This window comes from Bradyrhizobium sp. PMVTL-01 (genome assembly GCF_051861855.1).
Classification (GTDB): domain Bacteria; phylum Pseudomonadota; class Alphaproteobacteria; order Rhizobiales; family Xanthobacteraceae; genus Bradyrhizobium.
Map to the genome: position 1 here is coordinate 2,947,299 of NZ_CP193982.1, position 111,975 is coordinate 3,059,273.

A 111,975-nucleotide genomic window follows, 5' to 3' on the forward strand; every position below is an offset into this window, starting at 1 on the left:
ATCTTCGTCGTCGCGGTTGCCGCCTCGCAATTGGGTCCGTATCGAAGGGCGTGCTGGCAGGATATTCGTTCGATTGTCAGTCGCTTCTCTCCCCTCAAGGCCGTCTAGAACATGTGCGGAATAGCAGGCATCGTCAATCTGCGCGGCAATGCGGTCGAGCCGGCCGACCTCTCGCGGCTGACCAGCCTAATCGCGCATCGTGGTCCGTTTGGTGAAGGAACGTGGTTCAGCCCGGACCGGACTCTCGCCTTCGGCCATCGTCGCCTTGCGATCATCGATCCCGGCGACGGCGGCTATCAGCCGATGCTGTCCGCGGATGGCCGCCACGTCATCGTGTACAACGGAGAGATCTACAACTTCCTCGAGCTGCGCCGCGAACTCGAGGCGCAGGGCGCGGTGTTCCGCAGCCAGTCCGATACCGAAGTGATCCTGGCGGCGTGGCAGGCCTGGCGGGAAGACATGCTGTCCCGCTTCAACGGCATGTGGGCCCTGGCGATCTTCGACACGAGCAGCGGCGAACTGTTTCTCGCGCGCGATCGCTTCGGCATCAAGCCGCTGCTCTATGCCATATCGCCGGAGCGATTTGTCTTCGCATCCGAGCAGCGGGCGCTGGTGCGGAGCGGACTGATCGATGCTTCGGTCGATCTGCAGGTCGCGCGGCGGCTGTTGCTCGACGCTTTCGGGATCGAAGGAAGTGACCGCACCCTGTTTCGGCAGGTTTGCCGTCTGCAGGCCGGCCATTGCATGTGGCTGCGCCAGGGCAAGGTCAGCGTCAGGCGCTGGTGGCGGACCGTGGATCACCTGCCGGCCGCGCCGGCAACCGAAGCCGAACGCGTGGCCCGCTTTCGCGAACTGTTCCAGGATGCCGTCGCCCTGCGCATGCGCAGCGATGTGCCCATCGGAACGTGCCTGTCGGGAGGCTTCGATTCATCGGCGGTGATCTGCACCATGGCCGCCCACGAGAAGGCGGGCATGGGTCCGCGCGACAGCACGGCATGGCGCCACGCCTTTGTCGCGACGTTTCCCGGCGCCGTGAACGACGAGCGGCCGATGGCAGAGGAGGCCGCCGCCTGGGCCAAGGTCGAGCCCACCTTCCTCGAAATCGGACAGGGCGATGCGCTCACCGACCTCGATCAAATTCTCGACGATCTCGATGACGTCTATATCTCCTTGCCCAGCGCCATATGGTTGATCTATCGGCAGTTGCGGCAGCAAAACGTGACGGTGTCGCTGGACGGTCACGGTGCGGACGAGTTGATGGGGGCCTATCTGCAGCAGGGACAGGCAGGCGCATTTCGACTCCGGAACGCGATTGAAGACTTCGCTTCGCGTTCGGCGCTGGCCCGGCGCGGCGTGGATGTCCTGCGCGCGTTGGCTCTCAGGCATCGGGGCATGTATTTTCTGCGCGGCGGCCTCGGCAATCTTCCCGCCCCGCTTGCGCTGGCGGCAGAGGACGACGTGCTACCGCGTGAATGGGGCGGCCTGAACAAGCGCCTCTACCGCATGTTCCACAGCACCGTGCTGCCCACCATCCTGCGCAACTTCGATCGTCTCTCGATGGCGCACGGCGTAGAAGTCCGCATGCCTTTCATGGACTGGCGCCTGGTGACTTACACGATGGCGCTGCCGGAAAGCAGCAAGTCGTCGGAGGGCTATACCAAGGCGGTGGCTCGGCGGGCGATGGCCAACCTGATGCCTGAATCAATTCGCACCGCGCGCCGCAAGGTCGGCTTCAATTCACCGATGCCGGAATGGCTGAACGGGCCGCTGGCCGGCTGGACGGCCGACCTGCTCGATCGCAAGGTGCCGGCGTTTGCCGAGCTGGTGGATGAAGCGACTCTACGCTCGACGGTCAGCCACTTGACGGCGTCGAAGTCGTGGGACTGGGAAACGGTCGGTCGGATCTGGCCGTACCTGAACATGAAATGGATGTTGGCGAGGCACGCGTAAGCAATGCGTCTGTTCCAGAATAGCGCGCTTTACCCCTCTTATCTGGCGCGGTTGAACCGGCTCGCGGCGAACACCCAGAGCTTCGCGGAGCGGCGGGCCGTCTTTCTGCACGACCGTTTCGGCGCATCGCACTTTCTCCAACCGGTGCTCGACGGATCGCCGGAGGCCTTCTTCACCAATGGGGACGACGAGGTCCTGCAGCGCCGCTGGGCGCGCGAGCAGGGCATGCAGGGGGAGCCGACGCTCGAGGCGATCCTGCTCGCACAGATCGAGCACCATGCCGCCGAGGTGTTCTATAATCTCGATCCCGTGCGCTACCCGAGCGCGTTCGTTGCCAAGCTGCCGGGTTGCGTCAGGAAGGCGCTGTGCTGGCGTGCCGCGCCGTCGGGCAACGCCGATTTCACGGCCTATGCCGCCGTGCTCGGCAACGCTCCCTCGATCCTCGATATCTGGCGCCGCAGGGGATGCCGGGTCGAATCCTTCTTTCCGGCGCATGATCCGGTGATGGACGAGTATGGCCACGGCGAGCGTCCTGTCGACGTCGCCTTCGCCGGCGGCTACTCGCGGCACCATCGCACGCGCGCGCGCACGCTGGAGCAGGTCGCGCAGCTCGCCGACAGCCTCAATATCGTCTTTTGCCTCGACGCATCGCGCCTGACCAGGCTCGCGGAAAGCCCGATCGGGCGATTGTTGCCGCTGCGGCGGCACCGCCGCCCGGATGCCATCGCCGCCATCGCCCAGCCGCCTGTGTTCGGCAGAGAACTTTACGAATTGCTGGGCTCGGCCAAGATCGTGCTCAACGGCGCGATCGACATGGCCGGCACCGATCGCGGCAATATGCGTTGCTTCGAGGCGATGGGATGCGGCGCGCTGCTCGTCTCCGACGCCGGCGAATATCCTGAAGGCATGAAGGAGGGCGTGACCATCGAGACCTACGACACGCCGGACCAGGCCGTCGCGGCCATTTCGCGCAGCCTGCAGGACTGGCCCGGGGCGGCGGAGATCGCCGCGCGCGGTCGAGCCCGCATCCGGGACATCTACCGCAAGGACGTGCAATGGAAGCAGTTCGGCGACCTCGTCGGACGCGTTTAACCGTGCTAGCGTCCGGGTTGACGCGACTTTTGTTGACTGCATGAACCTCAACTTCCTGATTCAGCGGCTCACCGGCCGCAATGCCGACTACCTGGTCCAGCGAATGGTCGGTCGTGCAACTTGCCGTCTCGATGCCGGAGCCGTGCTCGGTGCGAGTGCGAGGATACGGAACATCTGCGGCGCCTCCGACAAGATCGTCGTCGGCCCCCATAGCCAGATCCTCGGCGAGCTCATGACCTTCGCGCATGGGGGCGAGATCAGAATCGGTGAATGGTGCTTTGTCGGGGAGGGGACGCGGATCTGGTCCGCCGCCTCAATCGAGATCGGAGACCGGGTTCTGATTTCCCATTCAGCGAACATCTTCGACAGTCTGACCCATCCGATCGGAGCTGCCGCGCGGCATGCGCAGGTCCGGCAGATTTTCACGACCGGCCACCCACGAAAACTCTCGCTTGACGAGAACCCGGTCCGGATCTGCGATGATGCCTGGATCGGCGCGGGAGCCATGGTGCTGCGCGGAGTGACGGTCGGACAAGGGGCGGTGGTCGCGGCCGGCGCTGTCGTCACCAAGGACGTGCCGGCTTTCTCGATCGTGGCCGGAAATCCGGCCGTGCTGGTCAGGGAGCTTCGGCCCGATGAGCGATGACCGGAAATTCACGACGTGGGAGGAAGCCGTGGTCTGGCTGCGCAATCAGCCGGATCAGGGGCAACTCGTGCGTGACGCCTTCTATGACGATCCGCTGATCTCGGCCGCCGAGCGCTATTTTCAAAGCTCCGAATGGCAAGCGGTCTCGACGCTTCTGGCCGGTCGCACCGGCTCCGCGCTCGATGTCGGCGCCGGCCGCGGCATCGCCAGTTACGCGCTGGCGCGCAGCGGATTCGTGGTGACTGCGCTCGAACCCGACGGCAGCGCGATCGTCGGTGCGGCGGCAATTCGCGATCTAGCGGCGCGGGCGCAGCTGCCCATCCAGGTGGTCGAGGAGTTCTCCGAGCGTCTGCCGTTCGCCGACGCGACATTCGATCTCGTCTTCGCGCGCGCCGTGCTGCATCACACCCGCGACCTCGATGGCGCTTGCCGCGAGATGTTTCGCGTGCTTCGCCCCGGCGGCATGCTGATCGCCGCCCGTGAACACGTGATCAGCAAGGAGAGTGATCTTCAGCAATTTCTCGACCAGCACCCGCTGCATCACCTTTACGGGGGCGAGCACGCCTACCTGCTCGACCGCTATACCGGTGCGCTGAAGTCGGCCGGCTTTGCCAACGTCGAGACCCTGGCTCCGCTGCAAAATCCGATCAATCTGTTCCCGTACACGCCGGAGACGCTGCGATCCGCGGTCGTCGAAAAACTGACGCGGATGATTCCGGTCGGTCCGCTGTGGCGCGCCGCGTTTGCTTCGCGGCGTGTCTTCGCGTCCCTGCTCTCGCTCGCCGAGCGCTTTGACCACCGGCCCGGCCGGCTCTATTCGTTCGTCTGTCGCAAGGTCTAGATCATGTCCGTGTGGGTCACCGGTGCGAACGGGTTCATCGGCCGCCATCTCGTGCGCGAGCTGGCAGGCAGCGGGCGCGCAGTGCATGGCGTCGGTCACGGTGCGCTCGATCCGGCCGATGCGCGGGCGCTCGGATTGCAGACATGGATCAATGGCGAGGTCGATGCGGCGAACCTGAACGCGCTCGCCGCCACCCACGGACTGCCGGCGCAGGTCTTCCATCTGGCCGGCGGATCGTCCGTCGCACTGTCGATCGCGCGCCCGTTCGAGGACTTCTCGCGGACCGTGACCAGCACGGCGCGTCTGCTCGAATGGCTTCGAAGCTTTGCGCCCGAGAGCCGGCTGGTCGTGGCGTCGAGCGCGGCGGTTTACGGCGCAGACCATGCGGGTCCCATCGCCGAAAGCGCGGCGCTGGCGCCGATGTCGCCCTATGGCCATCACAAGATGATGATGGAGGAGCTCTGCCGCAGCTATGCCCGGAGCTTCGGCATCCGCTGTACCGTCGTGAGATTGTTCTCGGTCTACGGTCCGAACCTTCGCAAGCAGCTTCTCTGGGACATCTGTTCGCGGCTGAGCCGCGAGGCGCGGTCGCTCGATCTGGGAGGGACGGGGGCCGAGATCAGGGACTGGACCGACGTTCGCGACGTCGTTCGCCTGCTGGTGCGCGTTGCCGAGGAGGTACGCCAGGATGATTTTCAGGTGATCAATGGCGGCTCGGGACGGGGCACGAGCGTGGCCGACATCGCCGGCGGCCTGATCCGGAATTGGGGAAGCCAGACCATCGTGCGCTATTCCGGCGTGGCGCGTCCAGGCGACCCGGTGAGCCTGCTGGCGGATGACAGCGCCTTGCGCGGCATGAATTTCGATTGGCGCGTTGCGCTGGAGCGCGGTCTCGCCGACTACGTCGAATGGTTCAGGAGCCTCGCCCGTGCCTGAGCGCGCGCCGCTCCGGGTCGCGTTCACCAACATTCCACGCCGCCTGTGGGCGGGTGGTCACAACTACCAACGCAATCTCTTCGCCGCCCTGCACCGCTACAGTCCCGGAACGATCGCACCGGTGCTGTTCGCCGGAACGAGGGACGATCCCGGGGAGCTCGCGACGTTCCCCAGCATTGCAGCCGTGGAGGTGGTTCAATCGCCGGCGTTCGATCACGCCGGGGCCCGGCTCCTCGGTGCGCTCGCACTCGGACGCGACGGGCCGGCCTTGGCCGCATTCCGCGCCCGAGGCATCGACATGGTGTTCGAATCCGCGCGTTTCTTCGGCTGGCGCCTGCCGCTCCCGGCGATCGCGTGGTTTCCGGATTTCCAGCATCGCCTGCTGCCGCATCTCTTCTCCAGGAGCGCGTATTGGCGGCGTGATGTCGGCTTTCGGGTCCAGATCGCGTCGGGCCGGCACATCATGGTAAGCAGCGCCAGCGCGCTCGGCGATCTCAACAGGTTCTATCCGGGCATTTCGAACGGTGTTTCGGTCGTGCGGTTCGCGACCGAGCCGCCGCCGGGCCTGCTCGCCACCGAGCCGTTCGACGTGATCGCACAATATGGCCTTCCTCCCCGGTATTTCTACCTTCCGAACCAGTTTTGGCGGCACAAGAACCACCAGATCGTGGTGGATGCGCTCGATCTGCTGAAACGCCGCGGGCTCGACGTCGTCGTCGCTGCATCCGGAAGCACGCGGGACGCCCGCGAACCCGATCTCTTCGAGAGGACGACGAGCCAGGTCAGGTCCCGCGGTCTCGAGACGAATTTCAAGCATCTCGGGATGATTCCGCTGGATCATGTCTACGCGCTCCTGCGCACGTCGATGGCTCTCATAAACCCTTCGGAGTGCGAGGGGTGGAGCACGACGGTCGAGGAAGCAAAGTCGTTCGGTGTCCCGATGATCCTGTCCGACATCGATGTCCATCGCGAACAGACCGAGGGGAGCGCGCGATATTTCGGCATCCGCGACGCCGCGGCGCTGGCCGATCACATGTCGCACGTCGTGCAAACCTCGGGGCCGACGATCGTTCGCGACTTGTTGCCGAACCTCGATCAGCGCGTAGGTGCGTTCGTTGCGGATTTCGTCCGACTGACGCGGGATGTGATGGAGTCACGGGTCAGCCAGACTGCCGTGCCCGATCGATAGGGCGGACTCGCCCGGGGCAGCGATGTTTACAAGTTGATGTCGCAATGTTAGCAGGTGCGGGTAATAACGTGTCGCAGTCGTAGCCATGCTTTCCATCAACGCCATTGGGCTCTCTGCACCTGCCACAGGGGCAGCAGTGTTGGTTGTCTTCGCGGCCGGTCGTTAGCGATCAGGCCGATGACGAAGTCCTGGCTGACGAATACCTGGCTGACGAATACTTGGCTGACCAACGCGGCAATAGCGGTTTGGATCTCGACCAATTCGGTTCTCATTCTCTTGTACGGCCTGGCTGGCATGAAGAGTCATCCAGCCGTGACCGCGGCTGTGATGATCGGGCCGCTCGTCGTTGTGGCGGGGACGTTTCGGCTCCGACGTGCTGACTATCTCTTTGCCGCGTTGGCCGCGCTGATGCTGGCTTCGGTGGCCGTAAACGGCAGCACGACGACGGGGCGCGATTACGTCCTGCTCGCCATTTCGATGGCCTCCTATCCGGCGTTCAGGGCTGTGGGAAGTCGCTTCGATCTCTCGCGCTTCTCCTACATCATGGCAGCGGTCGTTTTGGTCGGAACCGTGCTGACGGCCTGGGCAGTGGTCCACGACAAGAGCGGCGAGTTCAAGCCGCTGGTTTTGGGCTACCACGAAGGCCCGACCGTGTTTTGCCTGACGTGGGGCTTCCTGGTTTTTGCGCTTCTTTCGACCAACATGCCGCCTTTTCAATGGGGTCTCGCCGCCGTATTGATCGCCTTGCCTTCGTTCGTGTTTGCCGCGGCAATGGTGCGGCATCCTTTCGTCGCCCTGGGTCTGACGCTCGTCGCGACGGCGTGGACCGGCAGCCGGCGGCAGCTTGCGGTCGTCGGCGTGGTCTGTCTGACCAGTCTCGTTGGCTTGGCTGCCCGTCCCGCAACGTCCGGCAAGATCATCGGACTTGTCGTGCAGAATGTGCAGAAGCCGGTCGTGAGTTGCGATACCGAGGATACTTTTGCGATCCGGATCATCCTGACCAAGGAAGCCTTGAGCCTGCTGCCGAAAGCTGGCCTTCTCGGCCAAGGCGTAGGAACGTTCGCCCGGCAATCTTGCTACAAGACGGAGCCGCACAACATCGTGCTGCAAGTTGCGGTGGAGGCTGGTGTGACAGCGGCGGTGCTCTTGGTCGCACTGTTCATCGCGGCCCTGATATCGGCGGCAAGGCGAGCGCGCCTTGATTCCGCCGCCTCGTTCGTGTTTGCCGGCCTGGTATTCGTCGGGATCGAGTTCCTGATGAGCGGTTCGCTGACGAACTCGGCGCTGTTCTTCGGACTTATGGGATGGGCCGTCGGGCTGCCGCAGGAAGACGCGCGCGAGATCAGCGCCGAACCGCATCTGCTCGCCAGCCGGTAGCCGACGGGGCCGGCTGCAGGCTCACGTCCGGCAAGCCCGGCAGCGAGCCGCGGCGGATAAAGCTGCGAACAGTCTCAGGCGACTGCCAGCGAGTGCTTGAAATAGGCGATGGTCTCCTTCAGGCCGTCCTCGAGCGCGACCTTCGGCTCCCAGTTCAGAGCGGCCTTCGCCTTGGTGAGATCGGGCTGGCGCTGGCGCGGATCATCCTGCGGCAACGGCTTGAACTCCAGCCTGGAGCGCGATCCCGTGAGCTCGATGACCTTCTCGGCGAGCTCACGGATGGTGAACTCGGAATTGTTGCCGATGTTGATCGGGCCGGTGACGTCTTCGTTCGTCAGCATCAGCCGCATGATCGCCTCGACGAGATCGTCGACGTAGCAGAACGAACGGGTCTGGCCGCCGTCGCCGAACACGCTGATCGGCTCGCCCTTCAGCGCCTGGACGATGAAGGACGACACCACGCGGCCGTCATTGGGCTGCATGCGCGGGCCGTAGGTGTTGAAGATGCGCGCGACCTTGATCGGCAGGCCGTGCTGGCGCCAATAGTCGAAGAACAGCGTCTCGGCGCAGCGCTTGCCCTCGTCGTAGCAGGAGCGGATGCCGATCGGATTGACGTTGCCCCAGTAATCCTCGGTCTGGGGATGGATCAGCGGATCGCCGTAGACCTCGCTGGTCGAGGCCTGGAAGATGCGTGCCTTCAGCCGCTTGGCAAGGCCCAGCATGTTGATGGCGCCGTGCACCGAGGTCTTCGTGGTCTGCACGGGGTCGCGCTGATAGTGGATCGGCGAGGCCGGGCAGGCGAGGTTGAAGATCGCGTCGACCTCGATGTAGAGCGGAAAGGTGACATCGTGCCGGACCGCCTCGAACAGCGGATTGGCGATCAGATGGGCGATGTTGCGCCGGCTGCCGGTGAAATAATTGTCCGCCGACACCACCTCGGCGCCGGCATCGAGCAGTCGCTCGCAGATGTGCGATCCGATGAAGCCGGCGCCTCCGGTGACGAGGATGCGGCTGTTCTTGTAGCTTTCAAACGGCATGATCGGTTCCAGGTTGTCCGCGGCGGGGCGGGCTGAGTGGTATCGGCAACGGGCGGACTCGCCAATAGCGAAGTGAGCTCGGATGAAGGTATTTAGATACCCCTACTGTGCATGGGGTTGTTTTCGCACTTTTTCGGCCGGGTGGCTGCGAAGCGTCTAGAACTCCCGCCGCTTCAACCATGCCCGCGCCCCCCAATGGGCGAAGCACCAGGCCGATCGGACCAAGGAGAGATGCTCGACATTGCGGTAGATCTGCCAGACCCATTTGGCCGATCGCATCGGGCGGCTGGAAACCGAGGAGCCCCTGACCCGGTAGCGCGCCAAGTCCTCGTTGAGGCCAGATGCGGTGTGGCCGCGCTTCAGGATCGAGAGCCACAGGCAGAAATCGTCATAGCCCTCGTTCTTCATCGCGACGGGGCCGGCGATCTCGCGGTCGACCATCACGGTCAGGGTCGCGATCGCGGTATTCTTCAAGAGCTGCCCATAGCTGAGCGAGGCCGGCACCTCGATCAGCCGTCCGGTGACCGTGTTGGTCTCGTTGATGCGGCGGAAGGCGGTGTAGCTGAGCGCGGCCTGCTTCGCCTTCGCGAAGGCGAGCTGCCGCTCGAGCTTCTCCGGCAGCCACAGATCGTCGCTGTCGAGGAAGGCGAGATAGCGGCCCTGCGCGCGGTCGATCGCGGCCTGGCGCGCCAGCGCCGGCCCGCCGTTCTTCGCCTGCTGGATCAGCTTGACGCGCGGATCGCGCTCGCCGATCCCGGCGATGATCTCCGGCGTCCTGTCGGTCGAGCAGTCGTCGGCGATCAGGAGCTCCCAATCGGCAAAGGTCTGGCTCTGTACCGAGCGGATGGTCTCCTCGATCAGGCCTTCGACGTTCCAGGATGGTGTGATGATCGAGACGAGCGGCATGACGGGTCCGTTCAATTCGCGCGGGCGGGCTCAGCGATCGCGGCACGCAAGGAGGCCGCAAACGTATCGAGCAGCTTGGGATCGCTGATGTAGAGCTCGCCCGGATAAGACTTGCGCCAGGCCGATTCGAAATACGGCGCCCCGCTCGCCGGATCGAACGCCCCGGCGGAAAGCGCCTCGCGCAGCCGCCCGGGCACGTCCGCGAGACGGTCGACCGCATAGACCAGCGGGCAGGAGCGATAGAACGCATCGCCCATCACCACCACCGGCTTGCCGAGCAGCAAGGCTTCGGCGCCCGACTTGCTGTTCACGGAGATCACGGCGTCGGCGCGGTTGAGCACGGTGTAATTGTTGGTCTGGGGCGGCAGCAGCACGAAATTATCGAACCGGCGCGCCAGCTCGAACAGGCGGTCGGCAGAGATCGCGCCGATCTGGGCGGGGTGTTCCTTCACCACCAGGACATGCGAGTCCGGGATCGTGCGCAGCAGGAAGTCGACCGTCGCGACCTGGTCGAGATACTCGGGCGACCGCAGCGTCAGCGCCATGTCGGCCGGAACGTGGAAGGGATAGTAGACGAAGGGCGCCTCGGGGATCGGCTTGTAGAGCTTGCGCAGCCGGGTCGCATTGAGCGCCATCGCGGCGTGGACGCGGGCGTGGCGCAGATTGTGCCCGAACTCCTGGTGCTTGCCGAGTGCGAACTGGTCCCACAGCTTTTCGGAGAGGCGGCGGGCGTTGCGCAGGTTCACGACCTTCTTGAAGGCCGCCGAATAATGATGCTGGTCCTTCTTGGGAATGACGATGGCCCGCTGCGTCAGCGTGTCGTCGAGATAGGCTCGCACCTCCGGTGAAACCGCGCCCGCTGCCGTCGGCATCACGTCGGGCGCGCGAAGCGTGTCGGGCGTGAAGTACATGCGGCCGCGAAAGAACGACGGCTCGATGAACCAGTTGCGGATGTTGCGGCGCCGGGCGGCGTAGAAGCTCGCGATCACCGAGAGGAAGCCGCCGAGCTCCTGCACCAGTTCGACGCGCTTGCCTTGCCGCTCCAGGCGGTCGAGCACCGTCTCCATCGCATTGGCGTAGATCATGAAGCGCCGGCGCAGCGCGGCCGTATCGCGGATGCCGAAGGTGAAGCGCTCGTGGCTGAACAGGAAATTGGTCCCGTCCAGCCCGTAGGCGGTGACGCGCATATCGAACGCGCCGCGATCGTCGGACGAGGGGCCGGTCTTGAGGCCCTCGCGGTACATGTTCGTAACAGGCACGCCCTCGGCCGCCGACATCTCGGCGCTGCGGTCGTCGAAGGCGAGCAACTCGACATCGTTGCCGGCCGCACGCAGCCGTTGCGCGACCGGAAGCCAGAACCGGGTCTGGTATTCGGCGAGCGTGGTGATGAGAATGGTCTTTGCGGATGTGGACATGAGTCTATCGGGCGGGTTCGATGGCAATGCTCGCGAGCGGCAGGCCCGTCTCCGCGCAGTTCGCGCGCATTGCGGTGAATTGCGACGGGCTCGCGCCGTCATGCGTTGCGATCCGCTGAAGCAGCGTCCCGACGAAGGCGGGCTCGATCCGCTTGTCGCGCCGGGCCGGGTTGAACCGGCTGCGCAGCCGTTCGGTGACGGCCGATCCGAGCACGGCGCTGGCTGCGCCCTTGACGATCTGGCCGATGCTCGGCTTGTCGCGCGTGCCCTTCACGGTCGCGAGCAGCGAGACGTAAGGCCCGCGCGGACTCGTCGCGCGGGTCAGGACATCGGCGACGCGTTCGGCGGCCTTTCCGTCGTTGAGATGGAAGAAAGCCTCGATATCGGCGGCGTGAACGCCCGCGAAATCGAAGGTCTCGGTCTCGCGCTCGATGTGGTCGATCGCGCCAAGCAACTCGTCGAACGAATTGACCGGGCGGCTCACGCGCGCGGGCAGCGCGGCATGGCCGGCGGTGACCGGTGTGTTCAGATATTCGAGCTGGAGCGGAAGCTTTCCGAGCATGACGGATTCGACAGCCGTGCCGCAGTTGAGGTGAACGATCGCGGCCGCGTTGCGGATGCGGTCGAGCACGCTGCCGGTGCCGTCGACGAGGACGTTGCCGTGGCGCGCGAGCGCGGTGCGATAGACGTTCTCGCTCTCGAAAGGATGCGGTCGCACGAGAATGGTGCGGTCAGGCCTCGCGGCGGCGAGCCGGTCGATCTCGGCGAGGTAGTTTGTGAAGACCTGCTTCAGGTCCGCGATGAAGCGGTCGACATAAGGACCGTCCCAGCCCGCCCGCACCATGGCCTCGCGCTCGCCGCCCGGTTTTCCGGTAAAGCGTGAATTGACCAGCGGGAAGTTGGCGTTGACGAGCAGATAGCCGCGCGGTTCGCCGTCGAGCAGCGCGCGCCAACGCGGGGCCGCAAAATCGAAGCGCGGACATCCGGTGAGGTGCAACTGCTCCGGCTGCATGGTTCCCGCCGCCAGGAAGGCATCGTGGAGCCGGTTGCCCCAGAAGAAGTAGCCGGCCAGGATGTCGGCATAGCCACTTTGCCTGATGTGTGCGGCCATCGCCGGCGGCGAGTTGCCGCCTCTCTCCGCGAGCACGCCGCCTTCGGTGTCGAGAACATACAGCGCGAGGCCGGCCTTGGCGAAGCTGCGCATCAGGTCGAGATTGGCCGGCCGCGCGTAGTTGACGACCAGCGCATCGAGCCCGAGCCGCGGGACATCGACTGCCTGCTCATACATCGGCACCAGCATGACGGAGACGCCACGCCGTGCGAGCTGATAACCGAGCATGACTGCCCCTGGCAGGTCACGCTTGGGGTGATCGACCACCAGGCCTATGCGCAAGATTTCAGCTCCCGCCAGGTCTCGTGTCAGAGCCGCATCACAGCACGCTCGAGGTCCGTCAGGGGGCCGGCCGCGCGGAATCGCGCCGGCGGTTCGGGATAGATGCGCGGCTGCTGGATGTAGGTTGCGGTGTAGAGCAGGCGATTATGATCCGACAGGATCCGGCTTCCCATATGCAGGCAGCGGGCGGTGTTGACGATGAAGGACGACAAGCGGGGCGCGATCATTTCCTTGACCGCGTCGCGGCCGGTCTTGGCGAACACCTGCGCGTCGCTCATGTGGCTCTTGAGCGTGTTGCGGAATGGCTTCGACGGCCCAGCCGGAATGAAGGTGAACGGACCGTCGGCGGTGTTTTGCACGTCGGTCAGGTAGATGAAGAGCTTGCAGACGCGCTTGTCGTCGTGATCGAGATGCCAGAGCTGGGAGTAACTCAGCGCCTGGTTCGGAGTCGGTTGCGACAACGTCAGCAGCACGTCCGACAATTGCGGCAAGTCGTGCATGAAATCGCCGATGATGCGTAGCGCGGCCGGTTGCAGGGCATAGCGCACGAAGGGATGGTCGGTCGCAAAGGCGCCGTTGACGAGATCCTCGTCCAGCAGGCTGACCCAGAAGGACTTGTGACCGAGCTGCTGTTTGCCGGAGAGCTCGTTCAAGCGGCTCACCTTGTTGTCTGCGACGGCGGCGACGGCTTGCGCGAGGCCGCGGTCCATTAGCGAGGATACATCCACGTAGCCGTCCTGGTCGAGCTTTCGGCTTGCCTCGCTCCATTCCGCTTTCGAGGGAAGCTGATCAAGCAGCGCGACGCGCCTGGCCCGTGCGCCCGGTTGCAGAGTTGTCAGGGCGGCTTTGGTGACCCAGCCGAGATCTGTCCGGTTGATGTGCCACAAGAGGCGGCGAAACTGGTTGATCTTCTGCTTCTTCGGGGCGGGTCGTTCGACCGCCGTGTTGATGGCCGTCATGTGGGCTCCCAGCAATACAAAAAACCATCATTGTGGATTGTCGGCGCGAACGGCATCCGTTCACGCGCCAAGATGCGGACTCGTCCCTGTCGCTCGTACTCGTCGAGTGTCGAGAACAGCTGCGTCTGGTAGTCGACCGAGCGGATGTAGAGAAAGCTGACGATATCTCGCGGGCTTGCGAGGTTCAGCAGCTCCGTCGTCGGCTCGATGTTGATGACACGCTTCGGCTTCGCCGCGATGATGTTGTCCACCACCTTGCGCACGTCATAAGGAATCTGCTCGATGCAGAAATAGGTGAAGACGACCTGGTCCCTGATGGCGGAATAGCTCGGGTCGCTACCGTCGGTCAGGTCGATCCTGTCGAGCGAAATCCGATCCGACAGGCCATAATGCGCGGCGATCTCGCGGCCCGCGGCTACCCCGTTCGGCGCGATGTCGAATCCGTGCAGCCTCCAGTCGGGATGGTGGAGGTGAAGCGCCAGCAGATTGTAGCCGTAGCCGGCGCCGAGCTCGACGATTTCCGTGGTGCCGCCGGCGTGCCGCGTGAGCAGTTCGCCGAGCGCTCTGGCGCGGTAGCGGTAGTAGTCGTCGGCCGGGATCCTGCAAATCCGATTATCGACCTTGCGCAGAGCCAGTTCGGGATTCTTCGGGACCAGGAAATCGCTGACGCTGGCGGCCGTCGTCCAGGTCTTTGCCGACAGCATCCGTTGCCAATGTGTAAGATTGTACTCGGAGTTGACGACGTCGACGGTGCGCTTCACACGGCGCATTGCGAGCCGGCCGATGCTCCTTGCCGCATCGAGGGCGTAGGCCGCTGCTCGATCCGACAATGATGCCGGAGCGAAATCTTCGATGGGGGTATTCCGGATTGTGGCGTGCGTGTTCATTCAGCTGCTTTTGGATGTCAGTCCCATCAATTGTCCGACTGCTGGAAATACTGTCCGGTGCCGCTTCTCGAGGACCAGGAAGTATTGGAGCACCCAGGCGATCAGACAGAAAACCAGGGAACCGGCCGCGAGCTTTAGCACGCTGTCAAAGCGAATGTAACCTGCAATTGTTGCCAGAAAAGCGCTTGCCAGGACAAGAATTGCGAACTGGGTTCCAACCACTTTCGCGAAGCGGTTACGCTCGAGTTCGAGTGCGCCACGCAGCTCTGCGAGCTGCCAGGGTAGGATGGCGATGCACCCGACCACCTGGCCGAGAATAAGGGCACGTTCGGCGAAAAGATGCAATGTCGCGGCGGAGACTGCCGCCCAGATCAGGAGCTGAATGGCCATCAGCTTGTTGAGCCGGGCCTGCACCTCCGGCCGGGTCAGGAAGATGAGGCTGCCGATCGCGACGTATTGCGCGCAGATCGGAACCAGGAAGCTCAGGCCCATCCAGAACGCGTAGGGCGCAAGAATAGAACCGATCCAGATGTTCATGATTTCGGGCGAGAAGATAGCGGTCGCGGCAAGCGGCGGCACCACGAACATCGGCATCATGACGAGTCCGAGGTCGCCGAGGCGCTGGAACGAGGTCGCGCTGCCGCGCTCGTCGAGACGGCTGGCCACGGGAAGCAGGGCGGATGTCAGAAGGCTGACGACGACCTTGGAGACCCGCGACAATCGCACCAGCGCGTCGTAAGTGCCGACCGCCTTGGGGCCGAACAACAGTCCGATCAGAAACGGTTGAAGGGGGCCGGAGATGCCGCCCATCAGCTTGCCTTGCAGAAGCAGCACGCAGCGATGCAGGATATCCTGCCGGACGTCGGGGGTCCATGGCAGCAATCGCACGTGCTTGTGCCGCAGGGCGACCAACGCGGCAATCCCGACGACGACGGCACGAACCACGAGCGTGGCGAGATAGATGTAAGCGACCACCTCAAAACCCGCCGCCGCCCACGAGGCTGCGAATGTCAGACCGACATAGGCCGCCGTCGACGTGACCTCTGCGGCGCGGAGCAGGTTGTAGCGCTCGAACCCTTTGACGATACCTTCCCACACCAGTGCCGGAACGAAGATCAGATTCGCGAGCGCCGTGTAGTGCATGATCCGGGTGAACGTCTCCAGATGCGTGGAATCGACCTTCATCACGATGATGAGCAGTGGCGTCGCGAACCAGATCGCGGCGCTCGTGATCAAGGTGAGGGCAATGGAGACCATCCCCAGAAAGGCGATCTGGCGGCTCGCCTGGGCCCAATTGCGGTGCTCTCTCGCGCGTGCGACGACCTGGGTGGCGACCTCGGATAGACCGAGGTCCAGCACCGCCATCATGCCGCTGGGCAGCAGCAGTCGCGAGATGACGATGAGGCCGAACTCGGTCACGCCCCAGGTCTGGATGATCAGCGGGATGACCAGAAGGCCAAGCAACGCGGCCACGCCGAAGGCGAGCGCCGAAATCACCGTATTCTGGATCAGGCGCTTGATCATGGGTGCCTTGCTACCACGCGCTCAGCCCGCCATCGACCGCGATGTTCTGGCCGGTCACGTAGGACGCCGCGTCGGACACCAGAAACAGCATCGCGCCCACCATCTCGTCGGCACGGGCCATGCGGCCGAGCGGAATGCGGGCGCCGTAGCGCTGCTTGAAGGTCTCGTTCTGGCCGCTCTCGACACCGCCCGGGGTTAGCGTGTTGACGCGAACGCCCTTCGCCGCCCAATAGGTCGCCAGGTGCTTGGTCAGCCCGATGACCCCGGCCTTGGAAGCCGTGTAGACCGCAGGCGTGTTGATGACGCGGCCGAGATATTCGGAGCCCTCGTAGATGCGCTGGTCCGGGGCCATCAGTCCGTAGATCGAGGCCGTTTGCACGATGGCGCCATAGCCGCGCTCGGCCATTCGGCCGCCGAACACCTGCGCGACGTTGAACATGCCGTCGAGATTGACCGCCATGATCTCCCGCCAGGTGTCCTGCGAGAATTTCTCGACGGGGGCAAAGAAAGCGTCGAGGTCGCGCGCCTTGCTCGCGGCGTTGTTGAGGAGGATCGAGACCGGTCCGAGGTCGGCTTCGAGCGCATCGGCCGTGTTGCGCACGGCGTCGGGCTGGGTGATGTCGCAGCCATAGCCTTTGGCGCGGATAGAGTGGTGCGAGGCGAGGTCGGCGGCCGCCGCGTCAGTCGCGGCCTGGTCGAGATCAACGATCGCGACATTGGCGCCGAACTCGGCGAGGCCCTCGGCGAAGCGACGCCCGAGAATGCCGCATCCGCCGGTCACCACGGCGGTGCGGCCAGTCAGATCGAACAGAGCCTTGAAGCTCGTGGTCATCGCTAAAGCCCCCTCAGGCGTTCAGTCGTTGGCGCAGCAGCAGTTCCACCAACGCGAAATCGAGATCGGAATCGATATCGATCGAGCGCTCTTCCGGCATTTCGAACAGGCGCGTGTCCGGATAGAAGACCGCGGGCCGCTCCAGAAACGGCGCGACGCGCCAGACGTAGATCGACGCGTTCATGTCGAAGCAGCGCGGCGCATCCTGCCGTCGCGTGATCGGAGGATCGGCGGTTTTGGAGAGGCCGACGCTACCGTCGGTGCGCTGCTCGACCAGGTTGAAATAGGGCGAGCGCCGTGCCGGCGCCCCGGTAATGACATTGCGGGCGCCGCTCTCGCGCAGCAGTGCCACGGCACCGGTGATGTCAGAGGCGAGCCGGAGCGGCGAGGTGACGTCGAGATCGACGAAGATCTCCGGCGTCGTGCCGGTTTTCGCGATGGCCTGCTCGACGCAATGACGGATCGCCGGAAGCTTTGGTGCGGTGTCGGTCGCCATCTCGTCCGGGCGCTTGACCGCGATATCGGCGCCCGCCTTCAGCGCCGCCTCGAGCAGAGCGTCTGAATCGCTGCTGAAGGCGATCGCATCGAACAGGCCGGTCTCGCGCGCCTGCGCGATGCTCCAGGCGAGCACGGGCTTGCCGAGGAGGTCGCGCGCATTCTTGCCGACGACCCCCTTCGAGCCGCCTCGCGCGCAGATGGTGCAGACAAGGCTCACGGCGATACCCAGGTCTTGCTGCGCAGCGCGCGTTCGCTGGCGTCGATCAAATGCACGACGCCGAGCGCCTCAGGCAGGGAGCAGGCCGGGCGCGCGCCCCGCATCGCCGCGAGATGCATGTCGCGATAGCTCTGGTCCCGCTCGCTGGCGAGCTCCCTCGCCGTGCCGTTGATGCTCAGGCGGCTGCCGACGAGATCGGCCTCGATGGTGTCGTCCTCGACGTTGACGCGGATGCGGCGGATGCCCTGGCGGTCGAGATAATCCATGTGGACGTGTACCGATGGCGCCCGCTGCATGTCGAGCAGCAGATCGAGATGGTCGTCGACGTCGATGTCGCGCGCGCCGGAGGCGCCGCCGAGCGCTGCGACCCGATGCCATGGCCCGAACAGCCACAGCAGATAATCCAGCTCGTGGCTGAGATCCCTGAGGACGCCGCCACCGGCGTCCGTCGTCGCGGATGCGGTGGTGCGATGGTCGCGGCCGGGCCGCCAGTCCCTGATGTCCTGCCCGACATAGGCGGCGACCGTGATCGCCTCGCGCCCGCGCAGTTGTTCGACAAGGGCCGTCATGACCGGATGGAAGCGCAGATTGTATCCGACGCTGACATGGGCGAACGGATATTTCGGCGGCGCCGCCGCCGTCGCGAACAGCGGCTTTTCGACCAGGACCGCGCCGCGGAAGCCGGCCTGCGCGAGCGCCTGCAGGTCGTCGGCATGGCGCGCCGTTTCGGTGGCAATCACCGCGTAATCGGGATGGGCGCCGGCGACGGCCTCTCCGATCGACCCATAGTCGCCGCCCTCTCGGCGGCTCACCGTCGCCACGGCGAGGCCAAGCTCGCGCAGGATCCGTGCATGCCTTGTGCCGATCGAGCCGAGGCCGATCACGACGGCTTTTGTCGAGGTCACGAGAAGACCTCATGAAACTCCGCGTGCGCCTGCTCGAAATCCTCCAGGCGGCCGATGTCGAGCCAGTATTCACGGATGGGATAGACCGCAACACGGCCCTCGCCGGCGATCACGCGCTCCAGCACGGTCGGCATGTCGATCCTGACCCCGGGCGCGACATGGCGGAAGACGGAACTTCCAATCACATAGATGCCGGCGCTGACGAACCAGCTTTCGGTCGGCTTCTCGCGAATGGCCTGGAGGAAGCCTTCCGACGTGGAAACCACGCCATATGGGACGTTCACCTTGTGCTCGCGGACGGCCATTGTCGCTTCCGCGGGCGTTCCATTGTGGAAGTCGAGAAGCGCGCCGTAATTGATCGTGGTGAGGATATCGCCGTTGGTGACGATCATCGGCAGATCCGGCGGCGTCGGAAACAGCCCGAGTGCACCGGCCGTGCCGAGGCGTTCGGTCTCGTGTACGTACTGGATATTGGCGCCGAACGCGGCGCCGTCGGCGAAGTGACCCTTGATCGTCTCGGCCTTGTAGTTGACCGACATGTAGATGTTGGAAAAACCCTGCTGGACCACGTTGCGGACAATGGTCTCGAGCAGGGGCCTGCCGCCGACATTGAGCATGGGCTTGGGCACGTCGCGCGTCAGCGCGCCCAGGCGCTCGCCGAGACCGCCGGCCATGATCAGGACCGGATTGGCATATTGGCGCGGCTCGAGCAGCTCATCGAGCGTCTCCACCAAGACCAGATGGCCGCCTTCGTCAATAAGTGGGAGCTGCTTGATCGATTTGTGCCGCATCAGATGCAGGCGGTCGTCGCGGGAGAGCGTCGCAGGAGCCGACACCGGCGCACGGTTCATGATGTCGGTGGCAAGCCCGGTGAGCGGGATACCGCGCAGCAGCCCGCGCCTGACGTCGCCGTCGGTGACCACGCCGAGCAGGCGGTTCTGGTCACCGAGCACCAGCGCAATCTGGATGCTCCCGCTCTCGATCGCGGCAATGGCCTCGCCCACGGTCGCCTGCGTTCCAACGACGGCCTTACGCCAGGATTTCATGGCAATCTGTCTCGTATACGGCAGGTATTGGCGGCGGCCCAACGGGTGAGCCTGCTATATCGCGGCTGCGAGAGGCGGCGTCAACCCCGCCGGGCCGTCCGGCGTTGTCCTTGTTAATTCTCGGCTTTTCAGGCCCGGTCCGGCGGTTTGAAGTGTCGTGGGCCGGTCGCTAAGATTGGTGCGGCTTGAGGGAATCGCGATGGACGATCTGATCATCATTGGCGGCGGCGAACATGCCTTCATGGTCTACGAGGCGGCGCTCCTGTCGGGCCAGTTCAACATCATCGGTTTCCTCGATCGCCAGCTGGGAACGCTGGGGGATGCGCGCTATCTCGGGACCGATGACGTTGCGCCGAACTATCCGGATGCCGCCTTCGTGGTCGGAATCGGAACGATGCAGGCCGGGCCCGCGCGCCGGCAGATGATCGGCCGGATGCAACTCAGGCGCTGGGCGTCGGTGATTCATCCACGCGCGTTCGTCTCGCCGTCGGCAACGATCGGCGCGGGTTGCGTCGTCATGCCGGGGGCGATCGTCAATGCGCGAAGCATGATCGGCCATCACTGCATCATCAATTCGAGCGTCGTCGTCGAGCACGACGTGCGCGTCGGTCACTACACGCATCTCTCGCCGGGAACGGTGGTCGGCGGCGGCGCGGAGATCGGCGACAACTGCTTTGTCGGCCTCGGCAGCCGTGTCCGCGATCACATTTCCATCGGCAACGATACGCTGGTGGCGATGGGCTCCGTCGTCACGGGTTCTTGGCCGCCCGGGTCCGTACTGCGCGGAGTTCCCGCAAAGCCTCGCCGTTAAACCGGATCGTCGGGCTCGAGCGCCTGCGGCGCCGCGGTTCCGATCAGCGACCAATACTCGATCGGAGGCCGCCCCGCGCCCGGCCGCTTGGCGGTGATGTCGGCCGGGCCGATGATCTCGCCGGCCTTCAGCGCGCGCGCAGCCACGATGCTCTTGCGAGCCACAGGCACATTCCTGACCTCCGACTCTTTCGGCGTCTTCATGCCATCGCCGAGCGCGGCCTCGACGTTGCGAATAGCGCTGACCATCCGCTTGAAATCGTCAGGCTCGAGCGAGGCCGCGTGGTCGGGACCGGGCGCATTGCGATCCAGCGTCAGGTGCTTCTCGATGATGGTTGCGCCGAGCGCAACCGCGGCGACCGAAATCTCGAAACCGTCGGTGTGATCGGAGTAGCCGACCGGAAGCTGGAATGCGGATCGCATCGTCGCCATCGCGGCGAGGTTCACATCCGTGATGGGGCAGGGATATTCGGTCGTGCAATGCAGCAGGCTGACGTGCCGCGCCAGCGCGGCGCGCGCCGCCGGATCGCGCCATGCCGCGCGGAACGAGGCAATGCCGGCCGCATCGCTACGCTGCGCGTAGCCATGCGCCAATACGCCCAGCGCTTCCTCGACCTCGCCGAGCGTCGCCATGCCCGTCGACAGGATCAGCGTGGCGCCGGCCCTTGCTGCCGCGTGCAGTAGCGGGGCATTGGTGAGATCGCCTGATCCGATCTTGATGCGTGGCAGCTTCAGCGACAGCAGGAAGCCGAGGGAGGCATCATCGAACGGCGTCGACAGGAATTCGATGCCGCGTTCGGCAGCGTGCGCGATCAGCGTGTGGTGCGCGGCCTGCGGCAGTTCCAGCCGCTCCAGCATGGCGAGCTGGCTCTCGGCGGCGTCGGTCGTGCGTTGCTGATAGTCCGCCTTCTTCGCCGCTCCGCCCGCCAGCGCCTTCGCATTGAAGGTCTGGAACTTGACGATGTCGGCGCCGGCATCGGCTGCCGCATCGACGAGGCCCAGTGCCTTGTCCAGGCTGCCGTCGTGATTGACGCCGGCTTCCGCGATGATCAGCGTGTGCGTCGTCATGGCCGCGCTCCGCTTGCGGGAAGTTCGTGGAAGCTTTTCTTCAGGAGCTGCCGGAAATCTGGAATGCCGGCGATGATGTCGGCAAAGCGCCGGCTGGAATCGCCGCCGCCATAGGGATTGACGGTATCCTTCTGGCCGCGCTGAAGCGCTTGCGAGATCGCCGCGCCGATCGCACCGCGCTCGGATGCGGCGTGAAACACCGACGCGGCGCGCTCGCGTCCCTTCTGGCGGTCGCCGACATCGACCGTGGGAACGCCGAATGACGGCGCTTCGAGGATGCCGCTCGACGAATTGCCGATCACAACGTCCACCTGGCTCATCAGGCTGAGATAGCGGAGCTGCCCGAGCGAGGCGACCGCGATCGTGTTCGGCCGGCTTGCCGCGAAGGCCTTGGTGCGGTCGTTCAGCGCGCGTCCCTCGGCATCGGCATTGGCGAGCGTGAAGATAAGACGGAATTCGGGATCGAGCCTCGACAGCGCCGCGAACAGCTCGTCGAGCTCGGCCATCGAGCGGCCAGCCTCCACCGTGACCGGATGGAACGTCACGAGCGCATTGTGCTCGCCGAGCGGCATGCCGACCGCGCGGCCGATACTGTCGCGGTCCATCAGGTCGAGACGCTTGATCGCGTCGATGCCGACCGAACCGATGGTGTGAATGCGGGATGGATCTTCGCCGAGCTGGACCAGCCGCCGCGCCGATCCCGCATTGCTGGCAAAATGCAGGTGCGACATCTTGCTGATGGCGTGCCGAATGGATTCGTCGACCGCGCCTTCGGTGACGTCGCCGCCGAAAAGATGCGCCATCGGCAGCCGCATGAACATTGCGGCCTGTGCGGCCGCGAACATCTCGAAGCGGTCGCCGAGCAAAACCACGAGATCGGGTCGCAGCCGCGCGAAGGCGTCGGCAAATCCGATCGCGCCGAGCCCGACCGATTTCGCGACGCCTGCGCCGGTGTCACTCGCAAGCAGCGTCTCGACCCGCTCGTCGACCTCGAATCCCTCCTCGCCGATGGTGCTGAAGGTGTAGCCGAACTCCGGCGCGAGATGCATGCCGGTAGCGATGAGCTGGAGCGTCAGGCCTGATGCCTCGCGGATCGCGCGCATCGGCCAGATCAGCAGTCCGAAATCGGCCCGGCTGCCGGTGACGAAGCAGATCTTTCGCGCGCCGTTATTCATCCCGGGCCCTGATGCTGGCGCTGCTCGGCAGGTTGATCAGGCGGCGCTCGATCGATTCGGCGGTGGCGAGATCGCCGCGCGGGCTCTGCGCGAACATCGGCAGGCGGTGCATGAGGGTCCAGGCCGGGCGCGCGCCGAAGCCGGCTTCGTTCAGCGCCGTGAGCACGTCGTCGCGCTGCCCGGCACAGGCCTCGTCGAGCAGGATCGCGTTCAGCCAGTAATTGCTCGTGGTGGCATCGGGCTCACGCGAGAAGCGCACGCCGGGCACATCCGCAAAGACGCGGTCGTAAGCCGCCGCCAGCCGGCGCTTGCTCGCCAGGAAGCCCTCGAGCTGCTCGAGCTGGGCGCAGCCGAGCGCGGCGTTCAGATTGGGCAGGCGGTAGTTGAAGCCGACCTCGTCGTGCACGAAGGCCCATTTGTGCGGCAGCTTCGCGGTGGTGGTGAGATGCTTGGCGCGGCGTCCGAGCTCCTCGTCATTGGTGAGGATGGCGCCGCCGCCGCCGGTGGTGACGATCTTGTTGCCGTTGAAGCTCAGCGCCGCGAGCCGCGCCTGAGATCCGACGGCGTGGCCCTTGTAGGTCGAGCCCAGCGATTCCGCGGCATCCTCCACCAGCGCAATGTTCCAGTCGCGCGCGATCGCGGCGATCTCGTCGAGCTGGACGGGATGCCCGAAGGTGTGCATCGGCGAGATCGCGGCGATGCGGCGTCCGGTCTCCCGATTGACCGTGCCCTTGGGCGTGCGCTCCGCGATCGCCCCGAGCCGCGCGGCGAGGGCGCGCGGGTCCATGCCGAGGGTGATAAACGAGCTGTCGACGAAATGCGGCACTGCCCCGCAATAGGCGATCGCGTTGGTGGTCGCGATGAAGGTCAGTGCCGGCGACATCACCTCGTCGCCGGGCTCGACGCCGGTGAGGCGGAAGCAGGCATGCAGCGCGGCCGTGCCATTGACGACGGCGACCGCGCGCCTTGCGCCCGTCACCTCTTCCAGCATGCGCTCGAAGCGGTCGACGAACGGGCCGACCGAGGAGACGAAGGTGCTCTTGATGCACTCTTCGAGATAGGCGACCTCGTTGCCCGCAAACACCGGTTCGTGCAGGCCGAGGATGCCGTTGGGCGTGCCCGCTGCGCGGCGGACGGCATCGACCACGGCCTTCGGATCGAAGGCGAGCGCTTTGGTCACGGCCGGTTTCACCGTTGCCTCAGACATTGTAGACGTCCGCCTTGTAGCGGCTGAGATTGGCGGGATTGGTGAACCAGCTCACTGTCTTCTCGATGCCGCGGCGCATGCCGTCGAGCCCGCCGAATTCCGGCGCCCAGCCGAGTTGCTGGCGTGCCTTGGAATTGTCGGCCCACAGCCGCTCGACTTCGCTGTTGGCCGGACGCAGGCGCGCCTCGTCGGTCTCGATCTCGATCTTCACGCCCATCACGTCGGCGATCATCTCGACGGTCGCGCCGACCGAGATCTCGAAGCCGCTGCCGAGATTGATGGTTTGGCCGACGCATTGTTCGGCCGGCGCGGTGAGGCCTGCGATCAGGCCGCGCGCGGTGTCGGTGACGAAGGAGAAGTCGCGGGTGGGACTGACCGCGCCGAGACGGATCCTGCGCTTGCCGGTCGCGATCTGGCTGATGATGGTCGGGATCACCGCGCGCGCCGACTGCCGCGGTCCATAGGTGTTGAACGGCCTGATGACGACGACCGGCATGTCGAACGAGGCCTGGAACGACAGCGCCATCTGGTCGGATGCGATCTTCGAGGCCGAGTAGGGCGATTGGCCGACCAGCGGATGGTTCTCCTTGATGGGCACGATCTGAGCGGTGCCATAGACCTCGCTGGTCGAGGTCTGCACGAACCGCCGAACGCCGGCCATGCGCGCCGCCTGGAGCACGTTGACGGTGCCGCGCACATTGGTCTCGACATAGGAATCGGGCGCGACATAGGAGAAGGGAATCGCGATCAGCGCCGCCAGGTGCAGCACGTCGGTGCAGCCGCTGGCGGCCGCGATCATGAAGTGGGGATCGCGGATGTCGCCGGCGACCACCTCCACGGACTTCATGATGTCCGTTGGAACCGTGTCCAGCCAACCCCAGGAATTGAAGGAGTTGTAGTAGACGACGGCCTTGACGCGGGCTCCGGCCTTCACCAGCTCCTCGACGACATGCGAACCGATGAAGCCGTCGCTGCCGGTAACGAGGACGCGGGCGTCCCTCAGATCTGCCATGCCGGACCCCAGAAGCCGATTAAGCCAGTATTCGCAACAAGATGGCCGCTATAGCACACTGGCCGTCGTGCGCAACAGAGCAGCGCCCGAAACCTGCCAAATGCCCGCGGATGCAGCATTTTTTTGCAAGGCCATCTAAGCCTTGCCGGCCGGGTTCAGGTGCGCTCTCACGAACGCCTCGAGATTGCCGCCCTCGAACAGATGGCCAGGAACGCCGGCAGCCTGCGCGGCCTCGAGGTCGCTCGGCTTGTCGCCGATCACCATGCTGCGCGTCATGTCGACCGGAAAACGCTGCGCGAGGTCCGTGATCATGCCCGGCGCCGGCTTGCGGCGGTCGCTCGTGCGGCAATAGCGCGCGACGGTGCCGTCGGGATGATCGGGGCAATATTCGAAGGCGTCGATATGCGCGCCGATCTCCGCCATCTGGTCCGCCATCCAGCGATGCAGGGTGACGACGTGATGCTCCTCGTAGTAGCCGCGAGCGACGCCGGATTGATTGGTGATGACGAAGGCGAAGTAGCCGGCGTCATTGACCGCCTTCACCGCCTCGCGGGCCCCTTCGATCCATTGAAGCTTTTGGGTCTCGAACGTGTAGCCGGAATCGTGGTTGAGCACGCCGTCGCGATCGAAGAACACGGCGGGGCGCCGCAACTTCTCGCGCAGCTCGCGATCGGCGCGCGCGAAATCGTCGGGGATACCGATGTCGATGAAATAGCCGCGATAGGCGGTGCCGCGCAGCTCGCCGAACCTGACGAGGCCGGGGAACACGTCCTGCTCGAGCGAGGCGGGAAGCTTCGCGATATCGGCGAGAACGGACTTGTCGACGACGTAGATGCCGGCATTGACCGGTCCGGTGGCGCCTGCGCCCGGGGCTATGAAGTCACGCACAACGTCGCCGTCGAGCACAACGCGCCCGTAGCGGTCTCCGACGACGCCGTCGCGCAGTGCCATGTGAACGCGGCCGCCCTGCGCGCGCGCGATCAGATCCAGCAGGTTGAAGTCGAACAGCGAGTCGCCATTGAGCAGCACGAAACGGTCGTGCAAGAGGTCGCGCGCATGCACGAGCGCACCGCCGGTACCGAGCGGCTCCGTCTCGCGCGACACGAGGATGCGCGTCTGTCCCCTGGCGGCCGCGGCGTAGTGCGTCTCGACGATCTCCGCCTTGTGCCCCGCAAGCAGGACGATTTCATCGAACATGCCATAGCGCGCGAGTTCATCGATCAGCGTATCGAGGAACGGCCGCCCACCGATGTCGAGCATCGGCTTGGGAACCAGCCTGGTGCGCTCGCCAAGCCGGGTGCCAAGCCCGCCGACGAGGATCACGGCCTGTCTCAGCACGGAGCGGGAAGTTTGCGACATGGATCGTGCTATCGGTGAAAGGCGAATGTCATTCCAATGTCCATACCGCGCTACTGCTCATTGCGCCAGATGGCCGTCGCCGTGACAGAGAACGCCGAGGCTCATCGCTCGCATGGAATGCGAACGACAGCGGTCTGCCTGTTTGCAAACAGCGGCTGGAACGGCCCTGCGCGAAGCGATTTGACGAACCCGGAATCCAGCGGATCCGTTGGCGGAAAATAGGGGAGACGCTCACCTGCATTGAGACGAATCCAATCGATGGTACGCGGGTTGATCACGGCGACGAGCTGCCAGGTATCTTGGCCCTTCCCCAGCATATCCTGGATCGCGTCGCGATCCGCATCCTCCGTCGCATCCGGGATTTGCGGTGCGCTCGCTGGTGGCTCAGCCGGCTCGGCCGGCGCCGGCGCTTTCTCGGTACGGACAGGCCGCAGAATTCCGCCCAGGGCGTCCGACCTGCCCATCTGAAAATTCGTCTCCTGATTGATATTCTGCAACAGCGGTCGGATGGTGGTGCAGGCCTCGGCAAGCCGCCGCCCCCCGTCGCCCGGCTCGACGATCGCGGAAATGACAGTGCGCATCCGCTTGGCGAGGGCCTCGTTCACGGTATCCAGATTCGAGAACATGTAGGCGGCCGGGGCACCCGTCAGGGCCTGGATTACGCCGAGCGTGTAGGGATCTGACAGCAGGATGCCCTTTCTCAGGTTGTGGTGCAGCCAACCCGCCGCGTCGAGGTCGCTCGCATTGTAGTGCGTGATGGCCGTGGCGCCGCTCGGAAGAGTTCCGTAGCTGTAACTCTTCGACATGCCGGATAGTCCGGCGCGGTCGAGGGCCACGCCGAACCCGACGATGGCCGCAAGCGCGCAGATCTGAATCCATCTCGGCCGGATGAACGTCATCGGCACGAGCGCCAGAAGGAGAACCGCTCCCGCGATCTCGGTCGGCCGAAGGAAATCCTGGTAACGCGAGGACGGCAGATCGGGCCGCCAGGTGAAGGTGTAGACCGCCAGCACGAGGCCAGCAGCGAGCAGGGTGACGGTGATTGCCGCAGAAGCTCGCCGCCGGAAGGGAACGGGAATGGGGTCAATGAGCAGCTGGCAGAACACTTCGGTCGCGGTGATCGTGAGCAGGGCCAAGACGATCATGGTGGTTCGGTAGAGGAACGGAAAGCCTGACAGCACGGCAATGGCGAGGCTGCAGCCGACTGTCCACGACCACAGCAGTATCGACACGCGCGCGATTTGAGCAGGGTTGGAACGGGCGTCTGAGGGGGTGGCGGACCGATTGATCCACCACCAGGCCATCGCCATCGCGATGCATACGGCAAACAGCGGGCCGATGGCCCTGGCCAGCTCGATCATCGCGACCTCCGGGCCGGCGCCGAGGAACAGTTCGTCGCCGCTTTGAATTTTTCTTCCCAGCACCAGCCCGGTGACGAGGGAGAACATCAAGTTGGCGTTTGCCGACTGCAGATAGCCGAGGCGCATTGCCAAGATGCAGGCGACGATTCCGCATATGACCAACGGCAGTACGATTGACAGGGCGCGCAAAAGGCCCAGATTTCCCGGGCGGCGCGACGTCTGAAGCAGGATGAGTAGGTAGCCGAGCCAGGCGGCAAGGACGACAGGGATGAACATATAGGACCCGCGGTGCGCGAGCAGCAGCGTCGCGGACCATGCGCAACCGATGAAGAGCACGCCCTCCCGCCGATTGGTCTTGCCCTGAACCCTGAACAGCAGCAGCCCTCCCGCGAGGAGCGCGAGCAGCAGCGTGTTGTTGTTCAGGATGAAGGCGGTGAAGAGCGAGGCGACCGCACTCAGGATCAGCAACGCGACCGGGCCCGCCTGGAAATCCTCCTTCCCATCTCGCCTAGCCTCGCCGAGAAGGACGCCGAGAAAAACCACGCTCCCGGCAAGCGCCAGGCTGCCATTGGTCAGCAACCCGATGCCGTTGCCGGCCGCGGCGAAGAAGAAGGCGATCCATTTCCGCGTTGGTTCGGAATAGACCCCCTCCGCAAAGGCGTAGAAGGCCAGAAGGAAAAACAGGATCGAGAAATAGCGGTAGGTCCACCCGAACTGCAGGAGATCGAGGCCCAAGGTGCCGGCCAATGCTCCCGCCAGCGCCGAGCGAAGGTCGACGTAGGATTGCGAGGCGTAAGGATTGATGACGCCGCTATCGGCGTATTCCTGCGCGGTCTTCATCCAGTGAACGTCGGCGCCGATATCCGAGTAGGGGAAGTGGGAAAACGCGCCGAACGTCCACCACCACGTAACGAGCGCCATCGGTAGCGCCAACAGAAACCACAGCATGATCCCCCTGGCGTCGCCGGCGCGCGGGCGCCAGACCGGCCAGGTCCATGCCAGTCCGAAGGCGGACAGCGCAGTCATGATTGCCAGATGAAGGCGGATGTCGCCGATCAGCGCGGAGCAGAGCCCGAGAATAATGCCGACAGCGGAGGCGCCGATCGCATATCCCAGCACGACGTACTGAACCCTTGTCAGCCGGCTCGTCTTGACCAACTCCAGCGGCGTGATCGCCAGGATGGAAAGGCCTGTGCCGAGCTGAATCGGGAAGAACACGAACGTCAAAAGCAATGTATTCATCCACATCGCAACATTCCTAAAATTTTTCCAAATGAGCCAGGTTGCTGCGTGAGAGACGGGGGCTTCGGCCCGCCTAATGGCCGTCGTTCATTTCCGGGGCGCGACCTCGCGCCGGTTCTTGCGAAGGCACGGTGCGGTTCCGCAGGGTGACGCCTCATCGCCATGCGCGGTGGCAGGGCCGCTACCACACGCTCCGGCCGCCGTCCATCACGAGGTTCTGTCCGGTCATGTAGCTCGATGCGTCCGAACAGAGGAACTGGACCGCGGCGCGATATTCGTCGACCTCGGCCATGCGCCCCATCGGGATCAGGCGGGTGAGGCGTTCCACGAAAGCGGGATCCTGGTTGTTGAAGACGCCGCCTGGCGAGATCGCGTTGACCCGCACGCCGTGGTCGGCCCAGTAGGTCGCCAGATATTTCGTCAGGCCGATCAGCCCATGCTTGATCACCGAATAGGTCACGGGCTTGACCGGCTGCTCCTCCTCGCGCGTCACATGCGGCTGGCGGTAGAGCCGCTGGTCCGGCGCGATCACGCCGAGATCGGAGGCGATGTTGAGGATCACGCCGCGGCCGCGCCTGGCCATCTGCCCGCCGAATTCCTGCGCGCACAGCATCGCTCCGGTCAGGCCCACCGCGATCTCGGTCTGCCATTGCGGCACCGGGAATGCTTCGAAACGCGAGGAGTGCATGACGCCCGGGCTCGACGACACCTTCGGATCGATCGCGGCGTTGTTGACGAGGATGTCGACGGTGACGCCGCGGCCTGCGAGTTGCTCGCTCGCAGCGCGCACCGAATCCTGCGCGGTGACGTCGAGTGCGAGCGCGATCAGATCGGCGGAGGGCGTGGCCTGCTTCAGGGCGGCGACGGCGACATCGGCCTGCGCGAGGCTGATTTCGGTGACGACGACGCGCGCGCCCGCCTCGGAGAGTGCAGCGACATGCTGCCGCCCGAGCAGGCCGCCGGCGCCGGTCACGAGCGCCGTGCGTCCGGCGAGATCATAGCGGGAGGAGGGGCTTGCCATCGAGAGGCTCCTGTTCAGCTGCGCAACTGGCCGCCATCCGCGACCATGACGCTGCCGGTGATGAAGGCGGCGCGGGGGGAGGCAAGAAACGCGACGAGGTCGGCAATCTCTTCCGGCTTGCCGAGCCGGCGCAGCGCCACCTCGCGCGCGAGCATGTCCTCGACCGCGGCCCTGTTCTCGGCGAGCTTGCGCGCCCAGGTCCCGTCTGCGGCGAGGATATTGCCCGGCGCGACTGCATTGATGCGGATGCCCTCGAGCGCCAGCGGCCGCGCCAGTCCGCGCACGGTCGCGTTCAGCGCCGCCTTCGCGGCATAGTAGGTCACGGGGGCGCCAAGCGCCGCCATGCCTGCAATCGAGGAGATACAGATAATCGACCGGTCGCCGCTGCCGCGCGCCATCAGCGGCCGTGCGGCCTTGATCGTGTTGGTGGTGGCAAAGAAGTTGAGGTCCATCAGTCGCGACCATTCCGCCGCGGTTTCCTTGCCCGGCGGGACGGAGGCGCCGCTGCCGACGTTGCAGACGAGGACGTCGAGGCGGCCCCAGTGCTGCTCGACATCCTGGATGAGTGCCGCAGCGGCGGCCGGATCGGTGACGTCGGCGACATGGATCGAGCTCTGTCCACCGACGGTCGCGCGCGCCGCGGTCAGCGCATCCGAGCCACGTGCCGCCAGCGCGACCTTCGCTCCCTCCGCGGCAAGCGCGGTGGCAATGGCAAGGCCGATGCCACGGCTGGCGCCGGTGACGAGAGCGGCGCGGCCTTCCAGCTCGAGCTTCATCGCGCCGCGTCCTCGATCCAGCCGACCGTCATGTCGCGATACCTTGCGAGCGCGCCCGCATGGTCGCCGTCGGCGGCGCGCGCGGTCTGCAGGATGTATTGTCCCTTGTAGCCGGAGCGCTCGATCAGCCGGATCGTCTTGGCGAGATCGGCGTTGCCGGTGCCGAGCGGCACGGTGGTGCCGCCGCGAACGCGGTCCTTCACGTGTACATTGAGGATGCGCGGCGCGTAGGCTTCGATCTCCTCGGCGCTGTCATATCCGAGCGAGGCGCTGTTGCCGCTGTCGTAATTGATGCCGAAGACGTCTGCCGGAAACGCCTCCATGAAGCGGGCAAGTTCGCGCGGCGGCAGATCGGATTCGAAGACGATCCTGACGTTCTGCCTTGCAAGCTGTTCGCGGCGCGCGATCAGCACCCGCTTGAGCGTGTCGCTCTCGCTCTCGCGTTCGATCTTGCCATCGTCGACCAGCGGGATCACGACGAACTCGATGCCGATCCGGCTGCAGGCGGCAACCAGGAGATCGAGTTCTTTGACAAGAGCGTCGCGCACGACGGCATCGACCTTCCAGAACGGCGCCTGCATGAAGCAGTCGCCGGTCAGGCTCGGAATGCGCAGGCCGTTCTCGCGCGCCAGTGCGATGATCTCCGCCTGGCCGGCTTCGGTCGTCAAAGGATTTTCCCGCAGCCGCTCCTGATCGATGGTCCATTCCATTCGCGTCAGGCCGAGCGCCTTGGCGCGGGGAAATTCCTCGCGCCATTCATCCCAAGGGAACGCCTGGATCTTGCCGTCGACCAGTGCCGACAGGCGTCCCTGCATGAAGCCGACGCGTTGCAGTGTTGCGGTCACGATTTGTCATCCGAGCTGATGGCGAGGCCCTTGGCGGTCCAGCCGCCGTCGACGAAGATCTCCTGGCCGGTTACATAGGCCGACGCGTCCGAGGACAGGAAGACGGCGGCGCCGACCATGTCGGCGGGTTGCGCCCAGCGGCCGAGCATGGTGTGCCGGCGCCGGTCCTCGTGCATGACGGGATCGGCAAAACTCTTCGCGGTCATCTCCGTCGCGACGTAACCGGGCGCCAGCGCGTTGACGCGGATGCCGTCGCTCGCATAGTCGGCGGCGAGCGCGCGCGTCAGGCCGGCGAGGCCGGCTTTCGCCGCGACATAGCCGGGATTGCCGGGAAAACCGCGGATCGAATTGATACTGGTGACGTTGATGATCGCCGCCGAGCCCGTGGTCTTCAGCAGCGGATAGGCGGCAAGGATGGTGGCGTAGACGCCGGTGAGGTCGGTCGCGACCGTGGCGCGGAAGCGAGCGAGCTCGCTTTCGGCGCTCTGTGCGGGAAGGCTAATGCCGGCCGCATTGACCAACGCGTCGATACGACCGCCTTGCGCCGCGATGGCATCGAAAGCGCGCCCGATCGCGGAATCATCGGAGAGATCGCAGGCGATGGCAGCGACGCCCTGCGGCGCGGTCCCGGACCGGCTGAGACCGAAAACGGTGGCGCCCGCATTCTTCAGGCCGCTCGCGATCGCAGCGCCGATGCCGCGCGAAGCGCCGGTGACGACGGCGATCTTGCCGGCAAGAGAGAAGGCGCCGAGATCAGGCATAGCCATAACTACGCATGATGGCACCACAGAGCTTGACGTCTTCCGTGCGGTCGATCTGGAACATCTTGTGACGCTCCATCACGTGGAAGCCGATCTTGCCGCCGAGACGGTTGTTCTGCTCGCGCAGGAGCGCAGGAATCAGCACGTAAAACGAACCGTTCTCGAGGTAGCGCTTCTCGATCTGCTGCCGCATGCGGCGGTTGTGATAGTCGTAGTTGATCGGCTCCGGTCCGTTCTGGCCGATGCGCCAGTTGAAATAGTCCTCGACCTCGCAAACCGAGAGCAGGCTGTCGAGATGCTCGCGATCGAAGGTCGCAAGCGCCTCTTCGATGTCGCGGGGTTCGCGGATCGGCGAGGTCGCCTGCAGTGCGACGATGCGCTCGAAACGGCCCATCCGCGCGTCGACGGCATCGAGCGCATGCAGCCAGGCGGATTCGGAGGAGGCGAGGTCGCCCGAAATGTCGTCCGGACGCCGCACGCCCACCGCACCGGCGGCTTCCGCCGCTTCCAGGATCCGGTCGCTGTCGGACGAGACCGCCACCACGTCGACGCCCAGCGCGGCGCGCGCCTGCTCGACCGTCCAGGCGATCAGCGGCTTGCCGCAGAGATCGAGCAGGTTCTTGTGCGGGATGCCCTTGGAGCCGCCGCGTGCGGCGATCACGGCCAGCGTCTTGCGCGCCATCATATGTGTCCCTCGAGGCGCTCGAGCGCGGTCCAGAAGCCTTCGCCCATGTTCTTGTGGCCCTGCCATATCTCGGGAATGAAGGATGCGGTGGGCGCGTGCTTGCGCAGCACCTGTCCGATCTCGTCGAAGTCGATCTCGCCTTCGCCGACCTGCAGGCCTTCGCCGTCGAGCCCCTTGGCGTCGCCGAAATGCAGATGCGCGGTATGAGGACCGAGCTGTGCGAGCCCTTGCGCGAAGTCGAAGCCGAAATGATTGGCGGCGAGCTTGGTGTGCGAGATGTCCACGCACATGCGCAAATCGTGCTTGGCGCAGAACGCGGCCGACTCGTCCGGGAAGATGAAGATGTTCTGGTGACGCTGGCCGCCGAAATGCCAGGGGAAGGGCGCCATGGTCTGCGGCGTCAGCTCGACGCCCTCCATGTCGAGGTCCTTGAGGCTCTGCGCGAAAATGCGGTAGCGCTCGGCCTTCTCTTCCGGGGGCAGCGGCTCGTCCATGGTGAAGCCGCCGATATTGGCGACGATCGGCGGACGCTTGGTCTTGGGAAAGAATTTCTTCAGGCCGCGGGTGATGTCGATCACCGCCTGCGTCTGCTCGAGCGAATAGCGGCGCAGCGTCTCGTCGGGCGTTGCGAGGTCCATCAGCTTGGAGCCGGCGAACAGTTCCGGCGCATGCACGACGAAGCCGAGATCGTAGGTGCCGGAGAGATAGGCCGCGGGATCGCGCTCCATGTCGCTGTAGCTGAGATGGAATTCGATGATATCGGGCTCGCAGATCTCGAGAAAGCGCTCGGTGTCGTGATAGCGCACCGGCACGCCCCAGGGCCGGTCGAAGCGGTAGCGCCGCGCCTTCGCGGCGCCCGCGTCGAGGTCGCTCTGGAAGAAATAGTCGTCGGCCGCCATCCTGCGCTTGAGCGTCTTGCCGATCAGGGCCGGCATCTTCAGCGGCGACAGGCCCTGGCCCGGGCTCTTCACGGCGATGTCGTTCTCGGAAATGACCGTGCCGGCTTCGATGTCGCGCGCGGCGACGAGGCTCTTTGCAAGGTTTTCGCGGTTGATCAGCTCGCCCTGGCTGAGCGCGCGTTCGGCGAGCTTTTCGCCGCGCGCCGCTTCCACCTCGCGGATGCCGGTGACGAGGGCCTTGAACTCCTCCGGCTCCAGGCTCGCGGCATGGTCGGGGCCCTCCATCTCGCGGTCGAGCGTGATGTGGCGCTCGATCACGACGGCACCGAGCGCGACCGCCGCGGTCGAGACCGCGGTGCCGCGCTCATGGCCGGAATAGCCAACGACCGGGTGGATCTCGCGCAGCGTCTCCATGAAGCGCAGATGGATGTTGTGCAGCGCTGCGGGATAGGTGCTCTGGCAATGCAGCAGCACATAACCGGCGTTGCGGTCGTCGAGGAATTTCGACGCGGTCCTGATCTCGTCCGTGGTGCTCATGCCGGTCGAGACGATCAGCGTCTTGCCGGTTGCAGCGAGCCGGGCGAGCAGGGGGAGATTGGTCAAATCGGCAGAAGCAACCTTGTAGGCCAGCACGCCGAAACCTTCGAGCACCGCGACGCTCTTCGCATCCCAGGGCGTGCAGAGATATTGAATGCCCTTCGAGGCACAGTAGTCGGCGATCTTCTTCTGCTGCTGCGTCGTCAGCTCGAAGCGGCGGAGCAGGTCGAGCGTGTACTCGACGGCGAGGTCGTCATCCTTTCCGGAGAGCGAGGAGGCGCGATAGACCTCGTCGAGCTTGCGCATCTGGAATTTGGCGCAATCCGCGCCGGCTGCGACCGCGGCGTCGACCAGTGCGATGGCGCGGTCGAAATCGCCGTTATGGTTGTTGCCGATCTCGGCGATGACGTAGCAGGGCTCGCCCTCACCCAGGAGGTGGTTGCCGATACGGACGGGAGCAGGCTGTTTGGGCGGTGTCATCAACATTCTCGTCTCACATGCGTCAGGCGGATCGCGCCGGAAGGCGCGATTTCCACGTCCGCAGTCCGTTCTCTTCAAACATGATACGCGAGCAGCTGTGCCCCTGCTGTTCCAGGGCCGCGATGAGCTGGTAGCGCTCGAACGGACGCACGAAGAACAGGAAGTAGCCGCCGCCGCCAGCGCCCAGCAACTTGCCGCCGACGGCGCCGTGCGATTTGGCGAAATCGTAGAGGGCGTCGAGCTCTCCGGAGGAGATCTTGGAGCTGAGCTTGCGCTTGGCGTGCCAGGCCTCGTCGATGAGGCGTCCGCAATCCTGCAGCCGGCCGCGCAGCAGGTGCTTGCGGATCTCGCGCGTCACCTCCTTCTGCTTGGCGGCGGCGCGTACTGCGTCGGTCGTCTCGTGCTGAGCTTTCTGGTCGCGATGGATCGCCCCGGAGTCGCGGCCTGCGCCGGTGTAGCAGAGCACGAGGCTCTCCTCGAGCTCGGCGATGATGTTGGAGTCGAGCCGTAGCGGTACGATGGTGTTCTGCTCTGAGGAGAACTCCATGTGATTGAAGCCGCCGAACACGGTGGCATATTGATCCTGCCACCCGCCGGGAATATTGAGCATCAACCGCTCGGCCTGGAACGCCATTTCCGCGATCTCGTGGCGATCCCATTGGTCGCTGCGAAACTCGTTGAAGCAGCCGATGATGGCAGAGGAGACCACCGCCGAGCCGCCGAGGCCGGAGCCGACCGGGAAGTCGGCGGAGACCTCGAGCTCGAACCCGTAGGTCGGCTTGATCAGGCGCACTACCGATTTGATCAGGGCCAGGTCACCGCCGGTGCCGAGCTCGGTGAGATTATCGGCCTCCACCGTGCGGCGAAAATCGTGCGAATAGATCCGGATGCGCGGATCGTTCCGGCGCCGCAACGTCGCATGCGCATACATCTTGATCGTGGCGCTGATCACCGCGCCGCCGTCATTGGCGACGAAATAGTGCGTCAGATCGGTGCCGCCGCCGGAGAAGGAGATCCGGACCGGCGAGCGGGCGCGCGCGAAAACCTCGCTCTCCTCCGACAGGTTGAACAGCTCGCGGCTGAACACGTCGACCAGCCGGCCCTCGGTATCGAGGATCGGAACCACATGCACACGCTGATCGAGCAATTTGAGGATTTGCTCGCGCGGTCCGCCAGCACGCGCCCAGACGAAGGTGCGGTTGACGCAGGCTGCGACCCTGTCGTGGATGGTAATGCCGGTCAACATCCGCCTGCGGATGTCACCGTCAGTCACAGCGCCGACGATCCGCCCGCTCGCATCCTGCGCGAACAGGATGCCGAGCATGTTGGCGTTGAGGCGCCGAAAGGCTTCCTCAATCGTCTCGGTCTCGGCGATGGTGACGTGGCTCTTGTCTGCCAAGGTGGTGGGTCCAAAAAGCGAAGGCAATTCCAGCTCTTAGCCCGGTGGCGAGCCGCTCAAAAAGCCTCGATCAGGGTCGTTAGATACGGCAGGGGGGCGGACGATGCAAGTTTTCCGGGGGCTGGAGGGCCGTTGCCGTGGAACCGGCTTTAGGATGGGCAGACCGGCAAAGTGGATCGTGAGCTATTCGCCTAAAGGCATAGAATCATTGCCGGTGTTCTGTTGACCTCGCCTCGCTTGCAGGTATCAGCAGCCGACCGGGGAATGTTTTCATCGTGTGTTTGGCTATACGTCCTTTTGTTCGGGGCGCAGCTGCACAAAATATCATCGCAGAAGCACCTTCCTATTAAGCCTGGCTGATCTCGCTCTGGCATCGGTTTCAAACACGAAGCTTGCACAGAACGAGCGAGCTGTCTCGTGGCCGACCGCACCGATCAACGCATCTACTCTCGTCCATAACTATCGCCCCATATCGACGGGTTGCTGGCGATCGCGGCAAGTGCCTCGCGCTCGAGGTCCAGCCCACATCGTAGACGCGCGGACCGTCTTGCGGCAGGAGCGTCATCGAGTAAAGGAAGCTCCCCGGTGGGCGCTCTCGGTAGCTACGTGTTGCGTACGGAGCTGAAGAAATGGTTCGCATGTCAGGTTGTGGAGTTGACCCCCTCGTTCCGTGCCAATGACGGCTTCGAGGCAACGAGGCAGATTACGTAACCGAGAACGTGCTCAGCCTTTTTCGGAGCACGCGAGCCGAAATTCACAGACGGTGTCCATATGCGTCCTATCTTCGTACAGAAGCATTTGCACTTCCTCGATTTTCTATTGATGTAGTTGCCTCCCCCCTCCCAGAAGGTCCGTTTTGCCGGCCGCTTGATAGACAGCGCCGCGCAATCGGCCCGCGTCCGAAAGCCTCCAAAGGAGATGCTATGGGGCGGGCGGCGGCGGTGAGGACGGTGAGGATATGGCATTAATCGGCGCGCTGATGCGAACCGATGGAGCACCACATGCAGAAATTGAATGACCTGAGCCGATTCCTCACGCCCCTCAAACCGGACGGGACGCTGATCGCTGTGATCGAGATGAGCCTGTCGAACTGGCTCGTTGCGGGGATTGTACCTGGTGTCGAGCGCCAGCCGTCGAAGAAGCTTGAGGTCGACGAGAACGCCTTGCTGAAGCTGCTCAATCGCTGGCGAGAAGAAGCGCGGAGGGCAGGACACGGAATCGAACGCATCGCGGTCGCTTTCGAGGCCGGCCGTGACGGTTTCTGGTTGGCCCGCTGGCTCAGGGCGCGCGACATCTAGGCGGATGTCATTCACGCATCGAGCATAGCGGTATCGCGCGAGCACCGGCGCGCCAAGACCGATCGTCTCGTCACCGAACTGCTCAAACGCAGCTTTCTCGGCTGGTTGCGGGGCGAGCGTGATCACTGCAAGATGGTCGCGATCCCGACAATCAAGGACGAAGATGCCAAGCGTCCCTCCCGTGAGCCGAGAGCCTCATCGGAGAGCAAAGTCGGATCGTCAACCGAATGAAAGCAGCGTTGATACGGCTCGGCATCCGCGGCTTCAATCCCAAGCTGAAGAAAGCCGCCGAACGCCTTGACGGCTTACGCACCCCCGAGGGCGAGCCGATCCCGCCCAACACCCTGGCTGAGCTGCGTCGCGACATGGCGCGCCGGCGGCTCGTCAGCGATCAGATACGACAGATCGAGGACGCTCGCCTGGAGCATCTCAAGCAAACGCCCAGTGATGGACCACGCGCAATGGTGCGCCTATTGGCGCGGGTGATCGGCGTTGGTGTCGAGACCGCCGACATGCTGGTGCAGGAGGTACTATCGCAAGCATGCGCGACCGAAGGCGATAGCGCGTTATGCTGGCCTCACCGGCTCGCCCGACGAGAGGGCAGAAAACGCCGGAGAAAGGGCTGACGCGTTCCGGCAACGCTCGAGTGAGACTAGGCATGATCGAATTGGCCTGGCGATTTCTCAGTTCCAAAAGGACAGCGTCTTAGCGCAGTGGTTTCGAACCCGGACCGAGAATGCCCGCGGGACGCGCAAGACCATGATCGTGGCCTTGGCGCGCAAGCTGCTGATCGACCTGTGGCGGCTCGTGCGGGAGGGCGTAGTGCCGGACGGCGTCGTTAAGCGGGCTCCCTCCGATCGTCATCCCGATCGCACCAAAGCGTGCCGTCGTGCTCGAAGCTGTCACGGTGTGGCCTGGCAACGGCGGAGCCTGTCGTAAGGTTGGTGCGACGGCCAACCTTGACAGCTTCTGCGCGCGCCAGCGCAAACGAAGTGGGCGGGTCGGGACAAAGCAACGGAGTCGAACAAAGAAACTGACGAAGGAAAAGATGCGCCGACCTGTCACCTGTTGAAACGCCGCCGCCTTGACAAAGCCCATACAAGGAAACCGCGCTGGGGGGACGCAGGACGATGCCGCGTGATCGATTAAGTCGTGTCAAACAACCTTCAGACGATCGATAGGGTCGTCTATGGGGATTTAATGTTTGGCGGCACTCGTACTTTCAGGGACTTGGCCGTAGTAAAAACACCACAGTACACAATCTAAACGCGCGACTCTCATGAGGCAAACTGATCTCTATCGATCTGGAAAGCCTCCGGAGCTACTGAGCCGAAACTGTTTTGAGTTGTTCGTCAAGAGGCATTTGCCGAAATTGCGCGATTGATAGCCTCGATGCTTCAGACCCTTACGTCCATGACCGGGCTGGAGGACGATGACGACGCGAGCACGAGCTGGACGAGCCGTCGCTCGGCAGCCTCGACCGGATGCTCGATCAGGTGCGCTGGCAATGGGCGCATGCGACGACGCCGAGCATGAGCACGATGGCAGGGAGCCGGAGGACTGGGAAGACGATCCCGCAGAATGCGGCGTTGCCGACTTCGAGGGGCTCTTGGAGCAAATCGGTTATGGCGACTGGACGAACACGGTGATGGCAGCAAAACTGGCATCGCCGCCACGCAATCCAGCTAGCGTGCCAACTTCCGGAGGGCAGGTTCTGCTGGTACTGCAAGCGCTCAAGCAGTTAGTCGAGCTGCCGGGCTTCTGGGAATGTGATGAGCCCGAAAAGAAACCGGTGGCAACCATCGTGCGCATCGGCGGTGACGAGTGCGCCTGATCTCGCTCCTGATCCTGCGTACACGCGGCAGGCTCGCCTGCTGGGCGATCAAGGGCAGCCTGTTGCTCGCCAAGCTGTACGCCGTGCTGATGCCGGACGATCTTCGATGAAGCTCAAGGCCCGCCGGTTCACGCTGGCAGGCCTCCACCTAATAGCGATCGTAATATCGTGGTCCGTACCAATCTCGCCGATGTCGGTAATAGTCGTCGCCGTAGCCGTATGGGGCATAACGAGGTCTCGCGTAGGCGCCGGGAGCGTGATAGTCGTTCGGATAGCAGCGACCGTTCGAATAGTTGTAGTCGTAGCCATGCGGACACCCGCCGCCTCTTCCCGGGAATTGCACCTGCTGAACTTGGGGTTCCTGCGCAGGCGCGGCCGGCGACGGTCCAAATGCAGCTAACGACAGAATTGCAGCTTGAATAAGCACCGTTTCTCTCCCTCTTGGTCCATCTGTAACGAAGGGCAAGGAAGCGAGTTCCTGCGGTTATGCTTATAGGACGCTAACGCACAACCGCCATTGAACGAAACATTCACTTGCGGTTCACATGACGCGTGACGCTGGCACCTCGTTCGCTGGTCCTTACTCGCGCAGATCTTGGCCCGGCGGCATCAGCTCACATAGGTGCCCCTTTCGTGCAGCTCGAGCCAGCCGCGCTGGACCGTAAACTCTCGAAATCCGGTCGGACATGGGCGCCGCGTCTGCCGCAAGCTTGGCAGACAAACCGCGCCTCAATGGCGGATACCCGGTGTTGCTGCTGGGACCACGCCGACCGGTCGTGTCGGCGGCAGAGCGTCAGGTAAACTCAACGTTCTCTGGACCAACAACTTCTCAAGCTTTATCGAAGCTCACGGAAGCACCATCGAAGGCACCGACGCCTACGGGACAACCCCTGGCCTGAGATGGTCGTTTCTGACGAACGCAGCCTTGTTGCAGTGGATTGTGATTGAGATAACCCGCTGATGCTCCAGCGGGTTCTTTTTAGGCCCGCATCAGAGGCTCAATCGCCCAGCCTCGTGGCAAACACCGGCGCTGTGGCCTGCCTTCCGTAGTTCCGTAGTACTCCTGGATCATCTGACCTGATGTCCCATGGCGCGTGCGGCCCGAGCTGCCGGACTTCTGGGACGGTCCTGAGCCCGAAAAGAAACCGGTGGCAACCATCGTGCGCATCGGCGGTGACGAGTGCGCCTGATGCGGCTCCTGGTCCTGCGTACACGCGTCAGGCTCACCTGCTGGACGATTAAGGGCAGCCTCTTGCTCGCCTAGCTGTACGCCGTCCTGACGCCGGACGAGCTTCGATGAAGCTCAAGGCCCGCCGGTTCACGTTGGCGGGTCCTCTTTCCCTTCCGACTTAGTCGCTGTTTTTCTTCTAGAGTCGAGAAGTTTCGGCAGAGGGGGCATCTGCGCTTTGGGCCTTTGAATTGGTTCGTCCGGTTCCGTATCTGCCTCGTCCGCTCTCTTTCGACTGACGAGCACACCAGTAATGCCGATGACTACCAGCAAGGCGCCAGAGATCATCAGCCAATAGGGCCATTCCAACGAAAGGTTCATGCGCTGACAGATCTCAACCGATCCGACGCTCGAGCACTTCCGCACCGGTCGACCGACGGTTTATTCCAACCGCTAATCATTCGTGAATTGCCCACCTGACGCTGTAGAAATAATGGTCCGGCTATGGTGGCGGCTTTATTGATTACCGGCTGCATCGGCGTCTTGGCTCTAGGGGCCACTTTCGCGGTGATCAGCTACTACGATACTCGGGCTGAGCGTAAGCGCCGTTAGATGGCGTTACATCGCCGTGCTGGGCACGAGAGCACAACAGAGCGCTGCGCAGGTGCTCTACCAATCGAATGAAGGCCTCTCTGGCCCCCAGCTCCATTTACCGGGCAAGTAACGACCAACAGGACCATCCGCGGACATAGCCGCTTCCAAGGGGTTCGAGTCGGACGGATGAGGATAAGCTGCACGGGAATGATCCAGATCGACCTTGGTGCGGTCTTCGTCCCAAACGGAACTCTGAGCGAGATCAGTTGTCATGCTGGGCCTCCCCTGACCGCGACCAGCCTAGCAACGCCGGTCGGCAGATGCTGTAACCGAAGTGCTACATTCCGAGACCAATCGTACGCAAGGAGCCCGCCGGTTCACGTTGGCGGGCGAGCGTTCCACTGGAAATTTACGCGCTACAGTCCGCGGCGGGGTGCCGTTGCAGGGTTTCGATAGCTGCCACCTGGAGAAGGCCCTGACGGACGATTCACCCTCAATCCGCTCCAGCTAATGCCGGGACTAAACATCTAAACGGGGCAGGCCGGGATGCTCTTTGACCGGTGCCTTAAGCCGCTCGGCCACCCTTCCCGTAGTTGCCGTCCAGGGATCGGACATGAGCGTGGCGCAACAATCGCTCCGCAAGAGCTCGGCGACGTCCATCGGCAATAAGCACGCAATCGCAGATCGGCAGCTCTGAAGCGCGCGCGGGTGCGGCTACAATGGCTTGATGTCGTGCGTTGTCAGCCAAAGCCTGCGGGCCACTTCCAGCGGCGCGATGGCTAGCCGCGACCACCACGCGACTTCGTTGCTTGCCCGATGCAGCTCTCGGTGATGGGCACGGCAGAGCGGCACGGTGAATTCGTCGCTCACCTTGAGGCCAAGGCCCTTGGGCTGCGCGAACCGCAGGTGGTGCGGATCGGACGGGTTACGGCCGCAAACGAGGCAGGGCTGCTTGGCGACGAAGCGCAGGTGTTCGCGATCGCGGCGTCGCTGCGGCTTTCCAACGCCCATGCGCCCCCAGCCGGTTGCGCCATCGTTGTCCGCAGATTCCGGGCTTGGCGTTCACGGTTCGGAGGCTTGCAGGCGCGTGAGTCGGTTCTCGAGCGCTTCGCCAAGCCGCTGGGCCCCCGGACTGTGAGTGTGTTCGCGTGCCGCCACACCTGGTGCGCCGAGCGGTCGATGTCCTCCACATTGGCAAGCGACTGAAGCCCGGCGAGCAGGGGCGCGGCGAGCGCTTCAGAAGTTTTGGGATCGGGCGCGGGGCTGCGGCCCGACCGGCGGCTGGGGCACGTTTCGTTTCTGCGCGCCAGGGCGAAGCCAGCCAGAGACGCTCTGCTCGATGCGCACGAAGCCCCGCAAGGAAAACGAAGCCACCGCTTGGAGCGACGACGAGGGCGCCTAATCCACCTAATCATGGTGCGGGCGCGGGAGCGACTGCCCGATGCGCTGGATGAATGTGCATTTAACCAAGGATCGCTCGATAGACGCTCCCAAGCTTCCACCAACACCGACCGTCGCGGCACGTCTCTATCGCCAGCGCCAGCGGGATCCGTTCGATGGAATTCATTGCAGCTGTGCCCATTGGCTATTTCGTCTTCTTGGTGTCGTGCCATCAGCTCATCCTTCATCGCGTCGGTCGTCCGAGGCGCTGATTCCGAATCTCGCGGAGCAGCAACATGCGTTTCGTTTGAGCGGCATTGAGCAGCCCCTCGAACAGGACCAGGATTTCGCGGGCCTGCACGTACACTTCCGTGTTGATGGCGTTTGCGTCGAAGCCGTAGGCTGCAAGCCGGGCGTCGATCTCGCTGGCAGCGATCGGATCGATCCGCCAACTTAAGGCATTTTGCAGGGTGTGATAGGCGGCCTCCTCTTCGAAGTCGGGCGCAATCCCAACCAGGTCGATGCGCCGGAGCGCCGCCTCAATCGCCTGTTGGCGATAGGTTTCGAGCAGCTTGTGCCGTAACATGCGGTAGCGCTGGATTTCCCAGGACAGTTCGGCGACGTCAATCGCAAGCAGCCACTCGATGGCGGATCGCGGCACAAGGTCTGCAAAGATCGCCTGCCGCAGGGCCTGGTAGTGCTCAGGCTGTTCGCCTGGCAATAGTAGCGGCGGGGGTGCCAGGACTTCAAGCTCGACCGGCAAGGCGGCGGCGGTGAGCTGCGCCGGTTGACAGGGACCGTTCATCGGGAGGCCTCCGGTCCAAGCTGTGCGGATGCGGTGCCGCTGATCGCCGCGGTGGTCGCCACGTGGACAGAACTCGCTGCCCACAAGTCTTGCGCCACCGGCAACGGTGCGATCTGGAGGTTCGCCCACCAGGCGCGTTCGTTGCTGTGCCGGTGTAGTTCTTCGTGATGGGCGCGGCACAAGGGGACAGTAAACTCATCGCTGACCTTGCGGCCGAGCGCCCGGGGCTGAGCGAATTTCAGATGGTGGGCATCGCACGGGGTTTGCTGGCACACGAGGCAGGGTTGCTCGCGGACAAATAACAGGTGCGCCTTGCTGCGCTTGCGGGGCGGTTCCTTGGGAAGGGCGAGCCCTGTCTCGGATGGGGCGGGCAGCGATGGCTGCAGCGCGGCTTCGGTATCCGAACCGGACGCCAAGGGCGGCGCTGGCGAGGGCCCCGGTTCCGTTGCTGCCGCATGGTCGGTGGGACGCCCGGCGTCGTCAAGCTTCACCTGATAGGCGGCTTCGACGACCCGGGCGTCGGCTTCCTGCAGGACGTTCTTGCGGGGCAGGCTGGTCTTGGCCCAGGCGAGCAGGTCGTTGCTGGCGGTTAGGGGCGCGAGCTGGTTCAAGAGCTGCTCGCGGAGCTCGGCGGATTGCGGCAGCCCCAGCACAGGTGCGCGGTTGGCCATGGCCTTGGCGGGGTTGGGAGTCGCGCCTAAAGCTGCTTCCCGTCCCGCGGGCCTGGCCATCGCGTCCGGAGCGTCCAGATCGTCCTCGCCGGCAATCCCGACCAGCGCGAACAGGGCGTAGCGTCGGGCGTAGGTCAGCGCCGCACCCATGCGATGCGGCGCCTCGATGTCCCTTGAGGCGCAGACCGGCCAGTCCGAGGAGATCCACTCGCCTGAGGAATGGGCGAGCAGGGTGGTGAGCTGGATGTGACCAGTGGTTTGCTCGACCCGGGTGCTCTGGATGGTGGCGATCTCCTGCTGGCTCAAGGTCTTGCGCACGATGTCGAGGCCGCTCGCCAGCGAGGCATAGCGAAAGGTGCGGTCGTCATCGCGCAGGAACGGCGAGCGGAGCATCCCGGTCAGGGTTTTTTCCGGGTTGGTCAGCTCGGCTTGGGCGCGGGCCAGCGCCGCTGCGATCGCGCCGATATGCTCACTGGCCTGGTGCATGGAGGCTCTCCATCTCAACCGGATCAAAGCTGACGGCGCCGGCCTTGGAGCGCTTGGCGCGAACGCCGTGGCCAAACGCTTCCTTGGCATCCTCCGGCATGAGCTTCTTGAGCTCGGCCTTGGCGAGTTCGTGCTCGCCATGCGCGTCCCGGGTGCGCAGATAGGTCGCCGCGCATTCGGCCCACAGATTGGAGGCGGTCATGTCGATGACCTTGACGGCGGCAAGCCGCGGGCGCGGCGGCTCGATGTTGAACAGGAGCGGCGGCTCGCCGCTCTGCACGCAGCGCCAGAACTTCTTTTCCGCCGTCAGCAACAGGTGCTGGTAGAGCGGATCGGCATGCACGGTGATCTCTACCGCTTTGCTACCCAACGTCATCGGTGCGCTTCTTTATGGCCGCGCGCATCACCCCGTCAACTGCCGCTGCGGCTTCTCCCTGCATGTTGGGCATCAGGTGACTGTAGATGTCCATCGTGATCGCGATCGAGGAGTGGCCTAGGCGCTCCTGGACTACCTTGGGATGAATATTCGACGCCAGCATGTGGCTGGCGTGGCTATGGCGCAGTCCGTGCCGCCTGGCTGGAATCCGGTTATCGGCGAACCAACGAGGGCTCTCGACGCCGCCACCCGAAAGTCGAGCGAGGTGCAGCGCTGATCGTACAGCACACTCCCCGCCGGCTCTTTGTGCCGCTGGTCCTTGCGTCGCTCTGCGGCCTTCGACGGGGCGAGATCACCGCCCTCCGCTGGAAGACGGTCGATTTGGAGAACGGCCAGCTGACCATCTGCGCGCGCTGAGAGAAAATCCCAGAAACCTATCTAGGCGTCAAAATCGATGACCAAAAAGCCGGCTCATAAAGGTAAGCGTAAGGGCGGCCGACCCACGCGCAGCGTGGCGAGCAAGCGGGCTTTAGCTGAAATCGATCTGTCGAAAGTAGACCCAGTATCGGTACTTCGCCAGATCGCTGCAGATGCTTCAGCCCCAGCATCAGCCCGCGTTCAAGCCGCCAGAGCTTTGATCGCCGATGACCGACGCAGCAGTGAGGCTCCGCCAGAAGCCGATACATCCCTTGACGCTGTTTCGCGCGGTGCGCTGCGAATTTTGAACGGAGGCAAAAAATGACCGACGAGACCGACGAGATCCCTGTCGTTGAAGTGTACCGCGGCGTCGGACTGCACAACGAGCAGTCGGAAGCGCGGCTGGCCGTCGTGCGTCGTGCGATCGACAAAGTGTTCGACGTGAGTGATTTTGATCGCCTGCTCGAGATCGCTCGCGACGTTACTTGGCCCCCAGAGGCTCGCATGCTCGCCGCCGCGAAACTGCAAGCTGTGTACGAGATGGCAGTCGAGGAACGCCGTGAGCGGCCTCCGATCGATCTCGTCAAGGTGGGGGCGTCTGTTCCTGGCCTGAATTCGCAGCGGTGGCGAGATCCGTGGCACTACGGGTCTCTACTCGATCCAGGGCCGGGACCTGGTCATCCGGGCCCGGTTAAGCGCGAGTGGGATCTCATCACAGAATGAACGATACTTTGACCGCAGACGAACCGGCGCCGGATAACGAGGCTGGGCATGGCAAATGCCATGTCCGTCCTCGCCGCGCGTCCAAGAGCTCCGGCGCGAGTTCCGGAAAATGATCATGAGGGTCCAGACACGATGAGTTCGGCGACCGCGGAAGCACCGGCGCGAAGTCCGCGCGAGGTGGCGGTCATTATGACTGCGCCTCACGCGGATCGAACCGGATTGCATAGGGCTGTACAGCGACGGAGATTAGAAATGGCAATAGGTTTTGGCTAGTGGCACGGGCACTTGGGATGCGAGCGATACTACGCATTGGGCTGCATCATCTGGCGGCGTTGGTGGCCAATCAGGACTGATGGCACGGCGAGGAACAATGCGGCCCTGGATGTTGCATGCGCTGGCGTAGGGGCGGCCGCGTGGGGCTGGCAGCCATCATCTCCATGAGCATGTAGGACCGGCGCCGACGCACATGCTATTCATTAAGAGCGACCACGTTGGAGAGCTGGCCATTTCTGCGGATTATATAGCTGGCGGCAAGGCCCACGTTTCCCGCTCTGCAACTGGCTGTAGCCGGAAGTTGTGGCGCTTGAGAAGCGCGGGCGCTTCTTCGATAGTTTGATCATGCAGTGCAAGGAAGATAGCGGTCCTGTGCTCTGAAAGGAGACGGGATGCTCCAGCAAATGCGCGCGTTTCCGCTCCTTCGATGTCCATCTTGACTAGATCGGGGACGGGGAATTCGTCCAACATTACGGTTCGGACGGGCGTCCCGCTTTCTGCGAGCGTTCCCATATAGCCATACTTGTCGCTGTGTGGATCAACCTCGAAGAATGCCTCGCCGGTTCGGTCGGAAACAGCCGCTTCAATCAATTCAACGTTTTTAACGTCATTGATCTGCAAGTGCCGGCGAAGCTTTTTTGCATTTTCAGGGTTCGCTTCGAATGCGAAAACCCGGCCTTCGTGCCCAACAAGCCGAGAGAGCATCAGCGTATAGTAGCCCGCGTGGGCGCCAACGTCGAATACCGTCATGCCGGGCTTGACCCGTGCAGCGATCGATTTTGCAATCGCGCCTTCATATGTGCCGAGCCAGCAACTGTGATTGCCCGCCCCAACGACCCACTTTAGCCCGCGATTTGGCCCCGTGAGGATTGGCAGCACGGCAGTTGACGGCACGATCCGCAATGGCAGCCGCAGTAGCCATCCGAGCGGCTGGTTGGGGGCGAGCATGATCAATGCCTCGATATTCTGATTTGCGCGGAAGCCTACCGCAGCCCCTGATGGCGACCAAGGAAAATTGCTAACCGGGCCGCGCCATGGTCACCTCTTCACGAGGTCGCGCGGGCCACCTTTCGTCCGCTGTAGCCCACTCGCCATAGCGGAGCTCAACCGGAGGCGTATCCGCTCTCGCTCCAGAGTGCGAAGTTCTTTGACAGGAAGCTGGGAACGCGTCACTCCGCATCGCGGGATCATCGCTGTAACTCGTTATTCCTTCCCGTTGTGACCCGTTGCCCTCGGCATTAAAGTCACGTCGTCGTTGATCGCGTTGACAAGAAAAATGGACGCGCGCGCGCTGAGATGCACACTATCCAGAGCCGAGAGTCCATGCGAATCGATTCTGGTTAGGCAGCCATCGGAATTGCAGAGCCGATCCCATGCCGAAGCGTACTCGACATTTTGTTGTGTGAAGAATTGCTTGGCGTAACGCTCGTCCCACAGACTCTTTACTTGAGTGCTGGATCGCTCCGGAAGTCGATCGCGGCGAGAGATAAAATAGCTGAGAAACTGTTCGGGCAAGCCGCGCTTCCATAGGGGCGCTGGGCCGATCACAACGACACGTGCGTGAATGGCTTTCAGAGCCGCCAGCGTTGCGGCCCAACCTTCCTTCGCCGCCTCGTCAAGCGGGCCGAAGCCGGCCAGCAATACCACATCTGGGCGCGCCTGTTGGATCAGGGCCAGAACGCGCCGATTGCTGGCCTCACAGCTTGGAGGCCCGCCAGTTAGGAGCGGCTGGCAACTGCTGGCTGTCAATTGCGCCAGCCCGAAGGGAAACCGGGTTTGCATGTCCCGCAATCCCGGCATTAGCGCGCCAGCCGTGGAATCGCCCCACACCGCGACCAGCGGTCGGCGCCTCTCGATGCAGCTTTCCGCGAATTGAGTTTGTGGCGTCAGATTCATGAGGCATTCGTTGACCCGCCACGCGGCGGGTCGCTCGCTCTCGGCTATCAGCAAATCGGCTGGAAAGCGGTTTGGGAAACCGTTCGCGCCTGTGATGATCGCCCCTACAATTGCGATCGCGGCTAGTCCGGCAGTTAGCGTGATAACTTGCGCACGTGACGCGCGCTTCGATTGAATTGGAAGTTCCACAAGTCGGAACGTTGCGACCGCGAGCGCATAGGCGATCACGACGGCTGCGCCGCGCTCAAGGGGCGTTAGTGGCATGAATTTCGCTGCGGCTGCCAGCACGAGGACCGGCCAATGCCATAAATATAGTGGATAGCTGATGAGGCCTGAGAAGACTGCGGCGCGGTTGGAGAGAGCGAAAGTGGCGAGACGGCTTTGCGCTCCGGCCGTTACAATCAGCGCAGCGCCAGTGACGGGCACCGCCGCGCGCCAGCTTGGGTATGGGGTGGTTTGATCGAACAGAAAAGAACTCGCCGCGATCAGAGCAAGACCGATTCCGAAAAGGATGTTGGGGTTGGGCAGTGTCTTCATTGCCGGCGATCGACGGTCGAACCAAGCCAGAGCGGCCCCGGCCATCAGTTCCCATGCGCGGGTGGCAGGCAGGTAAAAATCAAACTCGCGATGATCTGCGAGCATCACGGAGAGCAGAAAAGAGGCCCCACCGATTAGCAGGATTGCGACGAACCATTGTTGCCGCTTGGCCAATACTAGCGCCAGGAGCGGCCAGACGATGTAGAATTGTTCTTCTACTCCGAGGGACCAGAGGTGCAGAAGTGGGAACGAACTCGCGTCGGGGCTGAAATAGCCGGATTGGAGCCAAAAAAAGAAATTGGCGCCGAAGAGCGAGCTAGCCAGAACCTGTTGGCCGAAATGCGCAAAGGCACTTGGCAGAAGGATGAGCCACGAAGTCGCGATAGTTGTACCCGCGACCAGTAGCAGCGCTGGAACGATTCGCCGGACACGCCGGGTGTAGAACGCGGAGAGCGTAAAGGAGCCCTCGTTGACTTGGTCGAAGATAATCCCCGAAATCAGGAATCCAGAGATGACAAAGAAAACGTCTACGCCGATGAACCCGCCCGGGACTACCTCGGGGAACGCGTGATAAAGCACTACGGCCGTCACAGCGATGGCTCGAAGTCCGTCGATGTGTGCGCGATATGTCGCCGTCGAGTGCGTCATTAGATAATTGGGAGTATCTCCGCCTGCATCGCGCACTGTTGCGCGTACCACACTGGGGGCCCAGTCAGCAAGCGCAGCCGATACGCACAACAAACTCTAGCAATATCATCGCACGAAATTAGTGAAAACGCGGCGAGCGGTGCGTTCTTACCGAGATCGGTTGTCATGCTGGGCCTCCGCTGACCGCGACTGGTTTAGCAACGACCGTCGTGCCGCAGCGGAAGTGCCAGCTGAACGCCGATCGCGCGGCCGAGCTGAAATCCTTCAACGCGGGAGAGAACTCGAGCCCGCCCGCGGCGATGCGGTGCTCGAGCTCGCGCGCGATGTCTTCGGATGCGTCGCACGACCAGCCTTCGACAGGATTGAACGCGATCACGCGAAGCACCCGTTCATATTGCCCGGTGAGCAGGTCGTTGATGAGCGTCGAATGGTCGATGCCTTCGTCGGTCTCCCGGAATGCCGCACCGTCGCGGAAGCCCTCTAGAACGATGTAGAAGTCCTTGTCGAGGCGATCGTTCGGAATGATCGACGGCGAGGCCATACGCGAGAACTCCATTGACCGGAGTCAAATCTAGGGGGCCTTTGGTCCGAAGACGAATCGGAACCTGCGAATTTTCTCAGGGCTCCTTCTGAGCGTGCTCGGCCTCGACAGCGCGGAGCAGGGCGGCAAGGCTGGGATATTCCACGCCATCGCGAGCGTAGCGGTTGATGCGCTCGACATAGCGGGCCGATCCGTCGGGCTTGCCGCGCCAGCTGAACAGCAGCACGGCGCTGTTGTGCGGGCGCAGAACGTGGCCGGCGCCACTACCGAAATACTTGCTCATGGCGTGGCGCTTCATGGCCGTCCTCCAGCTCCGCCAGCTCCGGGTCGTCCATTCCGGATGAGCGTCCAGATCGGGGACGTTCCTATTGTAGGCGAGGAGAGATTCGGCGGGGGTGAACAGCTTCACACTTCTTGGTTTTCAGACGGGTTGGAATAGGCTGACAGCTGCACAGGTCGGGAGCCTTCCATGGGAACTGCGCTCACTGTTCCGAATGCCAGGCTGCCCAGGCGTCGGGAGCGCGAGCTCCGGGCTGCGCAGTACGTCCGGATGTCGACGGATCGGCAGCAATATTCGATCGCAAACCAGATGGCTGTCATAGCGGGCTATGCAGCCGAGCATCGGCTCACGATCGTGCGCACATATATCGACGAGGGCATCAGCGGATTGAGGATCAATAACCGACTGGGGCTCATCGGTCTGATTAACGACGTTCAGTCAGGAGCCGCCGATTTTGGGAATGTCCTGGTGCGGGACGTCAGTCGCTGGGGGCGGTTTCAGGACACCGACGAGAGCGCATATTACGAGTTCATCTGCAAGTTGGCTGGTGTGAAGGTGCTCTATTGCGCCGAGGTCTTCGAGAACGACGGAAGCCCGATGTCCGGCCTCTGGAAGAACATGAAGCGCCTGATGGCAGCAGAGACCAGCCGCGATCAGTCGGCGAAGGTTTTTGCGGGGCAGAGCCGAATTGCAGGGCTTGGCTATTGGGTGGGCGGTCGGCCCGGCTTCGGGCTGCGCAGAGAGCTGATCGACTCAACTGGCAAGTCAAGGGGATTTCTCGAAACTGGCCAGCAGAAGACCTTGCAGACTGACAGGGTCTTGCTACGGGCCGGACCACCCGATGAAATCGCGATCGTGCGATGGATATTTGAAAGCTTCGTCGGCGGGAGAGAGGAAACCGCGATCGCGCGCGAGCTGAACGCGAGAGGCGTTGCCAATCATCGGCGCGTTCCCTGGAATCATCAGATGATTGGTCGCATGCTTCGCAATGAGAATTACACGGGCAACACTGTCTACTTCCGAACATCGAACTACTTGCGAGGGCGCCGTATTTTCAATACCAAGGCCAAGTGGATACGAGGGGTTGACGCACTTGAGCAGATTGTGCCGCGGAACGTCTTTGACGCCGCTCAACGCATTATTGAGCGACGAATACGGCAACGGCTGTCCTCGGATGAGCTGCTCAAGAAGCTGCGCGTTCTTCAGCACCGGCTAGGCACTCTGTCTCACAATGCGATCAATCGAGTTAAGGGAGCCCCCAGCGCTGACCTCTATGAGCGGAGGTTCGGTAGCCTTCGTAACGCCTATGCCCTGATCGGCTACGTCCCGGATGGCGATTACAGTTACCTTGAGACGCGCGGCGAGCGCATCAGTCTCATCAAGCAGCTCGCCGCCGAGATCGCTACGGCCTTGCCGAATGTGGATCCCGATCTGATTGCGGAGCGGGCCGGAGGCTGCCTGGCCGTCAAAGATGGGTCTTTCATATCGTTGCGGGTGGTGCGGTCCTGGAAGCACTCCCAGAGGCACTGTTCCGCCTGGACGCTGCGGCGCGGCTCAAAAACCCGTCCGGGTACCGCCGTCGTGGTCAGGTTGGATGAGCAGAACAAACACCCGCTCGACTACATCGTGGTGCCGGCCGGCAGCCTTCCAGAGCGGCCGCTGATCATGACCGACGCGGTTGTCAGAAAGCGGTATCGGCTCAGGTTCAAGACCGCAGCGGAACTGATTCACGGGTTAAAGCGGAAGCTGGCCCGCAAACCGGGGCTTTCCCACCATTGACGTTGCGGTCACTTCGCGGCCAGCAGATCCTCGCCGTAGAAGGGCCTCAGCTCTGGGGCTGGCGCGAGCTGAGGCCTTCTGTGTCAGCGTCACGTTGTCGAGGCGTGAGGCTGCTACCCGAAACATCTCGCACCCATAGTTCCGGGAAATTAGGACATTGGGTACGGTCTATTTAGAATACTGAGGGTCAAATTCGGGCATTTTTGAAAAGCAAAAACGCCGCCCGCTTAAATTGAGCGCGGGCGGCGGGTTTCCAGCCCCGGGTGGGAATAAGCAATTCCCCGGTAATGATTAGTCTGCACAACCCATGCCAAGGTTCATGCAGTTTCATCGATATCCCATAGCCAATGGCGGCTTGCCGCTCTCGAAGTCGGGTCTGACATCGGCGCCGCGTCTGCCGCAGGCACGGCAAATGAACCGCAACTCGATATCCGACAAGCGTACATCATCAGCCCATTGATCGGCGCTCAAGGCAATGCTGTGGCCGCAACGATAATCAGCGCAAAAAACGATGATGCCGGGTTACGCCCATCTCGCGCATCTCGCCGAATGTGATCTTGAGCGGGCGGTCATAGGGGTGCGTGGGCGTTTGGCGTCGGGCTGGTCTGGACATGCCGCCAATGATCGCCCCGATCGCGTGCGGAGAGAAGCCGCTAGGGGTTGACCCACGCGAGCGAGAAACCGCCACGCATTGGTCAATTCGCCAAACGCTGTATGAGGTTAAAACCGCGGCGGCTTAAGATGGCGCGGTGTCGGCGCTTGGTTGGCATTGGTCTAGGTGTTCGAGGACGCGCTTAACGAGATCAATGACCTGCTCTGCATGTGCCATGTCCGGATCGTCTTTATCCAGCGCATCCATGGGCGATCGGATTGCGAATGCCGCACTACATTCCGCACAGATCAAACTGACACCATCATCCCCCGATTCGACAGCATCGAAGCGCTCCTTGAACAGGTCTACGAGTTTGGCCATGTGTGCTCCTTGCGCGCGGTTTCGATCACTCCGAGCGTGCGCGGCTAGCGACGGGCTGTCCGTCGAACTCGGAAACTTTCATTGTCCCAGAGATGCGTCCATTCATTGCAGAAGTCCTTTAAATCGTTGGACGGCCAGGCGATGGGGGAAGATCGCGCCCACAGTATCTAATTTAGTCTCGCGTAAAGCCGGCGCAGAGCCAGCCGATCAGCCAAAAGCCATAGAACAGGATCGCTGCTGAGACGATTGACGCTGCGGCACCATACGCGAATGGCTCGATCGCATACTCCAGCGGCGCCGGTTTTACTTTCGCATAGGAGAGAACCGTAGGGAGGCTTTCGTAATAGAACGGGCCTGACGGGCAGCCGGTCGCATCAAAATCGATCTTCGTCTGATCGTAGCTTTTCATCTTGATCGGCCAATTGTTCCGCACTCTATCATTCATGCAGATGGCCTGCTCGTAGCGACTCTCAGCACTGTTTTGCTGGCCTACGGCAATCGGAATTGTGATCGCGAAACCACCGACCAGCGCGATGCCGCCGAGTACGATGCCGATCCGCTTGAAGCCTCTGATGAAGCGGGCACCGGCCGTGAGCGGAGGTTTGAGTGATGGTGTGTACGGGCGCAGGTCAGTCATGGGTCTTCATCCAATCGCAACCGCAGGATGACGGCAAGGGGAGCCGCTTACTACGATCGGCCTATTTCTTCGATTCACGATTCGCGTCTGTCTTCCCGGGTGTGAGGGACCACAGCTCACCACGGATTGGTCAAGACGTGGCCTATTTCTTTTGAATGAGATCCAGCAGGCCGGACGGAGGCCCTTCATCGGCCGTTTGCGGTGGGATTGGACGGAATAGGGCGTTCAGGATGATTGCCCTGTCCAATCCGTTGCCGGCCTCTTTTCGTCCTGGAGAAGTCCCATATAGGTTAGCGCCAACGAGCGACGGTGATCCGCGTCATCGGCAAGATTGAGGTTTTGGATGAAGACTCGGCTGATGTTCTTTAGGAGCCAAGCATAGAGAAGGGCCGGAATTGATATTGCGGCAAGCCCTGAAATGGAGAACCCGCCATTCGCCGCGCCCGTTAGCTTGCTAATGGCATCAGAGAGGTGACACTCCAATATTCCAAGGCAGCTATAAGCGGGGCTACGGCCAAGATCGCAAACACCGCAAGCCAGAAGCTCCAGATGCGCGTCTTTTTTCCTGCAATCTTTTCCCAGGACAGGGCCGGTTCTTCGATTGTCAATTTGTTCCGATACAGATCTTCGAGATCTTCAATGAGGGCTCGCTTTTCGTCAATGAAACGGCTGAGCTCCTCTGCGGCTGCATTGCTCCTTTGATTGGTTTCTTTGGCTTCAGCTATCGTCTCCGAGGCCACCAAAAGATTATCAAATGCGAAGTTCGCGGGGCTTGCAAAGGCAATTGATCTAAAGATCAAAACGATATCTTGTCCTGCCGGGTGGGACGCATGCATCCATTTCGCTGAGTATATCGCTGCGAGAAGCGCCGCCGCTGGCTCGCTTTGTGATTTTAGCTCTTCGACCCGCCGCCCGGTCGGACTGGCGCCAACTAAAACCCGCCTGTCCTGCGCGTCTCTTACGTACTCTTCAAAAGACTCGGACTTATCGGCTTGGACGTCAGTGACGATTTTCGACAGCGCTTCTATGGCGCGGTCGCTTATTCGCAGCGCTCCATAGCCTTGCCCGCCAAGGGTGATCTGCTGTCCGGTGATTGCCAGCTTGGTGAAGTAGGCGATCTCGTTATTGAGAAATTGAACGGCTTCGGCTTTGCCGCCAGTGATTTCGATTCCCTGGCTCGGGATTATGATGCTCCAGTTGTCCATTAAGTCCCCCCGTTGAACGAGGCAACCTAAAGCAACCTCTGCGAGCGTCCAATCTTTTTCATTCATCATCGACAGTGCCCCAAGATGGGGATAGATTTTCCTGCAAATCGGTGGGGTGGCTGGCTAATCCGCCCTTCGCCTTCAGCCCGATCTCGACCGTCTACTGTTTGTCAGGTGCTTCGGAAGATGTTTCCGGCGCGGCGGGTTCGGCGGCAGGTGTAGCGGGGACCACCAGAACTTGGTCAAGCGCGTCAATGAAACTGTTTGCAGGAGGGGTGGTTCGTCTGATCTGTCTTGCATGCTTCGGCCATCATCGCCTTAAGCACCTTGAGCTTCGCCTCGCTACAGCGCGCGTCTATCCCATATGCTTCGGACCTATCTTTCGCGATGGTTACTCCCTCTGTTCGCGTGTAGATGAACGCGGATTTACCAACGTAGCCTCCGAAGCCATTTTTGGCGTTCACGTTGCCACAGACAGCATCGTCACCGATTGCGTCCTCCTCGGTAAATAGCGCAGATGTTGGGTCGCGAAGGTTATTCCGAACAGCCAATTTCGCTTCCTCAAGCAGGATAGCCGCCTTGGCCTGTTTGAGCTTGGCGACTTGCTCTGCAGTTGGTGCCGCCGGCTGGCTTTGAATGTAGCTTTTGAATTTGCGGACGCTGACTTCGTCCATCTTGGCGCCGATATAAGCAACTTCGGCACCGATCAATATTGCGAGTCCGACAACGATATATTTCCACATTCGCCCCGACCAAAAAAATCTACAGAACAAGCAATGAAAGTCGGGAGCCTACCGCAACCGGCGCGTGAAAGCCACACCTCAGTCTGGCTTAAACTGGTCCTCAAGGGCCTTGTGGGCGAGGTACTTCAATTGCTTGCGGATGCTGAGCACCTTTGAGATGTAACTTATCGGCTTCCTGTCCTCGACAAGCTTAAGCAACAGGACGATCTCGTTGGCCGTCCAGTTGCCGCTCATTTCTTCGCCTTTAGCCCGATCTCGACCAGACGGCGGATGGCACCTAAAGGACACCCATCTTCACACAAATAGCGTAAGCAATCACAAACCCTGACAAAAAGTGGGCGGCCCCAGATCACGCGCCGAATAAACCTTCGTATACCCCGAGTCTCCGCCTGACCTATGTTAACCGTGATGCGGGTCCTTGGTACGACACCTCGTCCGCGAGCCTCGCGCCATCCACCTGCGCAGCCCCTGTCGCGTGCACCGGCAGGGGCTGTCGAATTGGAAGTTCCAGAGTCGTAAGATTAGCCGCAAAGCTCACTTTACTGCTTCTCTGCTGCGGGGGCATTGACGCCGCTGGGCGGTTCAGCCGGAGATGCGAGCGGTGGAGTTTCCGGTGCGGCTGGCGCCGCAGCAACGCAGTCGCCCGCCCAAAGCTTGGTCCCCTTCACCGTTCCCACGAGCTTGCAACCCATCGGGGCCGCTGGCTGTTTGTGCGGCTTGGCGGCGCGGGCTTTGGGCGTCGCGGTTGCCTTGGGTGCCGCGGTTTGAGCGAAGGCAGATGCCGATAAACCGAGGATGGCAGCGGCAAGAATCAACGGCGTCCTCATCGTGATCATCCTTCTCCCCAAATTTCTCAGCAGCCCGGCCAGTTCGCTCATTTTTTCCCCTTCGGGCCGATCTTCTGCAGATCCTCAGTGTCATCCATAGCGCGAAGGGCCTTTTCCGGACCCGAGCCTGCGCCCTGTGGCCGCTGCGGCTTAGACAGGCCGATCTCGACCAGTCGGCGGATGGCCTCGGAGCGGGAGGGCTTATCGGGCTGCTGTGCCGCCCATCCATCAAGGTTTGCCATGAACTCGTCGGAGAGGCGGAACGTGCGCGAGGGATCCTTTCCCGTCGCGAGTCGGCCGCTCCTTTTTTTAGGTATTGCTTTTTTGTTAAACAAGCGGCCCGCCGCGGTGCTGAGGTCTTCTGCGAGGCTCTGGCGCGCGTTGAGCGCATTGGGCCGAACCGGAGGCTGGTTTTCACCGTGTCTAACAGCGACGGCGTGAAAGAGCAGGTTGCGGTGGTCAAACTCGCACTGTCGGCTGATGCAGCATTCCAGGCCCCCCAGGCAATTCTCAACGATGGCGGAGAGCCGTTGGCTGCGCTCGAGAACGTGCCGACTGTCTGGGCAAACTGAGATTCAGTCGTCCCCAGCGATCATCCCCGTCGGCTTTCTTCGGCCGGCGGGCCTTTAATGTAAGCGGGGAATTGCTACCGCTTTTGCTACCCAACTAGACGAAACCAAACAAAACAGAGCGGAACGATAACGATGCCGTTCTCTTATTTGCCCTGATTTTTCAACACTAAGCAGGACTCGCTGATATCAGCCGGGACACTGATTCCAGAATTTCAAGACCGGTGCCTTAAACCGCTCGGCATCCTTCCCGTAGTTGCCGTCTAGGGATCGGACATGAGTGTGGCGCAACAATCGGTCCGCAAGAGCTCGGCGGCGTCAATCGCCAATAAGCACGCAATCGCAACGCGGCAGCTCTGAAGCGCGTGCAGGTGCGGCTACAATGGCTTAATGTCGTGCGTTGTCAGCCAAAGCCTGCGGGCCACTTCCAACGGCTCGATGGCTAGCCGCGACCACCACGCGACTTCGTTGCTTGCCCGATGCAGCTCTCGGTGATGGGCGCGGCAGAGCGGCACGGTGAATTCGTCGCTCACCTTGAGGCCAAGGCCCTTGGGCTGCGCGAACCGCAGGTGGTGCGGATCGGACGGGTTACGGCCGCAAACGAGGCAGGGCTGCTTGGCGACGAAGCGCAGGTGTTCGCGATCACGGCGTCGCTGCGGCTTTCCGACGCGCATGCGACCCCAGCCGGTTGGGCCATCGTTGTCCGCAGATTCCGGGCTTGGCGTGGACGGTTCGGAGGCTTGCAGCCGCGTGAGCCGGTCCTCGAGCGCTTCGCCAAGCCGCTGGGCCCCCTGGACTGTGAGTGTGTTCGCGTGCCGCCACACCTGGTGTGCCCAGCGGTCGATGTCCTCCGCATTGACAAGCGATTGAAGCTCGGCGAGCAGGCGCGCGGCGAGCGCTTCAGAAGTTTTGGGATCGGCCGCGGGGGCCGCGGCCCGACCGGCGGCTGCGGCACGTTTCGTTTCTGCGCGCCAGGGCGCGTTGGCTTTGGCCGCGGGCAGCGCCGAGCCAGGCGGGGCCATTCGGGGGTGAGATCCTAATTCATCAGCCGTCGGGTTGGATCCGGGCCTGGTGGCAACATCCGGTGCGTCGAAATCATCTTCGCCGGCAATCCCGACCAACGTAAACAGCCCGTACCGCCGCGCGTAGCTCAGCGCGGCGCCCATCCGATGCGGTGCGCCGATGTCGGCGATGGTGCAGACCGGCCAGTCTGACGCAATCCATTCGCCCGAGCTGTGCAGCAGGGCGGTGGTGAGCCGGATCAGCCCACTCTCCGGCTCAAGCGCCGTGGCCTGCACCGTGGCGATCTCCTGTTTGCTCAGGCTCTTGCGCACGATCTCAAGCCCGCGCGCCAACGAGGCATAGCGGAAGCTGCGGCCTTCGCCGTGGGGGAAGGCGGCGGGCAGGGTTGCCGTGAGCGATTTTTCCGGGTTTTCCAGCTCGGCCTGCGCGCGGGCGAGCGCGGCGGCGACCTGGTTGATGCTCTGGCTTGATCGATACATGGTTCTGCTGCGTCCGGTTAGGTGACGGCGGTGCGGTGAAGCGGCTTGGCGAGCTCGGCCGCAGCTCTCCCCGTTTGGCCAAACGACCGAGCCGGCGCTGTCGCGTCCTGACGCGCCAGCTAAGGAAGCGCGGTCAGCTCAAAGCTGATCGCGCCGGATTTCGAGCGCTTGGCGCGTACCCCGTGCCCGGTTGCTTCGCGGGCATCTTCCGGCACGAGGGTCTTCAGTTCGCTCTTCGCCCGCTCATGGTCGATCGCCGCGCCGTGCGTGCGGCGAAACACCTCCGCCAAAGCAGCCCAGGCGTTGGAGGCGCTCATGTCCACCGCGCGCACCGCTTGCAGGCGCGCTCTCGGCGGCTCGATGCCGAACAGCCGGGGCGGCTCTCCGCTCTCCACACAGCGCCAGAATTTTTTCTCGGCGGTCAGCAGCAGGTGCTGGTAGAGAGGATCGGCTCCGACTGTCATCTCGACCCACTTGCCGCCGCCGGTAATGACCGACAACACCGCCGTCCGCGACGCCGTCACCCACATGTTGTGCTGCAGCTGCGGCATGTGCTTTTCGGCCGCGAGCTCTTCCGAGAAATTCCACGGCAGCATAAATTTGGCCTCGAACACCGCACCCGTGGCTTCGACCCGGCCGTCGAGCGTGGCGGCCATCCAGCGGTGAAGTGGATGGAAGATCTGCCGCTGCACCTCGCTCACCTTGTGCCCGGTGTGGATCTCGTACCAGTGCCGGTTGAGGGGCTCGGTCACCGAGCCGAGCTGCACCACCAGATCATTGGCCAGGTCTTGGGGTTCCCGTTCGCCGCGCTTCTCCTGCCACAGCCGCAGCAAGCCGGCCTGATCACCGCCCATGATGATCTTTGCGTCCGAGCCACCAATGAAAGCGCGGCGGTCAGGTGGAAATGCTCGCCTATCCATCAAAATCCTCCAAAAATATCCTTTTTAAACAGAAGCGATCATATCAGGCGGTAACAACAAATCAATCTATTTTCGATAGAAAGAGACGAAAACAACGCCATGGTAGGATGCCGATGATCACGCCGGAGCAATGCCGGGCCGCGCGAGGATTGCTGGACTGGAGCCAGCAACGATTGGCCGACCAGGCGCAGGTCGGGATCGTCACCGTCCGCCAGCTCGAGGCCGGGTTTAATCAGCCGCGGCGGGCGACCCTGATCGTGGTGCGGCGAACCCTGGAGGTGGCCGGCGTCGAATTCATCGATGAGAATGGCGGCGGCGTCGGTGTCAGGCTGCGCAGCCGCCGGCGCGATCGAGCGGATGAGGAGCCCTGAACCCGCGCAACCGGTCAGGAGCCTCGCCGGCCAGATTTGCGCGCGCTGCACAGGTCAGGATCGCCGCGCAAACGGGCGAACCACTCTCGATGTTGCTCAGCGGATTCGGCGGACTGAACAAAGTTCTCATCAGCACACGCCTGATCGGAGGCGCTTGGTCCAAAAAAGCGAGTGGCAGCGCTCGCCGGGATCGGCTTTATCTTGGGATGGAAGTACGGCGCGGCCTTTGCCGCGATCCTCACGCGCGCCATCGGCGACAGCGATTCGTCATTCATGTACTTGAGCAGGATTTCGAGAGGATCCAACGCGGCGATCTCTTTTGGAATCATCGTTGGCGTCATGGACGGACTGAAGCCGGGAGGCTTGGCTGGTGATCGGCCTGAAGGCCTCGGTAAGGACGCCTTCGGCAGAGATTTTTTCGGCAATGACGGCTTCGGCAACGAGGGTTTCGGCAGTGACGGTCTTGGTGAGGCCCGTTTCGGCAATGATCGCTTCGGCACAACCAACTCCTCGCAACAGCACGAAGCGTATCGTGCTGTCGTTGCATCTGTTAGTTAGGTTGAATTTCCGAGGATGCAAATTTTTTCGCCCTGGGTTTCCGGATTCGCTTTGCGCGCCGGGTGTTTTTCAGGTACTCAGGCTTCTGCCTTTTCCTTTCGGCCTTCTGCCTTTTACTTTCAGGCTCCTGCCTTTTACTTTTCCTGACCGCCAGTTGTAATTGACCTCGGGCGTGCGCCTCAACGCACGGCGACCGAGCGTGCCTGCTACCGCTGACGCGGCGGCCGGGACGACAGGCTGTGCCGGCGAGCAAGCCCCGAGAAGGAGTTAAAGGAGTATGGGAATGAGTCTACAGCGAAGAACCAACTGGGCTGACCAGTCCATCGCGGATGCTTTGGACGCGTTGCGCGTTCAAAGGTGCTGGCTGCCTCAGCTACGTCTCAAACGAGCTGTCGTCATGCGTTCAACCGAGCGGGGGATGAGCCGATGAGCCGATCGGATCAGGGCGCCCAGCTCGCACTCATCTATGAGCCGCGCTTGCTGCCGTCTGAATCTCAGGCGCGCTTTAGGATGATGCGTGACGCGATTGTTGCCGAGCTCAAACCGAGCAACGCCATTGAGCAGATGTGGGTCTGCGAGATCGTCCATGGCGAATGGGAAATGCAGCGACTTCGGGAATTCAAGGATCTGATCCTTACTTCCGCCCGCGGTCCGGCACTGAAAAACCTGTTGAGCATGGCGCTAACTGCCAGCGGCGCTGCTGACATCGATGATTTGGCCGAGCGGTTCTTTACCAACAAACGGGTGCGCAACAAGGCCGCAGATATCTTACGCAAATACGGCATGACGGAGGCCAGTATCGATGCGGAGGCCTTCCGCCATTGCTTGGTGGAGCTGGGCGAGATCAATCGGCGGTTGGCGGAACTGAGTTCGCGCCGCGACAAAAACCTGCAGCTGCTTGAGGACTACCGCGCCGCCTTGGCAAGGCCAACGCATCGGCGACAAGGCAGCGATGATCAGGGGTGACGATGGCGACTGAACGTCAGATCGCGGCCAACAGGAGGAACGCGCAGAAGAGCACGGGGCCGCGAACGGCGGTGGGTAAGCGGCGCGCGGCGCGCAACGCCTACCGCCATGGCCTCAGCATTGTCACCGGCAGCGCCGCCGATGATGAAGCCGTGAAGTCCCTAGCTTTAGCTATCGTTGCGGGCAGCAGTGATCCGGAGCATCTGGAATTGGCCCGCAGCGCGGCGCGCGCTTACCTCGAGCTCGCCCATATCCGCCAGATCAAAGCCGACATCATCCAGCGCATGCTGGACTTCGGCGCCGTGGAACCGGAGGAGCTTATGCGCGTACGCTTGGCCGAGTCGCGCTACATGACAGCGCTATTGCGCCGACAGCGTCAGAAACCAGAGCGGCACAAACCGATCGACGTGCCCTCGCTAGCTGAGCGCGAGGCCGCGGCCGTGCGTCGGCTGCTGCCAGAGCTACGCAAACTCAACCGCTACGAGGCGCGGACCCATGCGACGCTGGATCGGGCGCTGTCCGAGGTCGCGGCGCTGAACACGTTAAGGGAGCATCCTGCACCATGAAGCCACATGCCTGCGCAGAACGAACCCAATCAAGTCGACAAATCAGGCCGTTAAGATGGGGCGCCGCGCCTCGAAGCCCGCTGCGGTGCGCTTTCGCGCCTCGTCGTGCGCCCGCCCGAAAAAGTGTGTGAGGATTCAACGCCTACTTTTATGCGATCGGCCGCGCCCGCGCTGGGTGATTGTCCCTGCAGAATTCCCTGTTCGCAGGGAATTCGGATTTTGGGCTGGTCTGTCAGCGCTCGTCCGCGATCACCTTGCCGTCGTTCGGCAACGCGCCGTGGCCGACCAGCTCGATCGCGCCGCCGAGCTTCGTCACCGCCCGTAAGGTGCCCGCAATCTCCTCGCGCAAAGCCTCGCTTGCTGCCGCAGTTTCCGCTTTCAGCGTCATCACGTCGGTTTCGCCCTGGCGCGTGACGACGAGGCGCAGGCGGCCGAGCGCGGGATGGCGCTTGCCGATCTCGGCGACCTGCTCGGGACGGACGAACATGCCCTTGACCTTGGTGGTCTGGTCGGCGCGGCCCATCCAGCCCCTGATGCGCATGTTGGTGCGACCGCAGGGGCTGGTGCCCGGCAGCGCGGAGGTGAGGTCGCCGAGCGCAAGCCGGATCCAGGGATGGTGCGGGTCGAGCGAGGTGACGACGATCTCGCCGACGTCGCCCGGGGCCACGGGATCGCCGGTGCCGGGCTTGACGATCTCCATGATCAGGTCCTCGTTCACGACCATGCCTTCACGCGCCTCGGTCTCGAAGGCGATGAGGCCGAGATCGGCGGTGCCGAAGGCCTGGTAGGCGTCGATGCCGCGCGCCTTGATCTCGGCCTGGAGCGAGGGCGGGAAGGCCGCGCCCGAGACCAGCGCGCGCTTGATCGAGGAGACGTCGCGGCCCGCGGTTGCGGCCGCGTCGAGCAGGATCTTCAAAAAGTCCGGCGTGCCGCTGTAGCCGACGGGACGATAGGCTTCGATCAACTCGAATTGCTGCTCGGCATTGCCGGGACCCGCGGGAATCACCGCGCAACCGAGTGTGCGTGCGGACGAGTCGAAAATGAAGCCGCCGGGGGTGAGATGGTAGCTGAAGGTGTTGAGCACGATATCACCGTCCCGGAACCCGGCCGCGAACAGCGCCCGTGCGCCACGCCACGGATCAGCCTGCCGTCCCTCCGGCTCGAAGATCGGCCCCGGGGAGGTGAAAAGCCGTGCGAACGAGCCTGGTGCCGCCGCCACAAAGCCGCCGAAGGGCGCGGCGGCCTTGTGCAGGGCCGGCAGTTCCGACTTGCGCAGCACCGGCAGGCGCGCTAGCGCCGCTCGCGTGGTCACGGCGTCCGGATTCACGCCCTTCAGCCGCTCGGCATAGGCGGGTGCCGTCATCGCGCTGCGCAGCACGCCGGGCAGGCGCGAAAACAAGTCGGCCTCGCGCGAAGCCTGCTCGCGCGTCTCGAGGGCGTCGTAATGGGCGGTCATGGCTGATCTTTCCCGGGTGGCATCCGTTGCACGCCGCCGCTGGCATGGGTATCAGACGGCCATTGTCGGGACGTGGAGGGTGAGAGATGGCGGAGGAAGCGATCAGGGCGGCGGAGGAGACGGCTGGCGTCGTCGCGCGCCTGAAGCGCCGCATGATCGAGGATGCGATGCCGCTGTGGTCGACCCTCGGCTGGGATCATCAAGCGGGCGGCTTCATCGACCGGCTGCATCGGGACGGCACGGCGGATGCCGCCGCGCCGCGGCGGGTGTTCGTGCAGGCGCGCCAGATCTACTGCTACGCCAAGGCGGCACAGATGGGCTGGTATCCGGAAGGTCGCGCCATCGCGCTGAAGGGGCTGGAGCACCTGCTGGCCAAGGCCAAGGCACCCGACGGCAGGCCCGGCTATGTGCACCGGCTGACGCCGGAGGGCGCCGTGCTGGACGGCCGGCGCGATGCCTATGACCACGCGTTCATCCTGTTTGCGCTCGCGACTGTCTACGCGCTCGACAAGGATGCGCAGGTGCGCGCCGAGATCGATACGCTGCTCGCCTTTCTCGACGGCCATCTGCGCTCGCCGCACGGCGGCGTCCACGAAGGCCTGCCGGTCTCGCTGCCGCGTCGGCAGAACCCGCACATGCATCTGTTCGAAGCGCTGATCGCGTGCTTCGACGCGACCCACGACTTGGCGTTCCAGAACCGTGCCGGCGAGTTCTTCGCGCTGTTCCTCGCCAACCTCTACGACAAGGAGAAGCACGTGTTGTCGGAGTATTTCGAGGAGGACTGGTCGAAGATCGAGCCGGTCAGCGTCGAGCCGGGCCATCAGGCGGAATGGGTCTGGCTGCTGAAGGGATTTGAGCGCATCACGGGGTGTCCGACCGGGCAGCGGCGCGCGGAGCTGCTGACGACTGCGCTGCGCTATCGCGACGAGGCGACGGGCTGCCTGATCGACGAGGGCGACGCGAGCGGCAACATCCGCCGCAGCACGCGCCGGCTGTGGCCGCAGACCGAGATCGCCAAAGCGTGGATCGCGCAGGCGGAGTCCGGCGAGGCGGGCGCGGCGGCGGAAGCGCGCGCGTCGCTGGTGCGGCTTGAACGGCATTATCTCAGCCATCCCGTCAAGGGCGGCTGGTACGACCAGTTCGATCGCGACGGCAAATCGCTGGTCGACACCATTCCTGCGTCGTCGTTCTATCATGTTCTCTGTGCAGTCACGGAAGCGGAGCAGGTTTTGGAAGGTTAGAGCTGTCTTGTTTTGACGCGTTTTCTTCACGCGACCGTTCCCACTTCGCTTGAAAACGCTACAGCCAACGCTTGCGCCGCTTGAAGCTCTTGAGGTTCTTAAAGCTCTTGCGCTGGTCGCCGGCGCCGCCGAGGTAGAACTCCTTGACGTCCTCGTTGTCGCGCAGCTCGTCGGCGGTGCCGTCGAGCACGACCTTGCCCTGTTCCATGATGTAGCCGTGGCTCGCCACCGACAGCGCGGCGCGCGCGTTCTGCTCGACCAGGAGGATGGTGACCCCGAGGTCGCGGTTGATCTTCTGGATGATGGAAAACACCTCCTTCACCAGCAGCGGCGACAGGCCCATCGACGGCTCGTCCATCAAGATCATCTTAGGTCGTGCCATCAGCGCGCGGCCGATCGCGAGCATCTGCTGCTCGCCGCCGGAGAGATAGCCGGCAAGGCCGGTGCGTTCCTTCAGGCGCGGGAAATAGTTGAAGACCATGTCGAGATCGGCATCGACCTCGCCGTCCCTGCGGGTGAAGGCGCCGAGCTTGAGGTTCTCCAGCGACGTCATGTCGGCGACGATGCGCCGGCCCTCCATCACCTGGAAGATGCCGCGGCGGACGATCTTGTCGGGATCGATGCCGTTGATGCGCTCGCCTTCGAACAGGATTTCGCCGCGCGTGACCTCGCCGTCCTCGGTCTTGAGCAGCCCGGAGATCGCCTTCAGCGTGGTCGATTTGCCGGCGCCGTTGGCCCCCAGCAGCGCCACGATCGCGCCCTTGGGCACGTCGAGGCTGAGGCCACGCAGCACCAGGATCACGTCGTCATAGACGACCTCGATGTTGCGGACGCCGAGGAGGGGCGGTGCGGGCACGATGCTCGGGGAGGGGCGAACGGCTTCTGCGGTATCGCTCATGCTTTGTTACTCCGCTGTCGTCGCCCGGCTTGACCGGACGACCCAGTATTCCAGAGGCGCCTGAGATTCCCGGAGAAGCCTCGGTGTACTGTATCCCCCGCTCCAGTGCGCATTGCGCGCAAGGCAGGGGATGACAGTGTTCGTGTGGTTAAAGTCGGCCTCACCATCCCAGCAGCTCCGGCTTGCGCGGCAGCTCGACGGTCTTGACCTTCTCGAGCTTGATCGTGCCCTTGGCCATGAGGTCGTTGAGCTCGCCGTCGGTCGCGCCTGACACCTTGGTGCGGTAGAGGTCGACCTTCAGCGTGCCGCGATGGTCCTTGTCGGTCCAGGTCGAGGGATTGCAGACGCCTTCCATGCCTGCCGGCACCCAGTCCTTCTTCTGGTAGAAGCCCTTGGCGACGTTCTCGCCGGTAGCGCCGCCGTTCTTGGCGGCCCAGTCGAGCGCCTCCTTCATGTACAGCGCCGAGCAGACCGCGGCGATGTAGTGCACCGGGCGATAGACCTTGCCGCTCGGGTCGGACATCTTGGAGATCTCCATCACCGTCTTCATGCCGGGCGCATCGCCGCCCCAGCTTACTGCGGTGCGCAAGGGGAAGATCACGCCGTTGGCGGAATCTCCGGCCGTCTTGGCGGCGTTCTCGTCCATGCCCCAGACATTGCCGAGGAACTGGATCTCGACGCCAGCGGTCTTGCACGCCTTCATCACCGAGATGTTGGAGGCCGCGGTGTTGCCGAGATAGGCGTAATTGGCGCCCGACGATTTCAGGCTGAGGCACTGCGCGCTGTAGTCGCCCGGCGTCAGCGCGAACACCAGCGGCGGCAGCACCTCGAAGCCGAGCTCCTGCGCCATCGCTTCACCCGCGGCCTTCGGCGCGTTCGGATAGGGATGGTTGGCGCCCATGTGCACGAACTTCGGCTTGCCGGACTTGCCCTTGGCCTTCCAGTCCTCGGCCGCCCAGATCAGCATCGCGCGCAGCGAGTCCGAATAGCTCGGGCCGTAGAAGAAATTGTAGGGCGCGGGCTTGGCCTTGCCGCTGACACCTTCGGGATCGGTCAGGGCGGCGGCGTAGGAGCCGGAGAGATCCGGGATCTTGTCCTGGGCGAGGAACCCCGTCAGTGCCTCGGTGTCGGCGGTGCCCCAGCCCATGATCGCGGCGACCTTGCTGTCCGGCGCCGACCATTTCTTGTACAGCGCGATCGCGCGCGGCACCTGGTAGCCGTAATCGTTGGTGTCGACATTGAGCTGCTTGCCGCCGACGCCCCCGTTCTTGTTGACCCAGGCGAAGGTGTCGGCGACGGCCTGGCCGTAGGGCGTGCCGACGTCGGAGGTGCCGCCGGAATAATCGGCAAGGTGCCCGATCGCGATCTGTGCCTGCGCGCTCGCCGAAAAGGCTGCGACCGCGATCGCGAGCGATGCGGTGCTCAAAAGGGATTTTGCCTTCATGGGTCGGTTCCTCCTGTTATTGTTTGAGTGAAGATTTCCCGACTCAATGTGAGAACGGGTAGAGTTTCCAGTACGCCTTGATCTGCCGCCAGCGATGCGCCAGCCCGTCGGGCTCGAACATCAGGAATGCGATGATGATCACCCCGATCGCGATCTCGCGCAGGAAGGTGATGTTGTTGTTGAGCGACAGCGCCTTGTCGATCGCGCCGCCCTTCAGATAGAGGCTGACGAACTCCATCGATTCAGGCAGCAGCACCACGAAGGCGGTGCCCATCAGCGTGCCCATGATGGAGCCGGTGCCGCCGATGATGATCATGGCCAGGAACAGGATCGAGCGCTCGATGCCGAAACCCTCCTGCGAGACCACGAGCTGGTAGTGGGCGTAGAGCGCGCCGGCGATGCCGGCGAAGAAGGCAGCCAGCCCAAACGACAGGGTGCGGTACTTGGTGAGGTTGATGCCCATGATCTCGGCGGAGAGATAGTGGTCGCGGATCGCCACCAGCGCGCGGCCGTCGCGCGTGCGCATCAAATTGGTGACGAGAATGTAGCTCGCCAGCACATAGGCCAGCACGACGTAGAAATACTGCCTGTCCCCGCGCAGCGTGTAGCCCAAGATCGAGAACGGCTCGGCGCTTGCCGGCACCGAGCCGCCGGAGAACCATTCGGCGCGCGAGAAGAAGTCGAGCAGGATGTATTGCGCGGCCAGCGTCGCGATGACGAGATAGAGACCCTTCAGCCGCGCCGCCGGGATGCCGAAGATCAGCCCGACCATCGCGGTGACGACGCCCGCGAGCGGAATCGCGAAGAACACCGGGATCGGTGCGTTGTTGGAGATGTAGGCGGAGGTGAAGGCGCCGAGCAGGAAGAAGGCGGCGTGCCCGATCGAGATCTGGCCGGTGAAGCCGACGAGGATGTTCAGGCCGAGCGCGGCGATCGAGAAAATGCCGATCTGGATCAGGATGCTGAGCCAATAGCCGCTGAAGAATTGCGGCGCGAGGCACAGCAGCAGCACGCCCGCGATCGCGAAGTTGCGGCTGGTGGTGGTCGGGAAGATCGTGGTGTCCGCGGCGTACGAGGTGCGGAAGTCACCAGCGGGGATGAGGGCAGGGCCGGCCATGGGTCAGATCCGCTCGATGTCGTGGGTGCCGAACAGGCCATAGGGTTTGATCATCAGCACGATGATGAGGACGTAGAACGGCGCGATCTCGTAGAGATTGCCCCAGTGAAGATACTGGCTGTCGACATATTGGGCGACGTTCTCGAGCAGCCCGATGATGATGCCGCCGAGCACGGCGCCGCCGACCGAATCGAGCCCGCCGAGGATCGCCGCCGGGAACACTTTTATGCCGTAGGCGGCGAGGCCCGATGAGACACCGTTCACCACGGCGACGACGACCCCTGCGACGGCCGACACCGTGGCCGAGATGGCCCAGGCCATCGCGAACACGCTTTTGACGGAGATGCCGAGCGACTGCGCGACCTGCTGGTTGAATGCGGTGGCGCGCATCGCGAGGCCGTATTTCGAGGCGCGGAAGAACCAGGCCATGCCGATCATCATCGCGACCGAGACGATGAGACTCATGACATAGACGGTCTGGATCTGGAGGCCGAACAGGCTGACCGACTGGCTCTCGAACACGCGCGGGAACGGTTGCGGGTTGACGCCGAACATCCATTTCAGCGTGGCCTGGAGCACGGTTGAGAGGCCGATTGTCACCATGATCACCGAGATGATGGGCTCGCCGATCATCGGCCGCAGGATCAGGACCTGCACCGCGATGCCGAACACGAACATGAACACCAGCGTGATCGGCATGCCGATCCAGAACGGCACCTGGTATTTGGCGAGCAGCGCCCAGCACACCCAGGCGCCGACCAGCAGCAACTCACCTTGCGCGAAATTGACGACCTGCGTCGCTTTGTAGATCAGCACGAACGACATCGCGACCACGCCATAGAGCGTGCCGACCACGAGGCCGTTGACCAGGAGCTGAACGAGGAAGGCTGTGTTCATGCAGTGATGCTCGCTGAAAATTCCGGCGCGCTCTTCCCCTCTCCCCTTGTGGGAGAGGGTGGCTTCGCGAAGCGAAGGCGGGTGAGGGGTTGTCTCCGCACTGACGGTGCGGAGAGAGGACCCCTCACCCGAGTGAGGGTGTGGCTGATGGCGAAGATGCCCTCTCCCAGAAGGGGAGAGGGCGCATCGGCAGGCGTCGCGCGCTGGACTGGAAGCAAGCTCACTCCGCAGCCTCCGCCATGTGGCCATGTCCGCCGAGGTCCACCACCCGCAGCGTCGTTCGCACGCGCTGCGTGGTGCCGTCCTGGAAGCGGATCACGGTATCGACGGGGATGTCGGAATCACCGCGGTAGATGGCGTCGATGATGCCTTCGTACTTCTCGTTGATGACGCCGCGGCGCACCTTTCGCGTGCGGGTGAGCTCGCCGTCGTCGGCGTCCAGCTCCTTGTAGAGCAAGAGGAAGCGCGAGATGCGCTGTGCCGGCGGCAGCGTGGCGTTGACGGTCTCGACCTCCTTCTGCAGCAGCGCATAGACCTCCGGCCGCGATGCGAGGTCGCTGTAGGTGGTGAAGGAGAGGCGGTTCTTCTCCGCCCATTTCGAGATGATCGAGTAGCGGATGCAGATCATCGCCGCGAGCGCGTCGCGCCCTGCGCCCAGCACCACGGCCTCCGCGATATAGGGCGAGAATTTCAGCTTGTTCTCGATGAATTGCGGCGAGAAGCGCTCGCCGCGCGAGGTTTCGGCGAGATCCTTGATGCGGTCGATGACGACGAGCTGCTGGTTGGCATTGAAGTAGCCGGCATCGCCGGAGCACATCCAGCCGTCCTTGATGTCGGCGATGCTGGCCTCGGGATTCTTGTAGTACCCCAGGAACATGTTGGGGTGCCGCACCACGATCTCGCCGACGCCGTGAATGTCGGCATTGTCGATGCGGATCTCGACGCTGTCGGCCATCGGCACGCCAGTCGTGTCAGGATCGACCTTGCCCTCGGGGTGCAGCGTGTAAGCGCCCAGCAATTCGGTCTGGCCGTAGAGCGTGCGCAGCGGCACGCCCATGGCCTGGAAGAACTTGAAGGTGTCGGGGCCGAGCGCCGCGCCGCCGGTGGCGGCCGAGCGCAGGCGGGTGAAGCCGAGGCGGTCGCGCAGCGCGCGGAACAGGATCGCGTCGGCGAAACCCGAACGCCTGCCCTGCTCCAGCGCGGCGAGGCCCGACTTCATCCCGATATCGAACAGGCGCTGCTTGAACGGCGTCGCATCCATCACCTTGGCGCGGACGTCGGCGGCGATGGATTCCCAGACACGTGGGGCAAAGAGCACGAATGTCGGCGCGATCTCGCGCAGATCGTTCATCAACGTGTCAGGCTCTTCGACGAAGTTGATCTTCATCCGGCAGAGCAGGCCTTTGCCGAGCACGTAGACCTGCTCCATGATCCACGGCAGCGGCAGCACCGAGACATACTCGTCGTCCGGCCCCTTTGGATCGAAGGCAAGATAGGTCGCGCAATGGCCGAGCACGCGGCCGGCGGCGAGCATCGCGAGTTTTGGATGCGAGGTGGTGCCCGACGTCGTGCAGAGGATCGCGACGTCCTCGCCCTTGGTCGCATCGACGAGCTTGTCGTAGAGTTCCGGCTCGCGCGCGGCGCGGGCCCGGCCGAGCTCGGCCAACTTCTCCGCCGACATCAGGCGCGGGTCGTCGTATTTCCGCATGCCGCGCGGATCGGAATAGATGATGTGCTTCAGCTTCGCGACGCGGTCGGCGAGCGTGAGCAGCTTGTCCACCTGCTCCTCGTCCTCGGCAAAAACCAGCTGCGCCTCGCCATAATTGAGGAGATAGGAGGCCTCTTCATCCAGCACGTCGCGATAGAGCCCGAGGCTGAGGCCGCCAATGGCATGGGTAGCGACTTCCGCCGCCACCCAGTCCGGCCGGTTGTCGCCGATGATGCCGATGACGTCACCACGACCAAGACCTAGCTCGACCAGGCCGAGCGCGAAATCGCGCACGCGCGTCTGGTAGTCGTTCCAGGTGAAGATGCGCCACAGCCCGAGGTCCTTCTCGCGCAGCGCGATCTCGTTGCCGTGCTCTTTCGCATTGAGCCGCAGCATCTTGGGATAGGTGTCGGCCTGCGCGACGCGGCCTGCGTAATCCATCATGCCGCGCTCTCCTGCGCCGGAGGAGCATCGTCGGGATCGACCAGCGCCTCGTCTTCTTCACCCAGGTAGGCGCGCTTGACGTGGGGATCGGCGAGCACTGCGCCCGGATCGCCCTCGGCGATCTTGCGGCCGAAATCCAGCACCATCACGCGGTGGGAGATATCCATCACCACGCCCATGTCATGCTCGATCATCACCACCGTCATGCCGAACTCCTCGTTGAGATCGACGATGTAGCGGGCCATGTCCTCCTTCTCCTCGAAGTTCATGCCGGCCATCGGCTCGTCGAGCAGGATGAGGCGCGGCTCCAGCGCCATGGCCCGGGCGAGCTCGACGCGCTTGCGCAGGCCGTAGGGGAGGGTGCCGGCGGTTGCCTTGCGCACCGACTGCAGGTCAAGGAAGTCGATGATCTCTTCCACCTTGCGGCGGTGTTCGAGCTCTTCCTTGCGCGCGCCGGTGAGCCAGTACAGCGAGCCCGTGAGGAAATTGTTCTTCAGGAGGTGATGGCGGCCCACCATGATGTTGTCGAGCACGCTCATGTGGTGGAACAGCGCGAGGTTCTGGAAGGTGCGGCCGATGCCGAGCTTGGGCCGCGCGTTCGGCGTCAGCCCCGTGATGTCCTGGCCCTGGTAGAACAGCTGGCCTTCGGTCGGCTTGTAGCGACCGGAAATACAGTTCACGATCGAGGTCTTGCCGGCGCCGTTGGGGCCAATGATCGAGAACAGCTCCCCCTCCTTGATGGCGAAGCTGACATCGGTCAGCGCACGAACGCCGCCGAATCGCAGGGACACGCCGCGCACTTCGAGACTGGTAGCCACCAAACAAATCCCTCCCGGTGATGGCGCATTCTGCGGCGCTCTTCGTCGGTTCTGTCGGGCGATCCTAATACGGCCGTGCCGGCCAGACCATGCAGCTATTGGTCTCGACCGGACGGTCGCCGCTTTGGCCCCGTTTGGGATCAAAAGCCGCATCACCCGAGGTGGCTCTCAATAAGGGAAAGCGCTATTTTGAAATGTCTCCGGCCTGACAATTCTGGACAAAGTTTTTCGGACCGAGGCGGCCCTCATCTTTCGTCGGATGGGAGCCGGAACGATGATGTTGCGATGCAGCATAAGAGCGGAGTGACGACACGGTGCGGCTGACTTCGGGATCATGATTTCAGAGGATCATCTGAAGCGCGTTGCCGCCTGGTCGCGCGAGCTCACGCAAGCGGAGATCGAGGTCGCCCGCGCCGGAATCACGGAGCGGTCCTACGGCACCGGCGAGACCGTGTTCATGCGCGGCGACAATTTCGACTATTGGGCCGGCATGGTCTTCGGCCTTGCCCGGATGGGCGGGGTGTCGCGCGACGGCAAGGAGACCAGCCTTGCCGGGCTGACGGCGGGGGCCTGGTTCGGCGAGGGCAGCGTGCTCAAGAACGAGCCGCGCCGCTACGACGTGGTGGCGCTGCGCAGCAGCCGCGTCGCGCTGATGGAGCGCAGCGCCTTCATGTGGCTGTTCGAGAACAGCGTCGGCTTCAACCGCTTCCTGGTGCGCCAGCTCAACGAGCGGCTCGGCCAGTTCATCGGCATGCTCGAGGTCAACCGCACGCTCGATGCCACCTCGCGGCTCGCACGCAGCATCGCCTCGCTGTTCAACCCGATCCTTTATCCGGAATCGACAGCGCATCTGGAGATCACCCAGGAGGAGATCGGTGCGCTCTCCGGCATGTCCCGCCAGAACGCCAACCGGGCGCTGAACCGGCTGGAGAAGGAAGGGCTGCTGCGGCTGGAATATGGCGGCGTCACCATCCTTAATGTCGAGCGGCTGCGCGGGTATGGGGATTAGAAACCGTCACCGCGCGTTGGCGGGGGCGTGCAGCGGCCAGAGGTCGGCGCGCCAGTGGATCGCGATTGCCAGCATCGCGAGGAAGCCGGCGACGGCGTAAAGTGACCCTGTCGCGGAATAGCCGATCGTGTCGATCAGGCTGCCGGCCGCGAGCAATCCGAGCGGCAGGCCGTAGATCACCATCATGCGCACGCCCATCACGCGGCCGCGCAGATGCGCGCTCGCCGTGCGCATCAGGATGACGGCCGCCGAGATCATCGACATGCTCTGGGCGATGCCGGCGAGAACGAGGCAGGCCATGGCGACGGGCATCGTCCTGATCTCGACGAACACCAGCAACATGGCGTACCAGGCCAGCGTCGCGCCGATCAGAAGCCGGGCAATGCGCAATCCGCCGACCAGGCTGAGCGTGATCGAGCCGATCAGCGATCCGACGGCGAAGCTCGCGGAGAGATAGCCGAGGCCGGTCTGGTCGGTGTGAAAGATTTCGCGCGCGATGTAGGGCAGCAATCCGCCGGTGAAGGGAAACGCGGTCAGATTGGCGAGGAAGGCGACGCACAGCGCAGCGCCCATTCCAGGGCCATTCCAGGCGTAGACAATCCCTTCCTTCAGCTCGCCCAGCAGTTTTGAAACGGCGCGGCTGTTCGCCGGCAGATCGGTCGTGGCAACGGTCCTTTCCGGTCGGGTCAGGCAGGACATGAGAATTGCCGCCGCGAGGTAGAGGCCGGCGACCGCCGCATAGACCAATCCGATGCCGAGAACGGCGAAGAGGCCGGCTCCGGTCAGCGCTCCGGCAATGCGGGCGCTGTCCTGGGTCGTGCGTGACAGGCTGATCGCGCCGACCAGCTGCTCGGCCGGCATGATGTCGGCGAGCAACGCGCTCCGGAGGCCGAGATCGGAGGAGCGGATCAGGCCCATGATCGTCACGATGATCATGACGTTGAGCGGCGCCAGATGGCCGGTCATCGCCAGCGCCATGATGGTCGAGGCCAGCGCCGTATAGGTCAGGCGCAGCACGACGAGGAGATCGCGGTGACCGATACGGTCGCCGACCATCCCGAGCGCCGGTGCAATCAGCGTTCCCAGATATTGCAGCGAGGCGAGAATGGTCAGCAGCAGCACCGATCCGGTCTCGACCAGAATGTACCAGCCGAGCACCAGCGTTTCGATCTCGAACGCCCACGAGGTGAGCAGGTCGGATGGCCACTGGAACCGATAGTTGCGAATGCGGAACGGTGCGAGCGCTGAAGGTCGCGCGCCTCTGCTCAAGAGGCGATGACGCGTGTCACGGCGATTCCCTGCCTTTGTTGCTTCTTCTTGCTGTGTTGTTTCTTCTTGCTGTTCGGCAACGTAGCGCTGAGGCTGGGCCTGTCAATCGCAGCTGGCGCAGGCCGCACCCGCGCTCGGCTCTTACCTCGCTGCGCTTGCCGCCTTCCGTTCCGCCAGCGCACTCGCCATCGCCGAGATCAGCGGCCGCATGAAATAGGCCTCTTCGGCCGGCGACACGTCGGTGCGCAAGCCATGCGCCGCGAGTTCGCCGGAAACCGCCGGGCCGACTGATGCGATCAACGTGCGCTCGAGACCGGCGCGCAGTTTCGCCTCGCTGCCATGCGCCTTGGCGGCTTCGATCAGGCGGCGGACCTGGCCGAGATTGGTCAGCGCGATGGAATCGATTCGTCCCTCCGCCATCTCGTCTATGGCGGCGACGATATTGGCGTCAGCGGTCTTGGAATCATAGACATAGGGCAGCACGGTATCGATCTCGGCGCCTTGCGCGGCGAGCGCGCCGGTCAGCGCGTTGTGGTCCTTGTCGGGATAGAGCTGCAGGCCAAGGCGCCGCCCCTTCAGGTCGAGCCTGCCCAGCATCTCGATCACGCCCTCGGTGGTCGGCTTCTCCGTGGTCTGCTGCGCCTCGAGCGAGATCTCGCGCAGTGCCTTGCCGGGTTTCGGCCCGCGGGTGAATTTTCGCGATTTCGCGAGCGAGGTGACCAGAGCCTGATCGAGCCCGCGAGCGCGCGCGAGCTTCATGATCCGCCGCAGGCCTTCGCCGGTCATCAGCACGAGATCGTCAAACGGCCTGGCGATGGCGCGGCGGATCCAGGCCTCGATCGGGGCGGGGTCCGGCGCATCCTCGATGGTGAACATCGGGCATTGCACGACCTCGGCGCCTTGCTCGGCCAGAAGCTTCGAGAACTGCGCCTCCTCGCGTGTTTCCAGGATCAGGATGCGGGTGCCGTTCAATCGGTCGACCATGGGCGAGCTCCGGTATAAATCGCAATGGTACGTTCATCCTGACTCTGGGCGCGGGATTGGCGCAAGGCCAGCGTCGGTGCTAGAGCAGGGCGCAAATCGCGGTGTTCCGCGGCCGTTGCACAAAGCTTCATCACGAGCCATGCCTGATCATCAATATGTCCTGACCCTGTCCTGTCCGGATCGTCCCGGCATCGTCTCGGCGGTGTCGACCTTCCTGGCCCACAATGGACAGAACATCCTCGACGCCCAACAGTTCGACGACGTCGAGACCAACAAGTTCTTCATGCGCGTGGTGTTCACCGCGGCCGATCTTGCCGTGGCGCTTGCGGCGCTCCAGACCGGCTTTGCCGCGATTGCCGAGCGTTTCGGCATGGAGTGGCAGATGCGCGACCGCGCCGCGCATCGCAAGGTGATGGTGCTGGTCTCGAAATCCGACCATTGCCTGGTCGACATCCTCTATCGCTGGCGCACCGGTGAATTGCCGATGATCCCGACCGCGATCGTCTCCAACCATCCCCGCGAGGTCTATGCCGGGCTCGATTTCGGCGGCATTCCGTTCCACCATTTGCCCGTTACCAAGCAGACCAAGCGCGAGCAGGAGGCGCAGATCATGGATCTCGTCGACGAGACGAAGACCGATCTCGTCGTGCTCGCCCGCTACATGCAGATCCTGTCGGACGACCTGTCGGCAAAGCTCTCGGGACGCTGCATCAACATCCACCACTCGTTCCTGCCGGGCTTCAAAGGCGCAAAACCCTATCACCAGGCGCATGAGCGCGGGGTGAAGCTGATAGGCGCCACCGCGCACTACGTCACGCGTGACCTCGATGAAGGCCCGATCATCGACCAGGACGTCGAGCGCATCAGCCATCGCGACACGCCGGAAGATCTCGTCCGCAAGGGCCGCGACATCGAACGTCGCGTGCTCGCCCGCGCAATCCGCTACCATCTCGACGATCGCGTCATCCTCAACGGCCGCAAGACCGTGGTGTTCGTGGATTGATCTGCTTCACCTCTCCCCGCGTGCGGGAGAGGTCGAATTCGAGCAAAGCTCGAATTCGGGTGAGGGGGCTCTCCGCGAGTCCGGCTCTCACCGTCCCTGTGGAGACTCCCCTCCCCCCACAAGCGGGGCGAGGGAGCGCACCGTCTCAACGCACCGCGCCGGCCGCCGCTGTCCCTGTCGTGCCCTTCTGCGCCTGTTCTTCCTTTTCGCGATCAGCCGCCGGCATCAGCCGCTTGCGTTCGCGTTCCTTCATGTATGCGTCGTATTGCGGCGTGCCCGGTCGCGGCGGGGCATCCGCCGGCAGGCCGCCGGCCCATTGCGGGACGTAGTCGCCCATGCCGGCCGAGAGTTTCTCGTTGACCGTGCCGCAGCCTGCCAGGCTAGAAGCGAGCAGGGCGACTGCAGCAGCGATCGAAAGCGGACGGCAAAGCATGGACATCTTCTTGGTCGTGCCCGATCGGGCGCGGGATGAGGGGACGCGGAATGGGCGTCAGTGCGAACTATAGCCCTCAAAGTAAAATTGGCCTATTCGAGGGTCGGTAGGGCTGTATACAAAGAAGGTATTATAATAAGGATATTTTGCTCTTGAAGGGGTGACTTTAGCTGGTACGGTATACATCGCGTATTTCGGCTCAGTGGCGCGTCTTCACCGCGAAGCAGGTGAAATGTCCAGATCCTGCAAGTGAGAGGCGGAATCCTCCATCTGCGGCGTCGTGTGGACTTCCTAAAGTGGCGCCTCAACAATCACCGCCCAAATCGGCCGGCGCGATGAGGGCTTTTTCGTTGACAGGACCATTATATTTGTACAATCGTACAAATCTCTCCTGCCGTCGTCGAGGCAGATCACGCGGCTCGGGCCGCATGGTCGCCCAACGTCCGATTGACAACGGGGTTGCAGAGGACGCCATGTGGCCGCACGGCATGGCTCGTCCGTAGGTAAAGCGCGGCAAGGACCGGGCACTCGGTCCGGCTCACAAGCAGAAATGAAGGGGAGGGACATCTGATGTTCGAACTCAAGATTTTTTCGCGTACCGCAGCGGCCGCGGCCATCGCGGGCCTCGCGGCCGTCGCGCCCGCCAAGGCGGAAGACACGGTCAAGGTCGGCCTCATCCTGCCGATGACCGGCGGCCAGGCCTCGACCGGTAAGCAGATCGAGAACGCGATCAAGCTCTACATGCAGCAGAAGGGCGACACCGTCGCCGGCAAGAAGATCGAGATCATCCTCAAGGACGATGCCGCGATCCCGGACAAGACCAAGACCGCCGCGCAGGAACTGATCGTCAACGACAAGGTCAACTTCATCGCCGGCTTCGGGGTGACGCCGGCAGCGCTCGCCGCCGCGCCGCTGGCGACGCAGGCGAAGATTCCGGAAGTCGTCATGGCAGCCGGCACGTCCATCATCACTGAACGCTCGCCCTATATCGTGCGCACCAGCTTCACGCTGGCGCAGTCCTCGACCATCATTGCGGACTGGGCGGTGAAGAACGGAATCAAGAAGGTCGCGACGCTGACCTCGGATTACGCGCCCGGCAATGACGCGCTCAACTTCTTCAAGCAGAACTTCACCGCGGGCGGCGGCGAGGTGGTCGAGGAGGTCAAGACGCCGCTCGCCAACCCGGACTTCGCGCCGTTCCTGCAGCGCATGAAGGATGCCAAGCCCGACGCGATCTTCGTGTTCGTGCCGGCGGGCCAGGGCGGCAACTTCATGAAGCAATATGCCGAGCGTGGTCTCGACAAGGCCGGCATCAAGGTGATCGGACCCGGCGACGTTACCGACGACGACCTGCTCAACAACATGGGCGACGCCGTGCTCGGCACGGTCACCGCCCATCTCTACTCGGCGGCGCACCCCTCGCAGATGAACAAGGACTTCGTCGCGGGCTACAAGAAGGCCTTCGGCAACCGTCCGGGCTTCATGGCGGTGAGCGGCTATGACGGCATCCACCTGATCTACGAGGCGCTGAAGAAGACCAATGGCGATACCAATGGCGACAAGCTGATCGAGGCGATGAAGGGCCAGAAGTGGGAGAGCCCGCGCGGTCCGATCTCGATCGATCCCGAGACCCGCGACATCGTTCAGAACATCTACATCCGCAAGGTCGAGAAGGTCGACGGCGAGCTCTACAATGTCGAGTTCGCGACTTTCGAGGCCGTCAAGGATCTCGGCAAGACCAAGAAGTGACGCTCGAAAGCGCGTCATCCCGGGCTCTCTCGGCATCCTCGCCTTACCTCGCCCGCTTGCGGGAGAGGTCGGCGCGAAGCGCCGGGTGAGGGCTCTCACCTCTGGGGGAGTCTTCGTTGTTGAAGCACCCTCTCCCCAACCCTCTCCCGCAAGCGGGAGAGGGAGTGCAGCACGGCCCTTGGCCACACTTGAGATGATCCTCGACTGCTGATGACCGCGATCCTCACCAACCTGTTCGATGGCGTTGCCTACGGCATGCTGCTGTTCGTGCTCGCCTGCGGGCTCGCGGTCACGCTCGGCTTGATGAACTTCGTCAACCTCGCCCATGGCGCCTTCGCCATGGCGGGCGGCTATGTCTGCATGGTGCTGGTCAACCGGATGGGCTGGCCGTTCTTCGCCGCGCTGCCGCTCGCCTTCGTCTCGGCCGCCGCGATCGGCATCGCACTGGAGCGCACGCTCTACCGCCATCTCTACACGCGCAGCCATCTCGACCAGGTGCTGTTCACCATCGGCCTGACCTTCATGTCGGTCGCGGCCGTCGACTACATCCAGGGCTCCTCGCGCGTGTTCATCAACCTGCCGGCCGCACTGCAGGGGCAGTTCGACCTGTTCGGCGTCGGCATCGGCCGCTACCGCCTGATGATCATCGTGATCTGCGGCCTGCTCACCATCGGGCTTCAGATGGTGCTGGCCAAGACCCGCTTCGGCAGCCGTCTGCGCGCAGCAGTCGACGATCCCCGCGCCGCCAGCGGCCTCGGCATCAACGTGCCGCAAGTGTTCGCCTTCACTTTTGCCTTCGGATGCGGGCTCGCCGGCCTCGGCGGCGCACTCAGCGCCGAGATCCTCGGTCTCGATCCGTATTTCCCGCTGAAGTTCATGATCTACTTCCTGATCGTGGTCACCGTCGGCGGCTCCTCCTCCATAACAGGCCCGTTCCTGGCCTCGCTCCTGCTCGGCATCGGTGACGTCGCCGGCAAATATTACGTGCCGAAGATGGGGCCCTTTGTGATCTACACCATGATGATCGTGATCCTGATCTGGCGCCCGAACGGCCTGTTCGGCCGCGCGGCCGCGCGTTGAGTACGCCGATGACCGCTGCCTCCGACGTCGGGTATCACGCCCAGCGCCAGGCGCGCTGGCACTATGGCGAAGTCGCCTTCTGGCTCATCGTGCTGGCCTGCGGCTTTCTGTTTCCCTCGCGCTATCTGATCATGACGGACATCCTGCGCCTCGCGCTGTTCACGATGTCGCTCGATCTCATCCTCGGCTATGCCGGCATCGTCTCGCTTGGCCATGCCGCCTTCTTCGGCGTCGGCGCCTATGCGGCGGGGCTGCTGGCGCTGCACGGCATCGTCAACGAGCCCGTGCTGGCGTTGATCGTCGCGGGCCTCGCCGCGATGGTGCTGGGCTTTGCCACCAGCTTCCTGGTGATCCGCGGCGTCGATCTGACGCGCCTGATGGTGACGCTCGGCATCGCGTTGCTGCTGGAAGCGCTCGCCGAGCGCTTCTCCAACATCACCGGCGGCACCGACGGCCTGCAGGGCATCGAGATGCAGCCGATCTTGGGAGAGATCCCGTTCGACATGTTCGGCAAGGCCGGCTTCTTCTATTCGCTCGCCGTGCTGTTCGTGCTGTTCCTGTTCGCCCGCCGCGTTGTGCATTCCCCGTTCGGCCTGTCGCTGCGCGCCATCAAGAACAACCCGCTGCGCGCCGCCGCCATCGGCATCCCCGTCAATCGGCGCCTGATTGCGATCTACACGCTCGCGGCGTTCTATGCCGGCATTGCGGGCGCGCTGTTCACCCAGACCACCGCAATCGCCTCGCTCGACGTGTTCGCCTTCGAGCGCTCCGCCGACCTGATGCTGGTGCTCGTGATCGGCGGCACCGGTTATCTCTATGGCGGGCTGATCGGCGCGGTGGTGTTCCGCATGCTCCAGGAATTGTTCTCCACGATCACGCCGCAGTACTGGCAGTTCTGGATCGGCCTCGTGCTGGTCGTGATCGTGCTGGTCGGCCGCCAGCGCCTGCATCGCTGGGTGCTGTATGTGCCGAACCTGATCATCAGGCAGGTTGCCGGACGTAGAGCGGTCGTCGCCGTGCCGGAGAGCGACGCATGACCATCGCGCTCGAAACCCAAAATCTCGAAAAGACCTTTGGTGGTCTGCGCGTCACGCGCGACTTGTCCCTCAAGATCGAGCAGGGGGCCCGCCACGCGCTGATCGGGCCGAACGGCGCCGGCAAGACCACCGTGATCAACCAGTTCACCGGCGTGCTGAAGCCGAACTCGGGCCGCATCCTGCTCGAAGGCCAGGACATCACCGACCTGCCCGTGCACAAGCGCGTGCTGCGCGGCCTGTCGCGCACCTTCCAGATCAATCAGCTCTATCCCGACCTGACCCCGCTCGAGACCATCGGTCTTGCGGTCTCAGAGCGCCTCGGCCATGGCGGCGACTGGTGGCGGCGCATGGGGACGCGCGGCGACGTCAACGGCGAGATCGCAGAGCTGCTGACACACTTCCACCTGCTCGACGTCATGAACGAAGAGACCGTGACGCTGCCTTACGGCAAGCAGCGCCTGCTCGAGATCGCGGTTGCGATCGCCGCCAAGCCGCGCGTGCTGTTGCTCGACGAGCCCGCGGCCGGCGTGCCCGAGAGCGAGAGGCACGACATTCTCGCCGTGGTCGGCGCGCTGCCGCGCGACGTCACGGTGCTGCTGATCGAGCACGACATGGATCTCGTCTTCTCCTTTGCCGACCGCATCTCTGTGCTGGTGTCCGGCGCGCTGCTGACCGAGGGCCCGCCCGAGCAGGTCGCGCGCGATCCGCAGGTAAAGGCGGTCTATCTCGGCGAGGAGGCGGTCAATGTCTGACCTGCTCGCAATCGATGCACTTCGCGCCGGCTATGGCGAGGCGGTGGTGCTGCCGAAGATGACGCTCAGCCTCGCCGAGGGGCAGGTGCTGGCGCTGCTCGGCCGCAACGGCACCGGCAAGACCACGCTGATCAACTCCATCGTCGGCGTCACCCGCCGCTTCTCCGGCACTGTCGCACTGGCCGGCACCGACGTCACGACCTTGCGGCCCGACCAGCGGGCGCGCGCCGGCATCGGCTGGGTGCCGCAGGAGCGCAACATCTTCCGCTCGCTCACGGTGGAGGAAAACATGACAGCCGTGGCTCAGCCGGGCCCCTGGACGGTCGAGAAGGTCTACGAGATGTTCCCGCGACTGAAGGAGCGGCGGAGCAATTTCGGCAACCAGCTCTCCGGCGGCGAGCAGCAGATGCTGGCGATCGGCCGCGCGCTGACCCTCAACCCGAAGGTCCTGCTGCTGGACGAGCCGACCGAGGGGCTTGCCCCCATCATTGTCGAGGAGCTGCTCAAAGCGATCGGGACCATCACCCGGGCTGGGGGCATCTGCTCCATCATCGTCGAGCAGAATGCCCAAAAGATTCTGGGGCTCGCCGACCGCGTTGTGATATTGGAGCGCGGAACGATCGTGCACGACGCCCCGAGCGCCGCGCTGAAGGCCGACCCGTCGGTTCTGGAGCGCCACCTTGGCGTGGCAGGGGCGGCCCACTAATCTTCGCCTCTTCCGCCAGCGGGAGAGGGAGTAAAACGAGCGCCGACTGAAATTCGGGAGAAACAAGAATGCAGCGAACCAAAGCCCCCTTCCGCGCCGACGAGGTCGGCAGCCTCCTGCGTCCGGCCAAGATCAAGGAAGCGCGCGCCAAACTCGAGAAGGGCGAAATCTCGGCCGATGATCTGCGCAAGATCGAGGACATGGAGATCGAGAAGGTCGTGCACAAGCAGGCCTCGGTGGGCCTGAAGCTCGCCACCGACGGCGAATTCCGCCGCTCCTGGTGGCATTTCGACTTCCTGGCCAAGCTCACCGGCTGCGAGCTGTTCCACCCCGACACCGGCATCCAGTTCACCGGCGTGCAGACCCGCCACGATGCGGTGCGTGTGATCGGCAAGCTCGATTTCCCCGACGACCACCCGATGCTGGACCATTTCCGCTTCCTGAAGAAGGTCGCCGATCAGGCCCACGTCACCGCCAAGATGACGATCCCGTCGCCGGCCGTGCTGCACTTCCGCGGCGGCCGCAAGTCGATCTCCAAGGACGTCTATCCCGATCTCGACCCCTTCTACGAGGACCTCGGCAAGACCTACCGCAAGGCGGTGAAGGCGTTCTACGAGGCCGGCTGCCGCTACCTCCAGTTCGACGACACCGTCTGGGCCTATCTCTGTTCGCAGGACGAATTGCAGAAGGCGCGCGAGCGCGGCGACAATCCCGACGGCCTGCAGCAGATCTATGCCCGCATCATCAACTATGCGCTGGCCGAGAAGCCCGCCGACATGGTGGTGACGACGCATGTGTGCCGCGGCAATTTCCGCTCGACCTGGATTTCCTCGGGCGGCTACGAGCCGGTGGCCGAGACCCTGCTCGCCGGCACCAATTACGACGGTTACTTCCTTGAGTACGACTCTGACCGCGCCGGCGGCTTCGAGCCGCTGCGCTTCCTGCCCAAGGGCAACAAGGTCGTCGTGGTCGGCGTCATCACCTCCAAGTTCGGCGAGCTCGAGAAGAAGGACGACATCAAGCGCCGTCTGGAGGAAGCCGCCAAGTTCGCACCGCTGGAGCAGCTCGCGCTCTCTCCGCAATGCGGCTTCGCCTCGACCGAAGAGGGCAACATCCTCTCCGAGGAGGAGCAGTGGGCCAAGCTCGGCCTCGCCGTCGAGATCGCCAAGGAAGTGTGGGGCCAGTGATCCGGCGCAGCCGGGCCATCGCGTGAGCGAGGCATCAGGGCTGCTCGATCGGCGACATCAGAGCGGGGCCGGACTTGTCCGCCCCGCTTCTGTTTTGCGCAGCAGAGTGCTGCGGATCAGTCGCTGCGCCGGCGCCTCGAACCAGCGATAGGTGAGGTGCGAGGCGACGAGCGACGGCAGCACGAAGGCCGCCCAGAACAGGTGGCTGCCATAGGGAATGGGGCGCTGCAGAGCGGCGCAGGCAAGCGCGACGACGAGCTGGATGGGGAAATGCAGGAGATAGCAGGAATAGGTCATATTGCCGACCGTCTCCAGCAATGTCTCGATCCGCCGCGGCAAGGTGAGCTGGCGCGAGCAGCAGAACAACAGGATCGGGGCATAGATCAGCATCAGCGGTCCGGCGACCGGGACCAGCTCGATGTCCGCCAGCCAGAGCGCCGCGGGCACCGCGATGACGGCGCACCCGGCCATTGCCTCCAACGTCCGTCGATGCCGGGACAAGGCAACGGCCTGCCGGACCATGGCGGCAAGCCCGCCCGCATAGAAGAAAGCCAGGCTGGTCCCGAGCTGAGTACCGAACGTGATCGAGGCGAGGATCACGACCAGATTGAGCAGCGGGGATGCGGTCACAAAGCGTAGCGCCAGGAAGAAGATCGCATAATCCACGATCTCGACCGAGACCGACCAGATCGGTCCGTTGAAGCTTTCGCTGCGTGGCGGGAGCCAGTCGCTCGCCATGAACAGCTGCGCGATGAAGTGCGGGAGATCGTTGTTCTGATAGACGAAGTAGAAGCCAAGCCGCGCGAAATAGATCGGCTGCAGCACGGCGACCAGGAGCAGCGTCGCGATATGGAGCGGATAGAGTCGCGACAGCCGGTACACGAAGAAGGTCCGGCCGTCGATCTTGCGATCGGCGACGATGGCGCGATACTTCCAGAAGAAGATGAATCCCGAGATGCACCAGAAGAACCAGACGCCGTATTCGCCGGCCTCGTAGAACGGGAACAGAGCGCGGTAGAATGGCAGCTCGCTTCTGGTGAGATTGCCGGCGCGCCCGGCAGTGAAGGCGAAGTGCTGATAGTGCCAGAGCAGGACGGCGACGGTTGCAAGGAAGCGCAACCCCTCCAATCCCAGGAGCTTCTGGGCCTCCGGCGACGTCGACGTTTTCGGCATGACGATATTGCCTCGGCTGACCCCGCGGTGTCAGCCTTCCTTGATGCAGTTGATCTCGACCACCCAGTGGTCGTTCTCCCGGGTGCCGAGCACGAGCCCGACGAATGTCGCCTCGTGCACGACGTCGCCGAGAGCGCGCATGACCCATGCCACTTCAGCCTTCGGCACGAAGAAGTCGCCTGCCAGAGTTTCAGTGTTGCCTGATCGATCAGCGGAATGTCGGCGGGGCCGGCGGCAAACGCCGCTTCGCTCGATGGTACACCTTGCGAGAAACCAGGTTGTGATCCGAACAAGACAGACAGGGCGATGCCGATGGCGGCAACGAATTTTCCCACAAGTTCCCCCAACCACCAGTCCACCAACTCGTTGGTGTTATCGGTATCGTAGGATAACGATAGGCGACAGGACAGAGCAGCCGCAGGTTGCGTTCGACTATCTTGCTGGCTGTTGCAATTTTAGCGCGCTGGTGCGTGGTGTCGTTATGGCCGCTAGAGCCGCAGTCGTAATCGGATGTTCGCCCTCACTTCTCCGCGAGATAGACCTCCCCCAGCAGCGACGAATTCGACCACGGAACCTGCTTGTTCTTCGTGCTCGAGACCACCTCCGCCCGCACCCGCGTGAGCATCTGCTGCACCTCCAGCCCGGGCGTGCCGATATGGCGGGACAACGCGGAGGAAAACGGCGAGTTGGCGCCTTCGCCGTCGAGCGCGACCTGGCCCGGTGCGGTGGCGAACGCGATCAGCGTGCCGGCCCCCAACGTCGCGCCGGCGCCCAGGCTCGTGGGCGCGGCGAGGCCCGAGGCACCCTCGATGCCGCGATTGGTGCCGGCGCTCGCCACCTGCTGCGCCATCGGATTGTTGCGGCAGGCATCGAAGATCAGGATGTTGGTGCGGACCTGGTCGTCGAGGCCGGCCATGATCGTGTCCATGTCGATCATCGCGTCGGTCATGCCGGTGCCAGGCTTGAGCTCGACGTCGACGGGAATGAGATAGTTGCGGCCGTCGACCTGCACGCCGTGGCCCGCATAGTAGACCAATGCGACCTGCGCCCGGGCGGCCTCGCGCAGGAAGTCGCGCGTCATCTTCTGCATCGCCGCGCGGTCGAGGTCGATGCCCTCCGCGACGATAAAGCCGATCTCGCGCAGGCTTTTCGCGACCGCGCGCGCATCGTTGGGCGGATTGGGCAGCGCCTTCACATGCGCATAGGCGCCGTTGCCGATGATCAGCGCCATGCGCGTGCCGCGAACCGTCGGAGCGGGCGAGGGGAGAGGTGCCGGGCCGGTCTGCTGCGGGGCAGGGGATGCCGCTGGCTGCGTCGCGGGGGAAGGCGCATCACGCGGGATCGGCGCGGCTGCATCCGTCACCAGCGATAGCCGCACCTTTGCGGTGGCCTGGTTGGCCTTGCTGCCGGCGTCGGACGCCACGATCGCCAGCGTCGCCTTGTAGTCGTCGCGCGCGCGTGCGTAGTCGCCTTTGGCTTCATAGGCCTGCGCGCGATGGGTGTAGCCCGAGATCAGCACGCTGTTGGGCGGGGTCATGATGTTGACCGGGGGCTTGTCCTTGGCGAGCCGGATCGCTTCGCTGGCGTCGGCGATGGCGCGATCGAAATCGCCCTGGGCGCGCCAGATCGAGGTGCGGTTGATCAGCGGCTGCGGCAGCGACGGGTCGAGCCGGATCGCCTGGTTGATGTCGGCGAGCGCGCCGTCGAGATCGCCGAACGCTTCTTTCGAGATGCCACGGTTCTGGAACGAGAACGCCGATTTCGGATCAATCTTGATTGCGGCATCGTAGTCCGCGATCGCCTTGGCGTAATCGCGCTTGCCGCGCCAGGCATTGCCGCGATTGTGGAAGATGATGCCGCTGGGAGGCCCAAGCTTCAGCGCATCGTCGAAATCGGCGATCGCGATGTCGTAGTCGCCCTTGTCGTAATAGGCCGAGCCCCTGAGGTTAAAGACGGCCTGGCTCGGCTGCAGCCGGATCGCTTCGGTGGCATCAGTGATGACCCTGGCGTAGTCACCCTTCTTATTCCAGCCCACGGCCCGCCAGAAATAGACTGTCGCGAGCTGCTCGCCCTTGAACACCTTGAGCGCGATGATCTTGGTGCAGGCGTCCACCATCTGGTCCGGCGGGGTGGTCTCGGTGGTGCAGAGCGGACCGAGCTGGTTGCGCGCCTGCGCCAAGGCGGATGCGGGCCACAGCGCGGCGGTGAGCAGGCAGAGCGCGACAAGCAGGCGGCGCATGATGGTCGTCCCAGAGGAGGAGAGGCGCTTGTTTGTTGCGCGGCCGCGCCAAGGGGTTCACCCCTCCGGCCAATGCGAACGCTGCGGAGGAAGGGATTTCGTCCCTATTTCCCCGGTGGGCAGAATTTGCTATGAGGCAGTCGCCGATTTACTCTGCCCACCATCTTCCCACCCATGAAGAACGACGAAATCCTGAGCCAAATCACCGAGTTCTGCCGCAAGGCGGGCATGGCCGAATCGACCTTCGGCCGTCGTGCGGTGAACGATGGGAAGCTCGTGCAGCGCCTGCGTGAGGGCAAGCGCATCACCATCGATACGCTGGAGCGGATCCAGGCCTATATCGCCGCATCGACGACCGGCGGCCTGCCGCCGCCACGGGGGCTTCAGGTGCCGCCCGAGAAGCGCGATCCCCGCGGCAATTTCCGCTTCTTCGAGAATCGCCAGAAATATCTGCTGTTTGTCCACACCTGCAGCGAGAAGCGGGTGATCGCGGACCGGGTCGCGCTGGAGCTTTCCGCCATCCATCCGCGTCCGCCGGCACTGCGCATTTTCGACGCCGGCGTCGGCGACGGCACGGTGCTGGCGCGGGTGCTGCGCGCCACGCACCAGCGTTACCCGCATATGCCGTTCTACGTGGCCGGCAAGGAGCTCAGCCTCGAGGACCTGCGACTGACGCTGGAGAGGGTTCCGGACCGCATTTTCGAGCATCCGGCGTCGGTTTTTGTCTTTACAAATATGTTCTATTCGGAGGCACCTTGGCTGACGCCGGCATCGCCTGCTGCTGCGGCGGCCACCGTCTGGCATGAGGTCCCGCTGCGGGGCGCTTCATCGGGCGAGTTCGAGCAGCAGATCGCCGAGCTCCGGCCGTTCCTGGAGCAGAACTGGCGCGCCGCGATCAGTCCCCGAACGGCCATGCCGCTCTATGAGCGGCCGGTCGTCCTCGTTCTCTATCGCGACGACCACAGGTTCCTGCTGGATTCGACCATTCCGCGGCCGGGTCAGACCGAGGCCAATTTCGACCTCGTGATTGCATCCCAGCCATACCGCGCGCTGTCCTCGGTCAATTTCCGGGCAAAACGGATCATTGCGCCTCTGGCGCGTGCCCTGCGGCCGGGGGGGCGCCTGATCGGTATCCACTCCCATGGCCAGGATCCGGGCATGGAAATGATCCAGGCCATCTGGCCTGGAGAAAATCCTTTCGCGGTCAGCCGTCATGAACTATTGCGCGCCGTAAAGTATGAACTCGGATCGTTGGGACGCGACTTAAATTTCAACGCTTATGCAGACAACCGCTCAATCTTCAGGTATGACATGGAGGCGCTGCCCAACGAGGTAACGGGTTCCATCGGAACCTCGACAGCCTTTGCAGCCTGGAACGCGGCGGTGTATGTGGCGCAAATCGAGGACGACCGATTGACAGAAATGGCTGAAAACGGCCGCACTCTGGATGCCGCCAGGGACGTGCTGAGAAAGTACAACGGGCTCTGGTTTCTTGACGAATCCTACGTCATCTCGCGCCGGCGTGATTGACACAATCCAACGGTAAACATCGTAAACGAACCGCCGTGAGTGGCGGAACAAGGGGTTACTTGATGCGCGCGTCCTATCTCTTCACCAGCGAGTCCGTGTCCGAGGGCCATCCGGACAAGGTCTGCGACCGGATCTCCGATGAAATCGTCGATCTGTTCTACCGCGAGGGGCCGAAAGCCGGCATCGACCCGTGGCAGATCCGCGCCGCCTGCGAGACGCTTGCGACCACCAACAAGGTCGTGATTGCGGGCGAGACGCGCGGTCCGAAGTCGGTCACCAACGAGCAGATCGAGAGCGTCGTGCGCGGCGCGATCAAGGACATCGGCTACGAGCAGGAAGGCTTCCACTGGAAGACTGCTGACATCGAGATCCTGCTGCATCCGCAGTCGGCCGACATCGCCCAGGGCGTCGATGCGCTGCAGCCCGGCGAGGTCAAGGAAGAGGGCGCGGGCGACCAGGGCATCATGTTCGGTTACGCCACCAACGAGACGCCGGATCTGATGCCGGCGCCGATCTTCTACGCCCACAAGATACTCCGCCTCATTTCCGAAGCCCGTCACTCCGGCAAGGAGAAGGTGCTCGGTCCGGACTCCAAGAGCCAGGTCACCGTGCAGTACGAGAATGGCAAGCCTGTCGGCGTGCGCGAGATCGTGGTCTCGCACCAACACCTGGTTCCGGACCTCACCTCGAACCAGGTCCGCGAGATCGTCGAGCCATATGTGCGCGAGGCGCTGCCGAAGGACTGGATCACGCCGAAGACCATCTGGCACATCAACCCGACCGGCAAGTTCTACATCGGCGGTCCCGATGGCGATTCCGGCCTGACCGGCCGCAAGATCATCGTCGACACCTATGGCGGCGCGGCCCCGCATGGCGGTGGCGCGTTCTCCGGCAAGGATCCGACCAAGGTCGACCGTTCGGCGGCCTATGCGGCGCGCTACGTCGCCAAGAACATCGTCGCCGCCGGTCTTGCCGACCGCTGCACGCTGCAACTCGCCTACGCCATCGGCGTGGCGCGTCCGCTGTCGATCTACATCGACACCCACGGCACCGGTAAAGTGTCCGAGGACCAGCTCGAGAAGGCCGCCGCCAAGGCGATGGACCTCACCCCACGCGGCATCCGCAGCCATCTCGACCTCAACCGCCCGATCTACGCGCGCACCTCGGCCTACGGTCATTTCGGCCGCACGCCCGACAACGAGGGCGGCTTCTCCTGGGAGAAGACCGATCTCGTCGAGCCGCTGAAGCGCGCGCTCTAGTTCTCTTGCGTCCTTCCGGGCGCCGCGACAGCGGCGAGCCCGGAAGGACGCACCTTACGGATTCCGGGTCCGCTCGTTTTGCGAGCGTCCCGGAATGACGATCCCAACAAACAGGAACCCCCATGAACGCGAAGCCCGGCTTCACCGATTACATCGTCAAGGACATTTCGCTCGCCGATTTCGGCCGCAAGGAGCTCTCGCTCGCCGAGACCGAAATGCCCGGCCTGATGGCCACCCGCGAGGAGTTCGGCCCGAAGCAGCCGCTGAAGGGCGCGCGCATCGCGGGCTCCCTGCACATGACGATCCAGACCGGCGTGCTGATCGAGACGCTGGCCGCACTCGGCGCCGACATCCGCTGGGTCTCCTGCAACATCTATTCGACGCAGGATCACGCCGCCGCCGCGATCGCGGCCGCCGGCATTCCCGTCTTTGCCGTCAAGGGCGAGACGCTGACCGAGTACTGGGATTACACCGCAAAGCTGTTCGACTGGCACGGCGGCGGTCACCCGAACATGATCCTCGATGACGGCGGCGACGCCACCATGTACGTCCATCTCGGCCTGCGCGCCGAGAAGGGCGACACCGCCTTCCTCGACAAGCCCGGCTCCGAGGAAGAGGAAGTGTTCTTTGCGCTTCTGAAGAAGCAGCTCAAGGAAAAGCCGAAGGGCTACTTCGCCGCCATCGCCGAGAGCATCAAGGGCGTTTCCGAAGAGACCACCACCGGCGTGCATCGTCTCTATGACATGCAGAAGGCGGGCACGCTGCTGTGGCCGGCGATCAACGTCAACGACAGCGTCACCAAGTCCAAGTTCGACAACCTCTACGGCTGCCGTGAATCGCTGGTCGACGGCATCCGCCGCGGCACCGACGTGATGCTGTCGGGCAAGGTCGCGATGGTCGCCGGCTTCGGCGACGTCGGCAAGGGCTCGGCCGCCTCGCTGCGCCAGGCCGGCTGCCGCGTCATGGTGTCGGAGGTCGATCCGATCTGCGCGCTGCAGGCCGCGATGGAAGGCTACGAGGTCGTGACGATGGAAGATGCCGCGCCCCGAGCCGACATCTTCGTCACCGCCACCGGCAACAAGGACATCATCACCATCGAGCACATGCGCGTGATGAAGGATCGCGCCATCGTCTGCAACATCGGCCACTTCGACAACGAGATCCAGATCGCGGCGCTCCGCAATCTGAAGTGGACCAACATCAAGCCGCAGGTCGACGAGATCGAGTTCCCCGACAAGCACCGCATCATCATGCTGTCGGAGGGGCGCCTCGTGAACCTCGGCAATGCGATGGGACATCCGTCCTTCGTGATGTCGGCGTCCTTCACCAACCAGACGCTGGCGCAGATCGAGCTGTTCGCCAACAACAAGGACGGCAAGTACGAGAAGAAGGTTTACGTGCTGCCCAAGACCCTCGACGAGAAGGTCGCGCGCCTGCACCTCGCCAAGATCGGCGTCAAGCTCACCGAGCTGCGCAAGGACCAGGCCGACTACATCGGCGTGAAGCAGGAAGGTCCGTACAAGTCGGACCACTACCGGTACTGAGCCACTGGTTCGACCGACCATCGACGCGAAGCCCCGGAGCGATTCGGGGCTTCGTTGTTTCGGCGCATGGAATTCTACTCGCTTTGCGGTTGCGGGCCGGCCGATTGCCAATTGACGGCCAGCGGCGGCGGACGGACAATCCTCTCTGGCGGAGGAAACCATGCAACAAGAACATTTCGACGTGCTCATCGTCGGCGCCGGGCTGTCAGGCATCGGCGCTGGCTATCATTTGCAGAGCAAGTGCCCCACCAAGAGCTACGTCATCCTGGAGGGCCGCGACTGCATCGGAGGTACCTGGGATCTGTTCCGCTATCCCGGCATCAGGTCCGACAGCGACATGTTCACCCTCGGCTACTCCTTCAAGCCGTGGACCGATCCGAAGGCGATTGCCGATGGCCCGCAGATCCTCAACTACGTGCGCGAGACCGCATCCGAGAACGGCGTCGACAAGCACATCCGTTTCCGCCATCGCGTCAGGCGCGCCGGGTGGTCGACGCCGGATGCGCGCTGGAGCGTCGAGGCCGAGCGCATCAAGGGCGAGGGCGCGACCGAACTCGTGCGCTTCACCTGCAATTTCTTGTTTCTGTGCTCGGGCTATTACAAGTACGAGGCGGGCTATACGCCGGAGTTTTCGGGCGTTGCCGATTTCGCCGGCCGCATCGTCCATCCGCAGAAATGGACCGAGGACATCGACTATGCGGGCAAGCGCGTCGTCGTGATCGGCTCCGGCGCGACCGCGGTGACGCTCGTGCCGGAGCTTGCCAAGAAGGCGGCGCAGGTCACCATGCTGCAGCGCTCGCCGACCTATGTGGTGTCGCGCCCTGCGCAGGATCCGCTCGCCAACAAGCTGCGGCGGAACCTGCCGGCGCGGCTTGCCTATCATCTGATCCGCTGGCGCAACGTGATGTGGGGGATGTTCTTCTTCCAGCTCAGCCGGCGGCGGCCCGCGAAGGTGAAGGACCTCATTCTCAAGGGCGTGCAGATGGCGCTGGGGCCAGACTACGACGTCGCGACCCACTTCACCCCGCGCTACAATCCCTGGGATCAGCGGCTCTGCCTCGTGCCCGACGGAGATCTCTTCAAGGCGATCCGCGAAAGGCGTGCCGCCGTCGTCACCAGCGAGATCGACACATTTACGCGCGACGGCATCCGCCTCAAGAACGGCAGCGAGCTCGTCGCCGACATCATCGTGACTGCGACGGGGCTGGTGCTCCAGGTCGTCGGCGGTCTCGAGGTCAGCGTCGACGGCCGCGCCGTCGATTTCGCCAAGACGCTGACCTACAAGGGCATGATGTATGCCGACGTGCCGAACATGGCGTCAGCCTTCGGCTACACCAACGCGTCCTGGACGCTGAAATGCGATCTCACCTGCGAATATGTCTGCCGGCTCGTCAACTACATGGAGCGGCACAATTTCCGGCAATGCATGCCGCACAATGACGACCCCGAAATCACAGCGCAGCCCTCGCTGGATTTCACCTCGGGCTACGTGCAGCGCTCGATCGCAAAGATGCCGAAGCAGGGTTCGAAGCGGCCGTGGCGGTTGTACCAGAACTATGCGCTCGACATCGTCTCGCTGCGTTTCGGCCGGATCGATGACGGCGTGATGCAGTATTCCTGATCTCCGTTGCCGGAGGAACCCGCGGATTGCTTGAGTCGAATCGCGACTTGAAGTACTGCTGTGCGCTGCACTGCGATTTATTTCCGACAGCGTGTGAGTTCCGCGTCGCTGCCAGTCGAGGGAGCGCAGGAAATGTACGTGCTTGCTCTGGTCACACAAAAGGGTGGAAGCGGTAAGAGCACGCTGGCGACAGGACTTGCAGTGGCCGCTATGGCGCATAAAGAGCGTGTCGCTCTCGTTGAGGCGGATGCGCAAGGAACGATCGCGAAATGGAAAGAGCGGCGAACGAATTCCTATCCTCGCGTCGATCGCATTGTTGATCCGGCCGATATCGATCCGGTGATCTCTCGCCTCGAGGCCGATGGGATATGGCTCGCAATCATCGATACGGCCGCCACGAGCAACGTCTTGGCGATGAGTGCCATCGCCAAAGCCGATCTTTGTCTCATCCCGGCGCGTCCCAGTCCGGCCGATATCGAAGCCGCAATACCGACGCTGATCGCCATTCGCAGGCTCAGCCGCCGATTTGCTTTCATCCTCAATCAAACCCCCACGCGGGGCTGCCGGCTGAGTGAGGCCGCAACGTCGCTCAATTCCCTCGGCGTGCTTGCACTTCCCTTTATCGCGCAGCGCAACGACCACCAGGATGCGCTTGGCGCAGGATTGGGCGTGACCGAGTTCGCACCAGGGGGAAAAGCCTCGGACGAAATCGTTGCGCTCTGGGGTTGGATCTCGAAGCACCTCATCGTGGAGTCGTCTGATCATGCTCAAGCCGCACTCAAGACAGCCTGCTGAAATTGCACGCGCCAAGCGTCGTTCACTGGTGGAACTGACGGCGGCGGCTAGCCGCACCATCGACGAGGGCCTGCTGGGGATTTCGCCCGGCCCCGTCGCGGTTGTCCGGGACGATGGACCGCAGGTCGAACAGACAGCGACGCCTGCTCAGACGGCAGCTCCAGCGGGGGGCGACGGGAGTGTCGCGATCCCCGTGTCTGCACAGGCGGCGTCGCGCTCCGCGCGAAGCCAGGATTCCAACGGCACCACTACGGATTTCGCCGTGGAAATTATCAGAGACATGCAGGCTCGCACCCTGGAGACAATGCGGGCAGGTGTGCACGCCGCATTGGACTACGCGAGGGACCTTGCCAGTCCGGAAAGCGACCTCCTGCAAGGACCGGCCGCTGAGTGTCACGCGATCGTACTCGAACTGATGAAGGTGAATGCGGGTGCGACTTTGCAGTATACGCGGAGTTTGGGCCGCGCCAGAACGCTCTCGGAATTGATTGAGCTATCGAGCAGCCATGCCCGCAAGCAGTGTGAGCTGGTCCTGCAGCAGGCCGAATCGCTCAAACCGTTTGCTCATAACACGACAAAGCCAGGTAGTGGCCGCTGACATAGCACAGCAGGGCGCGAAACTGGATCAATGGCGCGCTGGACAGCCGTGCAAGTCCGAGCCCCGCGAGCGAAGCGCATAGCCGCTCTGCTCGGGTGCCGGAGAGAAAACTCGCCGAGATAAACGACAGCGGATGCGCTGAACCATTCTGCCGCGATCAGGGCATCAACGGATGCGGCCGGATCTCGACGTGTTGCTCCGTTTCCGCGTCGGTCATGTCATCCTCCTCCGCGTTCAGTGCCCCGCGCTCTGGCCGCCGTCGACATGCAGGATCTCGCCCGTGACGAAGGAGGCACGCTCGAGATAGAGCACGGCATCGACGATGTCGGACATCTCGCCCATGTGGCCGACCGGGTGTAGCGCGCCGAGCTGGGCATGCGTCGCGACGGGGTGCATCGGTGACTTGATGATGCCGGGTGACACCGCATTCACGCGGATGCCACGCCTGGCGTATTCGATCGCAAGAGATCTCGTCGCGGCGTTCAGGCCGCCCTTGCTCAGCGAGGCCAGCACCGATGGCACCTTGGAATTGGCTTGGTCGACCAGCGTCGTCGTGATCTGGACGACGTGACCGGATCCCTGCTTCTCCATCTCGGCGAGCGCGAGCTGCGTGATGTTGAAGAAGCCCGCGACGTTGGTGCCCATCACCGCGGCGTAGTCTTCGGCGGTGTACTGCGTGAACGGCTTGGCGACGAAGATGCCGGCGTTGTTGACCAGCGTGTCGACGCGGCCGAAGCGCGTGATTGCTTGCGACACCACGCGCTCGGCGGTGGACCGGTCGGCGATGTCGCCCGCAACGGCGAGAACGTCGTCGCCTCCCGCCGGCTTGATGGAGCGCGCCGTTGCGACGACGCGATAGTTGCGATCGCGAAAACCCTGGACCAGGGCGGCACCGATACCCTGTGAGGCACCGGTGATGATGGCGACCTTCTGCTCGATACCCATGAGGGGCTCCTGTTGTTGGCTTGAACACCTGCGCCAGCAGCGGCTGGCTTGGGCGTTGAGGTACGCCGCGCCGGCTTGCTTGCGAATATCCGCTGCCCGGCAGACACTCTTTCGTGGCGCGAACGAATGCCGGATCAGCGGCCGGCGGTGGTTGCACCAGATCGTGGCGATGGCGCATCTGCCCAATTCCTGGACCTTCTCGCCGCAAGCCGGCTCGTCGGCGCAGTTCTCCCCGCGGCTCGTTGTCAACAGCACCTATGCGGCCGTGGCGTCCGCTGTCGCCGGGCGCGGCGTGGCGCGGGTGTATTCGTACCAGGTGGCCGAGCAGGTCGCGCGCGGCGAGCTCGAGATCGTGCTGGCCCGGCGGGCCGGGTGAATCGGTGATGGTTCCCGAACGGTTAACGCCGATTTAACGGATGAGTCCTAGCCTGTCTCGGCCGGGGTTACTCGCAAGGCCGAGGTGAGCCCAATGGAAGCCCAGAAGATTGCGGTCGACGCCGTCGTCGCGCTGACCGATTGCGACCGCGATGCCGTGATCGCGTTCATCCGCCGACTCTATCTCGCCGGCGTCACCGACCCCAAGCGGCTGACCTTCAAGGGCCTGCAGGCGCTGTCGCGGGCCTGATTCGGCTCGTTTCGGCCGGCTTGGCCCGCAAGTTCCATCCCCATGCTCTCCCCGGCGTGATTGCAACCCACCGGTGAATGTCTTGCCGCTCGGGCCGGGGCGGAGTAGATGGGGTCCCGGCTGGGTCACTTGGGAACTTGGGGAAATGCTGAAACAGCTTTTTGCGCCGCAACTCGTCATTTTGTATGTGCTTGCGGCATCGACGATCTACGTCCACTTCCGCGGCAAGCAGCGGCTGCGCTTCGCGCGCCAGCTTGGCGACCACTCGACCTATCTCGCGCCCTACAACGTGCTGATGTATGCCGGCTCGGCCGTGCCGAACAAGCCGGTGATCTCGGTCGATCAGTTTCCGGAGCTGAAGCCGCTGAGCGAGAACTGGGAGACCATCCGCGACGAGGCCGTGCGCCTGTTCGACGAGGGCTTCATCCGCGCGGCGGCGAAGAACAACGACTGGGGCTTCTACTCGTTCTTCAAGAGCGGCTGGAAGCGTTTTTACCTGAAATGGTACGACGACTTCCTGCCGTCGGCGAACACGCTGTGTCCGAAGACGGTGGAACTGCTCAAGTCGATCCCGAGCGTGCATGGTGCGATGTTCGCGATGCTGCCGCCGGGCGGCAAGCTGGGTGCGCACCGCGATCCCTTCGCCGGCTCCCTGCGCTATCACCTCGGCCTCGTGACGCCGAACTCGAACAAGTGCCGGATCCTCGTCGACGGCGTCGAATGCGTCTGGCGCGACGGCGAGGCCTTCATGTTCGACGAGACCTTCATCCACAGCGCCGAGAATGCGACCGACGTCAACCGCATCATCCTGTTCTGCGACGTCGAGCGCCCGATGAGGTTCGGCTTCATGACCGCGATCAATCGCTGGGTCAGCCATCACATCGTGAAGGCGTCGGCGACCCAGAACGTCGAGGGCGAGAATGTCGGCGTGCTCAACAAGGTGTTCGGCAAGCTTTACGAGATCCATCTCGGCAGCCGCAAGGTCAAGGAGTGGAACCGCAACGTGTACTACACGCTGAAATACTCGCTGACGGCGCTGATCCTCGGCCTGATCGTGCTGTCTGCGCTGCGGTGATCCGACGACCCGGGAGTTCGGAATCACAAAGCCCCGGAGTGATCTCCGGGGCTTTGTTTTTGTCTCATGCCGGCTTGGCGTCCGTGTCGATGATCGCAGCGGACCCTCCGATCCGAACCGCTGCTGCGAGTCTTGCTGAATAGTTCGACCCAGGGCAACAAAGATGTCGCAATCGAGTTGCCGAACAAGGAGCAGGCAATGGCGCCTTTGCCGACCGCGAACACCGAGATCACGCAGTTCTTCCGCCAGTGGCTGGACTCCTTCGCTGGCTATGTCCGAGAGGTCGACTACGCCTCGGCGCGGCCGCTCTTCCATCCCGACGTGCTCGCCTTTGGCACGCACAACGATGTCATTCCCGGTCTCGAGCAATGGGTCGAGACGCAATGGGACAACGTCTGGCCGAAGACGGCCGACTTCCGTTTCGTCCTAGACCAGGCCTCCGTTCTGGCGTCTGCCGACGGCACGATGGCGGCGGTTATCGCGCCGTGGACGAGCACGGGCTATCATCCCGACGGCAGCGCGTTTCCGCGACCGGGCCGGGCGACGATGGTGTTTTCGAGAAATGGCGAGGGTTGGCTGTGCGTGCATTCGCACATGTCGCTCAATCGCGGTGTGCCGCAGGCAAGCCACGCCAACCGGCCGGTGAAGGCCTGGTAGCTGCAAGCCAATAGAAAAGGCCCCGGATGTTTCCGGGGCCTTTTGATTCCGCGGTGGTGGGTCGCTTACTCCGGCCGCCCGATCGACACCTTCAGCGTGCCGATGCCGTCGACGCCGCATTCGAGCTTGTCGCCCACCTGAAGCTGCGACACGCCGGCGGGCGTGCCGGTCATGATGATGTCGCCGGCGGCGAGCTTCACCTGCTGCGAGAGCTGCCAGATGATCTCCGGCACGTTCCAGATCATCTCGCTGAGGTCGCCCGTCTGGGCTTCCTTGCCGTTGACGGTGAGCCAGATCTTGCCTTTGGAGGGATGGCCGATCTTCGAGGCCGGCTGCAATGCCGAGGCGGGCGCCGAGCCGTCGAACGACTTGCCGATCTCCCACGGACGCTCCTTCTTGCGCGAGGCGATCTGGAGGTCGCGGCGGGTGAGGTCGATGCCGACGGCATAGCCGTAGACGTGGTCGAGCGCCTTGTCGGCGGGGATGTTGAGGCCGCCGCTCTTGAGGGCGACGATCAGCTCGACCTCGTGATGCAGGTCCTTGGTCAGCGGCGGATATGGAATGGTGGCGCCGTCGGGCACCAGCATGTCGGCGTGCTTGGCGAAGAAGAACGGCGGGGCGCGCTCGTCATTGCCCATTTCGCGGATGTGCTCGAGATAGTTGCGGCCGACGCACCAGATGCGGCGCACCGGAAAACGGCCGCTCTCCCCGACGACGGGAAGCGAAGCCTGGGGCGGAAGCGGAATGACGTAGGAGGCGGCGTTCATGAAGCGGTCTCGCTGCTCTTGAGGTGGTAAGGAACTCTAGGCGGTTGCGCTGATCGGCGCCAGAGCGCCGGCGTCCCGATGTTGCAGGCGGAAGAACGAGGCGTAGCGGCCGCCGCGGCGGAGCAATTCGTCATGGCGGCCCTGCTCGACGATCTCGCCGCCCTCGACCACCAGGATGCTGTCGGCGTGCATGATGGTGTGCAGGCGGTGCGCGATCACGATGGTGGTGCGGTTCTGGCAAAGATGCTCGATCGCCTCCTGCACCTGCCGCTCGGATTCGGAATCGAGCGCGGCGGTAGCCTCGTCGAGCAGGATGATCGGTGCGTTCTTGAGCAGCGCGCGCGCGACCGCAATGCGCTGGCGCTGGCCGCCGGAGAGCTGCGTGCCGTGCTCGCCGACCGGCGTGTCGTAGCCGAGCGGGAAGCCCATGATGAAATCATGCGCGCAGGCCGCCTTCGCAGCCTCGATGATCTCGTCCTCGCTCGAGCCCGGTTTGCCGAAGGCGATGTTGCTCCGGATGGTGTCGCGGAACAGATAGACGTCCTGGCCGACATAGGCGGTCTGGGCGCGCAGCGATTTGCGCGAGACCTTAGAGATCGACTGGCCGTCGATCACGATGTCGCCTTGCGTGATCTCGTAGAAGCGCAAGAGCAGCCCCAGCACGGTCGACTTGCCGCCGCCGGAGGGGCCGACCAGCGCGGTGACCTTGCCGGGCTCGGCCACGAAGCTCATGCGGTTGAGGACGGTCTCACTGGCGCGATAGGAGAAGCTGACGTCGCGCAGCTCGATCCGGGCGTCGGAGAGCTTCAGCGCCGGCTTGTCGTCGTCGGACCGCTCGCTGGCGGGACTGTCGATGACCTCGAGCAGCATGCGCGCGCCGACGAGCTGGCTGTTGAGATCGATGTTGAGCCGCGCCAGCCGCTTCGCCGGCTCGGTCGCCATCAGGAACGCGGTCATGAAGGAGAAGAACGCGCCAGGCGTGGCGTTGAGCGCGATCACGGCATAGCCGCCGTACATCAGGCAGCCGGCGACGGCGAAGCCGCCGAGCATCTCCATCAGCGGGTTGGAGCGGTTGGCGACGCGGGCCATCTTGTTGGCGTTGCGCTCGACGATCGCGATGTTCTCGTCGATGCGCTTCTGCATGGTGTCTTCCAGCGTGAACGCCTTGACGGTGCGGATGCCCTGCAGCGATTCCTGCATCGTCTCCATGATGTCGGCGGTGCCGGTGAACTGGTTGAAGGCGAGGCCCTTGATGCGCTTGACCAGCTTGCGCAGCACCAGCATCGCCGGCGGCACCGCGACGAGGCCGATGAACGACATCAGCGGATCCTGCCACACCATCACGCCGATCATGGCAAGCAGCATCAACAGGTCGCGCCCGATGGCGTTGACCAGCATGTTGAGCACGTCGGTGATCGACTTGGCGCCGGCCGTCAGCCGCGCCAGGAATTCGGAGGAGTGCCGCTCGGAGAAGAAGCCGACGCTCTCGCGCATCAGCTTGGCGAACAGCTGGCGCTGGTTGGTGGCGAGGATCGCGTTGCTGATCTTGGTCAGGATCACCATGTGGCCGTAGGTCGCCACGCCCTTGATGAAGAGCAGGAGCACCGTGATCCCCGAGAACATCGCGATGCCCGGGATGTTCTTGTCGACATAGGCCTGGTTGATGACCTGGCCGAGCACATAGGTCGCGCATGCGGTGGCGCCTGCGGCGACCGCCATCAGCGCGAAGGCGAGGAGGTAGCGCCGCCAGTAGACGATGCCCTGTTCGGTGACGAGGCGGCGAATCAGGACCGCTGCCGCATAGGGGTCGTCGGTGATTTTCTTTGGAAACTGGGCCATCCGTAGTCCATTGACGGCGCAGGACAAGCCTGCCCGCGCGTCAGGGATCGATGGGCCTCTGTGCCCGCTCAAGCGGGGTTTTTCAAGCCCCATTAAGGGCTTGCGTCCGGACGGAATCTAGGCCGAGACGGCTTGGCGGAGCTCGCCACGGCGCTCGCGGAACAGCTTGTCCTCCCAGGCCAGCGCATGGGCCGCGATGGTCTCGAGGTCGTCATATTGCGGCTTCCAGTCGAGCAGGCCACGGATGCGGCTGGTATCGGCGACCATGGTCATGATGTCGCCGGGCCGGCGCGGGGCGTACTGGATGGCGAAGCTGCGGCCCGATACCCGGCGCACGGCGTCGATGGTCTCCAGCACCGAATAGCCGCGGCCGTAGCCGCAATTCAGTGTGGTCGAGGCGCCGCCGTTGCGCAGGTAAGCCAGTGCCGAGAGATGGGCCTGCGACAGGTCCGAGACGTGGATGAAGTCGCGGATGCAGCTGCCGTCGGGGGTCGGATAGTCGGTGCCGAACACGTCGATCTTGGCACGCTGTCCGGTTGCCGCCTCCACCGCGATCTTGAGCAGATGCGTGGCGCCGACGGTGGCAAGGCCGATGCGTGCCTGCGGATCGGCGCCGGCGACGTTGAAATAGCGCAAGGTCACGTACTGCATGCCGTAGGCGGCGGCGACGTCGTGCAGCATGATCTCGCTCATCAGCTTCGACGAGCCGTAAGGCGACAGCGGCCGGGTCGGCGCATGCTCGGGTACCGGCACCTGGTCCGGATCGCCGTAGACCGCCGCGGTCGAGGAGAAGATGAAGCGGCCGATGCCGCGCTTCACGGCGACGCTGAGCAGGTTGCGCGCGGTGACGAAATTGTTGCGGTAATAACCCAGCGGATCGCGCATCGACTCCGGAACGACCACCGAGCCGGCGAAATGGATGATGCTCTCGATGTTGTGCTGGGCGATGACGCCTTCGAGCAGGTTCTCGTCGCCGGCATCGCCAATGAACAGCGGCACGCCTTCCGGCAAGTACGCCGAGAAGCCGGTGGAGAGATCGTCGATCACGACGACGTCCTCGCCGGCCTCCGCCAGCGCCAGGACCGTATGACTTCCGATATAACCGGCGCCGCCGGTGACTAGCACAGTCATGGTCTCACCCGTCCTCGATCAACGCGCAAGGCTAGCGCTTGCGTGGTGAAGAGGGGGTATCGGGGCGGCTGAACTGGTCACTATGCTTAATGTTGCGTATAGGGACCATTCGAAACGGAGCATGACGTGGCGAATCCCCAGGGCGATCTCGAGGTGATCGTGCCAAATCTGCACAGGCGCTATTCCGGGGTGACCGCGACCAACCGGATGGTGGCGCCGCGGCTGGCCAAACTGTATCGCGCCGCCTGGTTCGGCTCCGACGCGCCGGAGGCGATCGCGCGGCTGAGTGTAGCCGATTTCCTGAAGCTCTGGCGGCGCAAGGCGCCGGTGATCTGGCACGCGCGGCGCAACAACGAGATGATCGCGGGCGTCGTGCTGCGCGCGCTCGGCTGGCCGCTGAAGCTCGTGTTCACCTCGGCGGCGCAGCGCCATCACAGCTGGATCACGCGCTGGCTGATCCGGCGCATGGACGTGGTCATCGCGACGAGTGAGATCTCGGCCTCGTTCCTGAAGGTGAAGGCGACGGTGATCCCGCACGGCGTCGACACCGACGTTTACGCGCCGCCGATCGATCGCGCGGCGGCGTTCGCGGAAGCCGCGCTGCCGGGCCGCTTCGCCATCGGCTGCTTCGGCCGTGTGCGCGCGCAGAAGGGCACCGACCTGTTCGTCGATGCGATGTGCCGCCTGCTGCCGCGCTATCCGGACTTCACCGCCATCATCGTCGGACAAATCACTGCCGAACAGACTGCCTTCGCAAACGACCTGAAGAAGCGCATCGAGGCAGCCGGCCTGCAATCGCGCATCGTCATCACCGGCGAGCTGCCGGTCGAGGACGTGCAGCGCTGGTATCAGCGTTTGACGATCTACGCCTTCACCTCGCGCAACGAAGGTTTTGGTTTGACGCTGATCGAGGCGATGGCGGCGGGAAGCGCGCTCGTCGCCGCACGCGCCGGCGCGGCCGAGCTCGTCGTCGAAGATGGTGTCAACGGCGTGCTGATCCCGACGGGAGATGCCGATGCGCTCGCGGCTGCGCTCGAGCCGCTGATGCGCGACGTGGCCGCCGCAACCGCGATGGGCGAGCGCGGGCGGGCGCGGGTGCTGGCAAAGTTCAGCCTCGATGCGGAGGCGGCACGGATCGGCGAGGTCTATCGGCCGCTGCTTTGAATGCCGGTTGGCGGTCGCAAACAAAAACTCGAAAACAACCCCATGCACAGTAGCCGGCGATAATGGAAACAACGGCTTGGCGGCCGATGTGATCCAGTTGCTGATTTTACGAAATGGACTTGACCCGTCGGGCAAAACAGTGGCAGGATGTTACCATGGGTGCGAGCCTCGGCGGCCTCACGTCTCGGCCCTCGCCCCCGCTTCACCGAGCACCCGCTGCGCGATCGCCACCACCTCCGCGGCCGCAATGTCGCGCATGCAGCGGTGGTCGTTCATCTTGCAGATCGTGCTCTGGCAGGGCTGGCAGGAGAGCACGCTCTTGTCCTGGACCACGGTCGCGGCGAGGCCGTTGAGGGGGGCCCAGAGATAGGGGCTGGTCGGGCCGAAGATGCCCATCGTGGGCGTGCCGAGGGCGGCTGCGATGTGCATCAGGCCGGAATCGTTGGAGATGGCGACGCCGGCGGCAGCCATGGCGAGGACGCCATTGCGCAGATCATTGCCGGTGAGATCCCGGACATCAGGGCCCCCCGCAGCGACGATCTCCCGGGCGAGGCCCTTTTCGGCGGGGCCACCGACCACCCAGACCTCGAACCCGTGCTCGACCAGCAGCCGGGCGGCTTCCGGATAATAGGTCCAGCGTTTTGAGACCCCGACCGAGCCGGGGGCCAGCGCCACGGCGGAGCCTGCGCTGAGGCCATTGGCCTGCCGCCAGCGCACGATCTCCTCGGCGGGAACGCGCAATTGCGGCACCGGCCATTCCGGGGGCAGGGGCGCGCCGTCGGGCTGGGCCAGCGCAGCGTTCTTGTCGATGAAGCGCGGCAGCTTCTTCTCGCCCCAGCGCCAGCGGTTGAGCAGGCCGAACCGGAACTCGCCGACGAAACCGACCCGTTCGGGAATACCGGCGAGCGCCGGCGCGATGGCCGCCTTCCAGGTCCGCGGCAGCACCAGGGCGGTGCCGTAGTCCCGTTTCCGCAGGAGGTTGGCAAGGCCGAACTGCCGGCCTACGGCCAGCCGGCTGCGCGGCAGGTCCCAGACAATCCCCTCGCGAACGCCGGGCATGTAATCGACCAGCGGGGCGCATAGGGACGTGGTCAGGAGATCGACCGGCCGGTTCGGCCAGCGTTCCTTCAGGACCCGCACTACGGTATGATTCCGGACGAAATCGCCGATCCACATGTAGGGAATGATCAGAATCGGCCGGGTGTCGTCCCAGTCTGCACCCTCACTAAGTTGCGAATCTTGGTTCATTCGTTAATAGGGCCGAAGGCGAGCTGATGTGGCGGTTCGGTTAGCCGCTCCGGGCCGAGACGTAAAGCAGGCATTGCGCGACTCCAAAAGGCGCCTGCCCAAAATGCTTACACTTTGGCGGATGATGCGCTACGGCAGGGTCGGGCCTTAAGAAATCGGGCAGGTAGGTGAATGTTGCTGGTGACCGGCGGGGCCGGTTTTATCGGATCGAATCTCGTGGCCGCGCTGAATGACGCGGGCCGCAGCGACGTCGTGGTGTGCGACCTGCTCGGCAACGACGGCAAGTGGCGGAACCTGGCCAAGCGCCAGCTTGTGGATATCGTCCCCCCTGGCGAGCTGCTCGACTGGCTGAATGGCCGCAAGCTCGATGCCGTGATCCATCTCGGGGCGATCTCCGCGACCACCGCGACCGACGGCGACCACGTGTTCGAGACCAATTTCCGGATGTCGATGCGCCTGCTGGAGTGGTGCACGGCCGGTGCCGTGCCGTTCATCTACGCTTCCTCGGCAGCGACCTATGGTGACGGCGAGGCCGGCTTCGGCGACGATGCCTCGCTGCCGGCCCTGAAAAAACTGCGGCCGATGAATCTCTACGGCTGGAGCAAGCACATGTTCGATCTCGCGGTCGCCGAGCGTGTCGCGAACGGGGATCCGCTGCCGCCGCAATGCGTGGGCCTGAAATTCTTCAACGTGTTCGGCCCGAACGAATACCACAAGGGTTCGATGATGAGCGTGCTCGCGCGCCGCTTCGACGACGTCAAGGCGGGCCGCGTCGTGCAGCTGTTCAAGTCGCATCGCGAGGGCATCGCCGACGGCGATCAGCGCCGCGACTTCATCTATGTCGACGACGTCGTGCGCGTCATCATGTGGCTGCTGGCAACGCCCTCCGTGTCGGGCCTCTTCAATGTCGGAACCGGCCAGGCGCGCAGCTTCAAGGACCTGATGCTGGCGGCCTATGCCGCGCTCGGCACCAGGCCCAACATCGAATACATCGACATGCCCGAGAACATCCGCGGCGCCTACCAGTACTTCACCCAGAGCGAGGTCGATCGCCTCTGCCGCGCCGGTTATAACGGCGGCTTCACGACACTCGAGGACGCGGTGAAGGCCTATGTCGGGGACTATCTCGACCGGCCCGACCGTTTCCGCTGAGGCTTTTTGATCATGGCGACGCCCATTCTCGATTTCGACGCCCTCGCGCAAACGATCTCAGGCCGCACGGTGCTCTGCATCGGCGACATCATGCTGGACGAGTTCGTCTATGGCGAGGTGTCGCGGATCTCGCCGGAAGCGCCGACCCCGGTCATCGCCGCCCAGCGCAGCGAAATCCATATCGGCGGCGCCGGCAATGTCGCGCGCAATATCGCTTCGCTCGGCGCACGCTGCATCTTCGTCGGCCTCGTCGGCGCGGACGATGCCGGCAAGCGGCTCGCCTCGGCGCTGGCCGAACATGGTGCTATCGAAAGCGTGCTGGTGTGCGATCCGTCGCGGCCGACCACGCGAAAAGTCCGCTTCGTCTCCGAGCATTTTTCCACGCACATGCTGCGCGCGGACTGGGAGCAGGCGGTCGCGGCCTCCGACGCGGTCGAGACCGAGCTGATCGAGGCGATCCTGCCACAGATCGCGCGCGCCGACATCGTGCTGCTGTCCGACTACGCCAAGGGCGTGCTGACCGCGCGCGTGATCCGCCACACCATCGATGCCGCGCGAAAGCTCGGCAAGTCCGTGATCGTCGATCCCAAGAGCCTGAACTGGGCGATCTATCGCGGTGCGACGCTGCTCACGCCGAATCGCAAGGAGTTTTCTGAAACCACCCGCAGCCGCGCCGACACCCCGCAGAGCATCGTCGATGCCAGCGAGGACGTGATGCGGCTCGCCGATTGCGAGGCGATCCTGGTCACGCAGGGCGAGCACGGCATGACGCTGGTGCCGCGTGGCGGCGGGTTCGTCCACGTTCCTGCCGTTCCCGTGAAGGTGCGCGACGTCTCCGGCGCCGGCGACACCGTCGCCGCCGCGCTTGCGGTCTCGCTCGCGGCGGGCGCGGACTGGGACACGGCGCTGCGCGTGGCCAACGCTGCCGCCGCCGTCGCCGTCGGCAAGCAGGGCACCGCCGTCGTCAGTGCCGCCGAGCTGAGGCGCAGGATATTGCCGCACGCTTATCTCGCGGCCGAGGAGAAGATCGTGCTCGAGCCTGATACGCTCGACGCGCAACTCGCCGGATGGCGCCGGCAGGACCTCCGCGTCGGCTTCACGAACGGCTGCTTCGACATCCTGCATCCGGGCCACGTCAAGGTGCTGACGGCGGCGCGTGCCGCCTGCGACCGCCTGATCGTGGGCCTCAACAGCGACGCCTCGGTGCGGCGGCTGAAGGGCGCCGATCGCCCGGTCCAGGACGAGCGCGCGCGCGCCGAGGTGCTCGCCGCACTCGAAGCGGTCGATCTCGTCGTCATTTTCCAGGAAGACACGCCGCTCGAGCTGATCACGCGGATCAAGCCGAGCGTGCTGGTGAAAGGCGGCGACTACACCCGCGCGCAGGTGGTCGGCCACGAGGTGGTCGAGGCCGCGGGCGGGGTGGTCATGCTGGTCGACATTCTCCAGGGTTTCAGCACGACGGCGCTGGTGGATCGCGCGCGGGGAGGGGCCAAGTGACCGCTCAGGTGACAGGTCAAGCGACGACGCTGGCCCGCGAGACGACCGGCCAGATGCTGTCGCGCCGCTTGCGCAGCCCGGCAGCCTGGAGCGAGACCGTCGACTGGTTCGCGATCCTGACTGCGGCCTCGCTGCCCTGGTCGACGTCGCTGGCGGCGATCTTCAACACCCTGATGCTCCTGTGCATGCTGCCGTTCCTCGACGTCCGTGCGTTCCTGCAGTTCCTGAAGCGTCCGATCTGCATCGCTCCGATCGCGCTGGTCCTGCTCGCGCTGGTCGGGACGCTGTGGTCGGACGCGAGTTGGGGCGCGCGCTTCTACGCGGTCAATCCGACCGTCAAGCTGCTGGTGCTTCCGGTTCTGCTCTATCATTTCGAGCGCTCATCGCGCGGACGCTGGGTCTTCGTCGCCTTCCTGGTGTCCTGCGCGCTGCTGTCGGTGATGTCCTGGCTGGTCGCCTTCTATCCCGACCTGTCGATCAAGTCCGACCGGGTCGAACGCGGCATCTTCGTGAAGAACTACATCGACCAGAGCCAGGAATTCACGCTCTGCGCGGTCGGACTGGCCTATCCGATCGTGATGCTGTTGCGCGAAAAGCGCTACCGGCTCGCGGGACTGTTGACCGCGCTGGCGCTGAGCTTCTTCGTCAACATGGTCTTCGTGATCGTGTCGCGCACCGCGCTCGTCACCATCCCGGTCATGTTCGGCGTGTTTGCGCTGCTGCACCTCAGATGGCGCAGCATCGCGATCATCTCCGCGGCCCTGCTCGTCGGCGCGGCTCTGGCGTGGCAGGTCTCGCCGCAACTGCGCAGGACCGCCGACACCTTCGCCAGCGACTATACGCGCTACGTCGAGAAGGGCGAGCCGACCTCGATGGGCCTGCGGATCGAATTCTGGCGGAAATCGATCGGCTTCTTCGCGGAGGCGCCGATCAAGGGGCACGGCACGGGCTCGACGCGCGGCCTGTTCGAGAAGGTCGCAACACCCGCCGACCCACACCGGGCGTCCTCCGAGGTGATCGGCAATCCGCATAACCAGACGCTGAATGTCGCCGTGCAATGGGGCGTCATCGGCGTCGTCGTTCTCTACGCGATCTGGATCCTGCATCTCCTGCTGTTCCGCGGCGACGGACTGGCGAATTATGTCGGCCTCCTGGTCGTGGTGCAGAACGTCTTCACTTCCCTGTTCAACTCCCATCTGTTCGATTTCCACGAGGGCTGGATGTACGTCATCGGCGTCGGCGTTGCCGGCGGCATGGTAATCCGGGCACAACAGGCGGAGACGAAGATGGGGGAAGCAGGTTCCTGAACGGCCGCGCGGCTGGCAAGTCTTGCTAAGATGGGCTATCAGCGCGGTCAGGTTGCACCCAACGGGATATTCATCGGTCCGCGAATGACGCGCCTTTCGCATCTCACCTTGCGCAATTTTCTGATCGCGCTCCACGACCTGCTGGCGACCACGGCGGCGCTGTTCGCCGCGTTCTATCTGCGCTTCGAGGGCGGCGATTTCTTCTACGACCGCCTGCCGCTGCTGGTTCAGATCCTGCCCTACTTCCTCGCCTTCAGCGTAGTCGTGTTCTTCGTCTCCAACCTGACCACGACGAAATGGCGCTTCATCTCGCTGCCGGATGCGCTGAACATCATCCGCGTCGCGACCGTGCTGACGGTGGCGCTGCTGGTGCTCGACTACATCTTCGTCGCTCCCAACGTCCGTGGTGCCTTCTTCCTCGGCAAGGTGACGATCGTCCTGTACTGGTTCCTCGAGATCGCCTTCCTCAGCGCACTGCGCATGGCCTACCGCTACTTCCGCTACACGCGGGTGCGGCGCCATGCCCGCACCGAGGATGCCGCGCCGACGCTGCTGATCGGCCGGGCTGCGGATGCCGAGGTGCTGCTGCGCGGGATCGAGAGCGGGGCGATCAAGCGCATCTGGCCGGTCGGCGTCCTGTCGCCGTCGAGCTCGGATCGCGGCCATTTCATCCGCAACGTGCCCGTGCTCGGCGGCATCGACGACGTCGAGGACGTCATCACCGACTTCGCCAAGCGCAACAAGCCGATCGGACGCCTTATCATGACGCCGTCGGCGTTCGAGCCGGACGCGCATCCGGAATCGATCCTGATGCGGGCGCGCAAGCTGGGTGTGATCGTCAACCGCATGCCTTCGCTGGAGAGCGGAGATACGCCGCGTCTCACGGCCGTCGCAGTCGAGGATCTCCTGCTGCGGCCGAGCGAGAAGATCGACTATGCGCGTCTCGAAGCCCTGATCAGGGGCAAGGCGGTGATCGTCACCGGCGGCGGCGGTTCGATCGGTTCCGAGATCTGCGAGCGCGTCGTCGCCTTCGGCGCCGCGCGCCTGCTGATCGTGGAAAATTCCGAGCCGGCGCTCTACGCGGTCACGGAGGCGCTCGCCGCGCACGGTGCGGCCGCCGCGATCGAAGGACGAATCGCCGACATCCGCGACCGCGAGCGGATCATGCGCCTGATGGCCGAGTTCAAGCCCGACATCGTGTTCCACGCCGCGGCCCTCAAGCACGTGCCGATCCTCGAGCGCGACTGGAGCGAGGGCGTCAAGACCAACATCTTCGGCTCGATCAACGTCGCCGATGCCGCGCACGCCGCCGGCGCCGAGGCCATGGTGATGATCTCGACCGACAAGGCGATCGAGCCGGTGTCGATGCTGGGCCTCACCAAGCGCTTCGCCGAGATGTACTGCCAGGCGCTCGACCATGATCTTGCCGCGGGCAGCAGCGGTGCCAGGCCGCCGATGCGGCTGATCTCGGTCCGGTTCGGCAACGTGCTGGCCTCGAACGGCTCGGTGGTGCCGAAGTTCAAGGCCCAGATCGAGGCCGGCGGTCCGGTGACGGTGACGCATCCCGACATGGTCCGCTACTTCATGACCATCCGCGAGGCCTGCGACCTCGTCATCACGGCGGCGACGCACGCGCTTGGAACGGCGCGCCCGGACGTGTCGGTCTATGTGCTGAACATGGGCCAGCCGGTGAAGATCGTCGATCTCGCCGAGCGCATGATCCGCCTGTCCGGCCTGCAGCCGGGCTACGACATCGAGATCGTGTTCACCGGCATGCGGCCGGGCGAGCGGCTGCACGAGATCCTGTTCGCCTCCGAGGAGCCGACCCGCGAGATCGGCGTCGCCGGCATCATGGCGGCGCAGCCGAACGAGCCGCCGATGCAGACGCTGCGCAAATGGATCGCAGCGCTCGAGCAGGCGATCGCCCGCGACGATCGCGCCACCATCAGGACGATCCTGAAGGATGCGGTCCCGGAATTCGGGTCGACCGCGGCCTGACCATGCAGCCCCAAGGCAAGATCGTCGTCGCGAGCCAGCATTATCCGCCGGATCCGAGCACGACCGCGGCGATCATGGCGGAGATCGCCTGCCGCATCGCCGGGGATCACGAGGTCGTCGTGCTGTCGGGCTCACCGGGCGCTCTGCCGGCCTCGCAGACCGGTCCCGGCAAGCCGCGCGTCGTGGCGGTCAGGAACCGGATGGCGGGAAAGGCGGCGCTGGTGCGGCGCGGGGCGTCCGAGCTGCTGTTCGTGGCGCGTACGTTCCTCGCCTTGATTCGGGAGCTCCGGCGAAGTGACGTCGTGCTCACCGTCACGGCCCCGTTCATGCTGCCCTACGCCGTCGCCGCCGCGGCAAGGCTCAAGGGCGCGCGCTCCGCGCTGATCATGCACGACCTCTTTCCCGACGTGCTGGTGATGGCGGGCCTGCTGAAGCCGGGCTCGCCCGTGACGCGGACGATGCGCTTTGCCAACAGCCTGATGTTCCGTGCGCTCAACGCCGTCATCACCATCGGCCGCGACGCCGAGCGGCCGCTGCTCGGCTATTCCGGCATGCGACGGAACAAGATCCGGTTCATCCCGAACTGGGCGACGCTGGTGCCAGGGCCGCGTCCCCTGTCGCAGGACAATCCATTCCGCAAAGCGATTTCCGCGCGTTTCGTCGTCGGCCTGTCGGGCAATCTCGGCTTCACCCATGATCCGGAGATCGTGTTCGAGGCGGCGCGCCTGCTCAGGGACGAGCCGGACATCCACTTCCTGCTGTCCGGCTGGGGCGTCGGCTTCGCGCGGCTGAAACAGTTGCAGGCGGAAGCAAACCTGCCCAATGTGTCCTTCGTGGCCCGGGTCGAGGACGCCGAGCTCGAGGCGTTCCTGGCGTCGGCCAATCTCTGGATCATTCCATACCGGAAGGACGTTGCGGGTGTGTCGGTGCCGAGCCGGTTTTACAATCTACTGGCGGTCGGCCGTCCCGTGGCATTGGTCTCGGAGCCGGAGGCCGAGGCCGCGTTGACGGTGGTGGAGAACGGGCTCGGCTGGGTCGTGACGCCGGGCCGCGCCGATCGGCTCGCAGACGCAATCCGCGCGGCCTCCCGTTCCGATGATGCTGCCATGGCGGAGCGTGCGGTGAAGGCGGCGGCGCGGTTCGATCGCGCCACCGCGATGAACGCCTATGCCGCTCTGGTCGACGAATTGTTGCGCAACCCGGACCTTACGGAGACGCGATGAGCGAGAGCAAACCGGTCGTGCTGGTGACGGGAGCTAGCGGCTTTGTCGGCCGTCATGTCGTGCCAGCGCTCGCGCGTGCGGGCTGGTCGGTGCGCCGTGCCGTGCGCCGCGCCGAAGGCACCGAGGACGAGGTCGTGATCGAGACGATCGGTCCCGACACCGACTGGCAGGCGGCGCTCGAAGGCGTCGACGCCGTCGTCCATCTCGCCGCGCGCGTGCATCACAAGCACGAGGAGCACGCCGTTCAGCTCTACCGCAACGTCAACATCGCCGGCACGCTGCATCTGGCGCGCTCGGCGGCGATGGCAGGCGCGCGCCAGTTCATCTTCGTCAGCACCGTGCTCGTGCACGGTCGCAGCAACGACGGCCGCGCCCCCTTCAGCGAGGACGATATCCCGACGCCGCGCGGCCTCTACGGCATGTCCAAGGCCGCGGCCGAGGCGGGCCTCCGGACGCTGGCGCGCGACGGCGCCATGAAGATCTCGGTGATCAGGCCGCCGCTGGTCTACGGGGCGGGCGCCAAGGGCAATTTCGCGCTCTTGACGCGTGCGGTCAGCCTGGGGCTGCCGCTGCCCTTTGGCGCGATCCGCAATCACCGCGCCTTCCTTGCCGTGCAAAACCTGTCCTCGTTCATCGTGCGCCGGCTTGCCCACCCCGCCGCGGCCGGCAATTTCGAGATCTTCCTGGTGGCCGACAGGGAACAGGTCTCGACACCCGAATTCATCGAGCGCCTGGGGCGGGCCTCCGGCAAGATCCCGCGTCTGTTCCGCATGCCGCCGGACCTGCTCGCCATACTCCTCAACGTGACGGGACGGCAGGAAACGCATGACAGCCTGATCGGCTCGCTCGAGCTCAACGTCTCCAAGGCCCTCGCGACCGGCTGGCAGCCGGAGGTCTCGCTCGACGAGGGCCTGCGGCTTGCGCTGTCGGCTCAGGAACCTTGAGGGCGGGAGAAGCGCCGCAGCACGAAGCCGACCGCGATCGCGCCGGCGAGCAGCGCGGGCAGCGTGACCGCCATTGTCGCCGCGCGAACGGCGAGGATCGCAAGCCCAGCGAGCACGAGGTTGAGCAGGAAGACCTCACAAGTCACCCGGGACACCGAAAAACCGTTGTCGGTCGCGCGCTGATAGAAATGCGAACGGTGCGCCGACCAGAACTGCTCGCGGCGCGCGATGCGCCGAAACAGGGTGATGGTGGCATCAGTGAAATAATAGGCCGGCAGCAGCAACGCCGCAGCCGCCTGCCCCTGCCAGGCGAGCTCGAGCAGGCACCAGCCGAGGAGGAGGCCGATCGGCAGGCTGCCGACATCGCCCAAGAACACTTTTGCGACCGGCTTGTTGAAGGGCGCAAAGCCGATCATGGCGCCGCAGAGCGCGGTGGCGACGACTGCCGCCGGCCAGGACAGATCGCCCAGCCATCCGAGCAGCAGCAGCGCCGCGGCGACCGGCACGACTTCGGCGACCGTCATCAGGTCGAGCCCGTCCATGAAGTTGACGAGGTTCACGAACCAGATTCCGGCGAGCAGG

General features: G+C 63.9%; 105 protein-coding genes and 2 pseudogenes (2 of these 107 running past the window's edge). 46 read left to right on the forward strand and 61 right to left on the reverse strand.

From position 1 onward, the window contains the following. The 8 genes from ACRQ5Q_RS13440 to ACRQ5Q_RS13475 all read left to right on the forward strand — a co-directional run. A protein-coding gene (locus ACRQ5Q_RS13440; protein WP_439398227.1) for an oligosaccharide flippase family protein crosses the window boundary here: on the forward strand, nucleotides 1-108 show its end. It extends 1,392 nt beyond the left edge of the window; only the last 108 of its 1,500 coding nucleotides appear in the window; the start codon falls outside the window, past its left edge; its stop codon occupies nucleotides 106-108. A 3-nt stretch (nucleotides 109-111) separates the two neighbouring features. Then, a complete protein-coding gene (asnB, locus tag ACRQ5Q_RS13445; protein WP_439398229.1) occupies nucleotides 112-1,950 on the forward strand; it encodes an asparagine synthase (glutamine-hydrolyzing) in 1,839 nt (612 codons plus the stop codon). Between the two features lie 3 nt (nucleotides 1,951-1,953). Next, on the forward strand, nucleotides 1,954-3,042 hold the full coding sequence (locus tag ACRQ5Q_RS13450; RefSeq protein ID WP_439398231.1) for a glycosyltransferase family protein: 1,089 nt from the start codon (nucleotides 1,954-1,956) through the stop codon (nucleotides 3,040-3,042). A 40-nt stretch (nucleotides 3,043-3,082) separates the two neighbouring features. Then, complete coding sequence (locus tag ACRQ5Q_RS13455; RefSeq protein WP_439398233.1) at nucleotides 3,083-3,688, forward strand: acyltransferase; 606 nt, start codon at nucleotides 3,083-3,085, stop codon at nucleotides 3,686-3,688. Further along, a complete protein-coding gene (locus ACRQ5Q_RS13460) occupies nucleotides 3,678-4,529 on the forward strand; it encodes a class I SAM-dependent methyltransferase (protein ID WP_439398234.1) in 852 nt (283 codons plus the stop codon). Before ACRQ5Q_RS13455 ends, ACRQ5Q_RS13460 begins: the two co-directional genes overlap by 11 nt. Before the next feature lie 3 nt (nucleotides 4,530-4,532). Then, nucleotides 4,533-5,465: an NAD-dependent epimerase/dehydratase family protein gene (locus tag ACRQ5Q_RS13465; RefSeq protein WP_439398236.1), complete on the forward strand. Its 933-nt coding sequence runs from the start codon at nucleotides 4,533-4,535 to the stop codon at nucleotides 5,463-5,465. Continuing rightward, nucleotides 5,458-6,654, forward strand: a complete 1,197-nt coding sequence (locus ACRQ5Q_RS13470; RefSeq protein ID WP_439398238.1) for a glycosyltransferase family 4 protein — start codon at nucleotides 5,458-5,460, stop codon at nucleotides 6,652-6,654. The genes ACRQ5Q_RS13465 and ACRQ5Q_RS13470 overlap by 8 nt, the downstream gene beginning before the upstream one ends. Before the next feature lie 177 nt (nucleotides 6,655-6,831). Then, nucleotides 6,832-8,031, forward strand: a complete 1,200-nt coding sequence (locus tag ACRQ5Q_RS13475) for an O-antigen ligase family protein (protein WP_439398240.1) — start codon at nucleotides 6,832-6,834, stop codon at nucleotides 8,029-8,031. A gap of 74 nt (nucleotides 8,032-8,105) precedes the next feature. Here the strand turns inward: ACRQ5Q_RS13475 and ACRQ5Q_RS13480 are convergent, their stop codons facing one another. From ACRQ5Q_RS13480 to ACRQ5Q_RS13530, 11 genes are all read right to left on the reverse strand, one after another. Beyond that, nucleotides 8,106-9,068, reverse strand: coding sequence for a UDP-glucuronic acid decarboxylase family protein (locus tag ACRQ5Q_RS13480; RefSeq protein ID WP_439398242.1), 963 nt, complete (start codon nucleotides 9,066-9,068; stop codon nucleotides 8,106-8,108). Nucleotides 9,069-9,224: 156 nt separating this feature from the next. After that, on the reverse strand, nucleotides 9,225-9,974 hold the full coding sequence (locus ACRQ5Q_RS13485) for a glycosyltransferase family 2 protein (protein WP_439398244.1): 750 nt from the start codon (nucleotides 9,972-9,974) through the stop codon (nucleotides 9,225-9,227). 11 nt (nucleotides 9,975-9,985) lie between these two features. Beyond that, a complete protein-coding gene (locus tag ACRQ5Q_RS13490; RefSeq protein ID WP_439398245.1) occupies nucleotides 9,986-11,389 on the reverse strand; it encodes a capsular polysaccharide export protein, LipB/KpsS family in 1,404 nt (467 codons plus the stop codon). 4 nt (nucleotides 11,390-11,393) lie between these two features. Continuing rightward, nucleotides 11,394-12,782: a surface carbohydrate biosynthesis protein gene (locus ACRQ5Q_RS13495; RefSeq protein ID WP_439398247.1), complete on the reverse strand. Its 1,389-nt coding sequence runs from the start codon at nucleotides 12,780-12,782 to the stop codon at nucleotides 11,394-11,396. Between the two features lie 26 nt (nucleotides 12,783-12,808). Next, the gene (locus ACRQ5Q_RS13500) at nucleotides 12,809-13,741 is read right to left on the reverse strand and encodes a hypothetical protein (protein WP_439398249.1); all 933 of its coding nucleotides are present in this window, start codon (nucleotides 13,739-13,741) and stop codon (nucleotides 12,809-12,811) included. Then, a complete protein-coding gene (locus ACRQ5Q_RS13505) occupies nucleotides 13,738-14,628 on the reverse strand; it encodes a class I SAM-dependent methyltransferase (protein WP_439398251.1) in 891 nt (296 codons plus the stop codon). The genes ACRQ5Q_RS13500 and ACRQ5Q_RS13505 overlap by 4 nt, the downstream gene beginning before the upstream one ends. Continuing rightward, on the reverse strand, nucleotides 14,629-16,047 hold the full coding sequence (locus tag ACRQ5Q_RS13510) for a hypothetical protein (RefSeq protein ID WP_439398253.1): 1,419 nt from the start codon (nucleotides 16,045-16,047) through the stop codon (nucleotides 14,629-14,631). A gap of 115 nt (nucleotides 16,048-16,162) precedes the next feature. Further along, nucleotides 16,163-16,984, reverse strand: a complete 822-nt coding sequence (locus tag ACRQ5Q_RS13515) for an SDR family oxidoreductase (RefSeq protein WP_439398255.1) — start codon at nucleotides 16,982-16,984, stop codon at nucleotides 16,163-16,165. A gap of 13 nt (nucleotides 16,985-16,997) precedes the next feature. After that, entirely contained in the window at nucleotides 16,998-17,699 is a 702-nt protein-coding gene (locus ACRQ5Q_RS13520; RefSeq protein ID WP_439398257.1) for an acylneuraminate cytidylyltransferase family protein, read from the reverse strand. Further along, nucleotides 17,696-18,604 carry a Gfo/Idh/MocA family protein gene (locus tag ACRQ5Q_RS13525; protein WP_439398259.1) on the reverse strand — a complete coding sequence of 303 codons (909 nt, stop codon included), beginning with the start codon at nucleotides 18,602-18,604 and terminating at the stop codon, nucleotides 17,696-17,698. Before ACRQ5Q_RS13525 ends, ACRQ5Q_RS13520 begins: the two co-directional genes overlap by 4 nt. Next, nucleotides 18,601-19,650, reverse strand: coding sequence for a nucleotidyltransferase family protein (locus ACRQ5Q_RS13530; protein WP_439398260.1), 1,050 nt, complete (start codon nucleotides 19,648-19,650; stop codon nucleotides 18,601-18,603). Before ACRQ5Q_RS13530 ends, ACRQ5Q_RS13525 begins: the two co-directional genes overlap by 4 nt. 199 nt (nucleotides 19,651-19,849) lie before the next feature. Between ACRQ5Q_RS13530 and ACRQ5Q_RS13535 the strand changes: the two genes are divergently transcribed. Further along, nucleotides 19,850-20,461, forward strand: coding sequence for an acetyltransferase (locus tag ACRQ5Q_RS13535; protein WP_439398262.1), 612 nt, complete (start codon nucleotides 19,850-19,852; stop codon nucleotides 20,459-20,461). Here ACRQ5Q_RS13535 and neuB read toward each other — a convergent pair. From neuB to ACRQ5Q_RS13600, 13 genes are all read right to left on the reverse strand, one after another. Beyond that, entirely contained in the window at nucleotides 20,458-21,528 is a 1,071-nt protein-coding gene (neuB, locus tag ACRQ5Q_RS13540; protein ID WP_439398264.1) for an N-acetylneuraminate synthase, read from the reverse strand. The genes ACRQ5Q_RS13535 and neuB overlap by 4 nt on opposite strands. Next, nucleotides 21,525-22,703 (reverse strand): UDP-N-acetylglucosamine 2-epimerase, encoded by a 1,179-nt coding sequence (neuC, locus tag ACRQ5Q_RS13545; protein WP_439398266.1) that lies wholly within the window; start codon nucleotides 22,701-22,703, stop codon nucleotides 21,525-21,527. Before neuC ends, neuB begins: the two co-directional genes overlap by 4 nt. Then, a complete protein-coding gene (locus tag ACRQ5Q_RS13550; protein WP_439398268.1) occupies nucleotides 22,696-23,910 on the reverse strand; it encodes a LegC family aminotransferase in 1,215 nt (404 codons plus the stop codon). Before ACRQ5Q_RS13550 ends, neuC begins: the two co-directional genes overlap by 8 nt. Beyond that, entirely contained in the window at nucleotides 23,903-24,922 is a 1,020-nt protein-coding gene (locus ACRQ5Q_RS13555; protein WP_439398270.1) for an NAD-dependent 4,6-dehydratase LegB, read from the reverse strand. The genes ACRQ5Q_RS13550 and ACRQ5Q_RS13555 overlap by 8 nt, the downstream gene beginning before the upstream one ends. A gap of 135 nt (nucleotides 24,923-25,057) precedes the next feature. Then, complete coding sequence (locus ACRQ5Q_RS13560; protein WP_439398272.1) at nucleotides 25,058-26,281, reverse strand: HAD-IIIA family hydrolase; 1,224 nt, start codon at nucleotides 26,279-26,281, stop codon at nucleotides 25,058-25,060. Between the two features lie 101 nt (nucleotides 26,282-26,382). Then, the gene (locus ACRQ5Q_RS13565; RefSeq protein ID WP_439398274.1) at nucleotides 26,383-28,890 is read right to left on the reverse strand and encodes a hypothetical protein; all 2,508 of its coding nucleotides are present in this window, start codon (nucleotides 28,888-28,890) and stop codon (nucleotides 26,383-26,385) included. Between the two features lie 175 nt (nucleotides 28,891-29,065). Beyond that, on the reverse strand, nucleotides 29,066-29,905 hold the full coding sequence (locus tag ACRQ5Q_RS13570; RefSeq protein WP_439398275.1) for an SDR family oxidoreductase: 840 nt from the start codon (nucleotides 29,903-29,905) through the stop codon (nucleotides 29,066-29,068). 14 nt (nucleotides 29,906-29,919) lie between these two features. Beyond that, nucleotides 29,920-30,681: an SDR family NAD(P)-dependent oxidoreductase gene (locus ACRQ5Q_RS13575; protein WP_439398277.1), complete on the reverse strand. Its 762-nt coding sequence runs from the start codon at nucleotides 30,679-30,681 to the stop codon at nucleotides 29,920-29,922. Beyond that, entirely contained in the window at nucleotides 30,678-31,526 is an 849-nt protein-coding gene (locus ACRQ5Q_RS13580; protein WP_439398279.1) for a sugar phosphate isomerase/epimerase family protein, read from the reverse strand. Before ACRQ5Q_RS13580 ends, ACRQ5Q_RS13575 begins: the two co-directional genes overlap by 4 nt. Further along, nucleotides 31,523-32,293, reverse strand: a complete 771-nt coding sequence (locus tag ACRQ5Q_RS13585) for an SDR family oxidoreductase (protein ID WP_439398281.1) — start codon at nucleotides 32,291-32,293, stop codon at nucleotides 31,523-31,525. The genes ACRQ5Q_RS13580 and ACRQ5Q_RS13585 overlap by 4 nt, the downstream gene beginning before the upstream one ends. Next, nucleotides 32,280-32,972 carry an acylneuraminate cytidylyltransferase family protein gene (locus tag ACRQ5Q_RS13590; RefSeq protein WP_439398283.1) on the reverse strand — a complete coding sequence of 231 codons (693 nt, stop codon included), beginning with the start codon at nucleotides 32,970-32,972 and terminating at the stop codon, nucleotides 32,280-32,282. Before ACRQ5Q_RS13590 ends, ACRQ5Q_RS13585 begins: the two co-directional genes overlap by 14 nt. Further along, nucleotides 32,969-34,888: an N-acetylneuraminate synthase family protein gene (locus tag ACRQ5Q_RS13595; RefSeq protein ID WP_439398285.1), complete on the reverse strand. Its 1,920-nt coding sequence runs from the start codon at nucleotides 34,886-34,888 to the stop codon at nucleotides 32,969-32,971. The genes ACRQ5Q_RS13590 and ACRQ5Q_RS13595 overlap by 4 nt, the downstream gene beginning before the upstream one ends. A 22-nt stretch (nucleotides 34,889-34,910) precedes the next feature. Beyond that, on the reverse strand, nucleotides 34,911-36,287 hold the full coding sequence (locus tag ACRQ5Q_RS13600) for a GHMP family kinase ATP-binding protein (RefSeq protein WP_439398286.1): 1,377 nt from the start codon (nucleotides 36,285-36,287) through the stop codon (nucleotides 34,911-34,913). A 989-nt stretch (nucleotides 36,288-37,276) separates the two neighbouring features. Between ACRQ5Q_RS13600 and ACRQ5Q_RS13605 the strand changes: the two genes are divergently transcribed. The 3 genes from ACRQ5Q_RS13605 (at nucleotide 37,277) to ACRQ5Q_RS13615 (ending at nucleotide 39,419) form a co-directional block, all read left to right on the forward strand. Continuing rightward, nucleotides 37,277-37,585 (forward strand): hypothetical protein, encoded by a 309-nt coding sequence (locus ACRQ5Q_RS13605; RefSeq protein ID WP_439398288.1) that lies wholly within the window; start codon nucleotides 37,277-37,279, stop codon nucleotides 37,583-37,585. Nucleotides 37,586-37,812: 227 nt separating this feature from the next. Continuing rightward, nucleotides 37,813-38,211: a hypothetical protein gene (locus ACRQ5Q_RS13610; protein WP_439398289.1), complete on the forward strand. Its 399-nt coding sequence runs from the start codon at nucleotides 37,813-37,815 to the stop codon at nucleotides 38,209-38,211. 881 nt (nucleotides 38,212-39,092) lie between these two features. Continuing rightward, entirely contained in the window at nucleotides 39,093-39,419 is a 327-nt protein-coding gene (locus ACRQ5Q_RS13615) for a hypothetical protein (protein WP_439398291.1), read from the forward strand. 2,476 nt (nucleotides 39,420-41,895) lie between these two features. On the opposite strand, the gene ACRQ5Q_RS13620 is transcribed toward ACRQ5Q_RS13615, so the two are convergent. From ACRQ5Q_RS13620 to ACRQ5Q_RS13640, 5 genes and pseudogenes are all read right to left on the reverse strand, one after another. Next, a complete protein-coding gene (locus ACRQ5Q_RS13620) occupies nucleotides 41,896-42,192 on the reverse strand; it encodes a DUF968 domain-containing protein (protein ID WP_439398292.1) in 297 nt (98 codons plus the stop codon). 613 nt (nucleotides 42,193-42,805) lie between these two features. After that, nucleotides 42,806-43,366, reverse strand: coding sequence for a hypothetical protein (locus ACRQ5Q_RS13625; RefSeq protein WP_439398294.1), 561 nt, complete (start codon nucleotides 43,364-43,366; stop codon nucleotides 42,806-42,808). Continuing rightward, a complete protein-coding gene (locus tag ACRQ5Q_RS13630; protein WP_439398296.1) occupies nucleotides 43,363-44,523 on the reverse strand; it encodes an ERF family protein in 1,161 nt (386 codons plus the stop codon). Before ACRQ5Q_RS13630 ends, ACRQ5Q_RS13625 begins: the two co-directional genes overlap by 4 nt. Further along, nucleotides 44,507-44,899: pseudogene (locus ACRQ5Q_RS13635) on the reverse strand (YqaJ viral recombinase family protein); the annotation flags it as partial. The gene ACRQ5Q_RS13630 and the pseudogene ACRQ5Q_RS13635, both read right to left, overlap by 17 nt. Continuing rightward, nucleotides 44,886-45,062, reverse strand: a complete 177-nt coding sequence (locus tag ACRQ5Q_RS13640; protein ID WP_439398298.1) for a hypothetical protein — start codon at nucleotides 45,060-45,062, stop codon at nucleotides 44,886-44,888. The pseudogene ACRQ5Q_RS13635 and the gene ACRQ5Q_RS13640, both read right to left, overlap by 14 nt. Nucleotides 45,063-45,353: 291 nt before the next feature. Between ACRQ5Q_RS13640 and ACRQ5Q_RS13645 the strand changes: the two genes are divergently transcribed. Both ACRQ5Q_RS13645 and ACRQ5Q_RS13650 read left to right on the forward strand, forming a co-directional pair. Beyond that, on the forward strand, nucleotides 45,354-45,641 hold the full coding sequence (locus ACRQ5Q_RS13645) for a hypothetical protein (protein WP_439398300.1): 288 nt from the start codon (nucleotides 45,354-45,356) through the stop codon (nucleotides 45,639-45,641). Further along, the gene (locus ACRQ5Q_RS13650) at nucleotides 45,638-46,039 is read left to right on the forward strand and encodes a hypothetical protein (protein WP_439398302.1); all 402 of its coding nucleotides are present in this window, start codon (nucleotides 45,638-45,640) and stop codon (nucleotides 46,037-46,039) included. Before ACRQ5Q_RS13645 ends, ACRQ5Q_RS13650 begins: the two co-directional genes overlap by 4 nt. A gap of 516 nt (nucleotides 46,040-46,555) precedes the next feature. On the opposite strand, the gene ACRQ5Q_RS13655 is transcribed toward ACRQ5Q_RS13650, so the two are convergent. The 4 genes from ACRQ5Q_RS13655 to ACRQ5Q_RS13670 form a co-directional block, all read right to left on the reverse strand. Beyond that, nucleotides 46,556-47,260: an FkbM family methyltransferase gene (locus ACRQ5Q_RS13655; RefSeq protein WP_439398304.1), complete on the reverse strand. Its 705-nt coding sequence runs from the start codon at nucleotides 47,258-47,260 to the stop codon at nucleotides 46,556-46,558. 255 nt (nucleotides 47,261-47,515) lie between these two features. Further along, entirely contained in the window at nucleotides 47,516-49,336 is a 1,821-nt protein-coding gene (locus ACRQ5Q_RS13660; RefSeq protein ID WP_439398305.1) for an acyltransferase family protein, read from the reverse strand. Between the two features lie 220 nt (nucleotides 49,337-49,556). After that, nucleotides 49,557-49,934 carry a hypothetical protein gene (locus ACRQ5Q_RS13665; RefSeq protein ID WP_439398307.1) on the reverse strand — a complete coding sequence of 126 codons (378 nt, stop codon included), beginning with the start codon at nucleotides 49,932-49,934 and terminating at the stop codon, nucleotides 49,557-49,559. 76 nt (nucleotides 49,935-50,010) lie between these two features. Then, entirely contained in the window at nucleotides 50,011-50,232 is a 222-nt protein-coding gene (locus tag ACRQ5Q_RS13670; RefSeq protein ID WP_439398309.1) for a hypothetical protein, read from the reverse strand. A 171-nt stretch (nucleotides 50,233-50,403) separates the two neighbouring features. On the opposite strand from ACRQ5Q_RS13670, the gene ACRQ5Q_RS13675 reads away from it, so the two are divergent. After that, complete coding sequence (locus ACRQ5Q_RS13675) at nucleotides 50,404-51,993, forward strand: recombinase family protein (protein ID WP_439398311.1); 1,590 nt, start codon at nucleotides 50,404-50,406, stop codon at nucleotides 51,991-51,993. A gap of 736 nt (nucleotides 51,994-52,729) precedes the next feature. Here the strand turns inward: ACRQ5Q_RS13675 and ACRQ5Q_RS13680 are convergent. The 7 genes from ACRQ5Q_RS13680 to ACRQ5Q_RS13710 form a co-directional block, all read right to left on the reverse strand. Further along, entirely contained in the window at nucleotides 52,730-52,966 is a 237-nt protein-coding gene (locus ACRQ5Q_RS13680) for a hypothetical protein (protein ID WP_439398313.1), read from the reverse strand. 172 nt (nucleotides 52,967-53,138) lie between these two features. Next, complete coding sequence (locus ACRQ5Q_RS13685) at nucleotides 53,139-53,603, reverse strand: hypothetical protein (protein WP_439398314.1); 465 nt, start codon at nucleotides 53,601-53,603, stop codon at nucleotides 53,139-53,141. Nucleotides 53,604-54,049: 446 nt separating this feature from the next. Continuing rightward, nucleotides 54,050-54,877, reverse strand: coding sequence for a DUF6161 domain-containing protein (locus ACRQ5Q_RS13690; RefSeq protein ID WP_439398316.1), 828 nt, complete (start codon nucleotides 54,875-54,877; stop codon nucleotides 54,050-54,052). 182 nt (nucleotides 54,878-55,059) lie between these two features. Next, on the reverse strand, nucleotides 55,060-55,551 hold the full coding sequence (locus tag ACRQ5Q_RS13695) for a hypothetical protein (protein WP_439398317.1): 492 nt from the start codon (nucleotides 55,549-55,551) through the stop codon (nucleotides 55,060-55,062). 78 nt (nucleotides 55,552-55,629) lie between these two features. Next, a complete protein-coding gene (locus ACRQ5Q_RS13700) occupies nucleotides 55,630-55,785 on the reverse strand; it encodes a hypothetical protein (RefSeq protein WP_439398319.1) in 156 nt (51 codons plus the stop codon). Between the two features lie 305 nt (nucleotides 55,786-56,090). Further along, a complete protein-coding gene (locus ACRQ5Q_RS13705; RefSeq protein WP_439398320.1) occupies nucleotides 56,091-56,429 on the reverse strand; it encodes a hypothetical protein in 339 nt (112 codons plus the stop codon). Beyond that, nucleotides 56,426-56,713 (reverse strand): hypothetical protein, encoded by a 288-nt coding sequence (locus ACRQ5Q_RS13710; RefSeq protein WP_439398322.1) that lies wholly within the window; start codon nucleotides 56,711-56,713, stop codon nucleotides 56,426-56,428. The genes ACRQ5Q_RS13705 and ACRQ5Q_RS13710 overlap by 4 nt, the downstream gene beginning before the upstream one ends. Before the next feature lie 84 nt (nucleotides 56,714-56,797). Between ACRQ5Q_RS13710 and ACRQ5Q_RS13715 the strand changes: the two genes are divergently transcribed. Then, nucleotides 56,798-56,950, forward strand: coding sequence for a hypothetical protein (locus tag ACRQ5Q_RS13715; protein ID WP_439398324.1), 153 nt, complete (start codon nucleotides 56,798-56,800; stop codon nucleotides 56,948-56,950). A gap of 374 nt (nucleotides 56,951-57,324) precedes the next feature. On the opposite strand, the gene ACRQ5Q_RS13720 is transcribed toward ACRQ5Q_RS13715, so the two are convergent. Together ACRQ5Q_RS13720 and ACRQ5Q_RS13725 are read right to left on the reverse strand one after the other, a co-directional pair. Then, nucleotides 57,325-58,449: a DUF968 domain-containing protein gene (locus ACRQ5Q_RS13720; protein ID WP_439398325.1), complete on the reverse strand. Its 1,125-nt coding sequence runs from the start codon at nucleotides 58,447-58,449 to the stop codon at nucleotides 57,325-57,327. A 119-nt stretch (nucleotides 58,450-58,568) separates the two neighbouring features. Continuing rightward, a complete protein-coding gene (locus ACRQ5Q_RS13725; RefSeq protein WP_439398327.1) occupies nucleotides 58,569-59,369 on the reverse strand; it encodes a YqaJ viral recombinase family protein in 801 nt (266 codons plus the stop codon). Between ACRQ5Q_RS13725 and ACRQ5Q_RS13730 the strand changes: the two genes are divergently transcribed. The 4 genes from ACRQ5Q_RS13730 (at nucleotide 59,354) to ACRQ5Q_RS13745 (ending at nucleotide 61,830) form a co-directional block, all read left to right on the forward strand. Next, nucleotides 59,354-59,740, forward strand: coding sequence for a helix-turn-helix domain-containing protein (locus tag ACRQ5Q_RS13730; protein WP_439398329.1), 387 nt, complete (start codon nucleotides 59,354-59,356; stop codon nucleotides 59,738-59,740). The two genes, ACRQ5Q_RS13725 and ACRQ5Q_RS13730, sit on opposite strands and share 16 nt — an antisense overlap. 171 nt (nucleotides 59,741-59,911) lie before the next feature. Further along, on the forward strand, nucleotides 59,912-60,298 hold the full coding sequence (locus ACRQ5Q_RS13735; RefSeq protein WP_439398331.1) for a hypothetical protein: 387 nt from the start codon (nucleotides 59,912-59,914) through the stop codon (nucleotides 60,296-60,298). Nucleotides 60,299-60,724: 426 nt separating this feature from the next. Continuing rightward, nucleotides 60,725-61,264 carry a hypothetical protein gene (locus tag ACRQ5Q_RS13740; protein ID WP_439398333.1) on the forward strand — a complete coding sequence of 180 codons (540 nt, stop codon included), beginning with the start codon at nucleotides 60,725-60,727 and terminating at the stop codon, nucleotides 61,262-61,264. 2 nt (nucleotides 61,265-61,266) lie between these two features. Next, a complete protein-coding gene (locus ACRQ5Q_RS13745) occupies nucleotides 61,267-61,830 on the forward strand; it encodes a hypothetical protein (protein WP_439398335.1) in 564 nt (187 codons plus the stop codon). A gap of 232 nt (nucleotides 61,831-62,062) precedes the next feature. Here the strand turns inward: ACRQ5Q_RS13745 and ACRQ5Q_RS13750 are convergent, their stop codons facing one another. Further along, the gene (locus ACRQ5Q_RS13750) at nucleotides 62,063-63,286 is read right to left on the reverse strand and encodes a phenylacetate--CoA ligase family protein (RefSeq protein ID WP_439398336.1); all 1,224 of its coding nucleotides are present in this window, start codon (nucleotides 63,284-63,286) and stop codon (nucleotides 62,063-62,065) included. An 86-nt stretch (nucleotides 63,287-63,372) separates the two neighbouring features. Between ACRQ5Q_RS13750 and ACRQ5Q_RS13755 the strand changes: the two genes are divergently transcribed. After that, nucleotides 63,373-64,527: an AGE family epimerase/isomerase gene (locus ACRQ5Q_RS13755; RefSeq protein WP_439369389.1), complete on the forward strand. Its 1,155-nt coding sequence runs from the start codon at nucleotides 63,373-63,375 to the stop codon at nucleotides 64,525-64,527. A gap of 58 nt (nucleotides 64,528-64,585) precedes the next feature. On the opposite strand, the gene ACRQ5Q_RS13760 is transcribed toward ACRQ5Q_RS13755, so the two are convergent. The 6 genes from ACRQ5Q_RS13760 to ACRQ5Q_RS13785 form a co-directional block, all read right to left on the reverse strand. Next, nucleotides 64,586-65,425 (reverse strand): ABC transporter ATP-binding protein, encoded by an 840-nt coding sequence (locus ACRQ5Q_RS13760; RefSeq protein WP_439398338.1) that lies wholly within the window; start codon nucleotides 65,423-65,425, stop codon nucleotides 64,586-64,588. Between the two features lie 160 nt (nucleotides 65,426-65,585). Beyond that, nucleotides 65,586-66,869, reverse strand: a complete 1,284-nt coding sequence (locus tag ACRQ5Q_RS13765; RefSeq protein ID WP_439369385.1) for an ABC transporter substrate-binding protein — start codon at nucleotides 66,867-66,869, stop codon at nucleotides 65,586-65,588. Between the two features lie 43 nt (nucleotides 66,870-66,912). Continuing rightward, nucleotides 66,913-67,986, reverse strand: coding sequence for a branched-chain amino acid ABC transporter permease (locus ACRQ5Q_RS13770; protein WP_439369384.1), 1,074 nt, complete (start codon nucleotides 67,984-67,986; stop codon nucleotides 66,913-66,915). 3 nt (nucleotides 67,987-67,989) lie between these two features. Beyond that, a complete protein-coding gene (locus ACRQ5Q_RS13775) occupies nucleotides 67,990-68,883 on the reverse strand; it encodes a branched-chain amino acid ABC transporter permease (RefSeq protein WP_439369383.1) in 894 nt (297 codons plus the stop codon). Nucleotides 68,884-69,103: 220 nt separating this feature from the next. Then, nucleotides 69,104-71,035, reverse strand: a complete 1,932-nt coding sequence (locus ACRQ5Q_RS13780; protein ID WP_439398340.1) for a long-chain fatty acid--CoA ligase — start codon at nucleotides 71,033-71,035, stop codon at nucleotides 69,104-69,106. Continuing rightward, nucleotides 71,032-71,853 (reverse strand): ABC transporter ATP-binding protein, encoded by an 822-nt coding sequence (locus ACRQ5Q_RS13785; protein WP_439369379.1) that lies wholly within the window; start codon nucleotides 71,851-71,853, stop codon nucleotides 71,032-71,034. Before ACRQ5Q_RS13785 ends, ACRQ5Q_RS13780 begins: the two co-directional genes overlap by 4 nt. Before the next feature lie 334 nt (nucleotides 71,854-72,187). Here ACRQ5Q_RS13785 and ACRQ5Q_RS13790 point away from each other — a divergent pair, with 334 nt between their 5' ends. After that, nucleotides 72,188-72,862 (forward strand): Crp/Fnr family transcriptional regulator, encoded by a 675-nt coding sequence (locus ACRQ5Q_RS13790; protein ID WP_439369378.1) that lies wholly within the window; start codon nucleotides 72,188-72,190, stop codon nucleotides 72,860-72,862. A gap of 6 nt (nucleotides 72,863-72,868) precedes the next feature. Here ACRQ5Q_RS13790 and ACRQ5Q_RS13795 read toward each other — a convergent pair whose 3' ends face one another. Then, complete coding sequence (locus ACRQ5Q_RS13795; RefSeq protein ID WP_439398342.1) at nucleotides 72,869-74,131, reverse strand: MFS transporter; 1,263 nt, start codon at nucleotides 74,129-74,131, stop codon at nucleotides 72,869-72,871. Between the two features lie 141 nt (nucleotides 74,132-74,272). After that, nucleotides 74,273-75,115 carry a uroporphyrinogen-III synthase gene (locus ACRQ5Q_RS13800; protein ID WP_439398344.1) on the reverse strand — a complete coding sequence of 281 codons (843 nt, stop codon included), beginning with the start codon at nucleotides 75,113-75,115 and terminating at the stop codon, nucleotides 74,273-74,275. Between the two features lie 139 nt (nucleotides 75,116-75,254). On the opposite strand from ACRQ5Q_RS13800, the gene purU reads away from it, so the two are divergent. After that, complete coding sequence (gene purU, locus ACRQ5Q_RS13805; protein ID WP_439369374.1) at nucleotides 75,255-76,118, forward strand: formyltetrahydrofolate deformylase; 864 nt, start codon at nucleotides 75,255-75,257, stop codon at nucleotides 76,116-76,118. Between the two features lie 145 nt (nucleotides 76,119-76,263). Here the strand turns inward: purU and ACRQ5Q_RS13810 are convergent, their stop codons facing one another. Next, nucleotides 76,264-76,557, reverse strand: a complete 294-nt coding sequence (locus ACRQ5Q_RS13810; protein ID WP_439398346.1) for a hypothetical protein — start codon at nucleotides 76,555-76,557, stop codon at nucleotides 76,264-76,266. Nucleotides 76,558-77,121: 564 nt separating this feature from the next. Between ACRQ5Q_RS13810 and ACRQ5Q_RS13815 the strand changes: the two genes are divergently transcribed. The 6 genes from ACRQ5Q_RS13815 (at nucleotide 77,122) to ACRQ5Q_RS13840 (ending at nucleotide 83,062) form a co-directional block, all read left to right on the forward strand. Beyond that, on the forward strand, nucleotides 77,122-78,300 hold the full coding sequence (locus ACRQ5Q_RS13815; RefSeq protein WP_439369371.1) for an ABC transporter substrate-binding protein: 1,179 nt from the start codon (nucleotides 77,122-77,124) through the stop codon (nucleotides 78,298-78,300). A 210-nt stretch (nucleotides 78,301-78,510) separates the two neighbouring features. Further along, a complete protein-coding gene (locus ACRQ5Q_RS13820) occupies nucleotides 78,511-79,380 on the forward strand; it encodes a branched-chain amino acid ABC transporter permease (RefSeq protein WP_439398348.1) in 870 nt (289 codons plus the stop codon). A gap of 8 nt (nucleotides 79,381-79,388) precedes the next feature. Next, nucleotides 79,389-80,417, forward strand: a complete 1,029-nt coding sequence (locus ACRQ5Q_RS13825; RefSeq protein ID WP_439398350.1) for a branched-chain amino acid ABC transporter permease — start codon at nucleotides 79,389-79,391, stop codon at nucleotides 80,415-80,417. Then, nucleotides 80,414-81,169, forward strand: coding sequence for an ABC transporter ATP-binding protein (locus tag ACRQ5Q_RS13830; protein WP_439398352.1), 756 nt, complete (start codon nucleotides 80,414-80,416; stop codon nucleotides 81,167-81,169). The genes ACRQ5Q_RS13825 and ACRQ5Q_RS13830 overlap by 4 nt, the downstream gene beginning before the upstream one ends. Further along, complete coding sequence (locus tag ACRQ5Q_RS13835) at nucleotides 81,162-81,875, forward strand: ABC transporter ATP-binding protein (protein WP_439369367.1); 714 nt, start codon at nucleotides 81,162-81,164, stop codon at nucleotides 81,873-81,875. Before ACRQ5Q_RS13830 ends, ACRQ5Q_RS13835 begins: the two co-directional genes overlap by 8 nt. Before the next feature lie 68 nt (nucleotides 81,876-81,943). Further along, nucleotides 81,944-83,062 carry a cobalamin-independent methionine synthase II family protein gene (locus ACRQ5Q_RS13840; RefSeq protein WP_439369366.1) on the forward strand — a complete coding sequence of 373 codons (1,119 nt, stop codon included), beginning with the start codon at nucleotides 81,944-81,946 and terminating at the stop codon, nucleotides 83,060-83,062. A gap of 57 nt (nucleotides 83,063-83,119) precedes the next feature. Here the strand turns inward: ACRQ5Q_RS13840 and ACRQ5Q_RS13845 are convergent, their stop codons facing one another. The 3 genes from ACRQ5Q_RS13845 to ACRQ5Q_RS13855 form a co-directional block, all read right to left on the reverse strand. Beyond that, nucleotides 83,120-84,235: an acyltransferase family protein gene (locus tag ACRQ5Q_RS13845; RefSeq protein WP_439398353.1), complete on the reverse strand. Its 1,116-nt coding sequence runs from the start codon at nucleotides 84,233-84,235 to the stop codon at nucleotides 83,120-83,122. Nucleotides 84,236-84,265: 30 nt separating this feature from the next. Further along, nucleotides 84,266-84,403, reverse strand: coding sequence for a hypothetical protein (locus ACRQ5Q_RS13850; protein ID WP_439398355.1), 138 nt, complete (start codon nucleotides 84,401-84,403; stop codon nucleotides 84,266-84,268). A gap of 352 nt (nucleotides 84,404-84,755) precedes the next feature. Next, complete coding sequence (locus tag ACRQ5Q_RS13855; RefSeq protein ID WP_439398357.1) at nucleotides 84,756-86,474, reverse strand: caspase family protein; 1,719 nt, start codon at nucleotides 86,472-86,474, stop codon at nucleotides 84,756-84,758. A gap of 174 nt (nucleotides 86,475-86,648) precedes the next feature. Here ACRQ5Q_RS13855 and ACRQ5Q_RS13860 point away from each other — a divergent pair, with 174 nt between their 5' ends. From ACRQ5Q_RS13860 to ACRQ5Q_RS13885, 6 genes are all read left to right on the forward strand, one after another. Next, nucleotides 86,649-88,004 carry a hypothetical protein gene (locus ACRQ5Q_RS13860; protein ID WP_439398359.1) on the forward strand — a complete coding sequence of 452 codons (1,356 nt, stop codon included), beginning with the start codon at nucleotides 86,649-86,651 and terminating at the stop codon, nucleotides 88,002-88,004. 62 nt (nucleotides 88,005-88,066) lie between these two features. After that, on the forward strand, nucleotides 88,067-89,263 hold the full coding sequence (gene metK / locus ACRQ5Q_RS13865) for a methionine adenosyltransferase (RefSeq protein WP_439369360.1): 1,197 nt from the start codon (nucleotides 88,067-88,069) through the stop codon (nucleotides 89,261-89,263). A gap of 122 nt (nucleotides 89,264-89,385) precedes the next feature. Beyond that, the gene (ahcY, locus tag ACRQ5Q_RS13870) at nucleotides 89,386-90,807 is read left to right on the forward strand and encodes an adenosylhomocysteinase (protein WP_439369359.1); all 1,422 of its coding nucleotides are present in this window, start codon (nucleotides 89,386-89,388) and stop codon (nucleotides 90,805-90,807) included. Between the two features lie 160 nt (nucleotides 90,808-90,967). Continuing rightward, on the forward strand, nucleotides 90,968-92,428 hold the full coding sequence (locus tag ACRQ5Q_RS13875) for a flavin-containing monooxygenase (RefSeq protein WP_439398361.1): 1,461 nt from the start codon (nucleotides 90,968-90,970) through the stop codon (nucleotides 92,426-92,428). A gap of 132 nt (nucleotides 92,429-92,560) precedes the next feature. Beyond that, nucleotides 92,561-93,223 carry a nucleotide-binding protein gene (locus ACRQ5Q_RS13880; protein WP_439398363.1) on the forward strand — a complete coding sequence of 221 codons (663 nt, stop codon included), beginning with the start codon at nucleotides 92,561-92,563 and terminating at the stop codon, nucleotides 93,221-93,223. Further along, nucleotides 93,192-93,821: a phasin family protein gene (locus ACRQ5Q_RS13885; protein ID WP_439398365.1), complete on the forward strand. Its 630-nt coding sequence runs from the start codon at nucleotides 93,192-93,194 to the stop codon at nucleotides 93,819-93,821. Before ACRQ5Q_RS13880 ends, ACRQ5Q_RS13885 begins: the two co-directional genes overlap by 32 nt. Nucleotides 93,822-94,055: 234 nt before the next feature. Here ACRQ5Q_RS13885 and ACRQ5Q_RS13890 read toward each other — a convergent pair whose 3' ends face one another. Then, nucleotides 94,056-94,766: an SDR family NAD(P)-dependent oxidoreductase gene (locus tag ACRQ5Q_RS13890; protein WP_439398367.1), complete on the reverse strand. Its 711-nt coding sequence runs from the start codon at nucleotides 94,764-94,766 to the stop codon at nucleotides 94,056-94,058. A gap of 154 nt (nucleotides 94,767-94,920) precedes the next feature. Here ACRQ5Q_RS13890 and ACRQ5Q_RS13895 point away from each other — a divergent pair. The 4 genes and pseudogenes from ACRQ5Q_RS13895 to ACRQ5Q_RS13910 form a co-directional block, all read left to right on the forward strand. Next, nucleotides 94,921-95,127, forward strand: a pseudogene (locus ACRQ5Q_RS13895) (LysR family transcriptional regulator); the annotation flags it as partial. 108 nt (nucleotides 95,128-95,235) lie between these two features. Continuing rightward, nucleotides 95,236-95,391 carry a hypothetical protein gene (locus ACRQ5Q_RS13900; protein ID WP_014493894.1) on the forward strand — a complete coding sequence of 52 codons (156 nt, stop codon included), beginning with the start codon at nucleotides 95,236-95,238 and terminating at the stop codon, nucleotides 95,389-95,391. A gap of 145 nt (nucleotides 95,392-95,536) precedes the next feature. Next, a complete protein-coding gene (locus tag ACRQ5Q_RS13905; protein WP_439369354.1) occupies nucleotides 95,537-96,466 on the forward strand; it encodes an aspartyl/asparaginyl beta-hydroxylase domain-containing protein in 930 nt (309 codons plus the stop codon). 198 nt (nucleotides 96,467-96,664) lie between these two features. Beyond that, a complete protein-coding gene (locus tag ACRQ5Q_RS13910; protein WP_439398369.1) occupies nucleotides 96,665-97,123 on the forward strand; it encodes a YybH family protein in 459 nt (152 codons plus the stop codon). A 65-nt stretch (nucleotides 97,124-97,188) separates the two neighbouring features. Here the strand turns inward: ACRQ5Q_RS13910 and ACRQ5Q_RS13915 are convergent, their stop codons facing one another. The 3 genes from ACRQ5Q_RS13915 to galE form a co-directional block, all read right to left on the reverse strand. Then, the gene (locus tag ACRQ5Q_RS13915; protein WP_439398371.1) at nucleotides 97,189-97,890 is read right to left on the reverse strand and encodes a fumarylacetoacetate hydrolase family protein; all 702 of its coding nucleotides are present in this window, start codon (nucleotides 97,888-97,890) and stop codon (nucleotides 97,189-97,191) included. 36 nt (nucleotides 97,891-97,926) lie between these two features. Next, entirely contained in the window at nucleotides 97,927-99,729 is a 1,803-nt protein-coding gene (locus ACRQ5Q_RS13920; RefSeq protein ID WP_439398373.1) for an ABC transporter ATP-binding protein, read from the reverse strand. Between the two features lie 117 nt (nucleotides 99,730-99,846). Further along, entirely contained in the window at nucleotides 99,847-100,860 is a 1,014-nt protein-coding gene (gene galE / locus ACRQ5Q_RS13925) for a UDP-glucose 4-epimerase GalE (RefSeq protein ID WP_439369349.1), read from the reverse strand. Between the two features lie 126 nt (nucleotides 100,861-100,986). On the opposite strand from galE, the gene ACRQ5Q_RS13930 reads away from it, so the two are divergent. Continuing rightward, on the forward strand, nucleotides 100,987-102,024 hold the full coding sequence (locus tag ACRQ5Q_RS13930; protein ID WP_439398375.1) for a glycosyltransferase family 4 protein: 1,038 nt from the start codon (nucleotides 100,987-100,989) through the stop codon (nucleotides 102,022-102,024). A gap of 177 nt (nucleotides 102,025-102,201) precedes the next feature. Here ACRQ5Q_RS13930 and waaF read toward each other — a convergent pair whose 3' ends face one another. Further along, nucleotides 102,202-103,272 carry a lipopolysaccharide heptosyltransferase II gene (waaF, locus tag ACRQ5Q_RS13935; RefSeq protein WP_439398377.1) on the reverse strand — a complete coding sequence of 357 codons (1,071 nt, stop codon included), beginning with the start codon at nucleotides 103,270-103,272 and terminating at the stop codon, nucleotides 102,202-102,204. A 171-nt stretch (nucleotides 103,273-103,443) separates the two neighbouring features. Here waaF and rfaD point away from each other — a divergent pair, with 171 nt between their 5' ends. The 6 genes from rfaD to ACRQ5Q_RS13965 all read left to right on the forward strand — a co-directional run bounded on the left by rfaD (nucleotide 103,444) and on the right by ACRQ5Q_RS13965 (nucleotide 111,393). Next, complete coding sequence (gene rfaD, locus ACRQ5Q_RS13940) at nucleotides 103,444-104,424, forward strand: ADP-glyceromanno-heptose 6-epimerase (protein WP_439398379.1); 981 nt, start codon at nucleotides 103,444-103,446, stop codon at nucleotides 104,422-104,424. Nucleotides 104,425-104,436: 12 nt separating this feature from the next. Beyond that, nucleotides 104,437-105,921, forward strand: coding sequence for a D-glycero-beta-D-manno-heptose-7-phosphate kinase (gene rfaE1, locus ACRQ5Q_RS13945; RefSeq protein WP_439369345.1), 1,485 nt, complete (start codon nucleotides 104,437-104,439; stop codon nucleotides 105,919-105,921). A 53-nt stretch (nucleotides 105,922-105,974) separates the two neighbouring features. After that, entirely contained in the window at nucleotides 105,975-107,228 is a 1,254-nt protein-coding gene (locus tag ACRQ5Q_RS13950) for an O-antigen ligase family protein (RefSeq protein ID WP_439399811.1), read from the forward strand. Between the two features lie 84 nt (nucleotides 107,229-107,312). Continuing rightward, on the forward strand, nucleotides 107,313-109,226 hold the full coding sequence (locus ACRQ5Q_RS13955) for an SDR family NAD(P)-dependent oxidoreductase (RefSeq protein WP_439369344.1): 1,914 nt from the start codon (nucleotides 107,313-107,315) through the stop codon (nucleotides 109,224-109,226). 2 nt (nucleotides 109,227-109,228) lie between these two features. Next, entirely contained in the window at nucleotides 109,229-110,449 is a 1,221-nt protein-coding gene (locus ACRQ5Q_RS13960; RefSeq protein ID WP_439398381.1) for a glycosyltransferase family 4 protein, read from the forward strand. Next, nucleotides 110,446-111,393: an NAD-dependent epimerase/dehydratase family protein gene (locus ACRQ5Q_RS13965; RefSeq protein WP_439369342.1), complete on the forward strand. Its 948-nt coding sequence runs from the start codon at nucleotides 110,446-110,448 to the stop codon at nucleotides 111,391-111,393. The genes ACRQ5Q_RS13960 and ACRQ5Q_RS13965 overlap by 4 nt, the downstream gene beginning before the upstream one ends. Here the strand turns inward: ACRQ5Q_RS13965 and ACRQ5Q_RS13970 are convergent. Continuing rightward, on the reverse strand, nucleotides 111,381-111,975 hold the 3' portion of the coding sequence (locus ACRQ5Q_RS13970; protein WP_439369340.1) for an MraY family glycosyltransferase. It continues 416 nt past the right edge of the window; only the last 595 of its 1,011 coding nucleotides appear in the window; its start codon lies off the right edge, out of view; it ends in the stop codon at nucleotides 111,381-111,383. The two genes, ACRQ5Q_RS13965 and ACRQ5Q_RS13970, sit on opposite strands and share 13 nt — an antisense overlap.

Coding starts and splice junctions, on each gene's coding strand:
- ACRQ5Q_RS13450 (WP_439398231.1), top strand. CDS start 1,954: ATGCGTCTGTTCCAGAATAGCGCGCTTTACCCCTCTTATCTGGCGCGG.
- ACRQ5Q_RS13570 (WP_439398275.1), bottom strand. CDS start 29,905: ATGGCAAGCCCCTCCTCCCGCTATGATCTCGCCGGACGCACGGCGCTC.
- ACRQ5Q_RS13775 (WP_439369383.1), bottom strand. CDS start 68,883: ATGAACACAGCCTTCCTCGTTCAGCTCCTGGTCAACGGCCTCGTGGTC.
- ACRQ5Q_RS13825 (WP_439398350.1), top strand. CDS start 79,389: ATGACCGCTGCCTCCGACGTCGGGTATCACGCCCAGCGCCAGGCGCGC.
- ACRQ5Q_RS13790 (WP_439369378.1), top strand. CDS start 72,188: ATGATTTCAGAGGATCATCTGAAGCGCGTTGCCGCCTGGTCGCGCGAG.
- neuB (WP_439398264.1), bottom strand. CDS start 21,528: ATGACGACGCACACGCTGATCATCGCGGAAGCCGGCGTCAATCACGAC.
- ACRQ5Q_RS13530 (WP_439398260.1), bottom strand. CDS start 19,650: ATGAAATCCTGGCGTAAGGCCGTCGTTGGAACGCAGGCGACCGTGGGC.
- ACRQ5Q_RS13885 (WP_439398365.1), top strand. CDS start 93,192: ATGCTCAAGCCGCACTCAAGACAGCCTGCTGAAATTGCACGCGCCAAG.
- ACRQ5Q_RS13890 (WP_439398367.1), bottom strand. CDS start 94,766: ATGGGTATCGAGCAGAAGGTCGCCATCATCACCGGTGCCTCACAGGGT.
- waaF (WP_439398377.1), bottom strand. CDS start 103,272: ATGAACCAAGATTCGCAACTTAGTGAGGGTGCAGACTGGGACGACACC.
- ACRQ5Q_RS13690 (WP_439398316.1), bottom strand. CDS start 54,877: ATGATGAATGAAAAAGATTGGACGCTCGCAGAGGTTGCTTTAGGTTGC.
- ACRQ5Q_RS13465 (WP_439398236.1), top strand. CDS start 4,533: ATGTCCGTGTGGGTCACCGGTGCGAACGGGTTCATCGGCCGCCATCTC.
- ACRQ5Q_RS13535 (WP_439398262.1), top strand. CDS start 19,850: ATGGACGATCTGATCATCATTGGCGGCGGCGAACATGCCTTCATGGTC.
- ACRQ5Q_RS13550 (WP_439398268.1), bottom strand. CDS start 23,910: ATGTCTGAGGCAACGGTGAAACCGGCCGTGACCAAAGCGCTCGCCTTC.
- ACRQ5Q_RS13670 (WP_439398309.1), bottom strand. CDS start 50,232: ATGAAGCGCCACGCCATGAGCAAGTATTTCGGTAGTGGCGCCGGCCAC.
- galE (WP_439369349.1), bottom strand. CDS start 100,860: ATGACTGTGCTAGTCACCGGCGGCGCCGGTTATATCGGAAGTCATACG.
- ACRQ5Q_RS13515 (WP_439398255.1), bottom strand. CDS start 16,984: ATGACCACGAGCTTCAAGGCTCTGTTCGATCTGACTGGCCGCACCGCC.
- ACRQ5Q_RS13640 (WP_439398298.1), bottom strand. CDS start 45,062: ATGCTGGCGTCGAATATTCATCCCAAGGTAGTCCAGGAGCGCCTAGGC.
- ACRQ5Q_RS13920 (WP_439398373.1), bottom strand. CDS start 99,729: ATGGCCCAGTTTCCAAAGAAAATCACCGACGACCCCTATGCGGCAGCG.
- ACRQ5Q_RS13475 (WP_439398240.1), top strand. CDS start 6,832: ATGACGAAGTCCTGGCTGACGAATACCTGGCTGACGAATACTTGGCTG.
- ACRQ5Q_RS13780 (WP_439398340.1), bottom strand. CDS start 71,035: ATGATGGATTACGCAGGCCGCGTCGCGCAGGCCGACACCTATCCCAAG.
- ACRQ5Q_RS13810 (WP_439398346.1), bottom strand. CDS start 76,557: ATGTCCATGCTTTGCCGTCCGCTTTCGATCGCTGCTGCAGTCGCCCTG.
- ACRQ5Q_RS13480 (WP_439398242.1), bottom strand. CDS start 9,068: ATGCCGTTTGAAAGCTACAAGAACAGCCGCATCCTCGTCACCGGAGGC.
- ACRQ5Q_RS13840 (WP_439369366.1), top strand. CDS start 81,944: ATGCAGCGAACCAAAGCCCCCTTCCGCGCCGACGAGGTCGGCAGCCTC.
- ACRQ5Q_RS13910 (WP_439398369.1), top strand. CDS start 96,665: ATGGCGCCTTTGCCGACCGCGAACACCGAGATCACGCAGTTCTTCCGC.
- ACRQ5Q_RS13665 (WP_439398307.1), bottom strand. CDS start 49,934: ATGGCCTCGCCGTCGATCATTCCGAACGATCGCCTCGACAAGGACTTC.
- ACRQ5Q_RS13760 (WP_439398338.1), bottom strand. CDS start 65,425: ATGAGCGATACCGCAGAAGCCGTTCGCCCCTCCCCGAGCATCGTGCCC.
- neuC (WP_439398266.1), bottom strand. CDS start 22,703: ATGAATAACGGCGCGCGAAAGATCTGCTTCGTCACCGGCAGCCGGGCC.
- purU (WP_439369374.1), top strand. CDS start 75,255: ATGCCTGATCATCAATATGTCCTGACCCTGTCCTGTCCGGATCGTCCC.
- ACRQ5Q_RS13740 (WP_439398333.1), top strand. CDS start 60,725: ATGAGCCGATCGGATCAGGGCGCCCAGCTCGCACTCATCTATGAGCCG.
- ACRQ5Q_RS13685 (WP_439398314.1), bottom strand. CDS start 53,603: ATGACTGACCTGCGCCCGTACACACCATCACTCAAACCTCCGCTCACG.
- ACRQ5Q_RS13745 (WP_439398335.1), top strand. CDS start 61,267: ATGGCGACTGAACGTCAGATCGCGGCCAACAGGAGGAACGCGCAGAAG.
- ACRQ5Q_RS13875 (WP_439398361.1), top strand. CDS start 90,968: ATGCAACAAGAACATTTCGACGTGCTCATCGTCGGCGCCGGGCTGTCA.
- ACRQ5Q_RS13855 (WP_439398357.1), bottom strand. CDS start 86,474: ATGCGCCGCCTGCTTGTCGCGCTCTGCCTGCTCACCGCCGCGCTGTGG.
- ACRQ5Q_RS13590 (WP_439398283.1), bottom strand. CDS start 32,972: ATGATGGCGCGCAAGACGCTGGCCGTGATCGCCGCACGCGGCGGCTCC.
- ACRQ5Q_RS13455 (WP_439398233.1), top strand. CDS start 3,083: ATGAACCTCAACTTCCTGATTCAGCGGCTCACCGGCCGCAATGCCGAC.
- ACRQ5Q_RS13820 (WP_439398348.1), top strand. CDS start 78,511: ATGACCGCGATCCTCACCAACCTGTTCGATGGCGTTGCCTACGGCATG.
- ACRQ5Q_RS13755 (WP_439369389.1), top strand. CDS start 63,373: ATGGCGGAGGAAGCGATCAGGGCGGCGGAGGAGACGGCTGGCGTCGTC.
- ACRQ5Q_RS13630 (WP_439398296.1), bottom strand. CDS start 44,523: ATGCACCAGGCCAGTGAGCATATCGGCGCGATCGCAGCGGCGCTGGCC.
- ACRQ5Q_RS13615 (WP_439398291.1), top strand. CDS start 39,093: ATGGGCGCATGCGACGACGCCGAGCATGAGCACGATGGCAGGGAGCCG.
- ACRQ5Q_RS13765 (WP_439369385.1), bottom strand. CDS start 66,869: ATGAAGGCAAAATCCCTTTTGAGCACCGCATCGCTCGCGATCGCGGTC.
- ACRQ5Q_RS13625 (WP_439398294.1), bottom strand. CDS start 43,366: ATGAACGGTCCCTGTCAACCGGCGCAGCTCACCGCCGCCGCCTTGCCG.
- ACRQ5Q_RS13800 (WP_439398344.1), bottom strand. CDS start 75,115: ATGGTCGACCGATTGAACGGCACCCGCATCCTGATCCTGGAAACACGC.
- ACRQ5Q_RS13860 (WP_439398359.1), top strand. CDS start 86,649: ATGAAGAACGACGAAATCCTGAGCCAAATCACCGAGTTCTGCCGCAAG.
- metK (WP_439369360.1), top strand. CDS start 88,067: ATGCGCGCGTCCTATCTCTTCACCAGCGAGTCCGTGTCCGAGGGCCAT.
- ACRQ5Q_RS13560 (WP_439398272.1), bottom strand. CDS start 26,281: ATGTCGCAAACTTCCCGCTCCGTGCTGAGACAGGCCGTGATCCTCGTC.
- ACRQ5Q_RS13620 (WP_439398292.1), bottom strand. CDS start 42,192: ATGGGCGTTGGAAAGCCGCAGCGACGCCGCGATCGCGAACACCTGCGC.
- ACRQ5Q_RS13460 (WP_439398234.1), top strand. CDS start 3,678: ATGAGCGATGACCGGAAATTCACGACGTGGGAGGAAGCCGTGGTCTGG.
- ACRQ5Q_RS13950 (WP_439399811.1), top strand. CDS start 105,975: ATGCTGTCGCGCCGCTTGCGCAGCCCGGCAGCCTGGAGCGAGACCGTC.
- ACRQ5Q_RS13720 (WP_439398325.1), bottom strand. CDS start 58,449: ATGTATCGATCAAGCCAGAGCATCAACCAGGTCGCCGCCGCGCTCGCC.
- ACRQ5Q_RS13750 (WP_439398336.1), bottom strand. CDS start 63,286: ATGACCGCCCATTACGACGCCCTCGAGACGCGCGAGCAGGCTTCGCGC.
- ACRQ5Q_RS13565 (WP_439398274.1), bottom strand. CDS start 28,890: ATGTGGATGAATACATTGCTTTTGACGTTCGTGTTCTTCCCGATTCAG.
- ACRQ5Q_RS13655 (WP_439398304.1), bottom strand. CDS start 47,260: ATGCTCGCCCCCAACCAGCCGCTCGGATGGCTACTGCGGCTGCCATTG.
- ACRQ5Q_RS13725 (WP_439398327.1), bottom strand. CDS start 59,369: ATGGATAGGCGAGCATTTCCACCTGACCGCCGCGCTTTCATTGGTGGC.
- ahcY (WP_439369359.1), top strand. CDS start 89,386: ATGAACGCGAAGCCCGGCTTCACCGATTACATCGTCAAGGACATTTCG.
- ACRQ5Q_RS13505 (WP_439398251.1), bottom strand. CDS start 14,628: ATGAACACGCACGCCACAATCCGGAATACCCCCATCGAAGATTTCGCT.
- rfaE1 (WP_439369345.1), top strand. CDS start 104,437: ATGGCGACGCCCATTCTCGATTTCGACGCCCTCGCGCAAACGATCTCA.
- ACRQ5Q_RS13900 (WP_014493894.1), top strand. CDS start 95,236: ATGGAAGCCCAGAAGATTGCGGTCGACGCCGTCGTCGCGCTGACCGAT.
- ACRQ5Q_RS13770 (WP_439369384.1), bottom strand. CDS start 67,986: ATGGCCGGCCCTGCCCTCATCCCCGCTGGTGACTTCCGCACCTCGTAC.
- ACRQ5Q_RS13815 (WP_439369371.1), top strand. CDS start 77,122: ATGTTCGAACTCAAGATTTTTTCGCGTACCGCAGCGGCCGCGGCCATC.
- ACRQ5Q_RS13880 (WP_439398363.1), top strand. CDS start 92,561: ATGTACGTGCTTGCTCTGGTCACACAAAAGGGTGGAAGCGGTAAGAGC.
- ACRQ5Q_RS13730 (WP_439398329.1), top strand. CDS start 59,354: ATGCTCGCCTATCCATCAAAATCCTCCAAAAATATCCTTTTTAAACAG.
- ACRQ5Q_RS13960 (WP_439398381.1), top strand. CDS start 109,229: ATGCAGCCCCAAGGCAAGATCGTCGTCGCGAGCCAGCATTATCCGCCG.
- asnB (WP_439398229.1), top strand. CDS start 112: ATGTGCGGAATAGCAGGCATCGTCAATCTGCGCGGCAATGCGGTCGAG.
- ACRQ5Q_RS13700 (WP_439398319.1), bottom strand. CDS start 55,785: ATGAGCGGCAACTGGACGGCCAACGAGATCGTCCTGTTGCTTAAGCTT.
- ACRQ5Q_RS13555 (WP_439398270.1), bottom strand. CDS start 24,922: ATGGCAGATCTGAGGGACGCCCGCGTCCTCGTTACCGGCAGCGACGGC.
- rfaD (WP_439398379.1), top strand. CDS start 103,444: ATGTTGCTGGTGACCGGCGGGGCCGGTTTTATCGGATCGAATCTCGTG.
- ACRQ5Q_RS13485 (WP_439398244.1), bottom strand. CDS start 9,974: ATGCCGCTCGTCTCGATCATCACACCATCCTGGAACGTCGAAGGCCTG.
- ACRQ5Q_RS13650 (WP_439398302.1), top strand. CDS start 45,638: ATGACCGACGAGACCGACGAGATCCCTGTCGTTGAAGTGTACCGCGGC.
- ACRQ5Q_RS13705 (WP_439398320.1), bottom strand. CDS start 56,429: ATGAGCGAACTGGCCGGGCTGCTGAGAAATTTGGGGAGAAGGATGATC.
- ACRQ5Q_RS13965 (WP_439369342.1), top strand. CDS start 110,446: ATGAGCGAGAGCAAACCGGTCGTGCTGGTGACGGGAGCTAGCGGCTTT.
- ACRQ5Q_RS13645 (WP_439398300.1), top strand. CDS start 45,354: ATGACCAAAAAGCCGGCTCATAAAGGTAAGCGTAAGGGCGGCCGACCC.
- ACRQ5Q_RS13585 (WP_439398281.1), bottom strand. CDS start 32,293: ATGGCTATGCCTGATCTCGGCGCCTTCTCTCTTGCCGGCAAGATCGCC.
- ACRQ5Q_RS13835 (WP_439369367.1), top strand. CDS start 81,162: ATGTCTGACCTGCTCGCAATCGATGCACTTCGCGCCGGCTATGGCGAG.
- ACRQ5Q_RS13695 (WP_439398317.1), bottom strand. CDS start 55,551: ATGTGGAAATATATCGTTGTCGGACTCGCAATATTGATCGGTGCCGAA.
- ACRQ5Q_RS13610 (WP_439398289.1), top strand. CDS start 37,813: ATGAAAGCAGCGTTGATACGGCTCGGCATCCGCGGCTTCAATCCCAAG.
- ACRQ5Q_RS13915 (WP_439398371.1), bottom strand. CDS start 97,890: ATGAACGCCGCCTCCTACGTCATTCCGCTTCCGCCCCAGGCTTCGCTT.
- ACRQ5Q_RS13500 (WP_439398249.1), bottom strand. CDS start 13,741: ATGACGGCCATCAACACGGCGGTCGAACGACCCGCCCCGAAGAAGCAG.
- ACRQ5Q_RS13845 (WP_439398353.1), bottom strand. CDS start 84,235: ATGCCGAAAACGTCGACGTCGCCGGAGGCCCAGAAGCTCCTGGGATTG.
- ACRQ5Q_RS13955 (WP_439369344.1), top strand. CDS start 107,313: ATGACGCGCCTTTCGCATCTCACCTTGCGCAATTTTCTGATCGCGCTC.
- ACRQ5Q_RS13830 (WP_439398352.1), top strand. CDS start 80,414: ATGACCATCGCGCTCGAAACCCAAAATCTCGAAAAGACCTTTGGTGGT.
- ACRQ5Q_RS13595 (WP_439398285.1), bottom strand. CDS start 34,888: ATGACACCGCCCAAACAGCCTGCTCCCGTCCGTATCGGCAACCACCTC.
- ACRQ5Q_RS13905 (WP_439369354.1), top strand. CDS start 95,537: ATGCTGAAACAGCTTTTTGCGCCGCAACTCGTCATTTTGTATGTGCTT.
- ACRQ5Q_RS13575 (WP_439398277.1), bottom strand. CDS start 30,681: ATGAAGCTCGAGCTGGAAGGCCGCGCCGCTCTCGTCACCGGCGCCAGC.
- ACRQ5Q_RS13680 (WP_439398313.1), bottom strand. CDS start 52,966: ATGGCCAAACTCGTAGACCTGTTCAAGGAGCGCTTCGATGCTGTCGAA.
- ACRQ5Q_RS13605 (WP_439398288.1), top strand. CDS start 37,277: ATGGAGCACCACATGCAGAAATTGAATGACCTGAGCCGATTCCTCACG.
- ACRQ5Q_RS13490 (WP_439398245.1), bottom strand. CDS start 11,389: ATGTCCACATCCGCAAAGACCATTCTCATCACCACGCTCGCCGAATAC.
- ACRQ5Q_RS13675 (WP_439398311.1), top strand. CDS start 50,404: ATGGGAACTGCGCTCACTGTTCCGAATGCCAGGCTGCCCAGGCGTCGG.